This window comes from Kribbella sp. ALI-6-A, from assembly GCF_001984195.1.
Lineage (GTDB): Bacteria > Actinomycetota > Actinomycetes > Propionibacteriales > Kribbellaceae > Kribbella.
Genome location: NZ_MTQN01000012.1, coordinates 619,356 through 734,333, shown reverse-complemented (window position 1 = coordinate 734,333; position 114,978 = coordinate 619,356). Strand labels below are relative to the sequence as shown.

Sequence of the window (114,978 nt, the reverse complement as noted above, 5' to 3'; positions counted from 1 at the left end):
GCCGCTGGGGGGCCCGTTCGCTCGGGGAGCTGCGGCCGGGGGAGATCGCCGACGCCGACATCCTGGTGATGGCGTTGCGGTCGACGTTCCAGCCGGCGGCGAGCAGGGCGAAAGCGACGTACGAGGTGCGGTTCGGCGAGGTGGTGGTGCACGCGATCGTCGACCGGGACGACCTGGCCGTGCACCCGGGCGCGGCGGACCAGCCGACGCTGGTGATCGAGGCGTTCGGCCCGTTGACCCCGCTGCTCGACGGCACGGTCACGCCCGCCGAAGCGCTGGCGGACGGCCTGGTGGGGATCAACGGGCCGAAAACCGAGCTGACCCGCTTCAGTCAGCTCTTCCGGATCTGACGGTCAGTGCTTGCCGGCGCCCTCCGCGCCCGCGCCGGTGAGGGCGCGCACGGACAGCTCGTTGTAGCGCAGTTCGCTCGAGCGGTCCTTGCCGACCAGGGTGCCGATCACGCCGAGCAGGAAGCCGAGCGGGATCGAGACGATGCCCGGGTTGGACAGCGGGAACCAGGAGAAGTCCGCGCCGGTGATCATCGAGGTCGGTGAGCCCGACACGACCGGCGAGAAGATCACCAGCACGACGGCCGAGACCAGGCCGCCGTAGATGCTCCAGGTCGCGCCGGAGGTGTTGAACCGCTTCCAGAACAGGTTGAACAGCAGTGCCGGCAGGTTCGCCGAGGCGGCGACGGCGAAGGCCAGCGCGACCAGGAACGCGATGTTCAGCTTCTGTGCCGGGATCGCCAGCCCGATCGCGACCGCGCCGATGCCGATCGCGGCGAACCGGGCCACCCGGATCTCGTTCTTCTCGGTCACCTTGCCCTTGGCGATCACGTTCACGTACAGGTCGTGCGCGAACGACGAGGCCGAGGTCAGCGTGAGTCCGGCGACCACCGCCAGGATGGTGGCGAACGCGACGGCCGCGATCAGCGCGAGCAGGATCGCGCCGCCGACCGAGCCGGGCCCACCACCGACCATCTCGGCCAGCAGGACCGAGGCGGTGTTGCCCTTCGAGGCGGCGACTGCGCTGTCCTTGCCGGTGTCGAGCAGGGCCGCGGCCCCGAAGCCCAGTGCCAGCGTCATCAGGTAGAACGAGCCGATCAGGCCGATCGCCCACTGCACCGAACGCCGCGCGGACCGGGAGTCCGGCACGGTGTAGAAGCGGATCAGGATGTGCGGCAGACCCGCCGTACCGAGCACGAGGGCCAGGCCGAGGGACAGGAAGTCGATCTGGCCGATCAGGTCCTTGCCGTAGAGCAGGCCGGGCTGCAGGAACGCCTCGCCCTTGCCCGAGTTGTCCGCGGCGGCGCCGAGCAGCTTGGACAGGTTGAAGTCGAACTTCAGCAGCACCAGGAACGTGATCAGCAGCGTGCCGGTCATCAGCAGCACGGCCTTGACGATCTGCACCCAGGTGGTGCCCTTCATGCCGCCGATCGTCACGTAGACGATCATCAGCGCGCCGACCAGCACGATCACGCCGGCCTTCAGGCCCTCGCTCGTCACGCCGAGCAGCAGCCCGACCAGCGACCCCGCGCCGACCATCTGGGCCAGCAGGTAGAAGATCGAGACGACGATCGTCGAGGACGCCGCGGCGGTCCGGACCGGCCGCTGCTTCATCCGGAACGCGAGCTGGTCGGCCATCGTGAACCGGCCGGAGTTGCGCAGCAGTTCGGCGACCAGCAGCAGCGCGACCAGCCAGGCGACCAGGAAGCCGATCGAGTACAGGAAGCCGTCGTACCCGTAGAGCGCGATCTGGCCGGAGATGCCCAGGAAGGACGCCGCCGACATGTAGTCGCCGGCCACGGCCAGCCCGTTCTGGGCGCCGCTGAAGGAGCGGCCGCCGGCGTAGTAGTCGGCGGTGGTCTTGTTCTGCCGCGAGGCCCACCAGGTGATGTAGAGCGTCACCGCGACCACGGCGGTGAACAGCGAGATGGTCAGTGCCTGGTTGCCGGGCTCGGCGTCGGCCAGGGGGATGAGCAGAGTGTTCACCGACGACGCTCCCTCTTGTACTTCGCGTTCAGCCCGGCGGCCAGCGGATCGAGCTTGCGGTTCGCGAACCGCCCGTACACGAACGCGATCACGAACGTGGAGACGAACTGCAGCAGCCCGAAGATCAGCGCCACGTTGATGTGGCCGAACACCTGCGTACTCATGAAGTCGCGGGCCCAGTTGTTGCAGGCCACGTAGGCCAGGTACCAGACCATGAAGGTGACCGTCCAGGGCACCACGAAGTTCTTGTAGCGGCGTTTCAGCTCGGTGAAGTCGGCCGCCTCGTGCACCACTTCGTAGGCGCGGGCGTCCCGCTCACGCACTGCGTCGTCTTCCATCTGCACCCCTCAGTCGGGAACGAACAGATGCACGGTAGCCCTCACAGCGGCGTTTGTGACCCACCGCGACCAAAAAGTTGCCGAGGGCTCAGAGCGGTGGCGCGACCGGCGCGTCGAGGGTGCGCTGGTAGTTGGCCAGGTCGCTGGGCCAGGTGCGGTAGCAGTTGGTGAAGTACGGCATCCGCAGCGGCTCCGGTGGCCGGGCGGTGCCGTCGTAGATCGCGTCGATCTGCTCGAGCACCGACTCGCGGCGGGACTCGGTCAGCACCGAGACGCGGGAGTGCGAGAGCGCGAGCTGCCGCAGGCCGCCGCGGTCCAGGTCGTGCCAGTGCCGGAACCGGCCGGTCTCCACCGGGCCGAACAGGTCGGACTGCAGCAGGATCGGCATCGGGTCGAACTGGTCGGCGCCGGCCAGGAAGTCCTCGCCCAGGATGGCCCGGTGCAGCCGCCGGACCCACGGCACCACGGTGTCGTAGTGGTTCCACAGCAGCCCCACTACGCCGTGCGGCCGCAGGACGCGGGCGATCTCCGGCAGGGCCCGGGCGTGGTCGAACCAGTGGAAGGCCTGCCCGACGATCACGGCGTCGACCGAGCCGTGCGCGAGCGGAATCGACTCGGCCGCGCCGACCATCGTGTCCACGCCGGGGATCTTGCGGCAGACCGTGAGCATCTCTTCCGACGGGTCGACCGCGACCACGTCGTGACCGAGCGCGGCCACCACGGCGGACAGTTTGCCGGTCCCGGCGCCCAGGTCCAGCACCTGCCGACGGCCCTGCACCGATGCCTGGCCGAGCACCCACGCCAGCGCCTCGACGGGGAACGTCGGACGGCCCGCGTCGTACGCGGCCGCGACGGCGCCGAAGGAGCGGGCGCGCTCAGGTCCTGGATCGTCGGTGGTCATCACCGTAAATCATGCCGTAGGCGCGCCCGGCGATGTCAGGGCGCGCGGTAGTGCGTGTCCGCCAATCCCCGCCCGCCGCCCGGCGCGCAGGGCCTACTCGCCGAGCTTCTTCTGCTCGATGTGCTCGTTCAGCGCGTGCAGTTCGGGGTGCTTGCCCATGATCGCGACCAGATCCGCGCAGTTCAGCTCCGCCGCGCCGAAGTCCTCGATCAGCGTGGTGAGCAGCCGCCGGTCGTCCGGAGTGTCCAGCGTGAGCCGGTACTGCGAGGCGTCGCCGCCCTCCCAGGGCAGGTTCACCAGCCGCATGTCGCCGGTCCGGTTCTGGTGCAGGTACGACGTGACGTGCTCCCGGTCGGCCGGGACGGTCGCCTCGGCGTCGGCGCGCAGCAGCCGCTCGGCGGAGAACACCTCGTAGTCCATGCCGCGCGGGTAGGTCCGCTCCAGGCAGTTCGAGACGTAGAGGTTCTCGGCGGCCTCGGTGCGGAAGCGGTTGACACCCTCGGTGACCACCGCCGGGTCGATCAGCGGGCAGTCCGAGGTGACCCGGACGACGCCGTCCAGCTCGTGCTCGCGAATCGCGCCGGCGAACCGGGACAGCACGTCGAGCTCGCTGCCCCGGAAGACCGGGAACCCGGCCGCGGTGGTCTGCTCGACGATCGGCTCGTCGTCGGTGTTCGTGGTGGTGGCCACGATCACCGGCAGGCCGGTCGCCGCCAGCCGGTCCAGGTGGTGCTGCAGGAACGTGCGGCCACCGGCGGTCAGCAGCACCTTGGCCGGCAGCCGGGTGCTGGTGGCGCGGGCCTGGGTGATGATCCCGATCTTCATGACAACACCTTCGCAGTTCTCGGGTCGACCAGGGTCGCCGGGTCGTGGTTCCAGCGGAACAGGTCACGGATCTCGGCCGGTCCGGCCAGGTGCTCGACGCCGAGTTCGGCGTCGGTGAACGCGCGGGCCACGTCGAGCGGCACGTACGGCTGGTTCAGCTCCGGCCACAGCCGCCGGATCCGGGCCTGGCCACCGAAGGACGGATGCTCGTTCTCCAGCAGCATCGGGTCGCCGTACACGCCCGGTTGCAGGCCGATCGACGCACCGTAGAGCACCGCGGAGCTGAGCCGGTTGGAGGCGACGCGGCGGTGCTTGCGCAGCTCCTTGAGCTGCTTGAGCAGGAAGTCGGCGTCGGTCTTCTGCCAGTGCAGGCCGCGGTATCCGTGGGTGATCACCCGGAAGCCGGCGTCGGTGTAGACCTGCCGGATCGCCTCGTTGCCGAACTCGTTCCAGTACAGGCAGACCGTCACCGGCCCGGTTTCGTGTTCGTTGATCGAGGCAACGATCTCGGCGTGGTCGCCGAGCACGTTCTGGCCTTCCCAGCCGTGGAACGGGTAGAAGATCGTGCCGGCCGCGTCCGGTGCGGGGGCGGCCAGCTCGGGGTGCAGCTCGAGCAGGTAGAGCCAGGCCGCGCCGATCACGGCGTAGTCGCGCAGGCCCATCGACCAGCCGCGCCGGCGGACCGTGTCGGACCAGACGAACTTCGGCATCCCGGGCACGAACGCGGTGTTGTACGCGAAGCCGTCCAGGATGTTCCAGCCGTGCTGCAGGTAGCCCCAGATGGTCGGCGGATCACCGGCCGGCAGCCCGGCGTACCGGGCCATGATGTGCGCGTGGCCGTAGAAGTGGTTGGCGTGATGCATCAGCGCACCACGCGGCGGACGCGCTTGACCACGACCCGGGCCGGGTTGAGCACCGCCTGACCGACCCGGTACGGCTTGGACCGCCGGATCCCCTTCAGCTGCCCCTCGAACCAGGTCGCCTGCGCGCTCGCGTCGGCCAGCTCCTGCGCCAGCCGGGCGATCGTCTGCAGCTGCTCGGCGCTGCCCTGGGGCCGGACCATCTCGTTGTTCTCGGCAACCGCTGCCCAGAGCCCGTCGGTGACGGTGATCCCGGCCGTCGAGGCCAGTCGCGCGGTCAGCTCACGCGGACCGCTGCCCACCGCCCATGGTTGCCGTGAGCCCGCTTCCAGCGACCGCCGGACGAAGCGCCCGAGGTGGGCGACCACCAGTGCGTCACCGCGGACCTCGACGGCTTCCGCGTCGCCGAACACCCGGTACGCCGTACCGTCGCTGATCACGTTGTCGGCCGAAGCGACGGCCGCGACCGACGGCTCCTGGGCCCGCAGCCACTCGACGTACAGCGGGACCGTACGCCGGATCGCCGCCTGGTCGTCGACCCGCAGCGCGGCGAAGAGTTCTTCCTCCAGCAACACACCCGGCCCGGCCGGAACCGCGCCGTCAGGCAGTACGGCGGGAGCGTCCGCGCCGATCACGAAGAACCAGCCCGGAGCCAGCTCGCTCCCCAGCCCGGCGGCGAGCGCCTCCTGGGTCGTCCGGTACGGGTCGGTCAGCGTCGGTCCGCTGAACCGGGCCGCGACCACGCGAGCGACCACCGCGGCCGCCAGCGGCCCGTCGACCGGGCTCAGGCCGATCGAAGCCTCGACCAGCGTCGGGTAGAGCGCGTAGGTCCGAGTCACGCTCAGCTCGGCAGCCTCCAGCGCGGCCAGCACCGCCTTCAGCCCGGCGGGCGCCAAGGTGTCGCCGCGCACGTCCGCCGGCCAGTCGGCGTCCCGCGGCACGGTGATCGTCGGGTCGGGCTGGACCAGCCGTTCGATGCCGAAGCTGTTCTCGGCGCCGAGCAGCAGCCGTCCTCCCGGGGCGAGCCGGGATTTCAGCGTCGCGAGCCCGTCCGCCCACGGCATCACCAGAGTATCGGGCCCGACCAGTCTCGGCACCCCGTCGAGCGCCACGACCACGTCGTACGACGCCTCGCCGTGCTCGGGGCCGAAGTGGTCCAGCGACCCGCAGAAGACGCGGACGCCGAGCGCCTCGGCGATCTCCTCGGCGTCGGGCGCCGAACGGGTCAGAACGTCGACCGAAGCCACCGTCTTGGCGATCTGCTCGAGCAGGTCCAGCGCGTGCGGACCGGCGACGAGCACGGAGTCGGTCGGCCGGAGGACGGCCGCGAGCAGTTCGGCCGGCACCGGGCCGGAGACCGCGGGGCGGCCGTCGGTCGGGTGCAGGTCGGACCAGTTCAGCATCTCGCCGGCGATCATCACCGAACGGGCCGGTGCCTCGCCGTCGGTCTGAGCCCGGCCCGGGCTGTCCGAGTCGGCCAGCGACGTCATGCCGGGGTCGTGCGTGGGGGCGCTCGGCGTACTGCCGACGCCCTCCGAAGCAGGCTGTTCCGGGGACTGGTCAGATGTCACAGTGGTCAATTCTCTGATTCTCCACCAAGAACGTGATCACAGGTGGGGCTAGGAGACCAGCTTCGTCAGCGTCTCGATCACCCGATCGACGTCCGCGTCGGTCAGGTCGGGGAACATCGGCAGCGAGATCTCCTCGCGGTAGAACTGTTCCGCGTTCGGGCACATGCCGCGCTGGTAACCGGCGTTCGCGAAGACCGGCTGCCAGTGGACCGGGATGTAGTTGACCTGGACGAGAATGCCGGCCGTGCGCAGGCCGTCGAAGATCTCGCGGCGGCGGCCGCCGAGGATGCGGACCGGGTACAGGTGCCAAGCCGGGTCGACGTGGTCGCGCTGGGTCGGGGTCCGGAGTCCGTCGACGCCCGCGAGCGCCTCGTTGTAGCGCGCGGTGATCTCGGTCCGGCGCTTCTTGAACGCGTCCAGCCGCTTCAGCTGGGACAGGCCGAGTGCGGAGGCGATGTCGGTCAGCCGGTAGTTCAGGCCGTGCTCGTGCACCTCGTAGTACCAGGAGCCTTCATCGGTGTGCTCGAACCGCTCGGGGTCGCGGACCACGCCGATGTGGTGGAACTCGTGCACCCGCTGGGCCACCGCCGGGTCCTTGGCGACGACCGCGCCGCCCTCACCGGTGGTCAGGTTCTTGGTCGGGAAGAACGACAGCGTGGTGACGTCGGCCAGGTCGCCGACCGGGCGGCCCTTGTAGGTGCCGCCGATCGAGTGCGCGGCGTCGCCGAGCGTCTTCGCGCCGACGCGGTCCGCGATCGGCTGCAGGGCGTCGTAGTCGGCGGCGTGACCGGCGTAGTCGACCGCGGCGATCACCTTGGTGCGGTCGGTGACGACCGCCTCGACGGCGGCCGGGTCGAGCAGGGCGGTGTCCTCCTCGACGTCGGCGAACACCACCTTCGCGCCCAGGATCGCCGCGCAGGAGGCGGTCGCCACGAACGTCATCGGGGTGGTGACCACCTCGTCGCCCGGGCCGACGCCCAGACCGGCGTACGCCATGTGCAGGGCGGCGGTGCCGGAGGTGCAGCTGACCGCGCGGTGGCCGCCGGCCAGTTCGCCGATGGCGTTCTCGAACGCGGTGACGGCCGGGCCGGTGGTCAGCCAGTCACCGCGCAGGATCGCGCTGACCGCCTCGATGTCGGAGTCGCTGATCGACTGGCGTCCGTAGGGCAGCATCGGCTCAGACGTCGCTCTCGAGAATCTTGGTGATCTCCTCGATCGTGTACCACTCCTCGTTGTTGTCCGAGGTGTAGTGGAAGCCGTCCGCGACCGGGACGCCGTTGGCCGGCGGGGTGTAACCCCAGGTCGCCAGGTCCGGCTGCAGCACGTAGCGGTCGCCGATCGCCAGCGCGCGGCGGCCTTCCTCCGGGCTGATCATCTCCTCGTGCAGCTTCTCGCCCGGGCGCAGGCCCATGTCGTGCATCTTGGCGCCCGGCGCGATCGCCTGGGCCAGGTCGGTGATCTTCATCGACGGGATCCGCGGCACGTACAGCTCGCCGCCCTGCATCTGCTCGAACGAGTCGACCACGAACTGGACCGCCTCGGGCAGCGTGATCAGGAACCGGGTGCAGCGCAGGTCGGTGATCGGCAGCGACTGGCCGGCCTCGTGCAGGGCGCGGAACTTCGGGATGATCGAGCCGCGCGAGCCCATCACGTTGCCGTAGCGGACCACGCAGAACCGGGTCTCGTACGCCGCGGCGTAGTGGTTGCCGGTGATGAACAGCTTGTCGGCGGTCAGCTTGGTCGCGCCGTACAGGTTGATCGGGCTGGAGGCCTTGTCGGTGGACAGCGCGACGACCTTCTTCACGCCGGAGTCGATCGAGGCCTCGATCACGTTCTGCGAGCCGACCACGTTGGTCTGAACGAACTCCCACGGGTTGTACTCCGCGGTGTCGACCTGCTTCAGCGCCGCCGCGTGCACGACGTAGTCGACCTTGTGCATGGCGCGGTTCAGCCGGGCGCGGTCACGGATGTCGCCGATGAAGAACCGCAGCCGCGGGTCGTCGCCGAACAGCTGGCGGACCTCCCACTGCTTGAGCTCGTCGCGGCTGAAGATGATGATCCGGCGCGGGTCCAGGTTGTCCAACGCGTAGCGGATGAACGCCTTGCCGAAGGAGCCGGTGCCTCCGGTGACGAGGATGTCGGAGCCGGTGAGGATGGACACGTCGAGTAGGACCCTTCTGAGGGGACAGTTCCGGACAGCCGCGGAGCGTATACCCGCTGAGCAGCAACTCCGTACGATAGCGGGCCGCGGTTCGGAAGCCTCAATCACCGGTTGGCCCGCCCCTGGACAGACGCCCCTGCAGCCCCAGAAGTTCGCCGCCGTCCCAGAACGTTTCCGCCGTTCGGTACGGTCTGGGCGTGACTGTGCGGATCGGTGTCAGGTGTGACGTGGGCCCCACGCGGGGGATCGGCCATGTGATGCGCAGTCTGGCGCTGGCCGAGGAGCTGGTCCGGCGGGGTGCCGAGGTGGTGTTCGTGTGCGACAGCCACACGGTGCCGTGGGCCGACGAGCAGATCCGCGGGCGGGGGATCGCGGTCGAGCCGGCGGTCTGGACCGCTGAGCAGCACCTCGAGCTGTTCGGGCGGCTGGGGCTGACCGCGGTGGTGTGGGACTCCTACGACCTCGACCCGGCCGTTTTCGCCGCGGTCCGGGCGTCGGGGCTGCCGTCGCTCGCGATCGTCGACGGCGGGTACGGCGGCGCGGTGGCCGACATCCTGGTCGACCAGAACCTCGGCTCCGAGCTGGACAGCCCGGAGTTGCCCGAAGGCGCGATCCGGCTGGCCGGGCTCGACTACGTGCTCCTGCGCAACGAGATCCTCGAGCTGCGTCCCGCCGAGCCGCCGGCACCGCGCAGCGGCGGCGTACCGAAGGTTTTCGCGTTCTTCGGCGGCACCGATGCCTTCGGCGCCGGCCCGTACGTCGTCCAGGCGCTCGCCGCGACCGGTGTGCCGTTCGAGGCGCTGGTGATCGCACCGGGTGACGAGCTGGCCGAGGCGATCGGAGCAGTGCACCTGCAGCCGGGCCAACACGTGGAGGTGATCGGTCCGACGTCCCAGCTGGCCAAGGCGGTCGTCGCGTCCGACCTGGTGATCAGCGCGTCCGGCACGTCCACCTGGGAGCTGCTGTGCCTCGGCGCGACGGCCGGCCTGGTCTGCGTCGTCGACAACCAGGTGATGGGCTACGAGCGCACGGTGGCCACCGGCGCGGCCGTTGGCGTAGGAGTCCTCTCGGACCTCAAGGCCGACCCCTCAGCCGCTGCCGCCGTACTCGGTCCGCTGCTGCAGGACCCGGCCGAGCGCGCCCGCCTGGCCGCTGCCGGATGGCAGCTGGTCGACGGCCAGGGCCGGGTCCGCGTGGCGGACCACCTCTTCGAGCTGCTGGCCCGGACTACCTGATCTCGTAGATCGTCGCGTCCAGCGTCGCGTGGCGGAGCCGGACGTACTGCTTGAGGTCGGGGGACACGCCGCCGGCGCGGTGGTCGGCGTACAGCCAGCGGACGCCGTAGCGGCGGAGGCGGTCGATGACCGGTGCGGAGGGGGAGCTGAAGGCGGCGTCGTTGGTGGCCAGGACCTCGCGGCTCCAGAACTGCAGCAGGCTGGGGTTGCCGCCTTGGCTGACCGAGATGCGGTTGGCGCGGTTCGTGTACGCCCACCCCTCGACCAGGAGCTGCCGCTCGGACAAGGCGGCGATCCAGAAGTGGCGGCTGTCGCAGACGTCGCCGCGCTGGACGATGCAGTGCGCGTTGGTCGCGACCAGGTCGTCGGGGCTGGTGTTCGCCTGCAGCCAGCGGGCCGCGTCGGCCTCGGCTGTAGTCGGTCCGCCGCCGGAGACCTTGCCGTAGATGACCAGCGTCGCCTGGTCGGACACCAGCGTCAGCAGGGGCAGTGAGGTCGAGCCGGCCATACAGGCGGCGACCAGCGACGCCAGGGCTGCTGTGACGAGACCACCGCTGCGGCGTCCGAGTCTCCACGCGATGGCCACGACCAGTCCGGCCACCAGCAAAGCCAGCAAGGTCAGGAGGAACGGCACCTTCACGCCGTTTACGCCCTCCGAGGCCACCCTGGCCAGTCCGGCGCCGAGCAGACCCAGACCGGCCGCCGCAGCCACCAGTACGCCGCTGCGCCGGTCGCCCAGCTTGTCGGCCAGCCGGGCCAGCCCGAGGCAGGAAAGCACCGCCAGAAAGGGAAAACCGGTCCGGTAGAAGTAGACCTGGCTGACCCCGGGCTGCGAGGTGAGCACGCTCGCCGCGAAGCCGCCGATCGCCGCACCGGCCAGGAACACCACTCCGGGATCACGCCAGAACCTGCGCAGGAACAGCACTCCGACCACCGCCAGACCCCAGGCGGCGGTAGTCGTCGCCGCACTGAGCAGCTGCGCGGCCCGGTCCACCCCGGTGCCGTGCCGCAGCGCGGCGTACGGCTGGAGCTGGATGAAGAGCTGTCCGGGCTTGATCTGCAGGCCGGACGACTCACCACCGAACACAGCGATCGCCGCGGCGATGAAGATCACCAGCACGATCAGTCCGCCGACCAGGGCCCGCCCGGTCGAGCGCCGGGTCGCCAGCCGGGCCAGGAAGACCAGGCCGAACCCGCAGACCGCCAGCGGGAGGATCGTCGCCTTGGCCCCCGACGACGCCAATGCGACCAGGACGAACAGGATCCACCGGCTCCGCACCGGCCGGGCCCGCAGCAGATCGACAGCCAGTACGGCGAGCAGCAGAGCCAGCATCATGCCCAGGTTCTGCGTCGGGCTCAGGTACTGGCTGGAGGCCATCGAGATGTTGCCCAGCGAGATGTCGTGCAGCGGCTGCAGCGTGCCTCCCACTCCGGCGAGCAGGACGGCGAACGGCCCGGCCCAGACCGCACCCGGGTGCGGCTCCTCACCGGGCTTCACCAGGAAGCGCTGGGTGAGGGTGAAGACCAGCGCACAGCCGGCCAGAGCCAGCGGGACCCACAGCAGCGAGTAGAGCAGGTTGGTCAGGTCGATGCCGGTCGACCAGGAGGTCGCCGCGGCCACCTGGTGGAAGAAGGTGTGGTACTTCATCGGCTCGCCGAAGACCCACAGCGGCACGATCGGTACGTCGCTCTTCGCGCTCGCCGCGAGCGCCTGGTGGAACGCCATGTCCGGGAAGCTGACGTTCGGATCCGTGTACGCCGGTGCGTAGCGCCCCGGTCCCTTCGCGTACATCAGCAGCAGGACCAGCGCCGCGGACGCCGCCAGTAGCCAGGCGGTGAGCGGCGCGAGCGGGGCCTCCACCCGGCGCCAGACCCGAGCCCGGACGTCGCTGTCGATCACTCCGACGACCAGGACGATCGGTGCCCACAGCCAGGACCAGCGCTGGAGCCCCACGGACGAACTGGCCAGATAGACCAGCAGTTGCGCCGACGTACCGACGGCGAAGGCGGCTGCGCAGTCCTCGACCAGGTTGCGGCGGTAGGCACCGATCAGCCGCCACAGCACCAGGCCGGGCAGGCCGACGCCGAGCAGAACGAAGGCGGTGAACTTCAGCACGTCGAGCACCGGAGCGTGCCGGTCCATCATCACCAGCGTCAGGACGGCGATCGGTACGGCGGCGAGCAGGCCCGCGAGAGAGCCGGCGCCGCGTTCTCTCGGCCCGCGCCGCCTCGCCTTCGACATGCGCGTCACCTTAATCGGGCCGGACCACGAAGAGGTACCTCGCCGTCACGATGAGTGGTCACGGCAACTCGTAGATCAGCGCGTCCGGTGCCGCGTAGCGCAGCGTCGCCAGGGAGTTCAGGTTCTGCGAGACGGCGGTCTGGGTCGGGTCGGCGTACAGCCAGCGCACGCCGTACTTCGTGCGCAGCAGCCGCAGGTTTTCGCGGGTCGGCGAGACGAACGCCCGGTCGTTGTCCTCGAGCTTCTGCTCGTCCCAGAACGGCAGGCCGTTCGCGCTCTTGCCGGTGGCGGCGACCAGGTCGTTGATGGTGTTGGTGTAGCCCCAGCCCTCGACCAGCACGTGCCGCTCGGACAGCGCGGAGATCCAGAAGTGCCGGACGTCGCAGCCGGAGGCGTTTTTCATCGCGCAGTGCGCGTTGGTCGCGATCAGGTCGGTCGGCGAGGTGTGGTCGCGCAGCCAGTGCGCGGCGTCGGTCTGGGTCTGCGTCGGGCCCAGCGTGTACTTGTCGCTCAGCGGCTGCAGCTCGACCGGGCGGTAGTTGAGCATGGTCTGGACCGGCAGCAGCAGTCCGGCACCCATCCCGGCGAGCACGAACGACGCCATCGCGATCCGGCTCGGCCGGCCGCGGCGCTTCGCCAGCTTCCACAGCCCGGTGACCAGGCCGGCGACCACGGCGAGCAGCAGAATCGTCCACACCCAGGGCGCGACCAGACCGGTCAGCGTGCCGTCCGGACGGCGGAACGGCTTGCCCTCACCCGGGTTCGCCTTCGTGATCGCCCGGGCCAGGAACGTCGCGCCCGCGCCGCCGAGCACGGAGGCGAGCACAGCGATCCCGGACCGCCGGTCGGCGAACCAGAAGACCAGCATCCAGGCACCGGCCGCGGCCAGCGCGGCGATCACCGGTACGGCGGTGCGGTGGAAGTACATCTGGCTGGTGCCGGGCTGGTCGGTCAGCACCATCCCGCCGAACCCGGCGATCGCGATGCCGACCAGGAAGATCATCCCGGGGTCGCGGAACCAGCGGGCCGTCGTACCGACCAGCACCAGCAGGCCGGCCGAGCCGAGCAGCAGCGACAGGCAGACCACGATGCCGCTGATCCACATCGCGCCGTGGTCGTACTCGCCCCAGCCGACCTCCTTGGCCACCAGCGGGTAGACGCCGATCTTGGCGAAGGTGACCCACGGCCGGACCGCGAGCCCGGAGGAGTGGTTGCCGAACACGACCACGATCGCGCCCAGGAAGACCGCGCTCAGCACGCCGATCAGCACCAGCGCCCCGGTGGCGAAGCGGCGGTAGAAGAGCCGGATGAACAGGACCAGCCCGAGGCCGCAGATGATCAGCGGCAGCACGGTCGCCTTGGAGCCCGATGCCGCGACGCCGATCAGCACGAACAGCACCCACGTGCCGGGCGCGCTGCGGCCGCGCAGCAGGTCGATGCCGAGCAGGGCCATCAGCGCGAGCAGACCGCCGCCCAGGTTCTGCGTCGGGCTGCCCCAGACGTAGTTGGTCAGGCCCTCGGCGGGCAGCGTCACGGTCGGGTAGGCGTTGATCGTGCCGCCGATGCCGGCCACGGCGACCGCGAGCGGGCCGGCCCAGCGTGAGCCCGGGGCGATCCGGTCGGTCAGCGCGAAGATCAGCGCGCACCCGGCCAGCAGCAGCGGGATCCAGCCGATCGTGTAGACGAGGTCGGTCAGGTCCACGTCGGTCGCCCACGAGGTGGCGGCGGTGAACTGGTGCCAGAAGTAGTGGTAGTCCATCTGCTCGCCCTGCAGGTACGGAGCCTGCAGGGGGAAGTCGTACTTCGCGCTCGCGGCCAGCGCCTGGTGGAAGGCCATGTCCGGCGAGTTCGAGCGGGCGTCGGTGTACGGCGCGGGGAGCAGATTGCGGTAGCGGCCGGTCGCGTAGATCGGCAGCAGACAGGCCCCTGCGATCAGCCAGGCGGTCAGCGGGTTGACCGGACGCTCCACCCGGCTCAGACAGCGCCGGCGCCAGGCCGGTACGGCGACCGCGACCATCAGCACCGGTGCGACCCACAGCCAGGCCCACTGCTGCAGCCCGAGCGGCGCCACGGCCATGTAGACCAGCAGGAGCACGGAGACGCCGACCAGTGAGCCGGCGGCGAAGTCCTCGATCAGGTTGTGCCGGAACGGGCTGGCCAGCCGCCACAGGATCGTGCCCGGCAGCGTGATGCCGAAGATCCAGAACCGCAGCAGCCGGACGATGCTGTCCTGCGAGGCGTGCCCGGCCATCAGCCAGATCAGCACCCCGGCCAGGACGGCACCGGCCGCGAACTTGAGCACGACGCCCAGCACCGCGCGCCAGGGGACGGTTTTCGGCTCGTGACGCGGCGGGGCACCTGGGAAGCTGGGCGCTCCGAGCGTCATGGTTGGCACGGAGGAAGATTAGCCGGGGTCACCGGGCACACTGGGCCTCACGGGAGGAGGTGCCGATGCGAGCCGACGGAACGGCAGTGGCCAAGTCCGCTTCACCCGTGCTGTCCGTCGTCGTCCCGATGTACGACGAACAGGACGTGCTGCCGATCTTCTTCGCGCGGATGCGCCCGCTGCTGGACGGTCTGGGCATCAGCTACGAGGTGGTGGTCGTCGACGACGGCAGCCGCGACGCGACGGGCGCTCTGGTGACCGACGCGAGCAAGACGTGGCCACAGCTCCGCCTGGTCCGGCTGCTGCGCAACTCCGGGCACCAGGCCGCGTTGTCGGCGGGTTTTCGCCGGGCCCGCGGCGAGTACCTGGTGACGATCGACGCCGACCTGCAGGACCCGCCCGAGGTGATCGCCGAACTGCTGGCCGCCGCGCGGGACTCCGACGTCGACGTCGTGTACGGCGTACGTTCCGACCGGTCCAGCGACACCTGGCTGAAGCGGACCACCGCGCGGATGTACTACCGGCTGATGTGCCGGCTGGTCGGCCGGGAGATCCCGTTCGACGCCGGTGACTTCCGGCTGGTGTCCCGGCGCGTGGTGGACGCGGTGAACGCGCTGCCCGAGGACGGGCGGGTGTTCCGGCTGGTGATCCCGTGGCTGGGTTTCCCGAGCGCCGAGGTGAAGTACGTGCGCGCCGAGCGGGCGGCCGGAGTGACCAAGTACAACCTGCGCAAGATGGTCGGGCTCGCCTTCGACAGCGTCACGGCGTTCTCGGCGGCGCCGCTGCGACTGGCCACCTGGCTCGGTCTGCTCGGTGGGCTGGTCTCCTGTGCGGTGGTGGTCGCCGCACTGGTGATCAAGCTGGCCGGGCGCAGCATCCCGGGCTGGACGTCGACCGTGCTGGCCGTCGGAGTGATCGGCGCGATCCAGCTGCTCTGCCTCGGCCTGCTCGGCGAGTACGTCGCCCGGTTGTTCCAGTCCAGCCAGAAGCGCCCACAGTTCCTGGTCGGCTACGACAGCCTGGAGGATCCAGGCCACCACACGTACGCCGAGGCGCTCGAATCCAGCGAGCCCGAGCAGCGGTAGGCTCCGTCCTCATGCCGGACCCCATCCCCTTCTCCAAGGCCTACCTGGCGGGCGACGAGCTCGCCTACGTGAACCAGGCCTTCTCCTCGGCCGCGGTCGTCGGTGACGGGCCGTTCACCGCGCGCGCGACCGAGTTGGTCACCAAGCTGACCGGTGGGCTCGGGTCCCTGCTGACCACGTCGTGCACGCACGCGCTGGAGATGACCGCGCTGCTGCTCGACCTGTCGCCCGGCGACGAGGTGATCATGCCCTCGTTCACCTTCGTCTCGACCGCCAACGCCTACGCGCTGCGCGGCGCCGTTCCGGTGTTCGTCGACGTCCGGCCGGACACGCTGAACCTGGACGAGACCCAGGTCGAGGCGGCGATCACCGACCGGACCAAGGCGATCGTGGTGGTGCACTACGCCGGGGTCGCGGTGGCGATGGACGAGATCCTCGCGATCGCCGGCAAACACGGCGTGGTGGTGATCGAGGACAACGCGCACGGTCTCGGCGGGACCTACAAGGGCCGGCCGCTCGGTTCGCTCGGGCTGATGGCGACCCAGTCCTTCCACGGCACCAAGAACGTGCACTGCGGCGAGGGTGGTGCCCTGGTCGTGAACGACACCGACCTGCTGCACCGGGCCGAGATCATCCGCGAGAAGGGCACCAACCGCAGCGCGTTCTTCCGCGGCCAGGTGGACAAGTACCGCTGGGTCGACATCGGCTCGAGCTACCTGCCGGCCGACCCGTTGGCCGCGTTCCTGACCGCCCAGCTGGAGCGGTTCGACCAGATCCAGGCGCCCCGGCTGGCCATCTGGGACCGGTACGAGCGCGAGCTGGCCGACTGGGCCGCCGCGCACGGCATCGGCGTACCGACCGTGCCGGCCGAGTGCGTGCATCCGGCGCACATGTACTACCTGCTGATGCCGACCCACGAGCACCAGCTCGGCCTGATCGCGCACCTGCGCGAGCGCAACATCACCGCGCCGTTCCACTACGTGCCGCTGCACTCGGCTCCGGCCGGCGAGCGGTACGGCCGGGTCGGCCCAGGTGGCTGCGAGGTCACCGAGCGGATCAGCGGCCAGCTGGTCCGGCTCCCGCTGTTCAGCCAGCTGACCGAGGAGGAGCAGACCCGCGTGATCGACGGTCTGCTCTCCTACCCGATCTGAGATGGGCTGGTACGACGCGCTGGAGGCCGGTGAGCTGACCAGCAGCCCCTCGGAGTACGAGACGAAGCGCTTCGGCGTTTCCGTCGACCGGGTGACGGTCTCCGCCTCGGCCGGTACGCCGCTGGAGGAGGTGCTCGCCGCGGTCGACAAGTCGACGGCCGACGTCGTCGTGCTGCGCTACCCGGCCCGGGAGGTCTCCTGGTTCGCCGCACTGGCCGCAGGACGTCGTACGGCGGTGCTGGCGGACTCGCTGGTCTACTGGTCGCTCCCGGTCGGCAAGGGCCGTCGTCCGGCGCCGCTGGCCGGGTTCACCGCCGGGCTCGAGACGGCGATCGAGGACGACCTGGTCGACGACCTGGTCGGGGACATCTTCGGCGACTACGGGAACCACTACTGCGCCAACCCGCTGTTCGACCGGGCGCTGGCGCTGGCCGGTTACCAGGAGTGGGCCCGGCGCAGCATCGCGGCCCAGGGCGCCGTCGTACTGCGGGGGCCGGACCGCCGGGTGCTCGCACTGGCGACCGTCGACCAGCAGGCGTCGTGGACCGAGATCGAGCTGGCCGGCGTCGTACCGGCCGAGCAGGGGCGTGGGCGGTACGCGCACCTGCTGGCAGCGGTGGAGGACGCCAGCACGGCCCGCCGGCTGGTGATCTCGACGCAGGGGCACAACACCGGGGTCCAGAGGGCCTGGGCGCGGTACGGATTCGAACCGGTGCACACCCTGCTGACCGTGCATCTGGTGAATGAAAAACAAAATCTCTGAGAAGATTCCCAGGGCTTCCGCGGACCGCTCGGACGACTACTCAGCGGTGCTAACATGACCGGCGATGGATCACTGGTCGCCGCCCGGACCTTGGTTGCTCCGGCGCTGTGTGCCCAGGCAGCATCGGGTCAGGCGGTAGTGCCGACCAGGATGTCGACCGACCGCCGACTGAGCCGAGGAGATTTGCCGTTGTGACGCCGCGGCTGAGTGTCGTTGTGCCCTTCTACAACGTCCGCGACTACATCGGGGACTGTCTGGACTCGATCGCGCGGCAAACCTGGACGGACTTCGAGGCGATCCTCGTCGACGACGGATCCCCCGACGACAGCGCCGCGATCGCCAAGGAGTTCTGCGACCGCGACCAGCGGTTCCGGATCGTCACCCAGGAGAACCAGGGTCTCGGCCCGGCGCGCAACACCGGCGTCCGGCACGCCCAGGGTGAGTACCTCACCTTCGTCGACAGCGACGACCTGGTCACCCGGCACGGCTTCGAGAAGCTGATCCGCACGCTGGACAGCAGCGGCTCGTCGTTCGCCGGCGGCAACGCGCGCCGGTTCAACAACAGCTCCGGCGTCCGGCCGTCGTGGATCCACCGGCTGCCGTTCGCCCGGGACCGGATCGCCACCCACGTGATCGAGACCCCGGACCTGATCCTGGACCGGATGGCCTGGAACAAGGTCTACCGGCGGTCGTTCTGGGACGAGTACGGCTACCAGTTCCCGGCGATCCGCTACGAGGACTACCCGGTGACGCTGAAGGCGCACCTGGACGCGGTCACCGTCGACGCCCTCGCCGTACCGGTCTACTACTGGCGCGAGCGGGAGTCCGGCGAGTCGATCACCCAGCAGAAGTTCCAGCTGGGCAACATGGAGGACCGGGTCCGGTCCGCCGAGATGGTGATGGACCTGGTCGAGACCGGCGACGCCCTGCGCGAGGTCCGCCGCCGGGTGCACGGGCACTTCACCCAGATCGACCTGCTCACGCTGATGATGGCCTTCGGCGCGGCCCCGGCCGAGGAGGAGCAGAACCTGCTCAAGCTCGCCCGCCGGCTGATGGACCGGCTGGACGACTCGGTCCTGGCCCGGGCGCACAGCTACGACCGAATCCAGCACTCGGCGCTGGCCGCCGGTGACGTCGACCTGCTCCGCCGGCTGGCCCACTTCCGCAACGAGGGCGGCCTGCGCGGCGGCGCCCGGGCGCTGTCCCGGCCCGGCCGGCCGTGGCAGTTCGAGCACAACTACCCCGGCGTACAGGACCAGAACCCGTCGGTCTCGCGGGAGCTGTACCGGCTGCCGATGAAGGACCTGACGCTGGCCACCAGCGTGCGCGAGGTCAGCTGGCTCGACGACGGGTCGCTGTCGGTCAAGGGCACCGCGGAGATCCGGCACCTGGAGACCAAGACGTCGTCCAACCTGCGGATCGCGCTGGTCGTCGGCGGGGCTGAGACCCCGTTGGCCGTCCGCCGCTACGACGCGATCGACACCCACGGCGACCCGGCCCTGGTCGGCTTCGAGGTCCGCCTCGACAAGACGCTGCTCGGCAAGATCAAGGGCACCGGCGCCCCGGCGCACTTCATGGTGCGGCTGCGCTCCGGACGCCTGCGCCGGCACGGCAAGCTGCGTGGCCAGCGCCCGGGCAGCCCGGGCTGGCCGCCGGGCGCCTGGATCGACAGCGCCAGCTGGATCCAGCCGGGCCCGGGCGCCGACGGCGCCTTCGTGCTGCGGCGCATGGTCGACCCGACCCGGCTCACCGCGGTCAGCCAGACCGCGGACGCTTTGGTGCTGCAGGGCCGCGTCCCCGCGACGCTGGAGGAGCCGAAGCTGCGGGTGACCCGGCCGCTGGCCGGCAAGGACCAGGAGCTGCCGCTGACCTTCGGCGGCGACGGCCGCGACTTCACCGTGCGGATCCCGGTCCGGCCGATCATCGAGGACACCAACCCCGACGACCCGTTCACCCAGCGCACCACCTGGGCGTTCAAGATGGTCGGTACGAACGACTCGAAGCTGCTGCTGTGGACCGCTCCGCCGCAGGCCGTGCACCACCTGGCCGACGGCCGGATGGTCACGCTGACCCGTTCCACCGGCGGTTACGTCAACCTGCACGAGGCCCCGCTGCGGCTGCCCGCCGAGCACGCCAATCTGGTTGCCGGAAGCAACGGCGTGGAGCTGCGGATCGACGGGCCGGTGCTGGCCGGCGAGGGCTACACGTTCAACTGGCGGCGTTACCTGGACGACTCCGACGAGCACGCGGACGTGGTCTGCCGGCTGACCGTCGAGGACGGCCGATGGACCGCCGTCGCCGACGTGGCCGACCTGATCCCGACCGACTTCGTGGTGAACTCCTCGGACCCGCTGGCCAGCCTGGCCGACTGGATCCTGTTCGCGACCGGTCCGGACGGCGCCGAGCACGCGGTGCAGTGCGAGCCGTTCCTGTCCGGCCGGCTGCCGATCGAGGTCGAGCAGTCCGGTCACACCGCCGCGCTGCGCCCGCACGCCGGCACACTCCACCTCGAGGTCCGCTGATGCATCACCACAACCACTACTACGGCCAGGCCCACATCCTGGCCCGGTACGCCGGCCTGGACGACCAGTACCCGCCCCGCCTGCGCGGTTACCTGCAGCACGGCTGGAACATCGCCGACGGCTGGAACCCGGTGCACGAGTTCTACGACGGCGCGTGGCGGTTCACCTGGAGCGACGGACCGCGGCGCCGCGGCCACGCGCTCGGCCGGCGCAACTACCACAGCATCGGAGCGCCGTTCCTGTACCTGCAGGAACTGGAGCCCGAGCTGGGCGCCGTCGCGGAGGAGGAGCGCGAAGGCACGCTCTGGTTCCTCTTCCACGGCTGGGAGGGCGGCAAGATTCAGGGTGACCACAAGCGCCTGATCGACGAGATCCGCGAGACCGAGCCCGGCCCGGTCACCTTCAGCCTGTACTACACCGAGTACGACCGGCCCGAGGTGCGCAAGTCCTACGAGGACGCCGGGTTCCGGGTGGTCTCGTTCGGCCGCCGCGGGTTCTCCTACGAGGGCACCGACCCGAAGTTCCTCTACAAGCAGCTGGCCGAGCTGCGCAAGCACAAGCGGGTGGCGGCCAACCGGCTGTCGACCGCGATCTTCTACGGGATCGCCGCCGGCTGTGAGGCCGCGGTGTACGGCGACCCGATGGAGATGGAAGGCGAGAACCCGCTCTTCGGCGGGCAGAGCCGGATCGCGCGGCTGTGGCCGGAGATGCTGGGCAAGGAGCTGGACATGGACGCCGCCCGGGCGACCACCGACCTGGAACTGGGCGTGCCGTGGATGATGCCGCCCGCGGAACTGCGCATGTTGTTCGATTGGAGAGAGCGTGTCTGACAACCAGCTGGCCGTCGAGGTCGTCCGCGGCGAGATGCAGCCGTGGAGCGACTACTCCGGCAAGCGGGGGGCTGTCCAGGGACCGGCGCTGCGCGCGCTGCTCGCGGACGTCCTGCCCGACGGGGCACGCACCCTGATCGTCGGTCCGCACGGCGCCGACCTGATCGAGGCGGTCGTCGCCAAGGCGTCCGAGGCGACGCTGCTGGTCCGCTCGGTCTCCGACGCGGGCGAGCTGGCCGAGACCTTCGGCGACCGCCTGCAGGTCGTTGCCGGCGCGCTGGACGGGCTCGCCGAGGCCGGGCGTCCGGCGTACGACGTGGTCGTGGCCGCGGACGGCCTGGACCGGGTGATCGGCTACGACAGCCCGGACCTGACCTGGCCCCAGCGCCTCGACGCCCTGGCCGCCGTCACGTCGTCCGACGCGGTCGTGGTGCTGGGCCTGGAGAACGAGTTCTCCCTCACCACTGTGCTCGACCGCCGCCCAGCCGACCAGCGTCACGGCGACGACGAGTGGCGCCCGCTGCACGACGACCCGGCCCGGCCGGTCTCCACGGACCAGCTGGTCGCCGAGCTCGACCGCGTCGGCCTCACCGGCGCCACGGCGTACGCCGCCTTCTCGGTCGCCGAGACTCCGCACGCGCTGGTGTCGACCGACGCTGCCGCCGCGGCGCGTCCCGGTCAGCTCCCCGCCCGCCTGGCGGTGGAAGCCCTCGAGGCGGCCTCCGCCGTGGTCCCGCTGCTGGCCCCGATCGCCGAAGCCGCCGACGCCGCCGCCCGCGCCGGACTGCTGGCTTCGACGCCGACCGGCTGGATCGCCGTACGGGGTGCGGCGCCGAAGCACGCCGTGTACGCCCAGACCACGGGCCACCCGGCGGTGCTGACCGCTGACCCCGACGGGGACAAGTGGTCGGTCGCACTCACCGCGGTCTCGTCCGAAGAATCTCCGGCGCCAGCCGGCGCCGACCAGGCAGCGGCCTCTTCCGCCGCATCGCAGGCGGCCGTCGCGGGGCTGCTGTCCTTCGACGCCTCGGTCGTTCCCTCGACCGTGCCCGGCGGTGTGACGGCAGAGACCTTGCTGTTCCGTCTGGCCGCCGCTGAAGACGTACCGGGCTTCCGGGACCTCGCCGGCCGGCTGGGGGACTGGGCTCGCTCGCAGACCGGTAGCCGGGTGCTGCCGCGCTGGGACGACGTGGTCGTCGACGGCGACAGCTTCGCCTTCGGCCCCTCGGCCTGGGTGACCGTCGCCGAGGAGACCGAGCAGGACCGCCTCGCCGCCGCCTGGGCGCGCTTCCACGAGCGCCTGATCGGCGCCCACCGCCGCCACCCGTGGCCGCCGTGGATGGTCGGCGACGACCTGGTCTCGGCCTGGCTGGCGATGTCCGGCATCGACGCCCCGGCGCAGACCCCGGCGACCAGCCCGGACACCCCGTCGGTTTCCGTCGCACAGGTTGCCCGGGGCAAGGAGCTGGCGACCGCCCTGGCCACCGCGCTCGGCGTACCGGCTGACGCGTCGCAGACGCCCGACCTGCGGACCGCGCTGGCCGACGCCGAGCGCGCCGCGCAGGAGGTGCACGAGCTCAAGGGGCAGATCTTCGGCCTGGAGCGCACGCTGGGCTTCCGCGACAAGGCGCTGAAGACGCGCGAGACGCGCCTGCGGGAGATGCGGACGCAGGTGCAGAAGGCGAACGCGGAGCGCACCAAGCTGAAGAACTCGCGGGCGTACTCGGCGGTCACGCTGATCCGCAGGGCCGCGCAGATCCGGAACCCCCGCAAGTTCGCCGGCAAGGTCAAGCGCCGCGTGAAGCGCCAGCTGCGCGAGAAGCTGGGATAACCCGCGACACCTCAACTGCGTCCGAAGGACCGAGCGCTACAGCCTCGGCTTCTTCGGACGCTGTTGTTTGTCAGCGGCGGGCGATCAGGAGTTGGTGGGTGTCCGGCCAGTCGACCGGTGTGCCGTCGGGGGTGGTGAGGGTGGCTACCGGGGCGATGCGGTTCTCGATCACCCAGTCGTTGCGCCAGGGCTTCGAGGACGGGTCGACGGTGAAGCCGGCCGACTCGGTGATGGTGGTCCAGTCGGGGTAGCTCAGGCCGCAGAACTGTTCGTGGGTTTCGCTCAGCCAGTTGTCGACGTAGTCCTTGCGGGTGAGGAAGTCCATCGCGTCCGCCAGCCGCAAAACCGGGTGGCCGGCGCGGATCGTGTACTCGAAGGGGACGCGGGCGTTGCGCCGGAAGTCCTGGGCGAACTGGAAGAAGCGGGCCCGGGTGGACAGTGCGCTGACGTGCGCGGCGGGGTCGGCGAGGGACTCGAGGTCGACCGGCTCGTCGGGGTTGAGGCCGTCGGAGTCGTCCAGCGCCAGTACGACGGGACGATCCGGCTCAGCCGGTCCGCAGACGTCGGAGTTGATCCAGACGCCGTCGGGCGCGGTGTGGGCGAAGAGGCGGTCGACGAAACGCTGGACGGTCTCCCGTCGTGAGCCGTCGGCGTACGACCAGATCTCGTGGGTCAGCGCCAGGGTGAGCGTGGTGTCGATCGAGCGGGGCGGGAAGACGGCCGCGCCGAGCATGTTGCGCTGGTAGAAGTAGACGTTGGGATTGCTGAAGAACCCCTGCTCCTTCTTGTGCACGCACTCGGCGTACAGGTGCCGCGCGACCTCCACGCCGATCAGGTCGGACTCGTGGAAACGCGGGTCGGCGTCGACCAGCTGCAACGTCGCGCCGGTCGCGCAGCCGATGTCGAGGATGCGTCCGGGGCGGACGAAGTCCTTCAGCTGCGACCATTTCCGGTCCGCCGCGGTCTCGAAGGCGTCGGCGTAGGTCTTGTAGTCCCGGGTCGTCGTCAGCCCGCCGTCGTCGCCGACCACCGGGTCGTTGACGCACCGCCGGACCTGCGCGTCCAGGTGGTACCGGTCGAACACGTCGACGGTCGCCGGGTGGGCCAGCGTCCGCCACCCATCGTTGCCCGCAGCAATCATCAGCAGGACGTCCCACGGCCGCGCCTGGCCTTCGGGCTCGACCCCGATCACCTGGAAACCAAGGCGTTCGTACAGCTTCGCGACCTCCGGCGTCGAGCAGGCGACCACCGTGTTGCCCGGTTCCAGCCGGACCTGGTCGTCGGTGCCCGCCTCGATCGCCTTCACCGTCACCTCCGCGAAGTCGTCGGTCGGCGGCGTGTCCACCACGCCGACCACCAGTGACCGCAGGCCGGTCGCCACGCTGAACCGCTCGATCGCGGCCTCGCGCCGGTGGTACGGGATCGGGTTGCGCTTGGTGGTGTGGTGGTTCGCCGACGTCACCGCCCAGACGACCGTCGTACCGGCCGGCGCGGCCTGGGTCAGGAATTCGGCCTGGAAGCGGGTCAGCACATGGTGCCGACCGGGAAAGAGCAGGTACACGTCAGTCCGTCTCGGTGGTGATGTCCGGGTGGGCGTCGCCGTCGGTCCGCTCCCGGATCACGTACGTCGGCCGGCCCATCGAGCCGGAGTGCAGTCGGCCGACGTACTCACCGAGTACGCCGAGGGCGAGCATCTGGGCGCCGGAGAACAGCGCCACCATCGACGCGATCGTGGTGAAGCCCGCGACCGTGGTCGCGCCGACGGCGTACTTGTAGATGATCACGCCGAACAGTCCGACGCCGAAGACCGCGCAGATGAAGCCCAGGTAGCCAACCAGGCGCAGCGGCTCGGTGGAGTAGCCGGTGATCAGCGTCAGGGCATGCTTCATCAGCATCCAGGTGGTGTAGTTCGACCGGCCCTCGGCCCGGTCTTCCATCCGCACCGTGGTCTGGGCGATCCGCGTGGTGGACCATGACAGCGCCACGTCGACCGAGGCGTGCGGCCCGTCCAGTCCGTCGAAGCCGTCCCGCAGGAAGGTCCGGAACGCCCGGAACGCGCTGATCGACTTCGCGTTCTGCACCGACAGCGTGGAGGCCATCGCGGCCTTGACCAGCCGGGAGGCGAACGACCGGACGACGCCGTGCTCCTCCTCCGTCGGTACGCCGTACACCAGGTCGACGTCGTCGGTCAGGGCCTGGAGCAGCAGCGGCACCTGGTCGGCCGGGTGCTGCAGGTCGTCGTCCATCGTGACGACCACCTCGTACCGCGCGCTGCGCACGCCGGCGATCAGCGCGTTGTGCTGGCCGTAGTTGCGCGCCAGGCGCAGGGCGCGGGTCTCCGGATACTTGTTCGCCAGCTCGCTGGCCACCTGCCAGGTGTCGTCCGGGCTGCCGTCGACCACCAGCACGATCTCGAACCCGGTGGTGGCCTCGGGCAGGACGTGCGACAGGTCCTCGACAAGGCGCGGCAGGGTCTTGGCGGACCGATAACATGGCACGACGACGGAGACGAGCACTGCTTGCCCTTCGGAAGGTGACGCTGCGGAGGCGGCGGCCTGGGTGCTTCCGCCGTCGTGATTATCCCACTGCTGAGAGGCACCGCCATTTCTGTCGACTTTGCCGTCGTCGCGCAACTGCCGGCCAAACTGCTCGGCGACCACCGCGTCCGCTACCTGCTCGTCGGCGCCGGCACGAACGTCTTGTACTTCGGCCTGTTCTGGCTCGGCTGGCACGTCTTCGAGGGCACCCTGCCGTACCTGCTGGTCACGGCCCTGGCGAATTTCACCACCGCGCTGGCCGTTTACCCGGCGTACCGGACCTTCGTCTTCCAGTCGCGGACCAGCTGGCCGCGGGGCTTCGCCAAGTTCTACACCGTCTACCTGTTCGGCCTCGGCTGCTCCCTGGTCGGCATGCCGCTGCTGATCGAGCTCCTCGGCACACCGGTCCTGCTCGCTCAGGCCCTGGTCATCCTGCTGGTCCCGGTGGCGTCGTACCTGCTCCACCGCTTCTGGACCTTCCGCGACGCGTCCCACGCCTGAGTCGATGCGTCGGTCGGCCGAGAAGTTGTCCCGCACCCGGAACTGACGAAGGCCCCGGACCGACCTGCGGTCCGGGGCCTTCGACGGGGCTGAGTCCTACAGCACGTCCCAGGTCAGCGGGGTGCCCTTCGGGGTGTCCTGGCGGAACTCGCGGCCTTCGACCGAGCTGAAGGCGTCCGGGGGGAGGCCGCCGGCCGGGCGGACCGAGCGGACGTTGTCGGGGGCAACCTTTTCGCCGGCCTTGACGTCGCGGGTGACGTAGAGGGAACGGCGGAAGCGCAGCACGTTCTGCTCGGCCTGCTTCGGGCCGACGACGGGCTCGCCGAGGGCCTGCTGGGCGACCTTCGTGCCCTCGACCAGGGCCTTGACCTCGTGCGGCTCCAGGGAGAACGCGGAGTCGACGCCGCCGTCGGCGCGCGACAGCGTGACGTGCTTCTCGATCACCGTGGCGCCGAGCGCGACGGCGGCGATCGCGGCGCCGATGCCCATCGTGTGGTCGGACAGGCCGATCTGGACGCCGAGCGCGTCGCGCAGGACCGGGATGGAGCGCAGGTTCGACTGCTCCGGCGGGGCCGGGTAGCTGGCGGTGCAGGACAGCACGACGATCTGCTCGTTGCCGGTGGAGCGCGCCGCGCGGACCGCCGCGTCGATGTCCATCAGCGTGGCCGAACCGGTGGAGATGATGATCGGCTTGCCGGTCTCGGCCATCGCGCGGACCAGCGGCAGGTCACCGATCTCGTTCGAGGCGACCTTGTACGCCGGCACGTTCAGCTTCTCCAGGAAGTCGATCGCGGTCGGGTCGAACGGCGACGAGAAGGCCAGCATGCCGAGCGAGTTGGCCAGCTCGAAGATCGGCTCGTGCCACTCCCACGGGGTGTGCGCCTCCTGGTACAGGTCGTACAGCCGCGCGCCGCCCCACAGCTCGTGCTCCGACGGCAGCCGGAAGGCCGGCAGGTCCACGTCGAGGGTGATCGTGTCGGCGGTGTAGGTCTGCAGCTTCAGCGCCTGGACGCCGGTCTCGGCCATCGCCCGGACGATGTCCTTGGCCCGCTCGATGTCGCCGTTGTGGTTGCCGGACATCTCGGCGATGACGAACGGCTGGTGCTCCGGCCCGACCGGGACGTCACCGAAGTTGATGGTCTTGGCACTCATGAGTTTCCCTTCGGCTTGCGCCGGTTGAACTTGTTCAGGCTGATCGGCAGCACGGTGATCTCCCGGCCGTCGGAGTAGCGCGTCTCAGGCTCACCCTCGACGAACCGGAACCGCCGGTTCATCTGCCGGACCACGGTGTTGTGCTCGAGCACCTCGCCGTACAGGTCGTCCAGGCCGAGCTCGTCGAAGGCGTACGCCGTGGCGTCCTTCATCACCTCGATCCAGGCCGGCAGGGTCTCGCCCCGCTCGGCCAGGCCCTCGGCGTCCAGGAAGAAGCCCCAGGCCCCGGTCTTCGGGCTGGCGTCCAGCTCGAGGTCGAAGAAGTTGACCACGCCCGCGACCACGCCGTCGCGTTCGTAGATCAGCACCCGGCGGGTCGGGTCGACGCTCGCCTTGGCCCACCAGGCCAGGTGCTCGTCGGCGCCGATCTCGTGGGAGTTGATGCTGACGTCGCGGTTGGGCTGCTGGTTGCGCAGGTCCCGGATGATGTCGACGTCGCCGTCCGTGGCCGTGCGCAGCACCTGTCCCGCCCTTTCGGTTCACCGGTTGGATCCGGCCACCACGGTACCGGCTGCGCACCACCGGGAGCGATCCGGTCGCCAGACGTGGATCGTGTGGACCGATCACGGCCGGTTATGGCCTCAGTCGGCGGCGATCTGCAGCGCGATCACGAGTTCGGCGACGACGGCGGCCAGACCGGCGTACAGCCAGCCCGGGCGGGGCTTGCCGTGCGAGCGGAGGAAGGTCGCGAGCAGGGCGACCGGCAGGGTGAGCAGCGGCCCGAACAGAGCCAGCTTGAACGGCAGTTGACCGTACGCGCAGGAGCCGCTGGTCGCGCCGCCGGTGCACGGGGACGTCGGAGTCAGGGCCAGGATGCCGAAGAAGACGGTGACGCAGGTGCCGACCAGGAGTGCGATCAGACCGAGCGCCGTGGCGAGAGTACGCATTCGGCGCAGCGTAGCGGCCGACGGGCCGACGTCTTCAAAGCTGAGCCGCGATGTGTAAGTATCTTTCGATCTCGTCCCACAGAGTAGTCGGAGAGTGACATGAGAGTCTGGCGTGTGGTCGGAGTCCTCGGAGTCGCGGTGGGTCTGCTGGTCGGCGGTCTGACCAGCGCCGGTACGGCGACCGCAGCACCTGCCAGTGGATGCACCCCGGATCCGAAGACTCCACTCCGGCAGTTCCGGGCCACCTGGGTCTCGTCGGTGGTCAACATCGACTGGCCGTCCCGGACCGGGCTGTCGCCGGCGCAGCAGCAGGCCGAGCTGATCGGCTGGCTCGACGACGCGGTCCGGCAGCGCCACAACGCCGTCGTACTGCAGGTCCGTCCGACCGCCGACGCGTTCTGGCCGTCCGCGATCGAGCCCTGGTCGCGCTACCTGACCGGCACGCAGGGCGGCGATCCCGGCTACGACCCGCTGGCCTTCGCCGTCGCCGAGGCGCACAAGCGCAACCTCGAGCTGCACGCCTGGTTCAACCCGTACCGGCTCTCGATGGGCACGGACCTCAACGCGCTGGTTCCGACGCACCCGGCCCGGCAGCACCCCGACTGGGTCGTCACGTACGGCGGCAAGCTCTACTACAACCCCGGCATCCCCGCGGCCCGCAAGCTGGTCGAGGACGCGATCATGGACGCGGTGTCGAAGTACGACATCGACGGAGTGCACTTCGACGACTACTTCTACCCGTACCCGGTGGCCGGTCAGGTCTTCGACGACGCCGCGACCTACGCCCAGTACGGCGCCGGCTTCGCGACCGTGCAGGACTGGCGGCGCAACAACATCGACCTGCTGATCCAGGAGCTGCAGCAGCGGATCAAGGCCGCCAAGCCCTGGGTGAAGTTCGGCATCTCGCCGTTCGCGGTCTGGCGCAACAAGGGCACCGACCCGCTCGGCTCCGACACCACCGCCGGCGTGCAGACGTACGACGACCTCGCGGCCGACACCCGCAAGTGGGTCCGCGAGCAGTGGATCGACTACATCGTGCCGCAGGTCTACTGGGCCGGCGGGTTCGCGCCCGCGGACTACAACAAGATCGTGCCCTGGTGGGCCGAGCAGGTCCGCGGCACCGACGTGCACCTCTACATCGGCCAGGCCACCTACAAGGTCGGTACGTCGACGCAGTCGCCCGACTGGTCCGACCCGGCCGAGCTGAGCGACCACCTGGCCTTCAACAGCACGATCCCCGAGGTGAAGGGCGACATCTACTTCTCCGCCAAGGACGTGCGCGCGGACCGGCTCGGTGCCACCTCCCTGCTCAACAGCACCTGGTACACCCGGCCCGCGCTGGTCCCGGCGATGCCGTCGCTCGACGCCCGGCCGCCGCTGCCGGTCCACGGCCTCAAGGCCGCCCGGACCGCCGGCGGCGTCGAGCTCCAGTGGCGTGCGACCTCGAAGGACACCACGTCGTACGCCGTCTACCGCCGTGACCTGACCGCCGGTGACTGGTGCGCCGACAACGACGCGCGCAACCTGCTGGCGACGATGCGGTCCACCGGCGGTCAGCAGACGTACGTCGACACCACAGCCGTTGCCGGACGCCACTATCTGTACCTGGTCACCGCACTGGACCGCGGCTGGAACCAGAGCGTCCCGCTGCCCGCGGCCGTCGTTCGCTGAGCCGAGCAATACTGGAGGACGTGGACGCAGACCTGACCCGCAGTGCCCAGGCTGGGGACGTCACAGCTCTCGGGACACTGCTGGTCAGGCACCAAGCAGGCATGCGGGCGGTAGCGCTCAGCCTGCTCGGGCACAGCCCGGACGTGGACGACGTGCTGCAGGACGCCGCCCTGACAGCCCTCCGGCGGATCGGTGACGTCCGTGACCCGTCCGCTGTCGGTGCCTGGCTCCGGATGGTGGTCCGCAACGCCTGCCGGACCCGGCTGCGCAGCATGACCTACCCGCTGTCCGTGGACGAGCTCGCCCTGGTCGCACCGGACCTCACCCCGGAGCAGCAGCTCGATCACCACGCGTTGCGGGACTGGATCTGGCACGCGATGGAGCAGCTGCCGCCGCAGACCCGGCTCGCGATCATGCTGCGCCACTTCAGCACCAGCGTCACGTCGTACCAGCAGATCGCCGCGGCCTGCGGTGTCCCGATCGGCACGGTCCGGAGCCGGCTCAGCTTGGGCCGGGCCCGGCTCTCCGAGGCGTTGCTGGCGACGGCCGACTCGGCACACGGCGATGCCAGGGCGCTGGTGGCGGCCAGCGAGCAGGAGGCGAGGGAGACGCTGGCGGCCGCAGAGCGTGGTGAGTTCAGCGCGGTGCTGGACGAGCGGTGGTCGCCGGAGGTGGCCCTGCTCGGCGGTCCGGAGCCGATCGTCGGGCACGACTTCCTCGACCGGGGCATGGACAGCGATCTGTCGGCCGGTGTCCACCAGCGCGTCGCCCACGTGGTGGCCAGCCGGGACATCGCGATCTGGGAGATGGACATGCTCAACCCGGCCGACGACCCGGAGCACTGCCCGCCGGCGGTCACCTGGCTGATGTCCCTGCGCGACGGCCGGGTCCAGCAGCTCCGGCTGTTCCACCCGGCGAGTGTGTCCGGCCTCACAGCGGAGTCCGTGAACTAGTCGATTCGCTCCCCGTCTTGTCGGCATGACCACTCACACCATCGAGGTCGGCGGCATCGCCCAGCGCTTCCACGTGCACGGCACCGGACCGATCTGCATCGCACACTCGGGCGGCCCGGGCGTGGACTGGGCGTACCTGCGGATGCCGGCCGTCGAGCAGCACCTCACTGTCGTCTATCTCGAGCCGCTCGGCACCGGCGGCTCCGGCCGGCTCCCGTCCCACCCGGACGGCTACACCCGCGACCGGTACGCCGACGCCGTCGCCGCCGTGATCGACCACCTCGGCGCCGGGAAAGTCCACCTGCTCGGCCACTCGTACGGCGGCTTCGTGGCCCAACACTTCGCGCTCAAGTACCCGGGCCGCCTGGCCGGCGTGATCCTCTACGAGAGCGCTCCTGTGACCGGCCCCGAACACATCGCCGAGGCGATGCGCAACGTCGGGGAGTTCGCCGCCAGGAACGCGGACAACCCCGAGCTGCCCGCCGTACTGGCCGCTCTGGAGTCCACCGGCAGCATCTCGAACGACGAGCAGTTCGTGACCGCGATCCGCGGCCTGATGCCGTCCTACTTCGCCGACTACTGGGGGCGGGAGCAGGAGTTCGCCCCGCTGCGTGCCCGGGTCAGCGGCTCGCACATCTCCAGCCTCGACGAGCACGGCGTACCGGATCTGATCGACGACCGCGAGGTGCTCAACGGGATCATCGAGCCCACGCTGGTGATCGGCGGCCGGTACGACGTGATCTGCGGCCCCCGGTGGGCCGAAGAGCTCGCCAAGCTGATCCCCGGCGCCGAGCTGGTGATGCTGGAGCACAGCGGCCACTTCGGGCACGTCGAGGAGCCGGCGGCCTTCGCCGACGCGGTCGTGGACTTCGTGCAGCGCGCTAGCTGATCGGGGCCGAGCCCTTGCTCACCCGGGGCGGGTAGAGCTGGTAGACGCGGACCGTGCCGGACTGGAAGCGCAGCTCGGCCAGCTTCTCCAGCTCTTCCGGCACCGGGTTCACCCGGTCGTCGGCGAGCAGCCAGCGGACGCCGTACTGGCTGCGCAGCCGGTCCAGCACCTCCCGGGTCGGGTTGGTGAACGCCTCGTCGTTCACCTTCAGCTTCTCCTGGTCCCAGAACGGCCCGTACGACGCCTCGGTGGAGGTGCGCACGTCGTTCGCCTTCGCGGTGTAGGACCAGCCTTCGACCAGTACCCGGCGTTCGGCGTACCCGGGGATCCAGAACGAACCGGTGTGGCAGCGCGGCCCGGTCGGCGCGTGGCAGTGGATGTTGGTCGCGATCAGGTCGTCCGGCGCGGACTGCCGCCGGATGAACCGGGCCGCTTCGATCCCACCCGGCGCGATCGAGTCGTACGCCGTCTGCGGCGGGAACGCGAACTGCCGCAGACCGACCACCGTCGGCGACACGGTCAGCCCGAGCAGCGCGCACACGGTGATCACCACCCAGGTCCGCGGCGACCGGGTGCGAATGCTCAGCGCGAAGACGACGATGCCCGCTGCGGTCAGGATCAGCGCGGCGACAAGTGGTTCGGTGAAGATTTTCTCCAGGCAGCCGGTGGTCCGGCAGTCGCGGATCAGAGTGTTGGTCTGGGCGCGGCCCATGTAGATCGCGGCCGCCCCGAGGGCCAGGGCCGGACCGACCACGACGTACTGGCGGCGCTCCAACGAGGCCAGACCCCATGCGGCCAGCAGAACCCCGTAGATGAAGGCGGTTCGGGCGAAGAAGACCTGGGCCTGGCTGTGGTGGTAGAGCAGGCTGGCGGCGACGACCGCGCCGACCAGCCCGGCCAGCAGCATCACCACCATCGGGTCGCGCGGCAGCCGGCGCCGGATCAGCAGGGCGCCGGCCGCGGGCATCAGCCAGCCGGTCACCACCGCGGCGACCACGATCAGCAGCACCGAGCGCCCCGGCTGCACGGACGGGTCGACGCCGCGCAGCATGCCGTCGAGCATGGTGCGGTAGGTGCCGGCCGGCTTGTACTGCATGCCGTGGCTCGCGCCGCGCAGCACGACGAAGAAGTTGAAGGCGTACGTCGCGGCGACGGTCAGGCCGAGCACCAGCGCGCGCAGGTTGAGGCGGCGGGCCTTGATCGTCAGGTAGATCCACGCGGCGGCCAGGCCGGCGCCGTACACGGGGAGGGCGGTGGCCTTGCTGATCGCCAGGACGCCGATCAGGATGCCGGCGACCAGGAAGAGGCCGGCGAGCTGCTTCCTGGTCTGGCCCGGCGGGCGCCGCAGGAGCTGAGCCGTCACGGCGATCAGCGGCAGCATCAGCACGGTGGAGAAGGCCTGGGTCGGGCTGATCATCTGGCCCAGCGACAGGGGGCTGTCGTGGTACAGGGTGTGGGTGACCGTCCAGCCCCACGGGCCGAGGTCTCCGGCGAGCACGGTGAGCCCGGCGGCGATCGGTGCGGCGACGGCCCGGCCGGTCAGCACCATGCCGACCGCGGCGGCGCCGAGCGCGGTCAGCAGCAGGAACGCGAACGGGACCACCCGCTGGGTCAGCACGTCGAGCTCGATGCCGGTGATCCAGTGCGCCGAGGCGATGTGGTTGTACGCCATCCAGGGGTAGCTCAGCGGTTCGCCGGCGACGTACGGGACCTGGGGCGGGAAGTGGTGGGTCAGCTCGGCCGCCAGTGACAGCTGGAACGGGGAGTCCGAGTTGGGCCTCAGGGCGGCCGGTCCGTCCAGCGGGATGAGCCGCGAGCCGACCCGGACGAACCAGGCCGCGACGACCCCGGCCACGACCATCACCCCGGCCACCGCCCACCAGGGCGTCGGCTTGGTGGCCGTGCCCGCTCGGCCTGGAACGGCCAGGAAGAGCCCGAGCGCCAGGGCAGGCATCACCAGCGCGATCAGCGGGATGTCGAGCCAGCGGCCCAGCGGGTAGATCAGAGCCTCGCAGGCCAGGCCGAACGCCGTACCGAGCACGGCGTCGACCGCGAACCAGCCGGTCCCACCGGTGAGGCGGCGCCAGAACATCGTGCCGGGCACGGCGATCACCACGAGCAGATAACCCAGGTAGGCCGCCGCGACCCAGGGCGGGTGCGCCTGCAGGCCGACGAACCACCCCAGCGGCAGCACCGGCAGACTCGCCAGCGCCGCGACCGTCGTCGCCCGGCCCGGTCGGCTCACCCCGTGCTCCCCTCCGTGGTCCCTGCACACGGAGAGAGGACCGTGAGCGGTGAAAAGTTCCGATCCAACCGTAGTCGCCTTCGAATCGTCACCCACACACCCGAACCACCCAGCCCCGTCACCTCCCCGGACCACAAGCCCCCACCCCGAACCACACATCCGTGACCCTCCACGGGCCACAAGTCCCCGCCGCCGACCCCACTCCAGGCGAACCCACCCTCAGGCCCCGAAACCCCGCGCAAACCAGCTGCCGAACACCACCCCGCGAGCTTGCTCGCCCCCAGCCCCCGCCACCCTCAGCCATCCAGCCAACGCCCGCCGACGTGACCTGAGCCACCCACAACCTCCCGCGAATCGTCCCCGCCCACCCCGAACGGCTAGAGTCTTGGCCCATGAGTGAGTTGACGCGCGCCCAGATCCGGGACCTGATGGGCGAGGTGATGAAGGCGCAGGGCAAGGAACTGCCGAGCGACGACAGCGCCGACCTGCGGGAGATCGGCTTCCGCTCCCTGGACTTCTCCGAGCTGGCCCTGCGGGTCGAGGACGAGATCGGCGACGAGCTGAACTTCGACGCCCCCGGTCTGCGGCAGATCGCCAAGGTCGGCGACGTCCTCGACTTCATCGAGCAGCTCCAGTCGGCGTGAGCGGCCGCCGTCGCAGCACCGCCCTGATCGGCGACGACAACACCGTCGTCGTCGGGGGCAAGACGCTGACCTGGCGGACGCTGCACAAGCTTCCCCAGCTGCCGTCGCCGGCCGCCGTCTTGGTGGACAACGGCGCCGACGCGCTGGCCGCCGTACGGCACCACGCCGTGCACGGCACCGAACTGCTGGTGGCGACCTCGTCCCGGGTGGACCTCGCGATGCGCGAGGAGCTCGGCGAGTCCGGCTTCGCCGTCGTGCTCGCGAACGGTGACGAGCACTCGGTCACCCCGGCGAAGCTGAAGCGGGTCGAGGAGTCCGGCCGGGTCTGGCTGCTGACCTCCGGCTCGACCGGCCGCCCGAAGCGGATCGGCCACACGCTGGAGTCGCTGACCACCGTCCGCGGCAAGCAGCAGCCGCGCACCTGGCTGGTCCCGTACTCCCCGGGCACCTACGCCTGGTGGCAGGTGATCACGATCTCGCTGACCCAGGCCGACCAGGGCCTGGTCGTGATCGAGCCGTCCGAGCTGGAGACCTGGCCGGCGATCGCCGCCGAGCACGGCGTCACCGCCGCCTCCGGTACGCCGACCTTCTGGCGGCAGACGATCTTCCGCGACTCCGAGGCGCTGGCCAAGGTCCCGCTCGAGCAGATCACGCTCGGCGGCGAGCCGGTGGACCAGGCGATCCTGGACCAGCTGGCCGAGCTGTTCCCGCAGGCCCGGATCTCCTGGATCTACGCCTCCTCGGAGGTCGGCGCCTCGATCGTCGTGCACGACGGCAAGGCCGGCTTCCCGAAGGCCTGGCTGGACCGCGACCCCGACCCCGCCTCCGAGCGGCCGGTGCTGTCGGTCGACGGCGACGAGCTGGTGATCGCCTCCCCGCACCACGGTGCCGGGCTCGAGGGCGCGCACCGGACCGGCGACCGGGTCGAGTTCGTCGGCGACCGGGTGCTGATCACCGGACGGCTGGACACCGACGAGATCAACGTCGGCGGGTCCAAGGTGTCCGCGGGCCTGGTTCGCAACGTGCTGATGGCCCACCCGGCCGTCGCCTGGGCCCGGGTGTTCGCCCGCAAGGCCCCGCTGGTCGGCCGGATGGTGGCCGCCGAGGTGGTGCTCAATCCCGACCTCGGTCCGGTCACCGACGCCGACCTGGTGCAGTGGTGCACGAACAGGCTGCCGGACTACGGCGTACCGCGCCGGATCCGGTTCCTGGCCGAGATTCCCCAGAAGGAGACCCTGAAAAGCGATGTCTGAACCCACTCTGGTCCCGCCGTCGACCGTCGTGCTGGTGTCCGGCGGATCGCGTGGCCTCGGCCTGGCCTTCGTCAACGACCTGATCGACCACGGCGTCAAGGTGGCCGCGTTCGCCCGGTCGCTGACCCCTGAGCTGACCGCTCTGGCGGAGAAGTATCCGGACCAGGTGCACGTCGGGGCGCTCGATATCAACGACGAGAAGGCCGGTCAGGCGTTCGTCAAGGAGGTCGAGGCCAAGCTCGGTCCGGTCGACGGCATCATCAACAACGCCGCGGTCGGCCAGGACTCGCTGCACGTGCACACCTCGGCCGACCAGATCGCGCACATCATCCAGACCAACCTGACCGCGCCGCTGGTGCTGACCCGGTTCGTGCTGCGCCGGATGATGGCCAAGGGCCTCAAGGGCCGGATCGTCAACATCACCTCGATCTGCGCCCAGCGCGGCTTCCCCGGCCTGGTCGCGTACTCGGCCACCAAGGGCGGTATGGACGCGGCCACCCGGTCGATGGCCCGCGAACTCGGCGGACGGATCCTGGTGAACTCGGTCGCCCCCGGCTTCTTCGCCTCGGAGATGTCCGCGGTGCTCGGCCAGACCCAGCTCGACCAGATCGTCCGGCGCACCCCGACCGGGCACCTGACCGAGCCCGAAGAGGTCGTCCCGGTGGTCCGGATGCTGCTGCTGGACAACACCAACATCAACGGCCAGGCGATCGTCATCGATGGTGCCGCCGGCATCTGACCACCCCGGCGCGCGGGAGCCGGTCTCCGACCCGCTCCCGCGCGTCCGTCAGTTGCTCGACCAGGCCGAGTCGCACCTGCGCGTCGGCTCGGTCGACGACGTCCGCGACGCCCTCACCCGCTCCCACCTGCCCGACTTCCGCTGCGTCGGCTGGTACGGCGTACCGCCGGCCGGCTGGTCGGTCGTCATCGACGCCGAGTACGCCGACCAGGTGGTCCCGGACCCCCTGGCCCGCCGCTTCGGCACCGACGCCTTCTGGCAGCGCTGGACCCGCGCCGAGTGCCTGTGCAAACTCGCCGACGTCCCGATGCTCGCCTGGTGGCCCCAGCACGGCCTCGACGTCCCGGCGGACTTCGCCGGGCAGTGGCGCACGCTGGAACTCGGGCCCCTGATTGTCTCGGTGGCCCTCGGGCCCGGCGCCGGGTCGGGTCCGAGCCTCGCTCCTTCGGTCAGGCCGGCTTGATGTTGGCGTTGCGGTGGAAGACGTTGGCCGGGTCGTACTCGGTCTTGATCCTGGCCAGCCGGTCGTACTTGTCGCCGTAGACCTGGCGGACCTTGTCGTCCGGCAGGTCCTCGCCGAGTGCGTTGACGTAGCCCGCGCCGACCGTGTGCGGCAGCAGAGCGGTCCAGAACGACCTGACCCACTCCCGTTCGGCCGGCAGTTGCTCCGCGGTCAGGCCGAGCCCGACGACGAACGTCGCGTACCGCGGCGACCGCCCACCCGCGAACGCCGTGGCGTCGTCGGGGACCTCGGAATACGCCTCGTCCAGCCGGTAGAAAAGGTTCACCGACAGCGGCGACTGCTTGCGCGCGAAATGTTCGGCGAACACCGCGATCGCCTCGTCGGTCAGCTCCTCCAGGTAGCAGTTCTTCTCGTAGACGTAGTGGCCCCAGGCGTTCGGTTCGTCCAGCATCTGCTGCAGCGCGACGTACGGCATCGGGGTGGCGAACTCGAACAGCGGCGGCAACGCGGTCCGCAGCCGCTCCAGCAGTTCCGCGTGGCCCTCCTGCGAGCCGAAGCCGATGACGACCAGCCCGTACCCGGGCTGAAAGTGGAACTGCTCCGGCACGAACGGCGCCGGCGGTGCGCTCAGCCCCGCGATCACCACGTTGAACTCGCGGGACAGCGTCGGGATCACCTCACGCGCCAGCTTCAGTACATCGGTCGCCTGGTCCACGCCCCAGAAGAGCAGGCCGTAGTGCACCAGCGGGCCGACGGCGTACAGCTTGAACTCGAACTCGGTGACGACCCCGAAGTTGCCTCCACCGCCACGGAGTGCCCAGAACAGGTCCGCGTTCTCGTCCTCGGCCGCGCGCAGCACCCGGGCGTCGGCCGTGACGACCTGGACCGAGACGAGGTTGTCGATGCTCATCCCGCCGATCCGCGTCAGCCATCCCATGCCGCCCCCGAGCGTGAGCCCGCCGACGCCGGTGTGGCTGATCATCCCGGCCGGTACGGCGAGGCCGTGCTCCTGCGTCGCCGCGTCCAGGTCGCCCAGCAACGCGCCGCCGCCGGCCCGGGCCCGCCGGGCCTCCGGATCCACCGACACCTGGTTGAGCAGGCTCAGGTCGATCACCAGGCCGTCGTCGACCACCGCGGACCCCGCCGCGTTGTGGGCGCCGCCGCGCACGGAGACCTCGAGCCCGGCAGCCACGGCGTACCGGAGCGCTGCCTGCACGTCCTCGACGCTCGCGCAGCGCACCACGACGGCCGGTCGGCGGTCCACCTCGGCGTTCCACACCCGCCGGGCGTCGTCGTACCCGTCGTCACCCTGAGCGATCACTGCCCCACCGACAGCCGCCCGTAACTCCCCGATTCCACGCTCCGCGGTTTGCGTCATGCGAACAACCCCCTGAGTGCCCGTCACTGCGGGTGTCCCCCCGCGCCCTTCGCGGGTCCCTCCCGGGCATCTTTCAGGCAACCACCGATTCGCGATAAGAACAACGGATGAGATACGGGATGATCCTGCCCGGCGGCACCGCTGCCGAGCAGCTGGAGCAGGCGGTTGTCGCGGAGCAGTCCGGCTGGGACGGCGTTTTCGTCTGGGAAGCCGCGTACGGCGTCGACGCGTGGAGCCTGCTGAGTGCGATCGCGGCCCGGACCTCGCGGATCCGGCTGGGCACGATGCTGACTCCGCTGCCGTTCCGACGGCCGTGGAAGGTGGCCAGTCAGGTGGCGACCCTGGACCAGCTGTCGAACGGGCGGGCGATCCTGACCGTCGGCCTCGGCGCCCTGGAAACGGACCTGCCGTCGACCGGTGAGCAGGTCGACCTGCGCACCCGGGCCGCGATGATGGACGAGGGCATCGACCTGATCCGCACCCTCTGGGACGGCGGGCTGCGCTACCAGGGCAGCCACTACACCTACGAGTCGGTCCGCGACGACCTGACCGTGGTCGCCCGGCCGGTGCAGGACCGGATCCCGCTCTGGGTCGTCGGCGCGTGGCCGCGGCCGAAGTCGATGCGCCGCGCCCTGCGCTGCGACGGCGTCCTCCCCCAGTACGCCGGGGAGGGGTCGCCCGCCGAGCTGGCCGCGATGCGTGGCTGGCTGTCCGAGCGCGGCGCCCGCCCGGACCTGGACGTCCTGGCGGAGGGGGAGACGCCGGCGGACGACCCCACCGCGGCTGCGGCCGCGGTGAAGCCGTGGGCGGACGCCGGCGCCACCTGGTGGCTGGAGACCCGCTGGGAGATGCCGCACCACTGTCCGGAGCGCATGCAGCAGGTCCGGGACCGCCTGGCCGCCGGCCCGCCCCGTGACGCGGGTAGTCAGACGGGGTAGCGGCCGAGCTGAGCTGCCGGCTCGCGGTCGGGCGTGCCTTCCAGACGGTCGCTGAGGTCGCGCTGGAACTCCTGGAAGGCGGTCAGGTCCAGCAGACCTTCGCCGTTGACCACGTGGACGAAGGTGACACCGTCGTCCAGGCGGTAGCTGGCGTAGGACAGGCCGTCGGGCCGGGCCTCGGCCAGTTCGGCGAAGACCTTCTCGATCAGTCGCTGGTTCTCGTCCGCGGCGTCCGGCTTGGTTCGGTAGCGGATCACTGTGCTGCTCATGGGTTCCTCCTGAGGTGAGTGTTCTCGCCGGTACAGACCGGCGCGGAGGCCGGAACTCATCGCCGCGATGAATCCGGGGGCCGGGAGCTGTCAGTACGAGTGACAGCGACAGTTCCTGGAGGACGCAGTGAGACAGCAGATGACGACGGGCGAGCAACGCTGGGTGCTGGGCCTGACCGCGGTCGGGTCGGTGATGGTCGCCCTGGACGTACTGGTGGTCGCGGCCGCGCTGACCACGATCCGGCAGGACCTCGGTGCGTCGATCGAGCAGCTCGAGTGGACCGTCAACGCCTACAGCCTGAGCTTCGCGGTGTTGATGCTGACCGCCGCGGCGCTCGGTGACCGCTGGGGACGCCGACGGACCTTCGCGGCCGGTCTGGTCCTGTTCACGGTCGCCTCGATCGGTTGCGCGCTGGCTACGTCGGTGCCCTGGCTGATCACCGCCCGCACGCTGCAGGGGGTCGGCGCCGCGGTGGTGATGCCGTTGGCGATGAGTCTGCTCAGCGCCGCCTTCCCACCCGAACGCCGCGGTTGGGCGATCGGCATCTTCAGTGGTCTCACCGGTCTGGCCGTTCTCGGCGGGCCGATGATCGGCGGCGCGGTCACGGAAGGACTCGCCTGGCAGTGGATCTTCTGGATCAACGTGCCGGTCGGGCTGCTCGCCGTACCGCTGGTGCTGCGCCGGATCCCGGAGAGCCGGGGAGCGGTACGCCGGCTCGACCCGCTCGGCGCGGTCCTGGCCACGCTGGCGATCCTCGGCCTCGTGTGGGGCGTCGTACGGGGTGAAGCGTCCGGCTGGACCAGCGTCGAGGTGATCGGCGCGTTGCTGGCCGGATCCCTTCTCCTGTTGGCTTTCCTGGCCTGGGAGTCGCGCACCGACCAGCCGATGGTTCCGCTGGCGCTCTTCCGGAACCACGCCTTCTCGGCGGGCAACGCGGCAGGCTTCTTCCTCAGCGCCGCGCTGCTCGGAGCAGTCTTCTTCCTGAACCAGTACCTGCAGGTCCAGCTCGGCTCGAGCCCGCTGGAGGCCGGTCTGCAGCTGCTGCCCTGGACAGTGACGCTCTTCCTCGTCGCACCGGTGGCCGGCCGTCTGGTCGACCGGTACGGCGAAAGGCCCTTCGTGGTCGCCGGGCTCGTCCTGCAGGGCCTCGGCATGCTCTGGATCGCCCTGATCGCCCGCCCCGACATCCAGTACGCCGAACTGGTGCTCCCGCTGATCGTCGCCGGCTGCGGCGTCTCGATGGCGATGCCCGCCGCCCAGAGCGCCGGAGTCGCCTCCCTGCCCCGCGCATCAGTCGGTACGGCGTCCGGTGTCTACGCCATGCTCCGCCAGCTCGGCGGCGTCGCCGGTGTGGCCGTGGCGGCGGCCGCGTTCGCCGGAGCGGGCGGCTACACGGCGTTCAGCGCCGGTATCACCCGCGCGATGGTGGTCTGCGGCGTACTGTCGTTGGCCGGAGCACTGGCCGGGCTCGGCATCAGCGCCCGGCGGACCGTGGAGGTGCGGGCATGAACCTGGAGGACGAGTTCGCGCAGTACCGGAGCGAGTTGATCGCGCACTGCTACCGCATGCTCGGCTCGTTGCACGATGCGGAGGACGCCGTCCAGGAGACCTACCTGCGCGCCTGGAAGGGGTTCAGCGCCTTCGAGCAGCGGTCATCGGTCAAGACGTGGCTCTACCGGATCGCCACCAACGTCTGCCTCAACGCGCTGCAGCACAGCAGCCGCCGGGTCGTCCCGTCCGCGATCGGCGCACCGGGCAACGACCCCAACGACCTGGAGGCGCAGGCCCTGGAGATCAGCTGGCTCGAGCCGTTCCCGGACCTGCTGGACCCGGCTCTGGTGGTGGGGAACCGTCAGACCCTCCGGCTGGCGATGGTCGCCGCGCTGCAGCACCTGCCGCCCCGGCAGCGCGCCGTACTGATCCTGCGGGAGGTCCTGGCCTGGCCCGCGGCGGAGGTGGCGGACCTGCTCGAAACGACGACAGCCGCCGTCAACAGCTCACTCCAGCGGGCCAGAGCCGAGCTGGCCAGGCTCTCCCCGGCCGAGGACGAGTACAGCGAGCCCGACGAGCCCGTACGCCGTGCCCTGCTCGACCAGTACGCCGTGGCCTTCGAGAAGGGCGACCTGGTCGCGCTGGAAGGGCTCCTGACGGCCGACACCCGCTGGGAGATGCCGCCGGTACCCACCTGGTTCTCCGGACGGCCGGACGTCCTACGGCTGCTGGCGGCGAAGTTGCCGACCGGTGCGGGCCGTCGCCGGATGGTCGAGACCTCGGCCAACGGTCAGCCTGCGTTCGGGGTCTACATCCGGGGACGCGACGGTCTCTTGCACGGATACGCGATCCAGGTACTCACGCTCACCAAGGCCGGGGTGGCGGCGGTGATGGCCTTCCATCGGCCGGATCTGTTCGCCGCTTTCGGGCTGCCGGTCAGCCGGTTACCGGAAGCCTGAGACACTGGAGGACGTGAGTGAAGCGGAGGTGCTGCGGGTCCTGCAGCTGGTGACGATCGCTGCGGACCCCGAGCACCAGCTCGCGGAGCTCGGACGGTACGACGAGCAGGACCAGCAGCTGGTCGACCGGGTGATCCGCCAGTTCCTGATTGAGTTGATGCGCAAGACCTGGGAACGCGGCTGGGCACCCGCGGACGTCGTCCAGAACGCGCGGCGGCAACTGGAGCCCGGGGCGGAGCCGTTGCTGCTCGCGGTGATCGCGGCCGAGCACCGCGCGTACAAGCCGAAGACGCTCGACGCGCGCTGGTCCGACCAGCTGGCCGAGCTGGGCCTCGAGCCGCCGTACGCCGATCTGGATCTCACCGCCTGGTCCGCCGAACACCGGCTCGGGCGCTACCTGGCGCTGCACCGAGTGGCGTCGCTGGCCTGGTTCCTCTTCCACCTGCCGGCGTTGGCCCGTCTGTTCCCCCTGCCGGGCACCGCCCGGCCGACGCCGAAGAGCGCGACGCAGCGGACCGATCAGGCGACGGACCGCAAGATGCTGGCCCGCGTCCGGGCGTTGCTGGCCAAGGCGGAGGCGACGGAGTTCCCCGACGAGGCCGAGGCCCTGTCCGGCAAGGCGCAGGAGCTGATGGCGAAGTTCTCGCTGGATCACGCGCTGCTCGACGCCGGCCCGGAGCTCGACCTGCCGGACGACTCGGGCGCCCGCCGGATCTGGGTCGAAACCCCTTATGTCACAGCGAAAGCGCAGCTCGTCGGAGTTGTTGCCCACGCCAACGGTTGCCGGACCGTGACGATGGACGAGCTCGCCGTCGTCACGATCGTCGGCAGCGAGCTCGACCTGCAGCTGACCGAACTGCTGGCCACGTCGCTGCTGGTCCAGGCCAACCGGGCGATGCTTGCCGCAGGCAAACACTTCGGCCGGCGCGGCGAGTCCCGGACCAGGTCGTTCCGGCAGTCCTTCCTGATAGCCTACGCGCAACGGATCGGCGAACGCCTGCAGGCGACCGCCGACGCTGCCCGGTCCGCCGTCCCCGAGGCCGACCAGGACCGGCTGCTGCCGGTGCTCAGCCGCCGCGAGCAGCAGGTCGACGCCCTGTTCACCAAGCTCTTCCCCGAGACCGTCACCCGCCGGACCCGGATCACCAACGGCGCCGGCTGGCACGCCGGCCTCACCGCCGCCGACCTGGCCCAGCTCGACACCCACCGCCCGGTCACGCGCTAACCTGGATTCGCGGACGGACCGCGTCCGGGAACTCAGGGGACGGGATGGAAGACGCGAGCCCGACAGCCAAGGCGCTGCTGGCCCTCGAGCTGATCCAGAACAGCCCGGGCATCACCGGTGAGCGGCTCGGCCGCCGCCTCGGGGTGACCGACCGCGCCGCTCGCCGGTACGTCGGGATCCTGCGCGAGGCCGGCATCCCGATCGAGTCCACCTCGGGCCGGTACGGCGGCTACCGGATCGGCCGCGGGTACCGTCTGCCGCCGTTGATGTTCTCCACCGCCGAGGCGCTCGGGCTGATGATGGCGGCGCTCGGCGGCCACCACAACGTCTCCGACGTGACCGACCCGGCCGGCAGCGCGCTGGCCAAGCTCGTCCGGGTGCTGCCGACCGCGGTCGCGGGCCCGGCCGACGCGATTCGCGCGATGATCACCCCGTCGTCGCGACTGGCCATGCCCGACCCGGAAATCACCGCGGCCGTCGTCCGCGGCTGCACCGAGCGCCACCGGCTCCGGCTGGGCTACCGGCGAGGCGAGTGCGACGTCGAGCCGCTGAGCATGGACGTCGACCCGTGGGCCGTCTCGGTTCGGCACGGCCGCTGGTACCTGCTCGGCTGGTCGCACACCCGGGAAGCCCAGCGGGTGCTGCGGATCGACCGGATCGTCTCGGCCGAGCCGCTGCCGGAGACCTTCGCCCCGCCATCAGGCATCGACCCGGCCGAGGCCGTCCAGGACCATCTCTCCTCGGGCTGGCGCCACCAGGTGGAGATCGTCTTCGAGGCGAGCGCCGAGCAGATCGCCCGCTGCATCCCGGGCAGCCTGGGCCGGCTCGAGGAGCTCGGCCCGGACCGGTGCCGGCTGGTCGGCAGCACCGATGACCCCGAGTGGTACGCCGAGCGCCTGGCGTTCGTCCGCGAGCCGTGGCACGTCGTCGAGCCCCCGGAACTCAGAACGGCCCTCGAAACCCTCGCCCACCGCCTGCTGGCGTCGGCGAAGACCCCGTAACGTCCGAAGAAGCCGAGGCAATAGCCTCGGCTTCTTCGGACGTTACGAGATGGGGCGTGCGCAGATCAGACGGAGGCGTTCGCCGCCGCACCGGCGCGGCGCGGACGCCGGCCGATCGTCTTCAGCCGGGTCTTCAGGATCAGCCGGATCATCTCCAGGCCGAGGGTGACGGTCTTGCCGAAGTCGCCGGTCACCGACGAGACGCCGACCCGCGGGTGGTAGTTCACCGGGATCTGCACCATCCGGGCCCGGGTGACGACCGAGATCAGCAGCATCTCCAGGCCGAAGGCCGAGCCGTCCAGCGTGGCCCGGTCGACGATCGTCTTGACGTGCTCGCGGGTGATCACCCGGAACGTGCAGCCGACGTCGCTCATCGAGGCGGTGTTGAACAGCACCTCGAGCATCTTGGCCACCGCCCAGTTGCCGAACTGCAGGAACCAGCCCATGTTGGCGCCGTCCCAGATGAAGTTGGAGACCGTCCGGGAGCCGACCACCACGTCGCACTCGGCCGAGAACGACAGCAGCTTCAGCAGGTCCTCGGGGTTGAACGTGCCGTCCGGCTCGCAGACGCAGACCAGGTCGGTGTCGACCTCGCGCAGCCCGCGCTGGATCGCGGCGCCGTAGCCCTGCTTGGTCTCGATGATCTCCCGCGCGTTGGTGGAGGCGACCTCCTCCGAGGTGCCCTCCGCCGCGTTGTTGTTGATCACCAGGATGTCGTCGACCACGCCGAGCTTGTCGAACCGGCGGATGACGTCGGCGATGCTGTCCTTCTCGTTGTAGGTCGGAAGGACCACGGACAGTGTTTTACCGTTGAACACGCTTGTGCACCTATCGGATCTGTGTCATCGGGGTGTGGGGAGCCGGTCAGCGGGACGCGACGACGAGCATCTGCCCGGCCAGCGGCTTGATCGGCGAACGCAGGTACCAGGGCACCACGAAGGTCAGGTTGCCGCCTTTGGACTTCAGCGTCAAAGGCATGAACTTGGCCTTCACCGCGTCGATCTTCCAGCCCTCGGCGACCAGGTAGTCCTGCAGGGACTGGTCGGTGAAGATCGCGACGTGGGTGAAGTCGTCGAAGTACCGGCCCGGGTTGAGCCGGAAGTTCGGCTGCATCAGGATCAGCCGGCCACCGGGCCGCAGCACCCGCTTGGCCTCGGCGAGCAGCCGGTTGGAGGAGTCGCGGTCCAGGTGCTCCAGCAGGTTGGAGGCGAACACGACGTCGAAGGTGCCGTCCTCGAACTTGCCCAGGTCGGTGCAGTCACCGATCACCGGCTCGACGTGCGCGGCGGCGGCGCGGTCCACCGTGCTGTCGAGGTCCATCGCCACCACGCGCTTGGCCTTGACGTTGTTCGAGAAGTCGCACCAGCCCGCTCCGAGCTCGAGCACCTCGGCGTCGGTGGAGATCCAGCGCTGCAGGTAGTTGCACAGGTGCTGCCAGATCTTGGTGCGGTTCGCGTTGTGCGCCAGACGGGTCTCGAAGTAGTTCGACACGTACGTGCCGTCCGGCTCGCCGCTCTGCGGGGTTTGGGCGAGGGGATCGTCGGACAAGATAGCTCTCCTCGGAAGCGTGCGCCGTGCGCGCATCAGCGGGTCACCCTACCAGCGCATCGGGTGATCTGCCCCCCGACGGGCGTCCGGCTGCCCTGGTGACGCCGCTATGCTGCTGCCCGACCCGGCCGCCGCGCCCCGGCCCGTGCACTGTGCGTAATCCCGTTCGTCAGGAGATCCGATGTCACAGACCGCCGAGTTGTCGTCACCTGTCGCGACGACACCTCCGGAACCGACGACCGGGACGCGCTTCGGCCGCTGGCCCTCGACGGCGGTGAGTGCGGTGGTGCTCCTGCTGTCCGTGGCCTTCTTCCTGACCACCGCGGTCCGGGCCGATCTGCCGGCCGGCGCGGCTGTCCTGGCCCTGCTGGGACTGGTGGTCACCCAGCTGCTGCCGGGTGTGCTGGTGTGGCGGTGCGTCCGGCCGAACCGGGGCTGGTGGATCGAGGACGTGATGATGGGCCTGGCCGTCGGCTTCATGCTGGCGATCGGCGCCCAGATCGTGGCCGGTCTGCTGCAGTGGCCGTGGCTGTCGGCCGCGCTGCCGGTGGCCCTCGCGGTCGCCCTGCTGGCGATCCCGCGGACCCGCGCCCGGATCCGCCGGGTACGGACCAGCGCTCTTCCGCTGTGGTGGATGCCCGCGGTGGCGGCGACGTCGCTGTTCGGCCTGCAGGACCTGCGGCAGTACTACAACCGTGAGCCGCTCGAGTGGACCAGCGGTTTCCGCGCTCCCTACATCGACGCGTACCTGCACCTGGCGATGTCCGGCCAGCTGCAGCACCGGGGCCCGATCAGCTTCCCCTGGGTCGAGAACGCGCCGATGGCCTACCACTGGTTCAGCCACGCGTGGATCGCCCAGGTGGCCACCGTCTCCGGCGCCGGTCTGGACGAGGTGCTGTTCCGCTTCATGCCGGCGCTGATGCCGCTGGCCATCGTGCTGGTGGTCGCGATCGCCGCCGTCCGGATCACCGGGGTGGCGTGGACCGGTCCGGTCGCCGCCCTGCTCTGCATCGCCGGTGGCGAGCTCAACCTGTTCGGCCTGACCACCCTCGGCTACCCGATGGCTCCGCTGTCGCCGAGCCTCGCGCCGTCCGTGCCGCTGCTGATCGCGATCGTCATCCTGCTGGTCTTCCGCTGGCGCAACCAGATGGGCCGGGTCGGCCTGCTGCTGATTCCCCTGCTGGCGTTGACCGCGTCCGGCACCAAGGGCTCGACGATGCCGCTGGTCGTGGCCGGCGTCGGCCTGGCCTTCGTGGCGATGATCCTGTTCGACCGCTCCCGCCTCAAGGGCCTGGTGCTGGACGGCGTACTGACCGCCGGCGCGCTGATCGTGGCGCTGGTGGTGGTCTTCCAGGGCTCTGACTCCGGGCTGCACGTGCAGTTCCACGACGCCGCGATGTCGACGCCGGCGATCAACCGGGTCGGCGAGCTCACCACCACGTCGATGGCGTTCGCCTCGATCGTCGCCGTGCTCGGCATCTTCGCCCGCGGTACCGGCCTGCTCTGGCGGTTCAAGACCGCCGAGGGCCGTCGCGACCCGGTGGCGTGGCTGCTGCTCGGCGGCGGTTTCGCCGGTGCGGCGGCGGTCGCGGTGTTCGCGCACCCGGGCTCCAGCCAGTACTACTTCGCCCGGACGGCGGGCCCGCTGCTCGCGATCGGTTCCGCGGTCGGTCTGCTCACCATGGTTCGCGAGCTGAAGAGCCGCTGGTGGCGCGCGGTCGCCGTCGGCCTGGTGCTCGGGCCGTTTTTCGTGCTGCTGCCGATCTGGACGATCGGGGTGATTCAGCCCAACCACGGCGGCCTGATCCACGCGACCAAGATGATCGCGGTCGGCTTGGCCGTACTGGTGGTGGCCGGTGCGATCGCCTGGTTCCTCACCCCGCGGATGCGGCTCACCGCGTTCTTCGCCGCGATCACGGTCGCGATCCTGGCCGGTGGCGTCACGATGGTGACCCGCGTCCAGATCGAGGCCGCGCCGGTCCTGCCGCTGAAGCCGGTCAAGTCCACGGCGTACCTGGCGGTCGGCACCGAGCAGATCGCCGCGGCCCGGTGGATCCGGGACCACTCCGACGTCAACGACCTGGTGATGACCAACCGGCACTGCACGACGCCGATCGAGCCGAAGAAGTGCGACAGCCGGCGATTCGTGGTCGGCGCGTTCTCCGAGCGGCAGATGCTGGTCGAGGCCTGGACGCCGACCGTCGAGGCGAACCGGCGTGGTCCTGAGGGCCGCGACTCGATCACCGTCGACTACTGGAAGCCGGAGATCCTCCAGCTGAACGACAGCTTCGTCGCCCAGCCGGACGCCGCCAAGGCCCAGCAGCTCAAGGACCTCGGCGTGCGCTGGATCTACGTGGAGTTCACCCGCCCGCACGCGGCTACGCTCGAACCGTTCGCGAAGGAGCGGTACCGCAACGGCAGTGCCGCCGTCTACGAGTTCACCAAGGCAGGATGATGACCGGACCGACCCTGACCGAGACCAGCATCCCGGGGCTGCTGCACGTCGAGCTGCAGGTCTTCGACGACGGCCGCGGCTGGTTCAAGGAGAGCTTTCAGGCCGAGAAGCTGGAGAAGCTCGGCCTGCCGCACCTGGAGGTCGTGCAGAACAACGTCTCCTTCAACGCCGAGATCGGCGTCACCCGGGGGATTCACGCCGAGCCGTGGGACAAGTACATCTCCCCGGCGTACGGCAAGGTGTTCACCGCGATCGTCGACCTGCGGGAGGGGCCGGGCTTCGGGCGGCTCGAGACCTTCGAGCTGACGCCGCGGCAGGGTCTCTACGTCCCGCGCGGCTGCGGCAACTCGTTCTGCACGCTCGAGCCGAACACGGTCTACAACTACCTGGTCAACGCGCACTGGTCGCCGGACGCCAAGTACACGCTGGTCAACCTGTTCGACCCGCAGCTGAACGTCCCGTGGCCGCTGCCGAAGGACCAGCTGATCTACAGCGAGAAGGACGCGGGCCACCCGATGCTCGAGGACGTGGCACCGATCCGCGTGGACTGGGATTTCACATGACCATCCTGATCACCGGCGCAGGTGGGCAGCTAGGGCGGGCGCTGGTGAATCAGTTGCCGGCGGCCCGGGCCGTTACGTCGGCCGAGCTGGACATCACCTCGCGGGAGGCGCTCGACGCCTTCGACTGGGCCGGGATCACCGCGATCGTGAACGCGGCGGCGTGGACCGCGGTCGACAAGGCCGAGGACCTGGACAGTACGCCGAGCGCCTGGGACGTGAACGCGACCGGCGTCGCGAACCTCGCCTGGCACGCGCGCCGGCTGGAGATCCCGCTGGTCCACGTCAGCACCGACTACGTGTTCGGCGACGGCGAGGGGTTCCTGACCGCCGAGCACCGGATCGACCCGCAGGGCGTCTACGGGATCACGAAGGCGGCCGGGGAACTGGCCGCGCGGCTGGCTCCGACGTACTACGTGGTGCGGACCAGTTGGGTGTTCGGCGACGGGCCGAACTTCGTGCGGACGATGCTGCGGCTCGGCGCGGACCGCGACGAGCTGACCGTGGTCGACGACCAGTACGGGCGGCCGACGTACACGGTGGACCTGGCGGCGGCGCTGGTCGCGTTGCTGGACAGCGGTGCGCCGTCGGGCACGTACCACGCGACCGGTGCGGGCGACGTGGTGTCGTGGGCCGACTTCGCGACCGCGATCCTCGAGGGCAGCTCCTGCAAGGTCCGGCCGATCAGCTCCGAGGAGTACGCGCGGGGCAAGACGATCGCGCCGCGGCCGAGCAACAGCGCACTCGACCTGTCGGCGCTCGAGGCGGCCGGCATCACCATGCGCGACTGGCGCGAAGCGCTCGCGGACTATCGGCGAACGCTGTAGCTCTCAGGCCTGGGGCTTGATGCCGGCCAGCACGATGTCGAGCATCCGCTCGGCCTGCTCCGGCTCGATGCCGGGCAGGGACGAGATGCTGCCGATCAGGCGCATCACGTCCATCAGCTCCAGGTCCGGCCGGATCGCGCCGGCCTGCTTGGCGGTGTCCAGCAGCAGCTCGCCGGCGTCCTTGACGTTCATCTTGCAGGCCTTGAAGAACTCCGAGTCCTTGCCCAGGGCGGCGGTCAGCTCGTGGGCCAGGCTCTTCTTCGACACGTTGTAGCCGACGAAGCTGCGCATCCAGGCGGCCAGCGCGTCGAACGGGCCGAGCTGCTCGTGGAAGCCGTACGCCCGGTCGCAGACCGACTGGATCTCGTCGACGTAGACCGCCTCGAGCAGGGCGCACCGGTTCGGGAAGCGGCGGTACAGCGTGCCGATGCCGACGCCGGCCCGGCGGGCGATCTCCTCCAGCGAGGTGTCCGTGCCGGTCTCGGCGAACGCCTCACGCGCGGCCGCGACCAGCAGGTCGTAGTTGCGCCGGGCGTCGGCCCTGGTGGGGCGCAGGTCGGGCAGCGACGGCCGGGCGGAGGCCTGGGCGGACGTGCTCATCGAACCTCCTTCGACGCGAGCGGGACAAAGCACTTGAAAAAGCGGAGGTACCCTCCGTATCGTATCCGGAGGAAGACTCCACTTTCGCCTGAATCCAACTCTAGCCCCTCGCGGGGAAGGAGCAAGTTCCTCCTATGTCGGCCACCTCCGCGGCGCTCACCGGCGCCGAGCCCTCCAGTCCCGCCCGGCGCCCCGGTGTCGTCCTGGCGGTGATCGTGATCACCCAGTTGATGGTGATTCTCGACGGCACCGTCGTGAACATCGCGATGCCCAAGATCCAGACCGCTCTCGACTTCAGCCCGGCCAACCTGTCCTGGGTGCAGAACGCGTACGCGCTCGCCTTCGGTGGTCTGCTGCTGCTCGGCGCCCGGGCCGGCGACCTGCTCGGCCGCCGCCGGGTCTTCATCACCGGCGTCAGCGTGTTCACGCTCGCCTCGGCGCTCGGCGGTCTGGCCCCCACGGCGGAGCTGCTGCTCGCCGCCCGGGTCCTGCAGGGCATCGGCGGCGCGATCGCCGCACCGGCCGCGCTGACCCTGCTGATGCTGACCTTCAAGGAGGGGCCGGAGCGGATGAAGGCGCTCGGTCTCTACAGCCTGGTCTCCTCCGGCGGCGCCAGCATCGGCCTGGTGCTCGGCGGCATGCTGACCGACTGGGTCTCGTGGCGCTGGGGTCTGTTCATCAACATCCCGATCGGCATCGCGCTGGTGATCGCGGCCCGCCGGGTGCTGACCGAGACGCCGCGCGAGCAGGGCCGCTTCGACGTGGCCGGCGCGCTCACCTCGACGGTCGGCATCACCGCGCTGGTCTACGGGTTCATCCGGGTCGCCGAGGCGGGCTGGAGCTCGCCCGAGGTGCTCGCGTCGTTCGCGGCCGGTGTCGCGCTGCTGGTCGTCTTCGTGCTGGTCGAGCGCCGGGTCAGCCACCCGATCGTGCCGCTGCGGATGTTCGCGAACGCCGACCGCGTGGCGTCGTACCTGACCATGCTGCTGGTGGTCGGCACGATGTTCGGGATGTTCTTCTTCCTCACCCAGTTCCTGCAGGGGGTGCTGAGGTTCAGCCCGCTGGCGGCCGGCCTGGCCTTCCTGCCGATGACCGGTCTGCTGTTCGCCTCGTCCCGGATCGTGCCGCGGCTGACCGGCCGGGTCGACAACGGGCTGATGATGATCGCCGGTGCGGTCTCGGTCCTGGCCGGCATGCTCTGGCTGACCCGGATCACGCTGGACAGCAGCTACCTCGGCGGCGTGGTCGGCCCGCTGATCCTGTTCGGCGCCGGCGCCGGGCTGATCTTCATCCCGCTGACCGGGCGCGCGCTGGCCGGCGTACCGGCGGAGGACGCGGGAGCGGCGTCGGGTCTGCTCAACGTTCTGCAGCAGGTCGGCGGCGCCCTCGGCCTCGGCATCCTGGTCACCGTCTTCGGCACGGCGACCCGCAACGCGACCTCGTCCGCGGCGAACCCGGTCGACGCGGCGCGCGAGATCCTCACCGACGGTGTGCACGCCGCCTTCATCGGCTCGGCGGTCTACGCCGGCCTGACGCTGCTGGTGATCGTGCTCGGTGTCCGCCCGTGGCTTCGCCGCAGGGCGGTCAAGCCCGGAACAGCGACCGAACCGGCCGCCGTCGAGCCGGTGGCCGTCGACTCGCACTTCTGAGCCGGACGTCCAGCACTCACCAAGCCGAGTCATTCACTCGTCCGGCCGCCTGCCACCGCCTGGAATCAGGCGCTGGCAGGCGGTTGGTGAGTGGTGGGCGTTCAGTCCAGCGGCAGTCGGTAGGTGATCCAGGTGTTCTTTGTCGTGTAGCCGAGCCGCTCGTACAGACCGAGCGCACCGGTCGGGTTGTCCGCGTCGACGCCCAGCGACGCCCGCTGGAACCCGGCGGCCGCGGCCTCGGCCATCACCTTGGCCAGCGCGAGCGCGGCCAGCCCCTGGCCGCGGTGGGACCGCTTGGTCCCGACCTGGCCGATGTACACCTCGCGGATCCCGGTCGCCGCGGTGTCGGCGACGTACTCGTAGCCGAGCGTGTAGGCGACCACCTCGTCACCGTCCAGGACCAGATACGCGAGTGCGGGCCGGAACGCCCGCGACCCGGTGTACCAGGTCTTCCAGCTGTCCGGACTCTTCGGTGTCGAGCCCCAATGGTCCAGGAACACCTCGTTGTGCGCGAGCCGCAGCGGTTCGTCGTACGCCGGGGTGAACGGGACCAGGCGGACTCCGGCCGGGAGCGCCGGCACCTCGACCGGCTTGCCGAGGTCGCGCTCCATCGAGAAGAAGTAGCGGCACTTCTCGAAACCGAGATCGGCGAGCAACTCCTTGGCGCTGGTGTTCGTGTCGATCGTGCCCGTGTTGATCTCACCCTGGGCGCCCGGCTGCCGCTCGTGGTGCAGCTCGGCCGCGCGACGGTTGAGCCACGGCACCAGCGCGCTGCCGATGCCACGACCACGCCACTGCGGATGCACCGTGCCCTCGGTGCGGACCCGGTGCACGTCCACGACCTCGTCGGGCGCGCGGACGACGCCGTACCCGATCATCTGCTCGCCGGACCACAGACCGATGGTGTCCCGGGCCGCGTCCAGGCTCGGGTCGGCCAGCTCCTCGATCAGGTCGTCGGCGTCGTAGTTCTCCCCCTCGGCGTCCACCTTCTCCTTGGCCGCCAGCAGTTCGGCCCAGGCGACCGCGTCGTCCTTGCCGATCGGCCGGGCCGTCAGCCCGGCCGGCCACCCCTCGTCGATACCCATGCTCACGAAGGTAGAGGTGGCAATGATGTCGCAGCACCTTAATTACTGGTCAACCTCGTCGTGCCTGTCTTGATCTGCCCCACCTGCTGAGCAATGCTCGACGAATGGATCACGCACTGTCGGCGGAGGACCGCAAGAAGCAGCTGGTCCGGATCGGCCTGATGATGCTGCGTACGCAGCCGATCCACGAACTGTCGATCGACGCGATCGTGAGCGAGGCCGGCGTCTCCCGCAGCGTGCTGTTCGAGTACTTCCCGAGCAAGCACGACTACTACCTCGCGGTCATCTCGGCGGCCGGCCGCCGGATGCTGCGACTGACCAAGCCGGACGCGTCACGGCCGCGGGACGAGCAGTTGCGCGAGATGCTGCTCGCGCTCGTCGCGTTCATCTCCCGCCGGCGCCGGGCCTACATCTCCTTCGTCCGCGGCGCGGCCGGCGGTGACGAGTACGCCGTCGAGGTCTACGCCCAGACCCGCGACACGCTCGCCGACCGGGTGCTGGACCTGCTCGACGTCTCCGGCGCGGACCGCGAGCCGGCGGCGCCGGAGCGGATGCGGGTGCACGCCTGGTTCGCCTACGTCGAGGATCTCGCGATCGAGTGGTCCGGTCTGCCCGAGCAGGAGCGACGCTTCACCGACCAGGAGCTCGTCGCCCACGCGATCGACGCGCTGCAGACGCTGCGCAAGCTCTGACCGTCACATCGCGTCCGGCGCGGTCATGCCCAGCAGCGACAGCCCGTCACGCAGTACGTCGCGAGTCGCGCCGCACAGCGCGAGCCGACTGGTCCGGGTTTCGCCTTCGCTGGTGAGCACCGGGCACGACTCGTAGAAGGCGGACAGCGCGGTCGCCACGTCGTACAGGTAGGTGCAGAGCCGGTGCGGTTGCAGCGTCTCGGCGACCTGCTGGACGGCGTCGCCGAAGCCGGCGAGCAGTAGGGCCAGCCGCTGTTCGGCCGGGTCCTCGAGCACCGTCACCTTGTCGCCGGTCGGGCCGGCCTTGGTGAGCAGCCGGGTCAGCCGGGCGTGCGCGTACTGCAGGTACGGGCCGGTGTTGCCCGTCATCGCGACCATCCGGTCCAGGTCGAAGACGTAGTCGTTGGTCCGGTCGCTGGACAGGTCGGCGTACTTGACCGCGCCGATGCCGACGGCCCGCGCGACCGCCGCGGTGTCGATGCCGGTGCGATCGGCGAGCAGCGCGGCGGCCTGGTCGACCGCGGCGTCGAGCAGCGAGACCAAGTACACCGTGCCGCCGTCGCGGGTCTTGAACGGCTTGCCGTCCGGGCCGAGCACCGTGCCGAACGCGACGTGCTCGGCTGTTGTTGTCTCAGGCAACCAGTTGGCGGCCCGGGCGAGCGCGAAGATCTGCTGGAAGTGCAGCGACTGCCGGTGGTCCACGACGTACACGATCCGGTCGGCGTGCAGGTCCCGGACCCGGTGCCGGACGGCGGCCAGGTCGGTCGCGCTGTAGCCGAACCCGCCGTCGGACTTGCGCACGATCACCGGCAACGGCGACCCGTCGCGACCGGTGAACCCGGGCAGGAACGCGCACTGCGCCCCGTCCGACTCGGTCAGCAGCCCGGCCGCGTCGAGCTCGGCCACGATCCCGGGCAGGTCGGCGTTGTACGCGCTCTCGCCGACCACGTCGTCCCGCGTCAGCGGCGAGCCGAGCAACGCGTAGACCCGGTCGAACTCGGTCAGCGAGATGTCCACCAGTTGTTGCCAGATGCCCCTGGTTTCGGCATCACCCGACTGCAGCAGGACCACCCGCCGCCGGGACCGGTCGGCGAACGCCGGGTCGGTGTCGAAGTGCCGCCGGGACCGCTGGTAGAGCTGCTGCATCTCTTCGAGGTCGAGCGACTCGGCCCGGGTCGCCTCGTCCACGAGCTGCTCGACCATCATGCCGAACTGCGTGCCCCAGTCGCCGACGTGGTTCTGCCGGACGACGTCGTACCCGGCGTACCGCAAAACGTTGCACAGGGCGTCGCCGATCACCGTCGACCGCAGATGGCCGACGTGCATCTGCTTGGCGACGTTGGGCTGCGAGTAGTCGACGACGGCCCGCCGGCCGTTGCTCGGCAAGCTCCGCGCCAGGTTGTTGACGCCGTCGGCCAGGGTGCTCGGCAGGAGCGTGAGGTTGACGAAGCCGGGCCCGGCGATCTCGAGGGGCGCGCACAGGTCGGCGAGGTCGGCGTGGGCGACCAGCTGCTCGGCGATCTTCCGGGGCGGCTGGTTCAGCTGTTTGGCCAGCCGGAGCGCGAGGCTGGTCTGGAAGTGGCCGAACTCGGGTTTGGTCGCGGCCCGCAGCTCGGGGTCAGCGGCGGCTCCGGACAGGCCGAAGGCGGTGGAGGCGGCAGCGGTCAGCCGCGCGGACAGGACAGCGACAACGGACATGAGAGGTCCTTGGGAAGACGAGGCACTGGAACGGGGTCGAGGTGTTCAGACAGTGCGTCGTCGTCGCAGGCCGAAGCGACCGCGCGCGGTCACCGGGCTCGTCGACATGGGGACCATTATGCACGCCGGGGGAGCTGTGCCGCCCCGCCTTTACCGGCGATGTGCCGACGGAGCCGGATGGCGATCGGCCAGCGGCGTGATCGGCGGCAGCTTCGTCTCCCCCAGGAACACCCGGCGGACCACCCGCTCGGCCGCGCGCCCGTCGTCGAACTCGCAGAACCGTTCCCGGAACAGCTGGCGGTGCTTGGCCGCCTCCGCCGCCGCGAACCGGCCGGTCTGCAGTGCCGAGAACAGTTCCTCGGCCGACCGCGCCACCAGCCCCGGCGGGAACTCGGTGATGTCGAAGTAGGTCCCGCGCGTGGTGTCGTAGAAACCGAGGTCGTCGACCAGCAGCACGATCGGGCGATCCAGGTTCGCGTAGTCGAAGCTGATCGACGAGTAGTCCGAGATCAGTACGTCGGCCGCCAGCATCAGGTCCTCGACCCGCGGGTGCTGCGACACGTCGATCACCCGGTCGGACCTGGTCTTCGGCGCGCCCTTGGACAGCGAGTAGTGGGTCCGGACGAGCACCCGTCCGTGCTCGCCGGCCGCCGAGGCCAGCCGGTCCAGGTCGACGTGGATCCCGTCGCCACCCAGATCGATCAGCCCGGACGGCGTCCGCACCGCGTCCTGGGAGTCCCGGAACGTCGGCGCGTAGAGCACGACCAGGTGCGAGTCGTCGAACCCGAAGCCGGCCCGGATCGCCCGCACCTCGTCCAGCGTCGCGGTCAGCAGCCGGTCGTTGCGGGGAAAGCCGGTCTCCAGCTCCTCGAAGTACGCCGGGTAGGTGCGCTCCCAGATCTCCGAGGAGTACCGGTTCGAGGAGATGTTGAAGTCCCACCGGTCGACCTGGCGCATCAGCTCCTCCAGGTCGAGGTCCTTGGCCGCCCGCGGGTAGTGCCGCAGATCGGTGCCCATCGTCTTCAGCGGCGTCCCGTGCTGGGTCTGCACGTGGATCTGCCCGTCCCGCTTCTCCAGCTCCTTCGGCAGGTTCATGTTGCTGACGAAGTACTTGGCCCGGTGCACCAGCTTCTCGTACGCCGGGGAGCCGGCCACGACGTACTCGACGCCCTCCGGGATCGCCTCCACGTGGTCGGCGTCGATCACCCAGACCCCGCGCAGCTGCGGGACCAGCTCGGCGGCCTTCTCGTAGATCGCGCGCGGGTTGCAGGCGTACTGCTTGAACCAGTAGGCACCGTACACGGCCAGGTTCGGGTCCGGCTCGCCACGGTGCAGCAGCTTGCCGACCGTCTTGCGCGGGCTCGGTACGTGCAGCACCTTCGAGCTCAGCTTCAGCGTCGAGTACGTCGCGTAGTCGTCGTGGATCAGCATCCAGCGCTTGAAGCCGCGGCTGGTCCGGTCGGCGGCGTACCCCTCGGGCTTCCAGCGTTTGGCGAAGGCGTGCGCGGTGTGGAAGAACTCGGCCCGGTCCTCCGGCGCCAGCCGCTCGGGCTTGGCCAGCACCGCGAGGATGTGGTCCAGCGACCGGTCGAACGCGAACTTGCGCCAGCCGGCCAGCTCGGGGTCGGAGGTGATGAACGCGTGCACCCGGTCGTACTGGTCGAAGATGTCGAACTGCCGCCGGGTCCGGGTGGCGTGGATGTTGCCGCCGGTGCGGTGCTGCCGGTAGTGCACGACGACCCGGTCGAGGGTGGCGATCCGTTCGGCGGTGAGCATCGTCGAGTACGTCCAGGGCGCGTCCTCGTAGTAGCCGGCGGTGAAGGCGAAGCCGTGCCGGGTGAGGAAGTCGCGCCGGCAGGCCTTGTTCCAGACCAGTTCCAGAAAGGTCAGGAAGACCGGGCGCTCGGCGGCGGTGAAGACACCGTCGCCGTCGCGGGCGAACGCGTCGTGCTGCTGGTTGTGGACCACCCGGCCGTCCCAGAAGATCCGCTCGTAGTCGAAGATCACCAGGTCCGGCCGGCCGGTCGCGTCGATCCGCTCGGCCAGCGCCTGCAACGAGCCGGGGGTGTACAGGTCGTCGGCGTCCAGGAAGAGCACGTAGTCGCCGCGGCACTGCTTCAGCCCCGCGTTCCGGGTCGGGCCGAGCCCGATGTCCTCGGTCAGCGAGATCGTTCGCACTCGGGCGTCGGCCGCGGCGTACTCGGCCAGGATCCGGCCGGTCCCGTCGGTGCTGGCACCGTCTACCCCGATCACCTCGAAGTCGGTGAACGACTGCCCGAGCACCGAGTCCAGGCACAGCCGCAGCCACGGCCGCACGTTGTGGCACGGAACCACGATGCTGAACCGGGGAGCGGAGTCGGTGCTGGCGGCCATGGGACGCCATCCTAGGGTCTAGGTCATGACGGCTGATGTGTTCGCTCCGCTGGCGGCGTTGGAGGGTGTCGGGTCTGCTGCTCGCGCGGCTCGGGACGCGGTGGACGTGCTGCTGCGGGACCGGGGCCTGCGGCGGGTCGGGTCCGACACGACCGCCGAGGCGCTGTTGCGCGGCGCCCATGCCTCCGCGGCGCTGGCGGGCAGTCCATCGACCCTGGAGCAGGTACGGCGTGGAGAAGGCGACGCGCTCGCGTCCGGCGCCGTCCGGATGACGGGGGAGCTGATGGGGCTCGCGCCGCAGGCCGGCACCGCGCCCATCCAGGTCTGGACCAGACTGCACCAGTTGGCGGCCGCCGAGCTCGGCCCGGCAGACCAGTTGGGACACCTCCGGACCAGTCGGGAGCCGCTGCCCGACGACATCCCCGGCCTGCCGCCGGCGCCGCCCGCGGACGAGATGTGGGAGCGGCTGAGCGGACTGGCCAAGGCGCTGACCGCTCCGACCACCGCGCCGGGACTGGTCGTTGCCGCGATCGTGCACGCCGAGCTGGCGGTGCTGCGCCCGTTCCCGACCGCGAACGGGCTGGTGGCCCGGGCCGCCGAGCGCGTCCTGTTGGTTGCCCGAGGCATCGACCAGGTCGCGGTCACGGTGCCGGAGGTCGGTCACCTCGAACTGGGAGCGTCGTACCCGGGCGCGTTGACCGACTACGCCGTACGCGGAGTGACCGGGGTCCAGAGCTGGCTGTTGCGGGAGTGCGAGGTGATCGCTTTGGCGGCAGAACGTTCACCGCTCAACTTCTCTGCCCAGTAAGGCGATTCGGGCCGGACGTGCGAACGGCGCCCTCTGACGAGAGCGCCGTTCCTGGCACGTCATTCCGGTTACCAGGCGTGCACCTTGTCTGCCGCCACAGGATCGAGCCTGGGTCGAGCTGCCCGGTTGGGATGGGCTGGTCGCCGCGTGGGTACCTGACTGCCGTGCGCTTTTACTCGGTGGGACCGAAGTCCCTGTGCTGATTCCTTTGTACTCCCCGAACCCCTTCAGCGGAAGAGTTTGGGGCGCCTTGATCAAGTTGAGAAACTTACTGTGAGGTTCAGTTTTCGTCGGTCCGGGACCGCCGGCGGGCGGCGTACAGCAGCGCCCCGGCGGCCAGTCCGGCGCCGATCGCGGTGGCCGCGACGGCCGGCCCGCGGACGCCGCGGAAGCGCCCGGTCCGCTCGGTCAGGGCGACCGGCTTGCTGAAGTCGAGCACCGGCCAGCCGCGGGAGATCGCCAGCCGGCGCAGCGCCTTGTCCGGGTTCACCGCGAACGGATGGCCGACCGCGGCCAGCATCGGCTCGTCGGTGATCGAGTCGGAGTAACCGTAGGAAGCCTGCAGGTCATAGCCTTCCGCGGCCGCCACGGCCTCGATCGCGGTCGCCTTGTGCGGGCCGTAGACGTACTCCTCGATCTCGCCGGTGTACTTGCCATCGGCAACTACCATCCGGGTGGCGATGACCCGGTCGGCGCCGAGCAGCTCACCGATCGGCTCGACCACCTCGGCGCCGGACGAGGAGACGATCACCACGTCCCGGCCGGCCGCGTGGTGCTGCTCGATCAGCGTCACCGCCTCGTCGTACACGATCGGGTCGACGATGTGGTGCAGGGTGTCGGCGACGATCGACTGCACGGTCCGGACGTCCCAGCCTGTGCACATAGCGGACAGGTACTCCCGCATCCGCTCCATCTGGTCGTGGTCGGCGCCACCGAGCAGGTAGACGAACTGGGCATAGGCGCTGCGCAGCACGGTCCGCCGGTTGATCAGCCCGCCGGCGTAGAACGGCCGGGAGAAGGCCAGGGTGCTGGAGCGGGCGATGATGGTCTTGTCGAGATCGAAGAAGGCGGCCGGGCGCGGGGTCCGCAGGTGCTCCATGCGTCGAGTTTAGGGGCGGTTTTTCACAGCTCCGGCGAAACGCCGAGGGCCCGGCCTTTCGTGTGGCCTGGTCTCCCGTTAGACTGTTGAGCAGTGTGACAGTGACACTGGCCTGGAGCCCTCACCAAGGGCCCTGGCGCCCGGGGAAGACGCGCTCGGTTGCAACACAACTGAGATGTGTGGACGCCGGTTTCGGGGGGTACATACTCCTCGACAGTGGCAGACTGTCGCCTCCTGATCGGCCCCCGGCTCCTCCCCCCGAGCCCGTGGCCGAAGACGGCCCCCGGTCACCCCCCCGCCGGGGGCCGTCGCCTTTCCTGACGCAGGTCTCCCCCGATTCCTAGATGCGGCTGGCGTCGAAAATGTTGCCCGGATCGGGCTCTTTCGTGAGAAATCGGTAAGTTCCTCACTTTTGCTGAGCGTGAGAGCGTTCCCACTTTATGCAGGGTCTTGACAATGTAGTTGCGCCGTCACACTTTGTGTCACATGACCCGCTCGCGAAGCCGCCGCCCCCAGGCCGCGATCATCCCCGCCGTCCTCTCCGCCCTGCTCGGCCTGCTGCTGATTCCCGGCACCAGCTCGGCCGCGACCAACCTCGTCACCAACGGGACCTTCGAAACCGGCTCACTGGCCGGCTGGTCCTGCTCGGCCGGGACCGGAGCCGCCGTCAGCGGTTCGGCCCGGACCGGTACCTACGCCCTCCAGGGCACCCCGACCGCCGGTGACAACGCCCGGTGCAGTCAGACCGTCTCGGTCCGGCCCAGCTCGACCTACACCCTGTCCGCCTGGGTGAAGGGCTCGAACGTCTACCTCGGCTCCGACGGCGGGTCCAGCACCTGGACCACCAGCTCGTCGTGGGCCCAGCTGACCACGACCTTCACGACCGGCGCCAACGCGAGCACCGCCACGATCTACCTGCACGGCTGGTACGGCGTACCGGCGTACCAGGCGGACGACGTGGTGCTCGACGGACCGGGTGGCACCGGGCCGCCGCCGGACACCACCGCGCCGACCACACCGGGCGGACTGACCGTGGGCAGCCCGACCTCCAGCTCGCTGCGGCTGAACTGGTCCGCCGCGACCGACGCCTCCGGGATCGACCACTACGAGGTGGTCCGGGGGAGCGAGGCCGCGCAGAACGTCGGCAACGTGACCAGCTGGACGGCCACCGGCCTGGCGCCGAGCACCAGCTACAGCTTCAAGGTCCGGGCCTGCGACCCGTCCGGCAACTGCTCGCCGTACGGCGCTGCTGCTTCCGGTACGACGTCCAGCGGGCCGACCGTGCCGCCGTCGTCGCTGCCGAAGCACATCCTCACCGGCTACTGGCAGAACTTCAACAACGGTGCGGCGGTCCAGCGGATCTCCGACGTGCCTGCGGCCTACGACCTGATCGCGGTGGCCTTCGCCGACGCGGACCCGTCCCGTCCCGGCGGCATCACGTTCAACCTGGACAGTGCCGGACTGAACGGCTACACGGTGGCGCAGTTCAAGGCCGACATCGCCGCGAAGAAGGCAGCCGGCAAGAAGGTCATCCTGTCCGTCGGCGGTGAGCGCGGCACGATCTCGGTCGGCAGCGCGACGGCCGCGACGAACTTCGCGAACACCGCGCTGTCGGTGCTGCGCGAGTACGGCTTCGACGGGATCGACATCGATCTGGAGAACGGCGTCAACGCGCAGTACATGGGCCAGGCGCTGCGCAGCCTGCACAGCCAGTTCGGCACCGGGCTGATCATCGCGATGGCTCCGCAGACGATCGACATGCAGTCCCCGGCGTTCGAGTACTTCAAGCTGGCGCTGGCGATCAAGGACATCCTGACCGTGGTCAACGTGCAGTACTACAACTCCGGCGCGATGAACGGCTGCAACGGCCAGGTCTACTCCCAGGGCTCGGTCGACTTCATCACCGCGCAGGCCTGCATCATGCTGCAGAACGGGCTGCGGCCCGACCAGGTCGGTCTGGGGCTGCCGGCGTCCACGCGCGGCGCGGGTAGCGGGTACGTCTCGCCGACGATCGTCAACAACGCGCTGGACTGCCTGACCAAGGGCACCAACTGCGGCAGCTTCAAGCCGAGCACCACCTGGCCGACGCTGCGCGGTGCGATGACCTGGTCGACCAACTGGGACGCGAGCAACGGCAACCAGTTCTCCAACCAGGTCGGCGCGCACGTCCACTCGCTGCCCTGATGCACAGTTACCGCCCCGCTCCGGTGCTGGAGGCGCTCGGTGTCTGCTCGGAGGACGAGCAGCTCTACCGGGCGCTTCTGGCCCGGCCGGAAGCCACCACGACCGAGCTGACCGGCTTGACCGGTTGGCCCGCTGCCCGGGTCACCCGCCACCTCAGGTCCTTGCTGAGCCTCGGCCTGGCCTCTCGTACGCCGGGGCGCCCGGCCCGCTACACCCCGGCCGTGCCAGAGGCGGCGGTCGAGCTGCTGGCGCTGCGCAGGCAGGCCGCGATCGTCGAGGCCCGGCTGGGCGCGTCCGTACTCACCGCGGAGTTCCGCGCCGCGACCGAGTCCGGGCCGTTCACGGTGATCCGTGGCGCCGAGGCGATCGCGCAGCGCTACCAGCAGGCGCAGCAGGTCGCGCGGACCGAGGTGGTGGTGCTGGGCATGCCCGCCGGGTTGCCGGTCGAGTCGCGACGGAGCACCGGCGTCGAGTACCGCGTCGTCTACGACCTGGGCGCGCTGGCCGACCCGGCTCAGCTGGCTGCGGCTCGGTCGGGCGGGACGTCGTGCCGGATGCTGCGCGACGTACCGCTGAAGCTGGTCGTGGCGGACCGGCGTACGGGGTTGCTGCAGTCCGGGCCCGACGTGATGGTCGAGCTCGGACCGTCGAGCTTGCTGGACGGGCTGCTGCGACTGTTCGAGCTGTTGTGGCAGCAGGCGACGCCGTTGAGTTTCGAGCCGTCCGACGGACCCCTGTCGGCCGACGATCAGCAGCTGCTGGCACTGGCCGCGGCCGGGCTCACCGATCAGGCGATCGCGCGGCGGCTCGGCGTCGCGCAGCGGACGGTCGAGCGACGGATGCAGCGGATCCTCAAGGCGCTGGACGCGACCACTCGCTTCCAGGCGGGCCTGCGGGCGGGTCAGCGAGGCTTGCTGAACCAGGGCGTGTCTCCTAGTCCGTGACGTCGGCCACCGTGGCGTTGACGGCCTTGAGCAGGGCGTCGGCGTCGACGGTCAGGCCGACGCCGTGGTCGCCGCCGCCGATCGAGATCGTCCCGGTGATCCGCTCGTCGGCGATGACCGGCCAGTCGTGCGTGCTGCCGAGTGGGGTGATCGTGCCGCGGACGTACCCGGTCACGTCAAACGCCGTGTCCGCGCTGGGCATCGAGATCCGGTTCACCCCGAGCAGGGTGCGCAGCTTGGGCCAGGCGATCTCCCGGTCGCCGGGCACCAGGACGAACCGGTAGTCGTCGTCGGCCAGCCGCACCACGATCGTCTTGATCAGCTTGGCCGGCTCGATCCCGCGCGCGGCGGCGGCCTCCTCGAGCGAGTTCACCCGGCCGTGCCGGGTCTCCTCGTAGGCCAGTCCCAGGGTGTCGGCCGCTTCGGTAGCTCTGGTCACCCAGCTAGTTTCGCACCCGGCGCCTAAGCATCAGGGCGAGTAGCAGTGTGAGCAGGAACAACGCTCCCGCCTCCGCGGTCACGCCGGGCCAGGCAGCATGTGTCCAGGCGGCTCCGGCCAGGCCGCCGAAGACCGACGAACCCAGGTAGTAGGCGAACAGGTAGAGACTGGCGGCCTGCGCGGTCCCGCCGCCGGTCGCGTGTGCCCGGGCGGCGACCCACCCGCTGGCTACGCCGTGGACCGCGAAGAACCCGGCAGTCATCACCGCGAGTCCCAGGACGATCAGGGCGAGCTGATGCGTCAGGGTGATCGCCACACCGGCCAGTGTGACCAGACAGCCGATCGGAACGACCAGGTGCCGGCCGTAGCTGTCCGCCAGTCGTCCGGCCGTGGCGGACGCGGCTGAACCGACCAGATAGACCACGAAGACCAGGCTCGCGAGCCCCGGCCCGAGATCGTACGGCGCCGCCGCGAGCCGGAAGCCGCTCGCGTTGTACACGGCGACGAAGGCGCCCATCGCGGTCGCCGCGATCGCGTAGAGCATCAGCAAGGCCGGATCCTTGAGCACCTTGCTGGTTTGGTGGAGCAGCGTGCGAGGGTTGGCGGGCGTCGCGGTGAAGTTCCGGGACTCGGGGAGCAGCGCGATCAGCAGCACCGCGCAGGCCACCCCGAGGACGGCGATCCCACCGAGCGCCGTACGCCATCCGCCCAGGTCGGCGAGGCCTCCGGCGATCAGGCGACCGGTCATGCCGCCGACCGCCGTACCGGCGATGTAGAGGCCGCTGGCTCGGGCGTGGCTGTCCTCGTGCACCTCTTCGCGCAGGTAGGCCATCGCGACGGCGGGGAGTCCGGCCAGCGCGACGCCCTGGATGCCGCGGAGTGCGAGCAGGGTCGGCCAGTTCGGAGCGAGCGCGCACAGGACCGCGATGGCCGCGGCGGCCACGACCGACCAGCGCATCAGCCTGGTCCGGCCGAGCACTTCCGAGGCCGGGCCGGCGACCAGGAGGGCGACGCCCAGGCCGAGTGTGGCCAACGACACGCTGAATGCGCTCTGGCCCGCGGAGACGCCGAAGGCTGTTGCCAGCTCGGGCAGTAGAGCTTGGGTGCTGTAGAGCATCGCGAAAGTGGCCAGACCCGCGGCGAACAGAGCGACAGAGAGCCTGCGGTACCCGGCACTGCCGGGGCGATGGCCCGTCACCGTCGAGGTCTGCACGCTTTCGACGGTGCCAGATGTTCTGACATACGTAAAATGTCTGCCTCGGTGGTGATCGATACGATTTGTGCATGCATGTGGATGATCTGCGGTGGTTCGTGGTGCTCGGCGAGGCCGAGCACCTGACAGCGGCCGCAGCGGCTCTAGGCACGAGTCAGCCGAACCTTTCGCGCTCCTTACGCCGGGTCGAGGCGGCGTTCGGTGTCCCACTGTTCGAGCGCGAGCACAGGGGACTGCGGCTCAACCCGTACGGCCGGATCGTGCTGGAGGCGGCCCGGGCCGGTACGGCGGCGGTCGACGCGGCGCGGCAGCGGATCGACGCGCTGGTCGACCCCGAGTCGGGAACCGTGCGGCTGGCGTTCCTGCACTCGGTCGCGACGGGCGTCGTACCGGATCTGCTGACGGCGTTCCGCGCGGTCGCCCCGGCGATCCGGTTCGCGCTGCGGGAGCAGGCGTCGCACGACATCGTGCACGACTTGGAGTCCGGCGACTCCGAGTTGGCCATCACCGGGCCACGGCCGGATGCTGCGCGCTTCGGGTGGCATCTGCTCCAGCGTCAGCGGTTGTGTCTGTATGTGCCGCCGGGCCACGCGCTGGCCGGGCGGCAGCGGATCAATCTGGCCGAGGCGGCGACCGAGCCGTTCATCGGACTACGGCCGGACTTCGGGTTCCGGCGGCTCACCGACGAGCTGTGTCAGGCCGCCGGGTTCACCCCGTCAGTGGCGTTCGAGTCGACCGACCTCACCACCATCGACCGCCTGGTCGGTGCGGGACTCGGCGTCGCTGTCCTGCCCGGGGGAGCGGTGCGCGGGACGGAGAGCGGAGCGACGCCGGTGCCGCTGGCCGGCGTACGGGCTCGTCGGGACATCGGGCTCAGCTGGCGGCTGCACGGGACGCTGTCACCGGCAGCTGAGCGGTTCCGGTCGTTCGTCGAGGCTCAGCCGGCCAGCAACTTCGCCAGCTCGCCCGGGTGAGCCAGATGCGGGAAGTGCCCGCTCCCAGATAGCACCGTGATCCTGGTGTTCGGCCGATGCGTCTCCAGCCACTGCCGATACCCGGGACTCGGCTCGTCGCTCGTGACGTAGTCGTACGGCACGTCGATCGCCTGCAGGTCCGCCTCGCGCGCGGCCCGGAGCACGTCGGCCGGAGTCTCCATCACCTCACGCCAGTAGCCGAGCAAGATCTCCTGACTCGGCCGGGTGGATGCGTGGACCAGCGTCTGGGCCTCCTGCGGCAACTGGTCGATGTGCATCCCCGCGAGCATGGTCTCCCACACCTCGCCGTACGCCGGGCTGCGCAGCGTCGGCTCCAGCTTGGCCAGCACGTCCTTGAAGGGGCCGACCAGGAGTGGCTGGTCGATGTTGACCACACCACTCGTCCGGTACTTGGCGGCGTAGATCGTCGCGAGCACTCCACCGATCGAGTGGCCGACCAGCAGCGGGCTGGCGAGCCCGGCCTCGACAACCGCCTGGTGCAGGACGTCGGCGACGTCGCTGAGGTCGTACGACGAGCGTCCGGGGGAGTCCAGGTGGCCCGGCAGGTCGAAGGCGACGGTCCGGCGGCCAGGGTCGAGCACTGCCAGCTCTTGGAGCAGCGGACCCCATTGGCGCCGGTCGAAGCCGAGCCCGTGCAGTAGTACCAGCGGCGACCGTTCGTCTGTCGTACCGGCGCTGTCAGCGGCCAGCTCGCCGTAGTACCGCAGGTGGATCTGTGTCATGTCAGCCAGCGTAGCCACGGCGGGCCAGCCGCCGGGGTTCCGAAAAGGCAGATTCTCGCCTCGCAGGAAGCTGCAAGACCGTTGCCGCCGGTACCGGGTCCTGTGAGGCTGGCGGGACGGTTCACCTGAGCACGGCCGGGCACGCGGTCTCCCCAGATCAGGCCCGGCCGGGACCGCCGTACCGGGGCAGAAGAATGCCTGTTCTCCTGCCCCGGTGCGGAACGGTCTGCTCGGCCCGGTCAGAACCCGGCGGTGATCCGGGTGAACTCCCAGTCCGGCTGGGCGATACCGCTGCAGTGCGCGACGACCCCGCCGCCGGCACAACCGCGGTCCCGGTTGACCGACCAGAACGCGAGCCGGGCCAGACCGTTGCTCTTGGCCCAGTTCGTGATGGTCTGCCAGGTCTGGGTGGTGGTCATCTCCTGCTGATCGGACAGGCCGTTCATGCCGGAGATGCCCTGGTGGGCGTAGGCCTGCGCGGTGGTCCAGCCGAAGACGGCCTTGAGCTTGTTGTTCAGTCCGACGGAGGCGTTGAAAGTGTCGTTGGCGATGTTGCTGCTGCCGAAGTCGAACGGCATCAGCGTGAAGACGTCGATGTTCGCGCCGAGTGCCGCGGCCCGCTCGATCAGCCGGTTGCCGTAGTAGTTCGGGCCGCTGGTCGAGGTGCCGAAGGTCAGGATCGTCTGGATGCCGGGGTTGTTCTGCTTGACGATTTTCAGCGCGGTCAGGATCCGGTCCTGCACGACCTCGTTCTCGAACTCGTCGCTGTTCTCGATGTCGACGTCGATCGCCTTCAGGTTGTAGGCGTTGATCACCTGCTGGTAGGCGCCGGCCAGGGCTTCCGGCGTACTGCAGTTGGGGCCGAGCTTGTTGCCGCTCCAACCGCCGATCGACGGCACGATGTCGCCGCCGGCCGCGCGGATCTGGGCGATCGCCGTGGCGTCGACACTGCCCTGCAGCGGACGGACGCCGTCCCAGGCGGGGTTGCAGCCGCCGGACGACAGGATGAAGGCCATCGTGAACCACTTGATGCCGGTGGCGTTCATGACCGTGGTCGGGCTCGGCGGATTGCCCCAGCCCATGTAGAGGTACGGCGCCGCGCGGCGGGCCGGGTTCTCGCTGCCGCCGCCGGTGGTGGTCTTGACCGAGAGCGTGCCGCTCTTGGCGCCCTCACCGATGCTGTTGGACGCGCTGACCTGGTAGCTGTAGGTCGTGTTCGCGGTCAGGCCGGAGTCCGTGTACGACGTACCGGTCGGGCTGCCGACCTTCGTGCCGTTGCGGTAGACGTTGTAGCTGGTTGCGCCGCCCACCGGGGACCAGGACAGGCTGACGGACGAGGCGGACGGCGTACCGGTGAGGCCGCTGGGTGCGCCGGGGACCGTGCCGCCGCCACCGCCGCTGCATGAGCCGCCGTTGAGCCGACACGCTGCCAGGCCTGGGAAGTTGCCCGGACTGCCGTTGAAGCCGAAGGTGACGCTGGCGCCCGGTGCCAGCGGCCCGGCCCAGCTGGGCGGAGTGAACGTGTGGGTCTGCCCGCTACTGGTCCGCTGGGCGTCCCAGGAACTGCTGACCGAGTAGCCGGACGGGAAGTCCAGGGCGATCGACCAGGTGTTGAGCGGACTGCTGGTGCCGTTGGTGACGGTCACCTTGCCCTCGAAGCCGCTGCCCCAGTCGGACACCTTGGTGAACGACGCGGTGACAGGGGCGGCTTGGGCTGTCGGGGCGACGAGGAAGGACAGGACGACTGCCGCCGCGGCGGCCAGTGCGATCGAAAGACGCTTGGGTTTCATGATGCTCCTCAGACCTTTCCCCACAGGGCGGGGACGTTGGGCGGTTCCCAGCCGGACAGGGCGGTGTGGCCCTGGATGCAGCGGTAGGTGACGCCGTTGTACGAGACCAGCGCGCCGGTGGCGTACGCCGTACCGGGAGCCCACGGGGTCGCCGTCGGAGGCGTCGGGGTCGGCGTCGGTGTCGGCGTGGGCGTGGGCGTGGGAGTCGGGGTCGGCGTGGGGGTAGGCGTCGGTGTCGGGGTCGGCGTGGGCGTCGGGTTCGGGCCGCTGCAGCCGGGGGTGCTCGCGTTGACCGCGTCGACCACCGCGTTGAACAAGGTCACGCCCGGATCGAGCGCCTCCATCGAGTACATCATCGCGCCGGCCAGCCCGTTGCAGTGCTGGTAGTCGGCCTTCGCTTTGATCGACCGGGCGTTGTCACCGGTCCAGAAGGTGCCGTTGCGATAGAACCAGGACGCTTTCGTGGTCTCGTCGAAGAAGCTGTACGCCGGGTTGTCGACGAAGCCGACAAGTTCCTTGTAGAACGAGACGCCGGGCACGTTGCCGCTCGCCGCGCTGCCGTCGGCCGGACCGGTGGCGGGCTGGTACTTGCCGTTCGCCGTGGCCGGAACTCCCTTCCATCCCCTGTAGTAGAAGGGATATCCGATCGTCAGCTTGTTCGCCGGGAAGCCGCCCGGGATGCCGTACGCCGGATCGCCGGTGGTCCAGGCCTTCACCGCGCCGTCGATCGAGTACTTGGCGGTGCCCGGCGGGATCGGCGTACTGGGGTCGTCCGGTGCCGGGTAGAGCGGGTCCTGGAAGTTCGTCGGCCCGGTGGCGTCCCAGCCGCCGTGCATGTCGTACGTCATCACGTTGTTGTAGTCCAGGTACTGCCCGATCTTGTTCGTCTCGATCGTGGCGATCTTGTCCTGGCCGGCCGGGGTGGCGGCGGTCAGCCACATCTTCCGCCCGACGCTGTTGCCGTAGGCATCGATCTGCGACCGCAGCTCCGCGAGCAGCAGGGTGAAGTTCTGCTTGTCGGCCGGGCTGTAGTGGTTGCCGACGTGGCCGTTCGGCGAACCGGGGTACTCCCAGTCGATGTCGATGCCGTCGAAGATCCCGGCCGCGCTGCCCGGGCCGCCGAAGCCGTCGACCACCGGCAGGTTGCCCTTCAGGAACATGTCCACGCAGGAGCTGACGAACGCCTTGCGCTTGGCGTCGGTGGAGGCCGCGTCGGAGAAGTACTTGGAGTACGTCCAGCCGCCGATCGAGATCAGGATCTTCAGGTTCGGGTAGCGCGCCTTCAACTTCTTCAGCTGGTTGAAGTTGCCCTGGATCGGCTGGTTCCAGACGTCGCCGACGCCGTCCACGCTGATGTCGGCGCCGTAGGACTTGCCGTAGTCGGCGAACGCGTCGCCCGCGCCGTCGCCGGCGTTCGGGTCGTTCTCGTTCTGCGAGGCGGCCTTGTTCGCCATGAAGCAGGTGTGGCTGGTCGGGTGGATGTTGGCGAACGCGTAGTTGACGAAGTCCAGCTTCGCGGCGGCGCCGGTGGTGGCCAGGTTCTTGGGGTAGAACGCGTTCGCGTAGATCCCCCACTGGGCGAAGTACGCCGTCTTGACGCCACCACTGGTGGCCTGCGGTGCGGCGGTGGTGGAGGCGGGCGGTTGCGCGGTGGCGACCGAGATCCCGGCGGCGGCGATCAGGGCGGTGGCGGCGACTGTCGCCGTGGTGGCGAGTATTCGCAGTCGACTCATGGGCGGTCCTCCGGAGCTGAGGCAGTGCACGGGTGTCCAGCGGGAAGCGGTCTGGGGGCGATTAGTTAAAGACGCTTCGAAAGGAACGGTAACTCCTGCCGGGCCGCCGGTCTCCGGCTCGTGCTGGCGGATAGCCGCTGCTGACGGAAACCCGCCAGACCCCTTTGTCCACAGCGATCCCGGTTACCTCCGGCGCACCCACGGTTTCCCGGCACCTTGTAGGCATGGAGACCTCACTGCCACCGGCGCCGGTACTGCTGGCCACCGCCGACGAGATGCTGCTCGACGATCTGCTCCGCCTGGCCGCTGCGGCCGAGGTGACCCCGCAGGTCGAAAAAGACCTGCTCGGTTTACGCCGGCACTGGCAGACCGCCACCCTGGTGGTGGTAGGCCAAGACCTCGTCGAACCCTTCGCCCGCACCCAACCAGTACGCCGCCCGGGGGTGATCGTGGCGGGTTCCGAAGCGGCCTTTTCGGTGCCGCGTGACCGCTCGCCGCTAGCGCCCTCAACGGAGCAGCGCGACCGCTCGGCTGTCCAGACCGTCGATGACGGCACCATCTTCCGCCGAGCCCTGACGATCGGTGCCGAAGGCGTGTACCTGCTTCCGGGCGACGAAGCCGCACTGGGTGACCGTCTCGCCGACACCCTGGATGGGGGAGTGCGAGCCGCGGCGACCTTCGCCTTCGTCGGCGGCTGCGGCGGCGCCGGCGCGACCACCCTGGCCGCGGCCGTCGCGGTCACCGCAAGCCGTCGCGGAGTCCGCACGATGCTGATCGACGGCGATCCGCTCGGCGGTGGCATCGACCTCGCACTGGGCAGCGAGACGGGCAGCGGTGCGCGCTGGCCGGACCTGCTCAACGCCGCCGGCCGAGTCAGCGCCGCCGCCCTCCGCGCCGCCCTGCCCACCGTCGACGGTCTCGCCGTCCTGTCTTGGGACCGCTCCGACGTCACCACCCTGCCGCCGGAGGCGATGCGATCCGTCCTCGGCGCAGCCCAACGCAGCAGCGACCTCGTCGTGGTCGACCTCCCCCGCCGAGCCGACCCCGCCGCGGAGGAGGCGTTCGTCCGCTCGACCGCCACGTTCCTGGTCGTCCCCCGCGACGTCCGTTCCTGCGCCGCGGCCGCCCGCCTGGTCAGACCGCTGCGTGAAGTCGCCACCGACCTGCGCGTGGTGGCCCGGGAACCCGGCCTGGGCGGACTCTCCGCAGTGGACGTCGCCCACCACCTGTCGTTGCCCTTGGCCGCCAAACTTCGCTTCGACCGCGAACTCCCCGCCTTGATGGACCAAGGCCGCTTCGACCCCCGCCCGCGCGGCGCCCTCGGCCGCACAGCAGGCGAACTACTCGACCTCTTCGGCCTCTACGGACTCCTCGCGGCATGACCCCATCGCCCCACTCCGGTCACGACCGATGACCCGCCCCATGACCATCTCGACCGACCCCCGCGACGCTCCCGAAGGGCTGCCTCCAGCATGACCGTCTCGACAGAGTTGCTCGACCGCGTCCGCGGCACGCTCGCCGCGCAGGGCGCCGAGCCGACCCCCGCCCGCGTAGCGGCAGCCCTCCGCGCCGACGGCAGCGTCTTCGGCGATTCCACTGTGCTTGAAGTCGTCGAAGCCCTCCGCCGCGAAGCGATCGGCGCCGGTCCTCTCGACCGCCTGCTCACCGAACCAGGGATCACCGACGTCCTGGTCAACGGCCCCAACGAGGTCTACGTCGACCGAGGAACCGGCCTCGAACGCATCCATCTCCGCACCGGCGACGAAGCCTCCGTCCGCCGCCTCGCCACCCGCCTGGCCGCCGCGGCCGGCCGTCGCCTCGACGACTCCACGCCGTACGTCGACGTCCGGCTCCCCGACGGCACGCGCTTCCACGCCGTACTGGCTCCGATCGCTTCCCCCGGCACCTGCCTGTCCCTCCGCGTCCCGTCCCGCAAGGTCCTCCGCCTCGAGGACCTCGTCGCCGCCGGCTCTCTTCCGCCCACCGGGATCGCCGTCTTTCGCGACCTCCTCGACGCCCGCCTGGCGTTCCTCATCAGTGGAGGAACCGGCACCGGAAAGACCACCCTGCTCAACTCACTGCTGTCGTCGACCGCCAGCACGGAACGCCTCGTCATCGTCGAAGACGCCAGCGAGCTACGTCCCGACCACCCGCACGTGATCCGCCTGGAGTCCCGTCCTCCCAACGTCGAAGGCTCCGGCGAAATCACCCTGCGAGACCTGGTCCGCCAAGCCCTCCGCATGCGCCCCGACCGCCTGGTCGTCGGCGAGGTGCGAGGCGCCGAAGTCATCGACCTGCTCAACGCGCTCAACACCGGCCACGAAGGTGGCTGCGGCACCGTCCACGCCAACTCCGCCGCCGACGTCCCCGCCCGCTTGGAAGCCCTTGGCGCCCTGGCCGGCCTGACCCCGCAAGCCGTCCACAGCCAGGTCTCCTCAGCCCTGCACGCCGTCATCCACCTCACCAGAGACCGCACCGGCCTCCGCCGCATCGCGGAGATCCGAGTCATCGCCCGCAGCCCCAACGGCTCCGTCACCACCCACCCCGCCGTCCACTTCACCCGCCAAGGCACCGTCGAACTCGACACCGGCGCCCCTCAGCTCACCCACCTCCTGTCAGGCGCCGCAGCATGAACCACGCCCTCGCCTCCGCCGCGCTGACCCTCCTGGCCGTCCTCACCGTCTTCCCCCGCAAAGGCCGCGCCCTGCATCGCCTCACCACGCCGTCCCGCGGTTCCACCAGCGCCGCGCACCTGGCCCGATCAGCCCGTCGCAGACTCCTCCCACTCGCCTTCGGCACAATCGTTGCCCTAGGCATCGGACTTTCCTTCGGTCCGCCCGCAGTCGTCACCACCGTCGGCGCGGCCACGATCCTCACCGTCGTCCTGACCCAACGCGCCAAGTCCCGCCATCAGGCGCAAACCAACCGCAAGCGATTCCAGATCATCGAGGCCTGCGACATCCTCGCCGCCGACCTCACCGCCGGTCGCCCACCCCAGGAAGCCCTCGAAGGCGCCGCCGAAGCGTGCCCCGACCTCCGCCCCGCAGCCGCAGCCGCCCGCCTGGGCGGCGACGTCCCCGCCGTCCTCCACCTGGCCGCCGAAACCCCCGGCGCAGAACCCCTCAAACCCCTGGCCGCCGCCTGGCAGGTCGCCGACCACTCCGGCGCCGCCCTGGCCACCATCATCGACCGCCTCACCACATCCCTGCGCGCCGAAGAAGCCCTCCACCGCCAGATCACCACCAACCTCGCCGGCGCCCGAACCACCGCCCGCCTCCTCACGGCCCTCCCCCTCTTCGGCACCCTCCTCGGCTACGCCTTGGGCGCCGACCCGCTGACCTTCCTCACCAGCACCGTCCCAGGCGCCGCCTGCCTAGCCGCAGGCCTGGCCCTCTCCCTCACCGGCCTCCACTGGACCAACCACCTCGCCGAGTCCCCATAACCACAAGGCCCGCCACCTCCACGGAGTCACATGCTCACCCCACTCACGCCCTCACCGACGACGGCCGCCATCTGCGCAGCCCTCGCCGCAGCCCTCCTCACCCGCGGACGCCCCGGCCCTCGCCGTCTCCGGCAGCACCCAACACACACCCACTCGCCCTACCGCCGCCTGACCAGCCGCCTGAAACCCCGCCAAGTCCCGACCCGAACCCGCCGCCTCCATCGCCTAGCGGCAACCCTCGCCGCAGCCGCCTGTCTGCTCCTCCTCCCCATCCCCTGGAGTGCCGTCCCCGCCGTCGCGATCTACGTAGCCATCCCGATCCTGCTCAGCCGCCTCGAACCCGCCGCCACCCGCAAGCGCAACGCCCGGCTAGCCGCAGACCTCCCGCTAGCCGTCGACCTCCTGGCCGCCTGTCTGAGAGCCGGCCGTCCACCCCAAGCCGCCATCGCCACCGTCGGCCAAGCCATCGACGGCCCCCTGGCCGCCCTCTTCGCCGAGCTCGAACACCGCCTCGACCTCGGCACCGACCCCATCGACGCCTGGTCCGTCCTCCGCGCCGAACCCACCTGCGCCCCTTTCGCCCGCGCCGTGCAACGAGCCCTCCGCTCCGGCGCCCCGCTGGCGAAGACCCTCGAGTCCCAGTCCACCGACCTCCGCCAGTCCCGCCGCTGGACCGCCGAAGAACAATCCCGCGCCGTCGAAACCCGCTCGGTCCTCCCGCTCGGCCTCTGCTTCCTCCCCGCCTTCGTCCTGCTCGGCGTCGTCCCCACCATCGCCACCACGTTCACCAACGTCTTCACCGACCTGAGCCCGTAGCCCACCCCGCTACCCGCCATCGCCTGCGACCAGCAACGCCTCCGCCACACTCGTTCGCGCGTACAACACCAGCCGCCCCACCCGATGCCCCGTCACCAACCCGGCCGCCCGCAAGGCACCGAGATGCTGCGACACCCCACCCGCCGTCAGCCCGACCCTCCCCGCCAGCTCCGTCGTCGACCGAGGAACGTCCAGCTGCACCAGCACCTCCGCCCGAGACCGCCCCAGCACCCCCACGACCCCAGCCGGCGCACGCCGTACCGACTCGTCCCAGATCGCCGCGACTCCACGGGCCGGATAGGTCAACGACGGCTGCCACGGCGGGATGGTGCTCGAGTACACCGACGGCCACACGAACGCCGACGGTGTCAGCAGTAGCCCTTCACCAGCCAGCTCCCGTACGCCGTGGAACCGCCGGTGCCTGATCCGCAACGCGCCCTGCTTCCACCGCACCGCCTGGTCCAGATCCTCGAACAATCCGGCAGGTCCGCCCTGTCCCAACCGCCGCGCGCGATACAGCAGATCTCCTTCCAGCAAAGCCCGGATCCGCCCCCAGTACGGCGCGATCGCCACGTCCCAGTACGCCTGCACCTGCTCGGCCAATCGCTCGATCCCGGCCTCGGGTTCGGCGTACAGCGAGCGCACGTCGTCCGACGGCAACTCCGCCGCCCGTGCCCGCTGCAACCTCCGTGGCACGGCAGCGTCGGCCAGCGACCCGACGGGATGCCTCCGCGCATACGCGAGCACATCGAGATCCGCCCGAACCTGCTCCGCGGCGACCCGTGACAACGTCCCGAGGTCAGCCGCCAGATCCGGTATCGGAGCCGCAGGCGAGGGAGTGAGGAAGTCCGGGGTGTACCAGCTCGCCGGATCGACCAGGTCGAAGAGCAGCCCCAGCTCGAGCCGCTCGCGTGCGATCCGTGCCGCGGTTTCCCTTGCCCACCGCCGATGGAAGTGCTGCGCGCGCGGAGTCTTCAGCAGCCGCACGCTCGCGACCACTTCCCACAGCGGCGACACCGCCAGCCGCGTCCGCGCCAAGTCCTCGACGGTAAAGGTGATCGTCAGCAAGCGATTCCCTCGATTCAGCCCTGCCTAAATCATTTCAGCACCACCCATGCACCGCCGCACCCTGAACCGACCACAGCATGGGAGGACACTTCAGATGACCACTCCGACCACTCGCGTCGGCGAGCTCACTGTCCGGCGCCTCGGCTTCGGCGCGATGCGACTCACCGGCTACCGTCCCGCCGCCGACCGCAGCGCGGCGATCCGCGTCGCTCGCCGAGCCGTCGAGCTCGGCATCGACTTCATCGACACCGCCGACGCGTACGGCCTCGGTGCCAACGAGGAACTGCTCGCCGCAGCCCTTCACCCGTACGCCGACGGCCTGGTGATCGCCACCAAGATCGGCCACACCCGCCCGTCAGCAGGGGAGTGGAAGCCCGTCGGCCGTCCCGAGTACCTCCGCCAAGCGGCCGAACTGTCACTGCGCCGCCTCCGCGTGGACCGTCTCGATCTGCTGCAACTTCATCGCATCGATCCGGCGGTTCCACTCGACGATCAACTGGGTGCCCTCGCGCAGCTCCAGGCCGAGGGAAAGGTTCGCCACATCGGCCTGTCCGAGGTCACCGTCGAGCAACTGACAACAGCCCGTCGTCACATCCACGTCGTCAGCGTCCAGAACCGCTACAACCTGACCGATCGCACGCATGACGACGTCCTCAAGTACTGCGAAGCGCAGGGAATCACCTTCATTCCTTGGCTTCCCATCGCGGGCGGCGCCCATCCCTCGCCACTGCTGGCGGAACTCGCTGCCGAAGCCGGCGCCACCCCGTCGCAACTCTCGCTGGCGTGGCTCCTCCACCGCTCGCCCGTGATCCTTCCGATCCCTGGGACGAGTTCCGAGGCCCACCTGGTCGAGAACACCGCGGCCGCTGCGCTGCGCCTGACCGACGTCCAACTCGCTCGTCTCGATGCCGTTGGCTGAGTTGTCCCCAGCCTCAAAACTCCTTCTGTACAAGGCTTCCCGCCACGGCATCTTGTCAGTAAGCCGTCCGGACAGTCCGGTCGCAGATCAGGAGAACCCCTCATGTCCCATCAGCTTGCCGCCCTCCGTCGCCGACGCTCCGAGCGCGGCGCGACCACCGCCGAGTACGCCGTCGGCATGGTCGCCGCCTGCGGATTCGGCGGCATCCTGATCACCTTGCTGAAGTCCGACGCGATGATGTCGGTGCTCAAGGCAATCATCAACTGGGCCTTGCAGTCCGCCGGCGTCGAAGGCGTCCAGGTCTGACGCGCACCGGCCCGGACCACGAGGTCCGGGCCGGCTCGCCCACCCCGATCCCATGAACCCGTCCCGCCGAGGTGCCGATCCCACAGCCCGTACCCGCCGACGTACTGAACACGGCACCGTCACTGCCGAGCTCGCCCTGCTCTTCCCCGTCCTGATGGCCACGATCGTCGCCGGTGTCTGGGCCGTCGGTCTCGTCATCACCAACATCCGCTGCATCGACGCCGCCCGCGACGTGGCGCGGGCCGTCGCCCGAGGAGAAACCGAGGACACAGCCCAGACCATCGGCCGCCGAGCTGCCCCGAAGGACGCCATCATCGACATCCTCACCACCGACGGCGAGGTCCAGGTAACCGTCAAAGCCGACCGCAGCCTCGACTGGCCGCTCTTCGCCGCGCTGCCCACCATCCCGCTGAAAGCCCAGGCCACCCTCCAGACCGAACCAGGACAGCAATGACCAGACCCTCCGACGAGCAAGGCGGTGCCACCCTTCTGGTCCTGTGGACCGCTCTGCTCCTTCTCGCCGCAGGAACCCTCGCCACCTTCTGGTCCGCGATCTCACTCGCCACGCACCGAGCCAACGCAGCCGCAGACCTCACCGCGCTGAGCACCGCGCAGGCCATTCAGTCCGGTTCGCCAGATCCCTGCGCAGTCGGCCGACGGGTAGCCACCGCCAACCAGGCCTCCCTGACGACCTGCACCCTCACCCTCGACACAGCCACCATCAAGGTCGCCGTCCACCTGGACCTGGGAGTCCTGGGCGCCCCCACCCTGACCACCACAGCCCGCGCAGGGCCCACCGACGAGCCCGCCGAAGGAGCAAACTGATCACGTGACGACCCCGGACCCCACCACTCCCGTCTTCCAGCCCCCGGTCTTCGATTCTCCCGAGCAGTCGGGCTCCCGCCCCCTGATGGTCGTCGACGCGGCCAATGTCATCGGCTCCCGCCCCGACGGCTGGTGGAGGGACCGAGCCGGCGCAGCCCGACGCCTCCTCACCACCCTCGCCGAGTACCACCAGGGCCCCGGCGCCGCCACCGCCATCACCGTCATCCTCGAAGGAGCAGCCCGCCCCGCCGCCGACGCCGTCACCCCCACGACCAATTTCCAGATCGTCCAAGCCCCACACTCCGGCGACGACGCCATCGTCGAAGCCGTAGCCGCCGCGTTCGCCGAAATCCCCACCCGCGAGATCACCGTAGTCACCGCCGACCGAGGCCTCCGAGCCCGAGTAGAACCCCTAGGCGCCGCCACCACCGGCCCGAACTGGCTCCATTCCCGCCTCGAGGGCGAATAGGCGGGCGCGAAGGCCTCGGGGCCGCCAGACCAGCTGGATCGCGGTGACCGCCGTACACAGGACACCCGTTCCGGCAATAACCAGGAGGACGGGAGTTCGCCTATCGCTGTTCGTACCTGTTCGCGTTGAGTACGGGCGTGGTGATCAGCCGGGCCGGCTGACACTGCACCGGCGGTCAACGCACCCGATGGTCGGCGGTGAACGCACCCGAAGCCCCGTGGCCAACGCCCCCGAGCCCAGCAGCGAATCAGTCGTACAGCCAGCCGTTGTGTTCGGCGATTTTGATGGCGTCGGCGCGGGTGCGGGCGCCGGTTTTGCCGATGGCGGACCACAGGCGGGTGCGGACGACGCGTTCGGAGACGGCGAGTTTTTCGGCCATCGTGGCGACGGTGCCGCCTTCGCGGGCGGCGCGCAGGGTGGTGGTTTCGCCTTCGGTGAGCGGGGTTTCGGTGTAGTGCAGGGTTTCGGCGGCGAGGTTGGCGTCGACGACGCGCAGGCCGAGGTGGACGCGGCGGACGGCGTCGGCGAGTTGGGGAGCGGGGCTGTTCTTGAGGGCGAAGCCCTTGGCGCCGGCTTCGAGGCCGCGGCGCAGGTGGCCGGGGCGGCCGTAGGTGGTGAGCATGACGACGCGGCACTCGGGCATCGACGTGCGCAGCTGGGTGGTGACGGTGATGCTGTCGTGGACCGAACCGGCGGCGTCGAGCAGGGCGATGTTCGCGCGGTGGTGCTTGGCGGCCGCGACGACGTCGTCGGAGCGTTTCAGCTCGGCGACGATCTCGAGGTCCCGTTCGCGTTCCAGGCCGCTTCTGAGGACGCCTCGGCTGAGGATCTGGTCGTCGACCAGCAGCAGCCGGATGCGGTCGGGCAAACGAGCCTCCGGTGTTCCGTTCGGGCGCCGGGGAAGTGCGTCCGGGAGGATGAGCAGGACTTCGGTGCAAGATCATGGATCCGTCCGGCGGACGGCGTCCAGATCAACGCGGTATCTCTACCAGATTGCGACCGGATCGCGACCCACCCACCCCGTCGCCCTCCCGGACGTCAGTGCGATACAGCGACGAACTCGCCGGTGTGGGTCGCCAGCACGTGGCCACCTGACTGTTCGGCCGGCAGCGTCTCCGCGTCCGAGCGGACTGCGCGGCGGCTGCCGTCGGGCGCGATGAGCACGGTGTTCGGCGCACCCAGTACGACGAACTCGTCGCCGTTGCGCAGCAGCACCGGCGCGTTGTACCCGGCCGACACCGACGTACGACCAGCCGCCAACCCCTCCAGTACGGCGGGCACCAGCTCGTCCGGGCCTTCGGCGGAGGCGTCGACGGCGATCCACGTGGTAGGTGCTCCGGGCAAGGACAGCGAGGACGGGTTGTGCCAGTCACTGCCGCCGATGGGGGTCGTCGTCGACAGGCCCCACGCCTCCCACCACGCGATCGGACCGCCCCAGCGGCGGTCGAGCCAGGAGGAGTGCCAGATCTCGGCGAGCGGCGGATGCGCCGTACCGAGTGGTTGGCGCCAGGAGCAGTCGCCGCCCAAGGGATGGTTGATCGACAGCAGACCACCTCGGCCCGCGACCTCCTTCACCCACTCCGCGGCCGGGCGGCGGAAGTCGATCACGCCGATGGCGCCGAACGCGTTCGCGTGGCCCGACTCGGTGGTCACCTCCTGGCCCGGGATCAGTCCGATGCCGAAGCGCCGGCCGACCGAGGGCAGTTCGAGGTGATGGGCCTCGGTGTTGTGGTCCGTGCAGGCGAGCACATCCAATCCTGCTGACACGCCCAGCGCCGCCAGGTTCGCGATCGGGGTCGAGCCGTCGGAGTGGAGGGAGTGGGCATGGAAATCGCCGGTGACCCAGCGAAGGCCGTCAGTTGACGGCAGGTTTCGGCGCGGCGGCCGAGCCGGTACGACGACCGCTTCTGTGGCGGCGGCGTACTCGGCCAGTCCCGGTACGACGGAGACCGGACCCGTCATTGCCTCGACCACCAGTTCGGCGCCCTCGACCGGAAGCCGGTGGAGGCCGAGCACGACCCACCACGTCCCCGGCTCGAGCTCACCGGCGAGGTAGCCGGGCGTCGCGGCGTTCGGGGTGATCGCAAACGTTCGCCGCGCGCCGCCCGACCAACCGCGCCAGCCGTCAGCGCCCTCGCAGCCGATGTCGATCACCACACCGTCGATATCGGGCACGGTCAGCGTGACCAGCAGACCCTCACACCCGGGCGGTACGTCGACCGGCAGCGAATGCCAGACCGACTCCGCCCGGTCGTCCAGAGTCCACCGGCGCGTGAAGGAGGTGACAGCCATCAAGCACGCACCGCGTTGGGCTGACGAGCGAGGAGTTCACCTGAATCCGTGTCGTACAGGAGGACACGCTGGATCGGCGCGGTGAGCATCACCGGGGTGCCGGGGGCCGGTTCCTCTTCCTCGGGAACGGTGACGCCGATCAGTGTGCCGGCGCAGTCCACGGAGATCAGGGACGACGTACCAAGGTTCTCCGCGACAACCACAGTGCCGGGGATGGACGGGCCGGACGGAGTGCCGGTCGACAGCACCAGGTACTCCGGGCGGACGCCCACCGTGACCTTCGCCCCGGCCGGGACCGAACCAGTAGCCGCAGGCAACCGACCGCCCGCGACCTCCACCACCCCGGACGACGTGCCGTCGGCCGCCGCGCCGTCGGTGGCTCCCACCACTCCGTCCAGCAGGTTCATCGGCGTCGAGCCGATGAAGTTCGCGACGAACGTGTTCGACGGCCGCGCGAACACCTCCCGCGGCGAGCCGAGCTGGACCAGCTTGCCGGTCTGCATGACCGCGATCTTGTCGGCCAGGGCGAGTGCCTCGGCCTGGTCGTGCGTGACGAACACCGTGGTGATCCCGAGGTCGCGCTGGAGCTTCTTCAGGAACGTGCGCGCTTCCAGCCGCAGCCGGGCGTCGAGGTTCGACAGCGGCTCGTCCAGCAGCAGCACCTTGCCTTCCGACGCGATCGCCCGCGCCAGCGCGACCCGCTGTTGCTGACCACCGGACAGCTGCCCGGGCCGACGCTCGAGCAGGCCCTGCAGCGAGAGCTCGCCGGAGGTCCGCTCCGCGACCGACGTCCGGGTGGCCGCGGCGACCCGGCGGACCTTCAAGGGGTAGGTGATGTTCTCCGACACCGTCATGTGCGGGAACAACGCGTAGTCCTGGAAGACCATCGCGACGCCGCGCTTGCCGGGCTCCAGCCGGGTCACGTCGGTGCCGTCGATCCGGACCGTTCCCTGCGAGGCGTTCTCCAGACCGGCGATCGTGCGCAGCAGCGTCGTCTTGCCGCACCCGGACGGGCCGAGCAGCGCGAAGAACTCGCCGTCGGCCACGCTCAGGTCGAGCCCGTCGACCGCGCGCACGCCGTTCGGGTAGACAGTTGCCAGACCTTCGATGTCGATGCCGGCCATCAGCTCTTGATTCCTCCATGGAAGCGGAACCCGTACCTCGAGTTCACCAACAGGTACAGCACGACGACCGGGATCGAGAACAGCAGCGAGAAGACCGGGATCACCGAGAGGTTGGCGCTGCCGCCCTCGTCGGTGAAGGTCTGCAGCAGCACCGCGCCGGGCTGCTTGTCGATCGACCGGATCAGCAGGAAGGGCACCAGGAAGTTGCCCCACGAGTTCACGAACGCCCAGACCAGGATGGTGGCCAGACCGGGCCGCGCGACCGGCAGCACCACGTCGCGCAGGATCTGCCCGGTCGAGGCGCCGAACACCCGGGCCGACTCCTCGTACGACTTCGGTACGGCGTCGACGAAGTCCTTCAGGATGAAGATGGCCGCGGGCAACAACCCGCCGGTCATCACCAGCGCGACGCCGAAGCGGGAGTCGATCAGCCCGAGCTGGAACATCATCACGAAGATCGGCACCATCGCCGCCGTCCCGGTGACCACCGACGACAGCAGCAGCAGTCCGTACAGCAAGGCGTCGCGGCCCGGGATCCGCACCCGGGACAGCGCGTACGACGCCAGCGCCGCGAACGCGGTCACCGCGACGGCCGTCGTCACGCAGATCAGCAGCGAGTTCACCATCGAGTGCAGCGCGTACGGGTGGTCGAGCGTCTTGCGGACGTTGTCCAGCGTCCAGTCCGGCCAGCGCACGCCCAGGCCGGGCGAGGCGTCGAACGGCGCGGAGGCGATCCACAGCATCGGGACCGCGAAGAACAGCGTGATCGCGCAGATCAGCACGTAGAAGCCGATCCGCCGTACGACGTACGCCGGGTTCACGAGCGCCTCCTCAGCAGTCGCAGGTAGAGCAGCGCGACCAGCAGGTTCGCGATCAGCAGCAGGAACGAGATCGCCGAGGAGTAGCCGAGCTCACCACCTTGCAGCGCGACGTTGTAGATGTAGACCGGCACGGTCTCGGACTCGTGGTTCGGGCCGCCCTTGGTGAGCAGGAACGGCGAGAAGTCGTTCGCGGTCCACAGCGAGATCAGCAGCGTGTTGGTCAGCACGTGGCCCCGGATGTGCGGGAACACGACGTCGCGCAGGGTCTGCCAGCCCGATGCCCCGACCATCCGGGCCGACTCCAGCTGCGACGGCGGCACCGCCTGCAGCGCCGACGAGTAGAGCATCATCGAGAACGCCGTACCCCGCCAGGTGTTGAACAGCACCAGGCAGACCATCGGGTACTCGATCAGCCAGGCCGTGCCCTGCTGGCCGAGGATGCTGTTCAGCGTCCCGGTGTCGCGGTCGAAGAACGCGATCCACAGGTACGCGACCACGGTCGACGGCAGGATCCAGGCCAGCAGCACCAGCCCCTCGACCGTACGCCGGACCGCCGGGCGGGCCTTGCGCATCGTCCAGGCCAGCGCGAAGCCGAGGATGTTCTGGCCGATGATCGCCGAGCCGAGCACGAACAGCAGCGTCAGCCACAGCGCGTTGTGGAACAGCGCGTCGTTGAGCGCCTTGGTGTAGTTCTCCAGGCCGATGATCGACGGCGACACGGCCTCGACGCCGGTGAGGCGGTAGTTCGTGATGCCGATGTAGATCGTCCAGACCGCCGGAAAGACCAGGAACGCCCCGATCAGCAGCAGGGCCGGCGCGACGAAGCCGAGGGCCCGGCCGACGCCGAGTCCCGCGACGTCCTGGGCCGGCCCGCGGACCCGTGCCGGGCGGCCCGGCACGGGTTCACTGGTGCCCGCCATCAGTTGCTGGTGACCTTGTCCTTGCCGCCCGCGGCGGACTCGACCGCGGTCTGGTACGCCTTGGCCGCGTCGGCGGTGGACTTGCCGCCGATCACGTCCGCGGTGGCCTGCTGCAGCGCCGCCGAGATCTTCGGGTACTCGGCCAGGCCCGGCCGGTACTGGGTCAGCGGCAGCACCTTGGTGGCGACGAAGTTCAGCATCGGGTCACCTGCCAGCACCTTGGCGTTGACGTCGGTGCGCTGGGTGATCTTCGCGGCGCCGTTCAGGCCCGCCTCGACCATCTCGGCGGAGTTCATGAACTGCAGCAGCTCCCAGGCCTGCTGCGGGAACTTGGTGTTCGGGTTGATCGCGACCACACCGCCGCCCGACATCGAGACGAAGTCCTGGCCCTTGACGCCGGCGCCGGGCTTGATCGCCGGGATCAGCGCGTAGCCGACGGCGGCGTCGCGGTCGGCCATCTTGGCGACGCCCTCCTTGGGCTCCACCACGCTGCGCCAGAAGTAGTCGCCCTCGGCCAGGATGCCGATCTTGTTCGCGGCGAACTCGGCGAACGACTTGTCCCGGCCCTTGGCCTCGCGCTGCAGCACCGGGTCACCCAGTCCGCCGCTGTAGATCTGCCGGTAGAAGTCGAGGACCTGGCGCAGTTGGGCGGTGTTGCCGAGCCACTTGCCATCGGTGTTGACGGTGGCGCCGGTGCCGACCAGCAGCGGCAGTACGCCTTGCATCGAGGTGGCCTCGCCCATCGCGGTGCCGCCGTTGATCTGGATCGGGGTCACGCCGGGCAGCTGCTTGAGCTTCTGGCCGGCGGCGATGATGTCGTCCCACGACTTCGGCTGCCAGTCGGCCGGCAGTCCGGCCTGGGCGAACAGCTTCTTGTTGAAGTACAGCACCCGCCCGTCGGTCCCGGCCGGTACGCCGTACCGCTTGCCCTCGAAGCTGCCGAGCTGCTGGACCGACTCGGGGATCTGCTTCCAGCCGTCCCAGTCGTCCACCTTGGCCGCGTCGCCGACGGTGTCGGTGAGCGGCTTGACGTAGCCGGCCTGGGCGAACTCGCCGACCCAGATGCCGTCGATGTTCATCAGGTCGGGGCCGGCCTTGTTCGACAGGCTGAGCGCGAGCTTCTGCTTGTAGACCTCGTCGTCGGAACCGTCACCCTCGAACCGGACGGTGACGTCGACGCCCTTGGCCTTCTGCGCCTCGACGAACTTCGGGATCAGCACGTCGGAGGTGAAGGTCGCGCCGGCACTGTTCTTGCCACCCTTGACCGAGTTGGCGCCGATCACCAGCTCGACCTTCTTGGCGTCGGCGTTGCGGTTCGCGTCCTGGTCGGTACCGCCGGAGTCCGACGACCCCAGACAGCCGGACAGCAGCAGCGCAGCGGCCACGCCCAGGGCGGCCGGCGGGATCACACGCTTGATGGATCGCATCAGGAGGACTCCTTGCAGGGCTTGCGGGGGAGAAACTGCCGGATCACCTTGGCACTCGGAGAAGACTTTGTGAAGACTTTTGCCCATCGCAGGGTAAAACGTTGCCAATTTCCAACCTGTGCCCGGGTGGCGTACCGATCGTTGCCTGCGGCTACCTGGTGTCGCCATCCCAGTCAGGCGGCAGTTCCGTCAAATCCGGTACCACCGGGACGCATTGCGGAAGAGTTAAAGCTCGCTCGCGGTCTTGTCTCAAAGAGTAGCTGGCTAGATACAGAACGTGAGAATTGGAGGTAGCGTCATCGGCGTTCGGATCACTGGAAACGGAGGTGAAGGACATGCTCGGCGAGCTACTGCACGACCTTCTCGGTGGGGGCCACCACCACCACTGGCACCACTGGCATCACTGGCACAACTGCTGGTGGTGATGCCCAGGCGGTGACCGGAATCTCCGCTGACGCGCAAGCAGCGGAAACTTCCCCGGCCCGCCGGAGTGGATCTCCAGGCCAACACTCGAGCTGAAAGGACAACGGGCGGCCCCGACATCGTCGGGGCCGCCCTTCTTCGTGCCTCGGGCTGCTACTTCTGAGCCAGCTGCATCATCTGCTTCGGCATCACCGACATCTCGGCCGGCACCAGGGTCTGGCCCTGGAGCAGCCCGAGCAGAAGGCCGGCGGCGTTCGCGATCGGCGCCGGCAGGGCCAGGCCCATCGACGCCAGGAGCGCGTTCACGAGTGCCAGTTGCGCACCCAGGTAGTCGAGACCGGGCAGGGGGAGTGCCTTCCAGCCCTGGTTGGCCGCGCCCACGGCGGCCGACGTACCGGTCGGCTGGGCCTGCTTCGCCTTGCCCTTGCCGAGCAGTGAGTTGAGTGCCAGTCCGCTCGCCGCGTTGACGAACGATCCGGTCGCCTCGTCGTAGTTCCACTTCTGCCCGTCGCCGTCACGGCACGGCAGCACCAGCACCGGTGCGTTCTTCGGAACCGTGACCAGGTCGGCGCCGGTGTCCAGGCAGGCGCCCTTCTTGGCAACGGCGCCACCGACGCTCTTGCTCATCGCGACCTGCAGCTGGCCCTTCTCGGTGTAGACCCACTCCTGGGTCTTGCCCTCCTTGCCCGGAGCGCAGGCCATCATCACCGCCATCGGGATCTTCTCGGCGGCCACGAACGTCAGGCAGTACCGGGTGTCGGCGCTGCTCGCGATCTGCTTCACCGCGCCGACCTCGACCACGCCGGGTGCGGGTTCGGTCGGGACCGGGGCCGCGGCGCGGGCCGGCAGTGCGGTGGCCAGCGCGACGCTGACGGCCAGGACTGCCACACCGGTGCGACTGAACAATCTACGGACGATCAAGACAACCTCCAGAGGTCGTGCCGGCTCGCGTCAGGTCGTCGAGACCCCGTGGCGCGAAGAGCCGATCATCACTCAACGCGACGTTGACGCCACGACCAGTAAGGCACAGACGTCTGGAAGGTGGTGACGGCGGCAAGCCGTCACTTGATGCCAATGGCAACTAACTGCCAGTTGGAGGTTGTTGCATAGAGCATCGAAATGTCGCCGCGCCGGATCCGTGTCCGGGTCGTGCGACCGCCGTGCCCCGATCGAGACAGTACGTCGTTCGGAGGGAGGCCTCACCTTTCCCGGGAAGCCGGTTCGCTTCCCGGGAAGGTGCCGGCTCAGCGCGGCTGTCGGGTGTCCGGGCCGTCGGCAACGGTGTGCCGGTCCTCGGCGAGCCGGTCGGAGCCCACCGGGTGGCCACCGGTTCCCTCCCGCTCGCCGGCCGGCGGTACGTCGGCGGGGACGTCGGCCGCGTGCTTGCCGGAGTGTGTGGTGTCCTCGCCGACGGTGGTGGTGGTCGTGGTGGTCGTTGTCGACGCGTCGGGGGTGACGGCAGCCTGCTGGCGCAGCTCCTTCACCTCCTTGTGCCGGCGGTAGCCCCGGCCGAGTCCCTTCTTCGTCAGCCACAGGCCGAGCATCAGGACGGCCCCGGCGGCGGCGCCGAGGAAGAAGATGGTGGGAACGAGGACGCCGAAGTCGACCCCGAACACCTCCATCGTGGTCGATGCGGTGGACGAGACCGCCACGCCGAGTCCGAGCAGGACGGCGAGAACGATCAGGACGATGCCGAGAACGGCCATGGTTTGCTGCCTCTCCTCCAGCAGCAGGTGCTGGAACCTTCAGGCCTCACTGCCGAGTAGTGCGGTGAGCAGCGCCACGGCGCCGCTCTTGTCGAGTGGGCTGTTCTGGTTCCCACATTTCGGTGACTGTACGCACGATGGGCACCCTTCAGTGCACTCACAGTGGGCGATGGCTTCCCGTGTCGCGGTCAGCCACTCGCGGGCGGCGGCGTACCCGTGCTCGGCGAAACCCGCGCCGCCCGGATGGCCGTCGTACACGAAGACGGTGAGCTGCCCGGTGTCGGCGTGCTTGGCGGTCGAGACCCCGCCGATGTCCCAGCGGTCGCAGGTCGCGAACAGGGGCAGCAGGCCGATCGACGCGTGCTCGGCCGCGTGCGCGGCTCCCGGTACGTCGTCCAGCCCGAGCGCGGCGACGACGGAGTCCGGCATCGTCCACCAGACCGCCTTCGTCCGCAGCGTCCGCTCCGGCAGGTCCAGCGGCTGCTCGTCCAGGACGTCGCCGGTGACGAGCTGCTTGCGCTGGAACGACACCACCTGGTTGGTCACCTGGACCCAGCCGCGGGACAGCTCGGCGGCCCCCCAGGCCTCGGACGCCTCGGTGGCCAGGATGCCGATCTCGGTGACGTCCCGGGCGAACGTTGTGTAGTCGGGCGAGGCCGGTTCGACGATCGCCGCGTGGTTCTCGAGGTCGAGCGTGCGGACCAGGTAGGACTCGCCGGCGTGCACATACACCGCGCCCTCGTGCACCGACGCGTGCGCCGAGCCGCCGTCGACCGTGCCGAGCAGACGGCCGGTCTGGTCCTCGACGATCTGCACGGTCTTGCCGCCGGCCGACCGGATGTCGATCGCGTCGACCGCCCGGTCCCGCCGCGTCCAGAACCAGCCGTGCGGCCGCTCGCGCAGCAGCCCCTGCCGGACGAGCTGACTGATCACCGACGACGTGGTCGAACCGAAGACCTCGTAGTCCGCTTCGGTCAGCGGCAGCTCCTGCGCCGCCGCGCACAGCTGCGGGCCGAGCACGTACGGGTTCTCCGGGTTGAACACCGTCGCTTCGACCGGCCGCCCGAAGATCGCCTGCGGATGCCGGACCAGATAGGTGTCCAGCGGGTCGTCCCGCGCGACCAGCAGCGCCAGGGCGTCGCCACCCGACCGCCCGGCCCGGCCGGCCTGCTGCCAGAGCGAGGCGCGGGTCCCCGGCCAGCCGGCCAGCAGGACGGCGTCCAGCCCGGCGATGTCGATGCCCAGCTCGAGTGCGTTGGTCGCGGCGACGCCGGTGAGCTCGCCGCTCTGCAGCATGCTCTCCAGCCGGCGCCGCTCCTCCGGCAGGTAACCCGCCCGGTACGCCGAGACCTGCTCGGCCAGGGCCGGGTCGACCTCGGCCAGGTTCTCCCGGGCGGTCATCGCGACCGTTTCCGCTCCGCGCCGCGAGCGGACGAAGGCGACGGTGCGAACTCCCGACACCACCAGGTCGGTCAGCAGATCCGCGACCTCGGCCGGGGCCGATCGTCGTACCGGCGCTCCGTTCTCGCCCCGGAGCGAAGTCAGCGGGGGCTCCCACAGGCCGAACTCGATGCCGCCGCGGGGGGAGCCGTCGTCGATCACCTCGACCATCGGCAGCCCGGTCAGCCGCTCGCCGGACACCGCCGGTTCGGCGACCGTGGCCGACGCGCAGACGAAGATCGGGTGCGCGCCGTACTGGGCGCAGATTCGCCGGAGCCGACGCAGTACGCCGGCCACATGGGCGCCGAAGACGCCGCGGTAGTGGTGACACTCGTCGACCACGACGTACTGCAGGCAGCCGAGGAACCTGGCCCAGCGCTGGTGATTCGGCAGCAGGGACCGGTGCAGCATGTCCGGATTGCTCAGCACGTAGGTGGCGTGGTCGCGCGCCCAGTCGCGCTCGGTCCGCTCGGAGTCGCCGTCCAGGGTGGTCGCGCGCAGTCCGTCCACCTTGTACTGCGTGAGGGCGCGCAGCTGGTCGTGCGCCAGTGCCTTGGTCGGTGAGAGGTAGAGCACCGATGCCGCCCGACGATGGGGTGAGGCCGCATGCGCGATGCTCAGCGTCGTCAGCGCGGGCAGCAGGTATCCCAGCGATTTGCCGGACGCCGTACCGGTGGCGACCACAACGTGCTTGCCGCCGTACGCCGCTTCGGCGGTGGCGACCTGGTGGCTCCACGGACTGGTGATGCCGAGATCGGCCAACTGGCCCAGCACCTCGGACGGAACCCAGCGCGGCCACTCCGCCGTCCGGCCGGCGCGCGGCGGCACCGACTCGACGTGTGTCAGCCGCTCCGACCGGCCGGGACCGGCGGCGAGCCGCTTCAGCACGATCGCCGCCTCACCACTCATGGCAACGACCCTAACGCCCCGCGTGGACAAGCCGGCCCGGCCACGATCGGCAACCGGTCCAGACCATCAAGCGGTGCACGCCCGAATGCGCGCAGCCGCTGCAAATGCGGATGCACACGGCTTTTTGACCAGGCAGGTCGACGCGGCACGCGCCGGGATGAAAGAGTTTTGCACGCGGCCCTACTCACGGTCCGTACATGGTTGAATGCAACGGTTCACGGGATCGGAGGCCGAAGTGGATCTGTCGCTGACGACGCGTCCGGAGGGCGGGCGCACCGTCGTCGAGGTGGGTGGGGAGATCGACGTCTACACCGCGCCGAAACTGCGCGAGACGATCGTCTCGCTGGTGGACGCGGGGCACTACGACCTCGTCGTCGACCTGGAAAGAGTGGAGTTCCTGGACTCCACCGGGCTCGGCGTACTGGTCGGAGGGCTGAAGCGGGTCCGTACCCACGACGGGTCGCTGTCGCTGGTCTGCACGCAGGAACGACTGCTGAAGATCTTCCGGATCACCGGCCTGACGAAGGTCTTCGAGATTCACCCGGACGTCGCCTCGGCGATCTGAAACCGTCCGGCCAGGTGTTGCTGTCACTACCGTCGGTGACATCACGCCTGTGGACACGCGAGATTCCCAGACCACCCTGACGTCAGGTCTGGTCGAGGACCGGTTAGAGTGACCCACCGCGCCAGGTGATTGGCGTTGTTTCGTATTCCCCAACCCTCTCGGTTGCGGCAGGACGGGGGCCGTCACGCCCTGAGGGTTGCCTACAAGGAGGACGGATGTCCGCGCAGCTTGCTGTACAAGCGGTGGATCTGTCGTCGAGCAACACCATGTTGGTGGTCGTCGTCGGAGTGATCGCGTTACTTGCGGTCATCATCGCGATGGTGTTCCGCAGCCAGGTGCTTGCCGCGAACGACGGCACCGAGAGCATGAAGACGATCGCCCTGGCGGTGCAGGAAGGCGCTTCCGCCTATCTGTCCCGGCAGTTCAAGACACTGGCCTGGTTCGCCCTGGCGGCGTTCCTGCTGCTGTTCCTGCTGCCCGCGCACAGTGACGGCGACAACGACACCACACTGAAGATCTGGCGTTCGATCTTCTTCCTGGTCGGAGCGGGCTTCTCGGCCAGCATCGGCTACCTGGGCATGTGGCTGGCCACCCGCGCCAACGTCCGTGTCGCCGCGGCCGCCCGTAGCGAGGGACGCGAGCCCGCCATGCGCGTCGCCTTCCGCACCGGTGGCACCGTCGGCATGGCCACCGTGGGTCTCGGCCTGCTCGGCGCCGCCGCGGTGGTGCTGTTCTTCGAGGGGGACGCCCCGACGGTGCTGGAAGGCTTCGGCTTCGGCGCCGCCATGCTGGCCATGTTCATGCGGGTCGGCGGCGGTATCTTCACCAAGGCCGCCGACGTCGGCGCCGACCTGGTCGGCAAGGTCGAGCAGAACATCCCCGAGGACGACCCCCGCAACGCGGCGACCATCGCCGACAACGTGGGCGACAACGTCGGTGACTGCGCCGGTATGGCCGCGGACCTGTTCGAGTCCTACGCCGTCATGCTGGTCGCCTCGCTGATCCTGGGCAAGGCCGCCTTCGGCGAGCAGGGCCTGGTCTTCCCGCTGATCGTGCCGGCCATCGGTGCGGTCACCGCGGTGCTGGGTGTCTACCTGACCCGTCCGCGGGTCGGTGAGAACGGACTGCGCACGATCAACCGGGCCTTCTACATCTCGGCCCTGGTCTCGGCGGTGCTGTGTGCGATCGCCGCGTTCGTCTACCTTCCGGGCAGCTTCGCGGACCTGACCAACGCCACCGAGGCGATCGCCGCCAACGACGGCGACCCGCGCGTCATCGCCACCGTCTCGGTGCTGATCGGCATCGTGCTGGCCGCGGTCATCCTGGCCATCACCGGGTACTACACCGGCACCGAGGACAAGCCGGTCAAGGACGTCGGCAAGACGTCGCTGACCGGTGCCGCCACGGTGATCCTGTCCGGCATCTCGGTCGGCTTCGAGTCGGCCGTCTACACCGCGCTGGTGATCGCCGCCGCCGTGTACGGCGCCTTCCTGGTGGGTGGCGGCGGCGTGGTCGCGCTGTTCGCGATCGCGCTGGCCGGTTGTGGTCTGCTCACCACCGTCGGCGTCATCGTCGCGATGGACACCTTCGGCCCGGTCTCGGACAACGCGCAGGGCATCGCCGAGATGTCCGGCGACGTGGACGGCGAGGCCGCCCAGATCCTGACCGAGCTGGACGCCGTCGGCAACACCACCAAGGCGATCACCAAGGGCATCGCGATCGCCACCGCCGTGCTGGCCGCGACCGCGCTGTTCGGGTCCTACACCGACTCGATCTACTCGGTGCTGAACGACGCCGGCGACGCCGCGTTCAACGCCGACGCGCTGGTCTTCGACCCGTCCACCCTGGTCGGCCTGATCATCGGTGCCGCGGTCGTGTTCATGTTCTCCGGTCTCGCGATCAACGCCGTCGGCCGGGCCGCCGGCGCGGTCGTCTACGAGGTCCGTCGCCAGTTCCGCGACATCCCTGGGATCATGGACGGCACCGGCAAGCCGGAGTACGGCAAGGTCGTCGACATCTGCACCAAGGACTCGCTGCGTGAGCTGGCCACTCCCGGTCTGCTCGCGATCGCGGCCCCGATCGCGGTCGGCTTCGGTCTGGGGGCGTCGGCGCTGGCCGGCTACCTGGCCGGTGCGATCGCGGCCGGCACGCTGATGGCGGTGTTCCTGGCCAACTCCGGTGGCGCCTGGGACAACGCGAAGAAGCTGGTCGAGGACGGCAATCACGGCGGCAAGGGCTCGCCGGCGCACGAGGCCACCATCATCGGTGACACCGTGGGCGACCCGTTCAAGGACACCGCCGGTCCGGCCATCAACCCGCTGATCAAGGTGATGAACCTGGTTGCGGTGCTGATCGCCCCGGCCGTCGTCGGAATGTCCAGCATCGGCGAGGACACCAACACCCCGCTGCGCATCATCATCGCGCTGGTCGCGGTGGCCGTCATCGCGGCGGCCGTGATCGTGTCCAAGCGGCGCGAGTCGGTCATCTCCGACACCCCGGCGGCAGCCAACATCGCCGCCTGATCCATCGCACCACCCCAACGGCCCGCCGGAGTTCTCCGGCGGGCCGTTGTGCGTTCACCCGCCGAAGCTGCCGGCCTGAAAGGGCTCTGGAAGTTCGGGGCTCGCCGTCAACTGGCAGTGGCTCCCGCCTCTTTCGTCGTCGGCGCGCCGACTTTCGGCTGATGCCGCACGACCCTGTGGTGCGGGATGCTCAAGGGGACGGTCAGGGACTTGCCCGATGGCTGCCGGGCCGGTGGAGGCGGAAGACTCCATCCCCAGGTGGACACACCGGATCCGTCCCGGGTCCGATGCGACCGGGTGGCCTCGCCTCGATACTGAGGTGGACTGCCCGCCCTGACATCCGGCGCGCTACCGAACGAGGAGTACGGCGATGATCGAGGCACAAGGCCTCACCAAGCGATACGGCGCAACCGTTGCCGTTGACAACCTGTCTTTCGAGGTGAAACCCGGCAAGGTGACCGGCTTTCTCGGCCCGAACGGGGCCGGCAAGTCCACCACCATGCGGATGATCCTCGGCCTGGACACCCCGACCTCCGGCGACGTCCGGATCGACGGCAAGCGCTACCGCGATCTGCGGCAGCCGCTGACCGAGATCGGCGCCCTGCTGGACGCGAAGTGGGTGCACCCGAACCGGTCCGCCCGGGCCCACCTGTCCTGGATGGCGGCCTCGAACAAGCTGCCGAAGGCCAACGTCGACCGGGTGCTCGAGATGGTCGGCCTGACCGAGGTCGCGAACAAGCGCGCCGGCGCGTACTCGCTCGGCATGTCGCAGCGGCTCGGCATCGCCGGCGCCCTGCTCGGCGACCCGCGGATCCTGCTGTTCGACGAGCCGGTGAACGGCCTGGACCCCGAGGGCATCGTCTGGATCCGGACCTTCATGCAGCGGCTGGCCGCCGAGGGCCGGACCGTGCTGGTTTCCAGCCACCTGCTGTCGGAGATGGCGCTGACCGCTGAGGAGTTGATCGTGATCGGCCGCGGCCGGCTGATCGCGCAGAGCTCGACCGCCGAGTTCGTCGACCGCGCCAGCGGCAGCACGATCCGGGTGCGCAGCCCTCAGCTCGACCAGTTCGACACGCTGCTCCAGCAGCAGCAACTGATCACCCGGGTCGAGCAGGCCGACGACCACACCAAGGTGCTGTACGTCGACGGCAACGTCACCACCGACCAGGTCGGTGAGCTCGCCGCGTCGCAGCAGATCGTGCTGCACGAACTGACCCTGCAGCGCGGTTCGCTCGAGCAGGCGTTCATGCAGATGACCGGTGACTCGGTCCAGTACCACGCGCAGGACGGCGCGCAGGCCGTACCGGGTGTGCCGCCGGTCTCCGCCGCCGAGATGGCCGCCGGGCCGCAGGAGGACAACTGACATGTCGCTGATCAACGTCGAGCGGATCAAGCTCTTCTCCACCCGGTCGCCGTGGTGGTGCATGATCATCGCCGCGGCTCTTTCGATCGGCCTGGCCGCGCTGGCCACCGGTCTGGCCAGCGGCGCGGACGAGGCCCGGGTCACCCCCGCGATGTCGCAGTTCGGTGTCAACCTCGGGCAGATGGTCATCATGGTGATGGCCGCACTGGCCGTCACCACCGAGTACCGGTTCGGCACCATCCGGACCAGCTTCCAGGCCGTTCCGCAGCGGGTCGCGCTGCTGCTCAACAAGACCGTCGTCGTCGCCGGACTCGCGGCGCTCGTCGGCCTGGTCGCGTCGTTCGGCTCGTGGGCGGTCGGTTACCTGCTGGCCGGGACCGCCGACATGGCGATCGACACGTCGGCGGAGTGGCGGTTGATCGGCGGCCAGGCGCTGGTCTACGGCATCGCCGCGATCTTCGCGGTCGCCGTCGGCATCCTGATCCGGCAGAGCGCCGGGGCGATCGCGATCCTGATCCTGTGGCCGCTGCTGGTCGAGAGTCTGCTGCCGCTGATCCCGCGGATCGGCGACGACCTGCAGAAGTGGTCGCCGTTCACGAACGCGAACCAGTTCATCAACGGTGGCCAGGACATGGGCCTGGCCGGCGCCGAGGCGGCCGGTGCCAACACCGGGCTGTCCCCGTGGTGGGCGCTCGCGTACTTCGCGGCCTGGGGTGTCGCGCTGCTGGTGATCGCGCTGTTCACCGCGAGCAAGCGCGACGCCTGACCCACAGACGGCCGCCGGATCAGGGGACCCGGCGGCCCACCACCCGGCCGGGCTGAGGGGTCCTGGCCGCCACGGCCCGTGGAGTGTCCGTTCCGGCGGACGCTCCACGGGCCGCTTCGTTCGTTCGGGGCTTCGCGGCCGGAGTGGCGGCCTGGGTAGCTGAGTGGTTAGGTTTCCGGCATGACCGACTGGGCGCGGGTACGTGCTGAGGGTTTTGTGGTTCCCGCCGATCGGCCGGTGCCCGAGTTGGTGGCGGAGTTGTCCGGGATGTTGCGGTCGCCGGATCCGGTCGTGCGCGACGGGCAGGCCTACGCGACGCTGGCGACCTGGATCGGCCAGGGTGTGCTCGGGGAGGAGTTGCTGCGGGAGCTCGGGGACGAGATGACGGGGCGGTTCGTGGACCCGGAGATCCAGACGCGGGCGTTCGCGCCGCTGATCCTGGACGCGATCGTTTCGGCCGGGGTGTTCGAGCCGAGCTGGGTACCGCCGTTCGAGCGCTGGTACGTCGCGGAGGAGGATCTGCGCGGGTACGACGCGGAGCTCGGCTGGCTGCACGCCGTCGCGCACGGGGCCGACCTCCTCGGGACTCTCGGGCGCCTGCCCGCGGTCGAGCCGGTCGAGATGCTCCGGCTCGGCATCGGACGCATGCTGACGCCGACGGACCACGTCCTGCGCGACCTGGAGGACGACCGGCTCGGCTACGCCCTGGCGGCCACGCTGACGCGCACCGACCTGCTGGAGGCGGACGCGACCGACTGGCTCGACCCGGCCGCCCGGGTGCTGGTCAACCGCCCGCACGACGGCATCCGCCCGGAGGTCAGCAACACGCTGCGCACTCTCCGAGTCCTCTACGTCCTGGTCGACCGGGGCGTTCGGTTCAACGACAGTGTCGTCCAGGTGCCGCACCGTGAGCTGGTGCGGGACAAGCTCGCGGATGTGCTCCGCACGGCGACGCCGTACTTCCTGTGATCACCAAGGACATCCGGGGCAACTACGCTCGCGTCGCGGCCACGTACGACGGCGCGTGGGCCGACGTGCTCGCCGTGCATGCCAGAGCCGTCTCCGACCGGCTGCCGCTCGCCAGCGCCCGGCGAGTGGCCGAGCTGGGGTGCGGCCCGGGTCGCCTGCTCGACCACCTGGCCACGCTGGCGCCGCAGGCCCAGGTCATCGGCGCCGACCTGACCGAGGAGATGATCCGGCGCGCTCCAGCCGGGTACGGGCGCGTGGTGGCCGACGTACAGACTCTGCCGTTCGCCGCGGAGTCGCTCGATGCCGTGGTGATGCCGTTCGTGCTGTTCCACCTGCCCGACCTGCCACTGGCCCTCTCCGCCGTACGACGCTCGCTGGCGCCCGGTGGCTCGTTCGCCGCGGTCACCTGGTCCGGGCACGACCCGCACCCGGCGTACGACGTGTGGGTGCGAGTGATCGACGAGCACGACGCTCCGGCCGATCCGTCGCCGCAGATGCCGTCGAACGCCGTGACGTCGGACCCGGTGAAGCTGGCGGCTGCGCTCGAGACAGCCGGCTTCGGGCAGGTCGACATCACCGTCGAGCGGTTCCGCCACCAGCCGACAGCCGCGGAGTTCCTGGCCCACTCGCGGGTGATCGGGTCGATGGCCCGGCGGCTCGACCTGTTGCCGCCCGAGCGTCGTACGGCGTGCTTGGCGGCGGCCGAGCGGGCCTTGGCCGAGCTGTCCCCGGAGGACTTCGTCGAGTCGGGCACCATCCTCTACAGCACCGCTCGTGCCGCCTAGGCGAGGATGGGGCCATGAGTGACCTGTCGAGTGGTCTGGTGGACCGGCTGCGTGGACTGTTCGAGACGGCGGACTACACCGTCGAAGGCGTCGCCGAGCGCCTGGGAAGCCGGGCCAACGCCGCACTGGCGCGCAACGAGACCACCTTGGCGTACCGGCAGACCAGTGGCGGTGACGCGCTCGACACTCTGATCCGCCTCTTCCTCCTGCAGCGCCCGGTGCCCGGATCCCTGCTGGACAAGGAGATCCTGACCGAATTGCTTGCCCAGGGCATCGTCACCGCGCGGGGCGACGAGGTGCTCGCCGTGCTCGACATCCGCCCGTACGCCGAGGACGAGCGCGCGTGGTGGGTCGTCGCCGACCCGACGCCGGGGCTGGACGGCCGGCGGGCGCCGATGCGGCCCGACTACGTGCTGGGTATCGCACCGGCCAGCCTGAGCCTGGTCAAGCTGACCGTGCCGCTGAAGGTGGAGAGCGCCCTCGACCTGGGCACCGGCTGCGGCATCCAGGCCCTGCACCTGTCCGACCGGGCGAACCACATCGTCGCCACCGACGTGAACCCACGTGCGCTGCAGCTGACGCGGTGGACGGCTGCGCTGAACCGGATCGACCTGGACGTGCGTGACGGCTCGCTGTACGAGCCGGTGGCGGGCCAGCGGTTCGACCTGATCGTCAGCAACCCGCCGTACGTGATCGCGCCGCCGAGCGACGGCAAACTGACCTACCGCGAGACAGGGTTCGCCGGAGACGCCGTGGTGGAGCAGCTGGTCCGGCAGGCGCCGCAGCACCTGACCGAAGGCGGCTGGTGCCAACTGCTGGCGAACTGGACCTGCGTACGTGGCCAGGACTGGCAGGACCGCATCGCCGGCTGGACCGGAGACCGGGCTGCCTGGGCAGTCCAGCGCGAGCAGCTCGACCCGGCGGAGTACGTCGAGCTGTGGCTGCGTGATGCGGGGCTGCACGGCCGGCCGGGGTACACCCAGCGGTACGACGAGTGGCTGGCCTGGCTGGACGACCAGCAGGTCGAGGCGATCGGCATGGGCTGGATCAACCTGCACAACGTCCCCGGTACGACGGACGCCGAGGCCTGGCCGTACGAGATCGAGCAGCCGATCGGCCCGCACGTCCTGCAACGGTTCCAGCGCCAGGAGGCCGTCCCCGACGACCTGACCGGCCTGTACCTCCGGCTGGCCGACGACGTGGTCCAGGAGACGGCCGGGCCGCCCGGAGCCGACGACCCGGCCACCATCGTGCTCCGCCGCCAGCGAGGCATGCGCCGGGCCGAGCAGGCCGACACCGTGCTCGCCGGATTCGTCGGGGCCTGCGACGGCGACCTCACCGTCGGCCAGATCCTCGGTGCCCTGGCCACGCTGCTCGACCGCGACGACCTGCAGGCCGAGTACCTGCCGGAGATCCGCCGGCTCGTCGTCGAGGGCTTTCTCGACTACTGACGACGCCGGTCGCGCTTCTCGGCGTACATCCGGCGGTCGGCCTCGGCGAGTAGCTCGGTGATCGGGATGCCGTCGGTGCTGGAGGCCTGGCCGATGCTCAGGCGCAGCATGGCGAACCAAGGCTCGGCGGCTCCGGCCGAGATGCGTTCGGCGGCGTTGCGGATCCGCTCGACCAGCTCACGCGCGCCACGTTCGTCCGGGTTGTCCAGGACGACGACGAACTCGTCACCACCGGCCCGGACGACGACGTCCTCGGCGCGGGACTGCTCGGTGAGCAGCTGGGCGACCCGGCGCAGCACCTCGTCGCCGGAGGCGTGGCCGTGGTTGTCGTTGACCACCTTGAGGTTGTCGACGTCGATCGCGATCACGGCGATCGAGCGGCCGGAGTCGAGCGCCGCGCTCATCCGTTCGTCGAGCGCGCGCCGGTTGCCCACGCCGGTCAGCGGGTCCTCCCGGGCCGCGCGCCACTCGGCGTCGTGCCGGATGGACAGCTCGTGCGTCGCCAGCGCGCTGCGGACGGCGTACAGGCCGCGGAGCCGTTCGGCCCACCAGCCCCTGGTGATGGCGCGTGCGTACTGCAGGCCGGCCGCGGCGCCGGCGTCACCGGAGTCAGCAGAGATCTGTACGGCGGTGTGCCGGACCAGCGCCTCGACCGGCGGGTCCGAGGTCGGCGGCAGGTCGGTCGTCGCCTGTCCCGCCGCTTCGAGCGCGTCGTCCAGCCGGCCCAGAGCGGCGTACGTCTTGGCCAGGTAGGCCCCGGCGATCGCGGTCAGCTCCAGGTCACCGAGCTTGGCGAGCTGGTCGCGGCAGTCCTTGAGCACCACCGCCGCTTCGGCCGGCTCGGCGTCCCAGTTGCTCGCCGCCAGCCACATCCGGCCGGCCATCGGCCAGTAGCCGATCAGGTCCGCCCGCACGATGGCGTCGTTCGCCTCCGCCGCCCAGCGGCGCGCCTCCACCCGCCGGTGGCGGATCTGCTTGTCGTACGACGAGTCGCCGAGCCGCTCCATCTCGTGCGCCCAGCGCAGATTCGACTCGGCCAGGTTGAGGCGGTCGATGACCGGTGCCTCGGGCAGTCCGAGCGGGTCGCTGGCGGTGGCGGCGGCCGCCTCGAAGTGCGGGATGCACAGCTCGAACAGCCTGAGCAGGTCGTAGGCGTAGCCGAGGCCGGTGTGCGCCCAGCTGGCCAGTCCGGCGTCGTACGTGCGGGACAGGGCGTTCTCGGCCGCGACCAGGTCGGTGACCGAGTCGCCGCCCTCACCGGTCCGGATCAGCGTGACGATGCGCAGCGCCAGCGCGTTCGCCTCCCAGCCGGGCTCGTCGATCGTGCGGGCGATCCGGATGCAGCCGTCGACGGCGTCCAGCGCCTCCTCGGCGTCGGTGCCGTGGTGCGCCGCGACCGCTCGGACGTACTCGGCCGCTGCCCGCTCGGGCGTCGGCTCCGGGCCCAGGTCGTCCAGCAACCGGCGGATGTCGAGCATCGCCTCGGCCGGACTGCCCGACTGGGCCCGCGCCATCGCCGCAGCGATCCGCGCGGTCACCCCCGACGTCTCCCGCACCCACTCCTCCACTCTCACTGCCACTTCCGCCGCATGTCAGCGGTTGCGGCGTTTGTCCTCGTACAAGCGGCTGTCGGCCACCGGGACGAGCCGGTCGACCGGGATGCCCTCGGCGGTGGCCGCGTACCCGAGGCTCAGGCCGAGCTTCGCCAGCCAGGGTTTGCTGGTTCCGGCGGCGATCCCGGACACCGCCGCGCGGATCCGCTCGGCCAGCTGGTAGCCACCCTTCGCGTCCGGCTGGTCCAGCACCACGAAGAACTCGTCGCCGCCCGATCGAATCACGGCGTCGGTCGAACGGGCCTGTTCTACCAGCAGGTTTGCAACAACCTGCAGCAATTCGTCTCCGCAGGCGTGCCCGAAGGTGTCGTTGACGATCTTCAGGTTGTCCACGTCGATGGCCAGCAGGGTGACCGCGCGCTGCGAGTCGCGGGCCGCGGTCAGCCGCTCGTCCATCGCCCGGCGGTTGCCGATGCCGGTCAGCGGGTCCTGCCGGGCCGCGTGCCACTCGGCGTCGTGCCGCGCGGACAGGTCGTGCGTGTCCAATGCGTGCCGTACGGCGTTCAGCGCGCGTCGCCGTTCCTTCCACCAGGCACGGGCCACCGAGTGCGCGTAGTCCAGCCCGGTCGAGGCTCCCGGGTCGCCGGCCAGCGCCGCCAGCTGCGCCTTGGTCTGCAGGACGAGCATCTGCGTCGACGGATCGGCCAGTGGGATCAGGTCGTCGGCCGCACGGGCAGCGGCCGCCTGAGCCTTGTCCAGCTCACCTGAGCGCTGCAAAGCCCTTGCCAGATAGGCGCCTGCGATCGCCAGCCGCTCGGTCTCGCCCACCTTGCTGATCTGGTCACGGCACTCCGTCAGCTCCGCGACAGCGGCCGTCGGGTCGCTGTCGGTCTCCGCCGCCGCCAGCCAGAGCCGGGCGCTCAACCGCCAGTACTCCTGGTTCTCGTCGTCGACGATGACCCGCTCCGCGTCCCTGGCCCAGTACGCCGCCGACGAGAGCCGCTCCCGGATCTCCTGCTGGTACGACGGATCGCCGAGCCGCTCGAGCTCGTGGGCCCAGCGCAGATGCGTCTCGGCCAGGTTGAGCCGGTCGATCGCCAGCGACTCGGCCAGCTCGAACACGTCGGCGTCGGTCTGCGTGGCGGCCTCGTAGTGCGGGATGCAGAGCTCGAACAACCGCAGCACGTCGTACGCGTAGCCGAGGCCGGTGTGGGCCCAGGCGGCCAGGCCGGCGTCCGTCGTACGGCTCAGGGCGGCCTCGGCCGCGACCAGGTCGGCCACGGTGTCGCCGCCGCGGCCGCTGCGGGCCAGGTTGATGATCCGGATCGGGAAGGCGTTGGCCTCCCAGCCGGGCTCGTCGATCGCCCGGGCGACCTCGAGGCAGGCCTCCACCGCGGCCAGCGCCTCGTCGGCGTCGCTGGCGTGGTGGGCGGTGACACCGCGGACGTACTCCGCGGCGGCCAGCGCGTAGCTGGGCTCCGGACCGAGCTCGGCCCGGATCGCCTCGATCTCCGCGGCGGCGGCGTGGTGGCCACCGGTCTGCGCCAGCGTCATCGCCGCCGCGATCCGGGCTGTGAGCGGGCCCCCGTCCATCCCCATGGTGCTGCTCGGCCTTCCTGGTCTGAACCAGCTCGCAGGGTTGAGCCGGACCGCCCATTGTGGACCTGAGTCACCGCGCTGTCACGAGGTCGGCGAGATCTCCGGGGCTGACTTGACGCAGTCCTGTGGTTCCACCGCGTCACCAGAGGGAGAGCGAACGCTCAGCCGGCCGCCTGGCGGGAGCCCGCCGTCGCGTGCAGCTGCACCGGCAGCGACTCCACGCCGTACACGATCGAGAAGTCGCGGAAGCGCAGCTGCTCCTCGGCGACCGCCAGCGACAGGTCGGGGAACCGGTGGGCGAGCGCGGTGAACGCGGCCCGCAGCTCCATCCGGGCCAGCTCGGCGCCGACGCAGCGGTGCATGCCGTGGCCGAAGGCGAGATGCGCGGCAGGCGCCCGCTCGGGCCAGAAGTGCTCGGCGTTCGGGCCGAAGACGGCCTTGTCCCGGTCGGCGCCGGACAGCGAGACCGCGACCAGGTCGCCCTTCTTCACCTGGTGGCCGAACAGCTCCTGGTCGTGCTTGGCGAACCGCGGGAAGGCGACCTGGACCACGGTCAGGTAGCGCAGCAGTTCCTCGACGATCGCGTCGACGGCGCCGGGCTCCTCGCGGATCCGGGCGAAGTTGTCCGGGTCGCGCAGCAGCACCAGCGTGCCGAGCGCGAGCATGCTCGCCGAGGTCTCGTAGCCGCCGAGGAAGACGCCGTCGGCCAGGCCACCGAGCTCGATGTCGTCGATCGTGTCGCCCTGCTCGCGGATGATCGAGCCGATCAGGCCGTCGCCGGGGTCCTTGCGCTGCTTGCGGACGATCTCGAACAGGAAGTCGCGCGACTCACTGGCCGAACCGAACACCCCGATGCCACCGCCGGACAGGTCGAACCGGGCCGGGCCGAGGGCGCGGAAGCGGTCGCGGTCGTCCTCCTCGACGCCGAGCAGGTCGGCGATCAGCAGGAACGGCACGTTGAAGGCGAAGTCGGCGACGATGTCGGCGACCGGGCCCTTGGCCTCCATCAGGTCGAGCTGGTCGTTCACGATCTTCTCGATCGCCGGTTCCAGCCGGGCCAGCCGGCGTTTGGTGAACTCCGGCGTGAGCAGCTTGCGCAGGCGGGTGTGGTCCGGCGGGTCGGTGAAGCCCAGGCCGCCGATGCCCTCCGACGGCTTGTTCGGGTCGGAGCCGACCAGGGGGCGGATGTCGTTGCTGAAGTTGGTGCTGTCGGCCAGCACGGCCTTGGCCTCGGCGTACCCGCTGACCATCCAGACGTTCAGCCCGAACAGATGGGCCAGCTTGTGCACCGGCTCGATCTCGCGGATCTTCTCCATCTCCGGCACCGGGTCGAGACCTTCGCGGCGCAACGGCATCGACACCTGGCGAGGGAACATCTTCATCTTCGACAGGTCCAGACCACCCTTGCGGGTGGTTCTGTTCAACAGCCGGCTGCCGACCCATTTCTTCAGGTATGTCGCAACCATGACTCCCACGCGCCCTCTCTGAAACAGCTGCCCCCGACGGCTTTCGTCTGCTTCGAAACTAGCCGTCGCGAGGACCAGAACTGATGGTGTTGGCACCACTTGGATGGTGGCGTTGGCACCACCATGGGAGGGGGCCACGGCCGTGCCAGCACGAAGCGTGTCACGTCGGAGGGCCCCGCTGCCACCGGAAACCACCTGTGCCGCACCCTGGAGTCCCGGCCGGTGGGTTCGGGGGCCGGATCAGGGAAAGTCCAGCCGAAAGACGGATGTGCTCGCTGGTGAGGTGGGCAGCCACGCCGCTGTCAGATTTTCGCCACGGTCAGGCCGGCCCGAAAGGGCATTCCCGGCGAGGGTGCGGTGCGCGGATCGGTGTGCACCTTGCCACACACCGCTGGTTGTTGCGCTCGGCACAGACCGGCCGTCGTCACGAAGTTGAGACCGGTTCTCCACGGGACGGAGGATCCCCGGCGACGGCCGGGCGGCGACGATGATGCGCATGGCGAACTGTCGAAGGATCAACCGTCGTGGTCTGACCGGCGTCCTCGCCGGACTGGTGGCCGCCGCACTGCTGACGGCGCCACTCACCGCGCAGGCGCGGCCGGCCCAGGACCCCGACTACACCCCGGTCACCTTCGACCTGCCCGAGCCGACCGGGCGCTCCGACCTCGGCACCACCGAGCTGCACCTGGTCGACCGGAGCCGGCAGGATTCCACGGCGCCCAGCGGAAAACGCGAACTGATGGTCAGCATCTGGTACCCGGCCGCCGGGATGGGCGGCGACGCCCCACTGGCCAAGTACATGCCGCAGAAGACGGCGGAGTACGTCGGGCGCCAGTGGTCCGACGCCTTCTGGCTGCCGGGCACCGTGCTGGACTTCGCCAACACCGACACGCACGCGCGGGTCGGCGTACCGGTCCGGCCGGGCAAGCACCCGGTCGTGCTGTTCTCTCCGGGCTATCCGTTCAGCCGGTTCCTGAACACCCAGCACGCCGAGGACCTGGCCAGCCGGGGATACGTCGTGGTCACCATGGACCACACCGGTGAGACGCCGGTGCAGTTTCCCGACGGGCGGTTCGTCCCTGGACACGATCCGGACGAAGCGCCGACCGCGGAGCTCATCCACGACGTGGTGGACACCCGGACCGCCGACGCCCGGTTCGTGCTGAACCAGCTCGAGCAGCTGGAAGCCGGCACCAACCCGGACGCCGAACGGCGCCGGCTGCCGCGCGGGCTGCACGACAGCCTCGATCTACGGCGTACCGGCATGTTCGGCTACTCGCTCGGCGGCTACACCGCGGCGAACACGATGCTGCAGGACCGGCGCGTGCGGACCGGGGCGGACCTGGACGGGACGCTGTCGGACAGCAAGACCGAACGACTGGTCGGCGAGGTCGCGCGGAAGGGCTTGAATCGGCCCTTCCTGCTCTTCGGCTCCGACACCACCCAGCGGCTCGATCCGAAGGCGCCGAACTACGACGCGTCCTGGGCGGCGTTCTGGGCAGCCCACCAGGGGTGGAAGCTCAACCTGCAGCTGAAGGACTCGGAGCACTTCGCGTTCTGTGACTTCCGCTTCGTGTTCGCCCAGCTGTTCCACCACGTTTACGGGGACGACGACCTGATCCCGATCGCGGTGGGCAAACTGGTCGGCCGGGGTGACGAGGCGCAGGCGATCGCGGCGCAGCGCGAGTACCTGGCCGCGTTCTTCGACCAGACACTGCGGTCCCGGCCGCAATCCCTGCTGCGCAAGGAGTCCGGGAAGTTCCCGGCCGTCGGTTTCGTCCGCTGAAGTTCACTCTCGCGGGGGAGGCCGTTCCCTCGCTGGGTTGATCCGCGACGGCGAGCCGGCGGGCAGAGTCGGAGCATGACCGTACGACGCAGATCTCTGCTCGCCCTGGCCGCGACCACGCTCTTGCTCACTCCGGCCGGCGCGGCAGTTGCCTCAGGCAACATTATGACCGGGCCGCCGGAGCCGGTGGCCACCACCACCGCCTACCGGCCGGAGCTGCCGCGCCCGACCGGTCGGCACGCGATCGGAACGACGGAGCTGCATCTGGTCGACAGCAGCCGCACGGATCCCTGGAGTGGGAGCGCGCGGCCGCGCGAGCTGATGGCCGGCGTCTGGTATCCGGCTGTTCCCACCGCTGGGCCCCGCGCGCCGTACGTACCCGCCGAGATCGCGAGGACGCTGGCGCGGGACCTCACCGATCTGTTCGAGCTGACACCGGAGCAGCTGGACTACGCCGGGGTGCGGTCGCACGCGCGGACCGGCGTACCGGCGTACGGGAGGCATCCGGTGGTGCTGTACTCACCGGGCTTCGGCACCTCGCGCCTGATGGGGACCAATCACGTCGAGGACTTGGTCAGCCGCGGCTACGTCGTGGTGACGATCGATCACACCGGCGAAGCGCCGGTGCGGTTCCCGGGCGGGCGGGTCACGCCGGCGGTCGTGTCGCACGACGCGATCAAGAAGGCGCTCGGCGTCCGCGTCGCCGACACCCGGTTCGTGCTCGACCAGCTCGGACGGCTGGCGGCGGGCGCCAACCCGGACGCGGAGCACCGGCCGCTGCCGGCCGGGCTGCGCCACGCGCTGGACCTTCGCCGGACCGGCATGTTCGGGTACAGCCTCGGCGGCTTCGCCGCGGCCGAGACGATGCTCGTCGATCGCCGGATCGACGCCGGCGCCAATCTCGACGGCACGATGGGATTCGGGCCCGACGGTGAGCTGAGTGAGTCGGCCAAGCGCGGGCTGGACCGGCCGTTCCTGCTGTTCGGCGCTCAGGGGCACTCGCACCTGCCCCAACCGGGCGCGCCGTGGAACGATCCGTCCTGGACCAGCTTCTGGCAGCACCAGCGCGGCTGGAAGCTCGACCTGAGCCTGCCGCGGGGAACGCACGGCTCGTTCGCCGACTACCAGTTCTCCGTGCCAGGGCTGGCCCAGCACGCCGGAGTGCCGGACGAGGTTGTCGACTCGCTGCTCGGCACGGTCGACCCGGCCCGCAGTGTCCGCGCCCAGCGGGCCTACCTCGCGGCGTACTTCGACCAGTTCCTGAAGGGCCGGCCGCAGGCGTTGCTGCGGAAAGAATCGCCGCGACACCCCGATGTGCAGTTCGTGCGCTGAGCGGATCCGTCTCGGCATGCGGGACCGCACGTGCGCGCGTCACGTGCGGGCGGAACAGGAGGTGCGGGAACTGCTCCGGGCCGGGGCTTTCCCGTGCTTTCCGTCACCCGAATGCGGCTCGTGGCGGCGCGACCGGTTACCGTGCGTTGAGAAATGCGTTGCTGTCGGCCGTACTCTGTCTTCGGGCAGGTCCGGTGCTCGGGGTGTGCTCACGGGGAATGAGCAGTCCGGCCGCAGACGTTGGTCGGTCGTACGGGTCGTAGACAGCAAGGAGCGCAGTGGCAGGGGCAGCAGGGACCAAGACATCGTCCGGAACCGCGGCAGCGGGCACCGGTCGCCGGCTGGTGATCGTCGAGTCGCCGAAGAAGGCGCGGATGATCGCCGGTTTCCTGGGCGCCGGGTACGTGGTGGAGTCCAGCTTCGGCCACATCCGGGACCTGCCGAAGGGGGCCGACGAGATCCCCGCCAAGTACAAGGGACTGCCGTGGGCCCGGCTCGGCGTCAACATCGACGACCACTTCGACCCGCTGTACGTCGTACCGGCCGACAAGAAGGCGCAGATCCGCAAGCTCAAGGACCTGCTGAAGGACGCCGACGAGCTCTACCTGGCCACCGATGAGGACCGCGAGGGCGAGGCGATCGCCTGGCACCTGCTGGACGAACTGAAGCCGAAGATCCCGGTCAAGCGGATGGTCTTCCACGAGATCACCCCGAAGGCGATCCAGGACGCGGTCGGCAACGCGCGGCAGATCAACGACGCGCTGGTCGACGCCCAGGAGGCCCGGCGCATCCTCGACCGGCTCTACGGCTACGAGGTCTCCCCGGTGCTGTGGAAGAAGGTCATGCCGAAGCTGTCGGCGGGCCGGGTTCAGTCGGTCGCGATCCGGATGGTGGTCGACCGCGAGCGGGAGCGGATCGCGTTCCGCAGCGCGTCGTACTGGGACCTGGACGCCACGCTGGACGCCGGCGAGGGCAAGACGCCCCGGCTGTTCCCGTCCCGGCTGGTCTCGGTGGACAGCCGGCGGGTCGCCCAGGGCCGCGACTTCGCGCCGACCGGCGAGCTGAAGAGCCAGAACACGGTCCACCTCGACGAGCCGACCGCCACCGCGCTGGCCGCGGCGCTGCGCGACTCGCGATTCACCGTGCGCTCGATCGAGTCCAAGCCGTACACCCGCAAGCCGTACGCGCCGTTCCGGACCACCACGCTGCAGCAGGAGGCCGGCCGCAAGCTCGGCATGTCCGCCTCGCAGACCATGCAGATCGCCCAGCGGCTGTACGAGAACGGCAACATCACCTACATGCGTACCGACTCGGTCACGCTGTCGGACACCGCGATCACCGCCGCCCGGGCCCAGGTCCGCGAGCTGTACGGCGCGTCGTACCTGCCGGACAAGCCGCGGGTCTACACCTCCAAGGTGAAAAACGCGCAGGAGGCGCACGAGGCGATCCGTCCGGCCGGTGAGCAGTTCCAGACCCCGGCGCAGACCGGGCTGTCCGGCGCGGAGTACCGCCTGTACGAGCTGATCTGGATGCGCACGATCGCGTCGCAGATGAAGGACGCGGCCGGCAACAGCGTGTCGATCAAGATCGACGCCAAGGCCTCGAGCGGAGAGAACTGCGAGTTCACCTCGTCCGGCCGGGTGATCACCTTCCACGGCTTCCTGAAGGCCTACGTCGAGGGCGCGGACGACCCGTCGCACGAGACCGACGACCGGGAGACCCAGATCCCCGACGTGGCCGAAGGCGACGTACTGCCGGCCACCGAGGTGATCGCCTCCGGGCACGAGACCAAGCCGCCGTCGCGCTTCACCGAGGCGACGCTGATCGCCCAGCTGGAAGAGCGCGAGATCGGCCGGCCGTCGACGTACGCGTCGATCCTGGGCACGATCCAGGCCCGCGGCTACGTCTACAAGAAGGGCAACGCGCTGGTCCCGGCGTGGCTGGCCTTCGCCGTGGTCCGGCTGCTGGAGCAGCACTTCACCCGCCTGGTCGACTACGCGTTCACCGCCTCGATGGAGGACGTGCTGGACGACGTCGCGGCCGGCAACCTGCAGCGCGAGGGCGTGCTCGGCCGGTTCTACTTCGGCGACGACGACCTCGAGGGCCTGCAGTCGATGGTCAGCGACCTCGGCGACATCGACGCCCGGGAGATGTCCACCTTCCCGGTCGGCCCGCCGGACAGCGGCATCGTGGTCCGGGTCGGCCGCTACGGCCCGTACGTCGAGGGCCCGGACGAGACCCGCGCGAACGTGCCGGAGGACCTGCCGCCGGACGAGCTCACCGTCGACAAGGCGAAGGAACTGCTCAGCCAGCCCTCGGGCGTCGAGATCGAGCTCGGCGCGACGCCGGACACCGGGCTGCAGGTGGTCGCGAAGGCGGGCCGGTTCGGTCCGTACGTGACCGAGGTGCTGCCCGAGGACGCGCCGAAGAGCGCGAAGCCGCGGACCGGTTCGCTGCTCAAGTCGATGACGCTGGAGACCGTCACCCTGGACGACGCGCTGAAGCTGCTGTCGCTGCCGCGGGTGGTCGGCAAGGACCCGGAGTCCGGTGACGAGATCACCGCGCAGAACGGCCGCTACGGGCCGTACCTGAAGAAGGGCACCGACTCACGGTCGCTGCAGACCGAGGACCAGATCTTCGACATCACCCTCGAGGAGGCGCTGAAGATCTACGCCGAGCCCAAGCAACGGGGCCGGCGGGCGGCCGCGCCGCCGCTGAAGGAGCTCGGCGAGGACCCGGAGTCCGGCAAGCCGGTGGTGGTGAAGGAGGGCCGGTTCGGTCCGTACGTCACCGACGGGGAGACCAACGCGACGCTGCGCAAGGACGACTCGGTCGACACCATCTCGCTGCTTCGGGCGGCCGAGCTGCTGGCCGACAAGCGGGCGCGCGGTCCGGTGAAGAAGACCGCCAAGAAGGCCCCGGCCAAGAAGACCGCCGCCAAGAAGACGACGGCCAAGAAGACGACGGCCAAGAAGGCGACCGCGAAGAAGGCGGCCGCCACGAAGAGCACGACGAAGAAGACGACGGCGAAAAAGACCACCACGAAGGCCGCTGCGAAGAAGTCGTAGAAAGGTCAGACTGGAACATGGCGCCATCTCCGAAGGGTTCGGTCGCGAAAGGCCCGGCCGAGGTCACCGCGCTGCGGCTCCGGGAGCGGGGCGAGCGGGTCACGCCGGCCCGGCTCGCCGTGGTCGAGGTCCTGGCGAGTACCGACGAGCACCTGAGCGCGGAGCAGATCGGCGAACGCGCCGAGCAGCTCCGCCCGGGCATCCACCGGGCGACGGTTTACCGCGCGCTCGACGCTCTCGGCGAGTTCGGGCTGGTTACCCACGTCCACCTCGGCCGCGCCGGTACGACGTACCACCTGTCCGGCGAGCTGGCGCCCCGCCACCTGCACCTGCGCTGCTCCGAATGCGGCACGGTGCTGGACGCCCCCGGCGACACCCTCGACCCGACCCGCCGCAAACTGCAACGCGACCTCGGCTTCCGGCTGGCCCCCGAGCAGGTCGCCCTGGTCGGAATCTGCGCGGACTGCGCCGACTGACACACTCGCCGCGGGCCGGCGCCGGGTGTCCGGTTTCGGCCCGTGCGTCGCTGTCCATATCTGTTCATCAGTGTGGATATGTGAAGACAAGCCCCGTAGGCTCGTCGTCCGTGACCTACGACCACAGTTATGTCGAAGACTTCGCCCCGGCGGCCGGAACGCTGCCCGCGCGGGCCTGGCTGGACGACGACTCCGGCCGGGTCTCGCTGACCGGTGACTGGAGCTTCCGGCTCTCGCCGAGTGTGGCGGACGCGCCCGACGATCTGAAAAACCCTGACACCAGCGGGTGGGACACGATCAGCGTGCCCGGTCACTGGCAGCTGCAGGGGCACGGCGCCCCGGCGTACACGAACATCGTGTATCCGTTCCCGCTCGAGCCGCCGTTCGTGCCGACCGACAACCCGACCGGCGACTACGTGCGGACCGTGGCCGTGCCGGAGGACTTCGCCGGTGCGCGGATCGTGCTGCGGTTCGAGGGGGTCGACTCGCGGTTCGCCGTGTACGTGAACGGCGAGCGGGTCGGCTGGTCGTCCGGGTCGCGGCTGCCGAGCGAGTTCGACGTCACCGAGCTGGTGACGCCGGGCCAGGAGGCCCGGATCGCCGTCCGCGTGCACCAGTGGTCGACCGGCAGCTACGTCGAGGACCAGGACATGTGGTGGCTGTCCGGCATCTTCCGCGAGGTCAACCTGCTCGCGCTGAAGCCGTCGGCGCCGACCGACGTGTCGGTCCGCGCGGCGTACGACCACACCGACGGCGCCGGCACGCTGGTGGTCGAGTCCGACGTTCCCGGCACGGTCGTCGTACCGGAGCTGGGCCTGGAGGTGCCGACCGGCGAGCACACGCGGATCGACAGCGTCGAGCCGTGGAGTGCCGAGGTGCCACGCCTGTACGACGCGGTGGTGCGCACCGACGGCGGCGAGGTCCGGCTGCGGATCGGCTTCCGCACGGTCGCCATCGTCGACGGCGTGCTCACCGTGAACGGCAACCGGGTCCTGTTCAACGGCGTCAACCGGCACGAGGTCCACCCCGACCGCGGCCGCGCGCTGACCGAGCAGGACATGCTCGACGACGTGCTGATCATGAAGCGGGCCGGCATCAACGCGGTCCGCACCAGCCACTACCCGCCGCACCCGCACTTCCTCGACCTGTGCGACCTGCACGGCCTGTACGTCGTGGACGAGTGCGACCTGGAGACCCACGGCTTCGGCTACGAGCCGACGCCGCCGGACCTGCCGAACCCGGTGATGGACGAGCGGTTCCGTCCCGACCTGGTCGAGCGGATGCGCCGGATGGTCCAGCGGGACAAGAACCACCCGAGCATCGTGATCTGGTCGCTCGGCAACGAGTGCGGCATGGGCGACAACCTCAAGGCCATGTACGACGTGGCCAAGGAGCTCGACCCGTCCCGGCCGGTGCACTACGAGCGGGACACCGAGGCGGAGTTCGTCGACGTCTACTCGCAGATGTACACCTCGCCCGAGGACGTCGCGAAGATCGGCGAGGACGCCACGTCGTACCGGGGGCTGCCGTTCATCCTGTGCGAGTACGGGCACGCGATGGGCAACGGGCCGGGCGGGCTGCTGGACTACCGCGAGCTGTTCGAGAAGTACCCGCGCTGCCAGGGCGGGTTCATCTGGGAGTTCATCGACCACGGCCTGCGCAAGAGCGAGAACGGCGAGGAGTTCTACGCCTACGGCGGGGACTTCGGCGAGACCATTCACGACGGCAACTTCGTCTGCGACGGGTTGTTGTTCCCCGACCGGACGCCGTCGCCGGGCATGCTCGAGTACGTCAAGGTGATCGAGCCGCTCCGCATCGTTGCCGACGGCAAGGACAAGGTGGCGGTCGGCAACCGGTACGAGGTGCTGGACACCAGCCATCTGACCTTCCGGTACGTCGTCGAGGTCGAGGGCGAGCGGGTCGCCGGCGGTGACCTGACGGTGCCGGCGATCGCGCCGGGCCAGACGGTGTCGGTGGAGCTGCCGTCGTCGGTGCAGGAGTTCGCCGAGCAGGCCGAGGCGTGGGTCACGGTCAGCGCCGAGCTGACCGACGGTACGGCGTGGGCGGAGGCCGGGCATCGGGTCGCCTGGGGTCAGGTCCGGCTGGACGACACCGTTGCGGCCGCGGCACTCGTCGCACATGGGCCTGCCGAAGGTGTCGCGGGCGTGCACGGGATCACCGTGGGTCCGGTGACCAACGCCCGCCTCGACGTCTGGCGCGCACCCACCGACAACGACGCCATCCCCGGTGTCGCCGAGGCCTGGCGCGAGGCCGGACTGCACCGGGTGCAGCACCGCGTCGTCTCGACCACCACGCACGAGACCGGCTGGAAGGTCGTCACCCGGACGGCACCGCCCGCCTTGCAGTGGGGCCTGCTCTCGACCTGGGTCTGGAGTCAGCTGGACGACGGGCTGCAGCTCGACCTCACCATCACGCCCGAGGGCCAGTTCCCGGCGACTCTGCCGCGACTGGGCATCACCTTCGAGCTGCCGAAGGTGGACACCGTCGAGTGGTTCGGCACCGGCCCGAACGAGGCGTACGTCGACACCCGCTCGGCCGCTGCCGTCGGAAAATACTCGGCGACCGTCGCGCAGCTGCAGACGCCGTACGTGCGTCCGCAGGAGAACGGCCACCGGATCGACACCCGCTGGGCCGTGCTGACCGGCGCGCAGGGCACGCTGCGGATCGACGCGGCGCCTGACCTGTTCGGGCTGACCGTGCGCGACTGGACCAGCAAGGACCTGGAGGACGCCAAGCACACGGTCGACGTGCGGGCCGGCGACACGACGTACGTGACGCTGGATCTGGCCCAGGCGGGCATCGGCTCGAACTCCTGCGGCCCGGCGCTGGCGGACAAGTACAAGCTGCACACCGCTCCGGCGTCCATCTCCCTGCAGTTCCGCGGCTGAGCTGCCGCCTCACTCCGGCGCGCCTGGAGTGAGGCGCTCTCAGTGAGCCTCCTGGGCCGCCAGCACGGCGTCGCCGTTCTCAGCCGCCCAGGAGGTCAGCAGCCGGATCGGCTCCATCAGTGACCTGCCGAGCTCGGTCAGGTCGTACTCGACCCGCGGCGGTACGCCGCCGTGGTCGTGCCGCGTGACCAGTCCGTTGGACTGCAGCCGCCGCAGTGTCTGCGTCAACACCTTCTTCGAGATGCCGCCGATGAGCTCGACCAGCTCACCGTGCCGGCGAGGGCCTTCGCTGAGCCCCCACAGGGTGACCACCGCCCACTTGTCCGCGATCACCTCGATCGCCAGCCGGGCCGGGCAGTCCGCCAGGAACACGTCGCCGCCACCGATGCCGTTCACGGCGTCCAAGGGTACCCAGGGGTTCCCGTGGCGCTGGCTACCGTCGGACCGACCCCGAGGGAGAGGAACTGCCTTGCCAGCGATCCCGTTGCCGGAAACCACCCACCGGCTGTTCGAGACCGACAACCACGCCGTCCTGGTGACGCTGGACGCGGACGGCTCGCCGCAGGCGTCGCTCGTCTGGGCCGAGCGCGACGGCGACCACATCCTGATCGGGATGGAGGGCTACCAGCGCAAAGCCGGCAACCTGCGCCGCGATCCACGGGTCACCGTGGTGATCCAGGACGACCAGCCCAGCCGGCGCGGGCTCACGCAGTACCTGGTCGTCCGCGGGACGGCCGAGGTCGAGGGGCCGGACATCGCGCAACGGTGGGCGGACCTGATGGACAAGCAGGCGCAGCGCTATCTCGGGACGGACTACCCGTTCGAGAACCGGCTGTCGCCGACCACGGTGATCGCGCGGGTCACGCCCCACAAGATCACCGGGGAGGGCCCCTGGGCCGCCCGGGGATGAGCTGCGTCCGATCGCGGTCAGCCTCTTCGTCGGTAGGTTGACACCCACCTGACGGAGGAACACATGCTGATCATCGCGGGACACGCCCAAGTCGACCCCGAACGCCGCGACGAGTACGTGGACGCGCACGTCGAGCTGGTCAGGCGGGCCCGCTCGGCGCCCGGCTGCCTCGACCTCGCGATGACGGCCGACTCCGCAGACCCCGCGCGGGTGAACCTCTTCGAGCGCTGGGAGTCGCAGGAGACCCTGGACGCCTGGCGGAAGGTCGCGAGCGCGCCGGACACCGGGATCGCCTTCGTCGCCGGCGACATCCAGCTGTACGACGTGACCGGCGCGCGGCCGCCGTTCGGCTGAGTCAGTCGATCTCCAGCACCGCCTTGCCCAGGACCTTCCGGTCGAGCAAGGCGGTGCGGGCTTCGTCCACCTGCCGCCACGAGCCCAGCCAGCCGATCTGCGGGTCGAACCGGCCGGCGACCAGCAAGCCGAGCAGGTGCTCCAGGTCCGGACCGAACGGCGAACTGACAGCGAACGCCTCCACCGCGCGGCGCCCACCGCGCAGCCGAGCGGCCTCGAAGTCGAAGCTCGTGGTCGCGCCACCCGCGCTGCCGATGGATAGTGCGAGCCCGCCACGCTTCAGCAGCCCGTACGCCGTGGTCAGCGTCTGGCCGCCGACGATGTCCAGCACGCCGTCCACCGGGCCGACGCGGGCCAGGTCGGTGACGACCTCTGCGGCTCCCAGGGTGGACAGACCGGCCCCCCGCTCCGGCGTACCGACCGCTGCGATCACCTCCGCTCCCGCCAGGGCGGCTAGTTGAGTCGCTGCGCGCCCGACGCCACCCGACGCCCCGGTAACCAGCACCCGCAGCCCTGTCAGCGACTCTGCCAGGTGCGCGCTGAGCCGGCGTACGGCTTGCAGGGCGCTCACTGCGGCACCGGGTAGTGCCGCGGCGGCAGCAAGCTCCACGGAATCCGGTACGACGGCCAGATCCTCGGTGCCGATGGCCTGGTACTCCGCCCACGCACCAGGCGCCCGGAACCCCACCACCCGGTCTCCCACCGCCGGACCCGATCCGTCCGCCGCCGCGCGAACCACCGTGCCGGCCGAGTCCCGCCCGATCACGTCACCTGGTTGGTGCACGAGCTCGGTGCGGGCCACCTCGACCCAGTTGAGACTCGAGTACCGGATGGCGACCAGCGCCTCGGAAGGGTCGGGTTCGGGCACGGCGACCTTCGTCATCCGGAGGCCGGGAGGATCGAAGACGAGCGCGCGCATCGCGCTGGGAACGGTCATGCGTCCAGCCTCCGGGCGGACCGGCGGCCGGGTCCAAGACCTGCTGGTACATCCGATGGTTATGGACGCCCACGTGCGAGACCTGCGCTACTTCCTGGCGGTGGTCGAGGCCGCGAGCTTCACCGCGGCCGCCGAGCGGCTGTACGTCAGCCAGCCCGCACTGTCCAAGCAGGTCCGCGCACTCGAGAAGAGTCTCGGGCAGACGCTGCTCTGCCGGGACAACCGGGGCATCTGCCTGACTCCTGCCGGTGCGGTCTTCCTGCCCCACGCACGCGAGGTCGTGGCTCGGTGGGACGAGGCCCAGAACGCACTCGCTCGGCAGGCGAACAGTGTGGTGGTCGGACTGCAGACCAGCCCTGGCCGGAACTTGCTGCCGAGGATCCGCGCGCAACTGCCCGAGCAGATCGAGCTGGAGCTGCGGCAGGTGTCGTGGGCCGACGCCAGTTGCGGGCTGGCGGACCGGAGTACGGAGGCTGCGTTCTGCTGGTTGCCGCTGCCGGAGCCGTCGGCGTACCGGTGGGTGACGCTGGCGCGGGAGCGACGGATGGTCGCGCTGGCGGAGAAGCACCCGCTGGCGGGGCAGGAGTCGGTGACGTTCGCGGAGATCGCCGGCGAGCCGATGCTCGCACTGCCCGCGTCGGCCGGGCCGCTGCGCGACCACTTCCTGGCCGTCGAGCAGCGAGGCGGGGTGCCACCGGTCATCAGTGGGGTGGTGGCGGACGTCGAGACGACGTACGAGGCGGTGGCGGACGGCCAGGGCGTCGTACTGCTTGCTGAGGGCAACGCTCCGGTGCTGGCCCGGGCCTGCGTCCGGATCGTCCCGGTCGTCGACCTGCCGCCGAGCGAACTGGTCCTGGTCTGGCGGGCCGACACCGAGTCGACCGCGGTCCGCCGATTGGTCCAAGCCTGTGTCAATGCGGGCCTGGGCCTCCCGGAGTGATCGGCTGAACATCACCCAGCGCGTTCGACCGCCTACGCGAGGGGCGGCCGGCCGGGTTCGTCGGTGCGGCCGACTAGGCTCTGGGGTGTGCCGGAGGTGTATGACCCGTTGACCGATCCTGCACCGGCGCATGACCTGCGGGCGGTGTTGCGGATCCGGGCGTTCCGGCGCCTGTGGGTGGCCTTCGGGCTGTCCAGCCTCGGCGACTGGATCGGGCTGCTCGCGCTCACCGCGATGGCCAAGAACTTCGCCGGTGACGACTACCAGGCGGCCAACTTCGCGATCGGCGGCGTGCTGTTCCTGCGGGTGCTGCCCGCGCTGGTGATGGGACCGGTGGCGGGCTGGATCGCCGACCGACTGGACCGGCGCTGGACGATGATCGTCGGCGACCTGATCCGGGCGGCGTTCTTCGTCAGCATTCCGATCGTCGGCACGCTCACCTGGGTGCTGGTCGCCACCGTGCTGATCGAGATCGTCAGCCTGATCTGGGGCCCGTCGAAGGACGCCAGCGTGCCGAACCTGGTGCCCCGGCACCGGCTCGAGGCCGCCAACCAGTTGAGCCTGATCACGACGTACGGCAGTGCGCTGCCGGCCGCCGTCATCTTCACCGCGATCACGCTGGTCGCCCGCGGCCTGGGCGACTTCGCGATCGACCTCGCGGTTTACGTGAACGCGGCCACCTTCGCGGTTTCCGGCTTCGCGATCATCTCGGTCGCCGAGATCGGCCGGGCCGGCGCCCACGAGCACGAGAGCCACCCGACGTTGTGGCGCACGATGGTCGAGGGCTGGTCCTACGTCACCGGCACGCCGGTGGTGCGCGGCCTGGTGGTCGGCATCTCCGGCGCCTTCGCGGCCGGTGCGGTCGTGATCGGCCTCGGCCGCACGTACGTGGAGGACCTGGACGCCGGCGACCCCGGCTACGGCGTGCTGTTCGGCGCGGTTTTCGGTGGTCTCG

100 protein-coding genes (2 of these 100 running past the window's edge) are annotated in these 114,978 nt (G+C 70.1%); 55 read left to right on the top strand and 45 right to left on the bottom strand.

Going from position 1 to position 114,978, the window contains the following annotated elements; all coding sequences use genetic code 11:
* A protein-coding gene (locus tag BWI15_RS29995) for a winged helix-turn-helix transcriptional regulator (protein WP_077017895.1) crosses the window boundary here: on the top strand, positions 1–350 show its 3' portion. The gene continues 289 nt to the left of window position 1, outside the view; only the last 350 of its 639 coding nucleotides appear in the window; its start codon lies beyond the left edge, outside the window; it ends in the stop codon at positions 348–350.
* Positions 351–353: 3 nt separating this feature from the next.
* On the opposite strand, the gene BWI15_RS29990 is transcribed toward BWI15_RS29995, so the two are convergent.
* From BWI15_RS29990 to pseB, 8 genes are all read right to left on the bottom strand, one after another.
* Positions 354–1,994: a solute symporter family protein gene (locus BWI15_RS29990; protein WP_077017894.1), complete on the bottom strand. Its 1,641-nt coding sequence runs from the start codon at positions 1,992–1,994 to the stop codon at positions 354–356.
* Positions 1,991–2,332: a DUF485 domain-containing protein gene (locus tag BWI15_RS29985; protein ID WP_077017893.1), complete on the bottom strand. Its 342-nt coding sequence runs from the start codon at positions 2,330–2,332 to the stop codon at positions 1,991–1,993. Before BWI15_RS29985 ends, BWI15_RS29990 begins: the two co-directional genes overlap by 4 nt.
* Positions 2,333–2,420: 88 nt before the next feature.
* Positions 2,421–3,233, bottom strand: coding sequence for a class I SAM-dependent methyltransferase (locus BWI15_RS29980; RefSeq protein WP_077017892.1), 813 nt, complete (start codon positions 3,231–3,233; stop codon positions 2,421–2,423).
* A gap of 93 nt (positions 3,234–3,326) precedes the next feature.
* A complete protein-coding gene (locus BWI15_RS29975; protein ID WP_077017891.1) occupies positions 3,327–4,058 on the bottom strand; it encodes a cytidylyltransferase domain-containing protein in 732 nt (243 codons plus the stop codon).
* A complete protein-coding gene (locus BWI15_RS29970; protein ID WP_077017890.1) occupies positions 4,055–4,921 on the bottom strand; it encodes a hypothetical protein in 867 nt (288 codons plus the stop codon). The genes BWI15_RS29975 and BWI15_RS29970 overlap by 4 nt, the downstream gene beginning before the upstream one ends.
* Positions 4,921–6,489: a hypothetical protein gene (locus BWI15_RS29965; RefSeq protein ID WP_237771523.1), complete on the bottom strand. Its 1,569-nt coding sequence runs from the start codon at positions 6,487–6,489 to the stop codon at positions 4,921–4,923. The genes BWI15_RS29970 and BWI15_RS29965 overlap by 1 nt, the downstream gene beginning before the upstream one ends.
* Before the next feature lie 48 nt (positions 6,490–6,537).
* On the bottom strand, positions 6,538–7,662 hold the full coding sequence (pseC, locus tag BWI15_RS29960; protein WP_077017889.1) for a UDP-4-amino-4,6-dideoxy-N-acetyl-beta-L-altrosamine transaminase: 1,125 nt from the start codon (positions 7,660–7,662) through the stop codon (positions 6,538–6,540).
* Between the two features lie 4 nt (positions 7,663–7,666).
* Positions 7,667–8,650, bottom strand: a complete 984-nt coding sequence (pseB, locus tag BWI15_RS29955) for a UDP-N-acetylglucosamine 4,6-dehydratase (inverting) (protein ID WP_077017888.1) — start codon at positions 8,648–8,650, stop codon at positions 7,667–7,669.
* A 197-nt stretch (positions 8,651–8,847) separates the two neighbouring features.
* Here pseB and BWI15_RS29950 point away from each other — a divergent pair, with 197 nt between their 5' ends.
* A complete protein-coding gene (locus BWI15_RS29950; protein WP_077017887.1) occupies positions 8,848–9,885 on the top strand; it encodes a PseG/SpsG family protein in 1,038 nt (345 codons plus the stop codon).
* On the opposite strand, the gene BWI15_RS29945 is transcribed toward BWI15_RS29950, so the two are convergent.
* Complete coding sequence (locus BWI15_RS29945; RefSeq protein ID WP_077017886.1) at positions 9,878–12,127, bottom strand: hypothetical protein; 2,250 nt, start codon at positions 12,125–12,127, stop codon at positions 9,878–9,880. The genes BWI15_RS29950 and BWI15_RS29945 overlap by 8 nt on opposite strands.
* 58 nt (positions 12,128–12,185) lie before the next feature.
* Positions 12,186–14,513: a hypothetical protein gene (locus BWI15_RS29940; RefSeq protein ID WP_077017885.1), complete on the bottom strand. Its 2,328-nt coding sequence runs from the start codon at positions 14,511–14,513 to the stop codon at positions 12,186–12,188.
* A 65-nt stretch (positions 14,514–14,578) separates the two neighbouring features.
* Between BWI15_RS29940 and BWI15_RS29935 the strand changes: the two genes are divergently transcribed.
* The 6 genes from BWI15_RS29935 to BWI15_RS39585 all read left to right on the top strand — a co-directional run bounded on the left by BWI15_RS29935 (position 14,579) and on the right by BWI15_RS39585 (position 22,695).
* Entirely contained in the window at positions 14,579–15,598 is a 1,020-nt protein-coding gene (locus tag BWI15_RS29935; RefSeq protein WP_077017884.1) for a glycosyltransferase family 2 protein, read from the top strand.
* Positions 15,599–15,609: 11 nt separating this feature from the next.
* Positions 15,610–16,749, top strand: a complete 1,140-nt coding sequence (rffA, locus tag BWI15_RS29930) for a dTDP-4-amino-4,6-dideoxygalactose transaminase (RefSeq protein ID WP_077017883.1) — start codon at positions 15,610–15,612, stop codon at positions 16,747–16,749.
* A 1-nt stretch (position 16,750) separates the two neighbouring features.
* Positions 16,751–17,512 (top strand): N-acetyltransferase, encoded by a 762-nt coding sequence (locus tag BWI15_RS29925; RefSeq protein ID WP_077017882.1) that lies wholly within the window; start codon positions 16,751–16,753, stop codon positions 17,510–17,512.
* 191 nt (positions 17,513–17,703) lie between these two features.
* Positions 17,704–20,034 (top strand): glycosyltransferase family 2 protein, encoded by a 2,331-nt coding sequence (locus BWI15_RS29920; protein ID WP_077017881.1) that lies wholly within the window; start codon positions 17,704–17,706, stop codon positions 20,032–20,034.
* Positions 20,034–20,864, top strand: coding sequence for a hypothetical protein (locus tag BWI15_RS29915; protein WP_077017880.1), 831 nt, complete (start codon positions 20,034–20,036; stop codon positions 20,862–20,864). Before BWI15_RS29920 ends, BWI15_RS29915 begins: the two co-directional genes overlap by 1 nt.
* Positions 20,857–22,695 carry a hypothetical protein gene (locus BWI15_RS39585; protein ID WP_077017879.1) on the top strand — a complete coding sequence of 613 codons (1,839 nt, stop codon included), beginning with the start codon at positions 20,857–20,859 and terminating at the stop codon, positions 22,693–22,695. The genes BWI15_RS29915 and BWI15_RS39585 overlap by 8 nt, the downstream gene beginning before the upstream one ends.
* 70 nt (positions 22,696–22,765) lie before the next feature.
* Here the strand turns inward: BWI15_RS39585 and BWI15_RS29905 are convergent, their stop codons facing one another.
* Both BWI15_RS29905 and BWI15_RS29900 read right to left on the bottom strand, forming a co-directional pair.
* Positions 22,766–24,256 carry a class I SAM-dependent methyltransferase gene (locus tag BWI15_RS29905; RefSeq protein ID WP_077017878.1) on the bottom strand — a complete coding sequence of 497 codons (1,491 nt, stop codon included), beginning with the start codon at positions 24,254–24,256 and terminating at the stop codon, positions 22,766–22,768.
* Between the two features lies 1 nt (position 24,257).
* Positions 24,258–25,211 (bottom strand): glycosyltransferase family 2 protein, encoded by a 954-nt coding sequence (locus BWI15_RS29900; protein ID WP_077017877.1) that lies wholly within the window; start codon positions 25,209–25,211, stop codon positions 24,258–24,260.
* Between the two features lie 57 nt (positions 25,212–25,268).
* Here BWI15_RS29900 and BWI15_RS29895 point away from each other — a divergent pair, with 57 nt between their 5' ends.
* The gene (locus BWI15_RS29895) at positions 25,269–25,733 is read left to right on the top strand and encodes a GtrA family protein (RefSeq protein ID WP_077017876.1); all 465 of its coding nucleotides are present in this window, start codon (positions 25,269–25,271) and stop codon (positions 25,731–25,733) included.
* Positions 25,734–25,829: 96 nt separating this feature from the next.
* Here the strand turns inward: BWI15_RS29895 and pseI are convergent, their stop codons facing one another.
* The 3 genes from pseI to BWI15_RS29880 form a co-directional block, all read right to left on the bottom strand.
* Positions 25,830–26,885, bottom strand: a complete 1,056-nt coding sequence (gene pseI / locus BWI15_RS29890; RefSeq protein WP_077017875.1) for a pseudaminic acid synthase — start codon at positions 26,883–26,885, stop codon at positions 25,830–25,832.
* Positions 26,882–27,406 (bottom strand): peptide chain release factor 2, encoded by a 525-nt coding sequence (locus BWI15_RS29885; RefSeq protein ID WP_077017874.1) that lies wholly within the window; start codon positions 27,404–27,406, stop codon positions 26,882–26,884. The genes pseI and BWI15_RS29885 overlap by 4 nt, the downstream gene beginning before the upstream one ends.
* A gap of 120 nt (positions 27,407–27,526) precedes the next feature.
* On the bottom strand, positions 27,527–27,832 hold the full coding sequence (locus tag BWI15_RS29880; RefSeq protein WP_077017873.1) for a hypothetical protein: 306 nt from the start codon (positions 27,830–27,832) through the stop codon (positions 27,527–27,529).
* Positions 27,833–27,931: 99 nt separating this feature from the next.
* On the opposite strand from BWI15_RS29880, the gene BWI15_RS29875 reads away from it, so the two are divergent.
* Genes BWI15_RS29875 through BWI15_RS29865 form a run of 3 tightly spaced genes read left to right on the top strand, consistent with a single transcriptional unit; the run spans position 27,932 to position 31,345 of the window.
* Positions 27,932–29,503 carry a glycoside hydrolase family 10 protein gene (locus BWI15_RS29875; protein ID WP_143465968.1) on the top strand — a complete coding sequence of 524 codons (1,572 nt, stop codon included), beginning with the start codon at positions 27,932–27,934 and terminating at the stop codon, positions 29,501–29,503.
* A 20-nt stretch (positions 29,504–29,523) separates the two neighbouring features.
* On the top strand, positions 29,524–30,456 hold the full coding sequence (locus BWI15_RS29870) for an RNA polymerase sigma factor (RefSeq protein WP_202817766.1): 933 nt from the start codon (positions 29,524–29,526) through the stop codon (positions 30,454–30,456).
* A 25-nt stretch (positions 30,457–30,481) separates the two neighbouring features.
* Positions 30,482–31,345, top strand: a complete 864-nt coding sequence (locus BWI15_RS29865) for an alpha/beta fold hydrolase (RefSeq protein WP_077017872.1) — start codon at positions 30,482–30,484, stop codon at positions 31,343–31,345.
* Here BWI15_RS29865 and BWI15_RS29860 read toward each other — a convergent pair.
* Positions 31,338–33,590, bottom strand: a complete 2,253-nt coding sequence (locus BWI15_RS29860; protein WP_077017871.1) for a hypothetical protein — start codon at positions 33,588–33,590, stop codon at positions 31,338–31,340. The genes BWI15_RS29865 and BWI15_RS29860 overlap by 8 nt on opposite strands.
* A 392-nt stretch (positions 33,591–33,982) precedes the next feature.
* Between BWI15_RS29860 and BWI15_RS29855 the strand changes: the two genes are divergently transcribed.
* From BWI15_RS29855 to BWI15_RS29840, 4 genes are read left to right on the top strand one after another with little or no spacing between them, the layout of a single operon-like run.
* Positions 33,983–34,234, top strand: coding sequence for an acyl carrier protein (locus tag BWI15_RS29855; protein ID WP_012918196.1), 252 nt, complete (start codon positions 33,983–33,985; stop codon positions 34,232–34,234).
* A complete protein-coding gene (locus BWI15_RS29850; protein ID WP_077017870.1) occupies positions 34,231–35,487 on the top strand; it encodes an AMP-binding protein in 1,257 nt (418 codons plus the stop codon). Before BWI15_RS29855 ends, BWI15_RS29850 begins: the two co-directional genes overlap by 4 nt.
* Positions 35,480–36,226 carry an SDR family NAD(P)-dependent oxidoreductase gene (locus tag BWI15_RS29845; RefSeq protein WP_077017869.1) on the top strand — a complete coding sequence of 249 codons (747 nt, stop codon included), beginning with the start codon at positions 35,480–35,482 and terminating at the stop codon, positions 36,224–36,226. The genes BWI15_RS29850 and BWI15_RS29845 overlap by 8 nt, the downstream gene beginning before the upstream one ends.
* Complete coding sequence (locus BWI15_RS29840) at positions 36,207–36,689, top strand: hypothetical protein (RefSeq protein ID WP_441327743.1); 483 nt, start codon at positions 36,207–36,209, stop codon at positions 36,687–36,689. The genes BWI15_RS29845 and BWI15_RS29840 overlap by 20 nt, the downstream gene beginning before the upstream one ends.
* Here BWI15_RS29840 and BWI15_RS29835 read toward each other — a convergent pair.
* Positions 36,676–38,067: an FAD-binding oxidoreductase gene (locus BWI15_RS29835; protein WP_077017868.1), complete on the bottom strand. Its 1,392-nt coding sequence runs from the start codon at positions 38,065–38,067 to the stop codon at positions 36,676–36,678. The two genes, BWI15_RS29840 and BWI15_RS29835, sit on opposite strands and share 14 nt — an antisense overlap.
* A 107-nt stretch (positions 38,068–38,174) precedes the next feature.
* Here BWI15_RS29835 and BWI15_RS29830 point away from each other — a divergent pair, with 107 nt between their 5' ends.
* Positions 38,175–39,005: an LLM class flavin-dependent oxidoreductase gene (locus tag BWI15_RS29830; RefSeq protein WP_077017867.1), complete on the top strand. Its 831-nt coding sequence runs from the start codon at positions 38,175–38,177 to the stop codon at positions 39,003–39,005.
* Here the strand turns inward: BWI15_RS29830 and BWI15_RS29825 are convergent.
* Positions 38,993–39,274, bottom strand: coding sequence for a hypothetical protein (locus BWI15_RS29825; RefSeq protein WP_143465965.1), 282 nt, complete (start codon positions 39,272–39,274; stop codon positions 38,993–38,995). The two genes, BWI15_RS29830 and BWI15_RS29825, sit on opposite strands and share 13 nt — an antisense overlap.
* A gap of 127 nt (positions 39,275–39,401) precedes the next feature.
* On the opposite strand from BWI15_RS29825, the gene BWI15_RS29820 reads away from it, so the two are divergent.
* The 4 genes from BWI15_RS29820 to BWI15_RS29805 are packed head-to-tail and all read left to right on the top strand — an operon-like array spanning position 39,402 to position 43,951.
* Positions 39,402–40,784: a DHA2 family efflux MFS transporter permease subunit gene (locus BWI15_RS29820; protein WP_237771521.1), complete on the top strand. Its 1,383-nt coding sequence runs from the start codon at positions 39,402–39,404 to the stop codon at positions 40,782–40,784.
* The gene (locus tag BWI15_RS29815; RefSeq protein WP_077017865.1) at positions 40,781–41,725 is read left to right on the top strand and encodes a sigma-70 family RNA polymerase sigma factor; all 945 of its coding nucleotides are present in this window, start codon (positions 40,781–40,783) and stop codon (positions 41,723–41,725) included. Before BWI15_RS29820 ends, BWI15_RS29815 begins: the two co-directional genes overlap by 4 nt.
* 13 nt (positions 41,726–41,738) lie before the next feature.
* Positions 41,739–42,950: a DUF2786 domain-containing protein gene (locus BWI15_RS29810; RefSeq protein WP_237771520.1), complete on the top strand. Its 1,212-nt coding sequence runs from the start codon at positions 41,739–41,741 to the stop codon at positions 42,948–42,950.
* A gap of 44 nt (positions 42,951–42,994) precedes the next feature.
* On the top strand, positions 42,995–43,951 hold the full coding sequence (locus BWI15_RS29805; RefSeq protein WP_077017864.1) for a helix-turn-helix transcriptional regulator: 957 nt from the start codon (positions 42,995–42,997) through the stop codon (positions 43,949–43,951).
* 65 nt (positions 43,952–44,016) lie between these two features.
* Here BWI15_RS29805 and BWI15_RS29800 read toward each other — a convergent pair whose 3' ends face one another.
* Complete coding sequence (locus BWI15_RS29800; RefSeq protein WP_237771519.1) at positions 44,017–44,745, bottom strand: glycosyltransferase family 2 protein; 729 nt, start codon at positions 44,743–44,745, stop codon at positions 44,017–44,019.
* A gap of 70 nt (positions 44,746–44,815) precedes the next feature.
* Positions 44,816–45,499, bottom strand: a complete 684-nt coding sequence (locus tag BWI15_RS29795) for a class I SAM-dependent methyltransferase (RefSeq protein WP_083751101.1) — start codon at positions 45,497–45,499, stop codon at positions 44,816–44,818.
* Positions 45,500–45,680: 181 nt separating this feature from the next.
* Between BWI15_RS29795 and BWI15_RS29790 the strand changes: the two genes are divergently transcribed.
* From BWI15_RS29790 to rfbD, 3 genes are read left to right on the top strand one after another with little or no spacing between them, the layout of a single operon-like run.
* Positions 45,681–47,954 (top strand): hypothetical protein, encoded by a 2,274-nt coding sequence (locus BWI15_RS29790; protein ID WP_077017862.1) that lies wholly within the window; start codon positions 45,681–45,683, stop codon positions 47,952–47,954.
* Positions 47,954–48,517, top strand: a complete 564-nt coding sequence (locus BWI15_RS40290; protein ID WP_077017861.1) for a dTDP-4-dehydrorhamnose 3,5-epimerase family protein — start codon at positions 47,954–47,956, stop codon at positions 48,515–48,517. The genes BWI15_RS29790 and BWI15_RS40290 overlap by 1 nt, the downstream gene beginning before the upstream one ends.
* Positions 48,514–49,341, top strand: a complete 828-nt coding sequence (gene rfbD, locus BWI15_RS40285; protein WP_077017860.1) for a dTDP-4-dehydrorhamnose reductase — start codon at positions 48,514–48,516, stop codon at positions 49,339–49,341. The genes BWI15_RS40290 and rfbD overlap by 4 nt, the downstream gene beginning before the upstream one ends.
* Positions 49,342–49,344: 3 nt before the next feature.
* Here rfbD and BWI15_RS29775 read toward each other — a convergent pair whose 3' ends face one another.
* On the bottom strand, positions 49,345–49,941 hold the full coding sequence (locus BWI15_RS29775; RefSeq protein ID WP_077017859.1) for a TetR/AcrR family transcriptional regulator: 597 nt from the start codon (positions 49,939–49,941) through the stop codon (positions 49,345–49,347).
* A gap of 134 nt (positions 49,942–50,075) precedes the next feature.
* On the opposite strand from BWI15_RS29775, the gene BWI15_RS29770 reads away from it, so the two are divergent.
* On the top strand, positions 50,076–51,590 hold the full coding sequence (locus BWI15_RS29770; RefSeq protein ID WP_077017858.1) for an MFS transporter: 1,515 nt from the start codon (positions 50,076–50,078) through the stop codon (positions 51,588–51,590).
* A gap of 101 nt (positions 51,591–51,691) precedes the next feature.
* On the opposite strand, the gene BWI15_RS29765 is transcribed toward BWI15_RS29770, so the two are convergent.
* A complete protein-coding gene (locus BWI15_RS29765) occupies positions 51,692–52,675 on the bottom strand; it encodes a GNAT family N-acetyltransferase (RefSeq protein WP_077017857.1) in 984 nt (327 codons plus the stop codon).
* A gap of 104 nt (positions 52,676–52,779) precedes the next feature.
* Here BWI15_RS29765 and BWI15_RS29760 point away from each other — a divergent pair, with 104 nt between their 5' ends.
* Positions 52,780–53,367 (top strand): TetR/AcrR family transcriptional regulator, encoded by a 588-nt coding sequence (locus tag BWI15_RS29760; protein ID WP_077017856.1) that lies wholly within the window; start codon positions 52,780–52,782, stop codon positions 53,365–53,367.
* Positions 53,368–53,370: 3 nt separating this feature from the next.
* Here the strand turns inward: BWI15_RS29760 and argS are convergent, their stop codons facing one another.
* Both argS and BWI15_RS29750 read right to left on the bottom strand, forming a co-directional pair.
* Positions 53,371–55,065 (bottom strand): arginine--tRNA ligase, encoded by a 1,695-nt coding sequence (gene argS, locus BWI15_RS29755; protein ID WP_077017855.1) that lies wholly within the window; start codon positions 55,063–55,065, stop codon positions 53,371–53,373.
* A gap of 150 nt (positions 55,066–55,215) precedes the next feature.
* Positions 55,216–57,438: a bifunctional glycosyltransferase/CDP-glycerol:glycerophosphate glycerophosphotransferase gene (locus tag BWI15_RS29750; RefSeq protein ID WP_077017854.1), complete on the bottom strand. Its 2,223-nt coding sequence runs from the start codon at positions 57,436–57,438 to the stop codon at positions 55,216–55,218.
* 25 nt (positions 57,439–57,463) lie between these two features.
* Between BWI15_RS29750 and BWI15_RS29745 the strand changes: the two genes are divergently transcribed.
* A complete protein-coding gene (locus BWI15_RS29745) occupies positions 57,464–58,246 on the top strand; it encodes a Fic family protein (protein ID WP_077017853.1) in 783 nt (260 codons plus the stop codon).
* Positions 58,247–58,526: 280 nt separating this feature from the next.
* On the opposite strand, the gene BWI15_RS29740 is transcribed toward BWI15_RS29745, so the two are convergent.
* Entirely contained in the window at positions 58,527–59,345 is an 819-nt protein-coding gene (locus BWI15_RS29740; protein ID WP_077017852.1) for an HAD family hydrolase, read from the bottom strand.
* Positions 59,346–59,831: 486 nt separating this feature from the next.
* Between BWI15_RS29740 and BWI15_RS29735 the strand changes: the two genes are divergently transcribed.
* Positions 59,832–61,529, top strand: coding sequence for a chitinase (locus tag BWI15_RS29735; protein WP_077017851.1), 1,698 nt, complete (start codon positions 59,832–59,834; stop codon positions 61,527–61,529).
* On the top strand, positions 61,529–62,473 hold the full coding sequence (locus BWI15_RS29730) for a helix-turn-helix domain-containing protein (protein WP_083751100.1): 945 nt from the start codon (positions 61,529–61,531) through the stop codon (positions 62,471–62,473). Before BWI15_RS29735 ends, BWI15_RS29730 begins: the two co-directional genes overlap by 1 nt.
* On the opposite strand, the gene BWI15_RS29725 is transcribed toward BWI15_RS29730, so the two are convergent.
* Both BWI15_RS29725 and BWI15_RS29720 read right to left on the bottom strand, forming a co-directional pair.
* Complete coding sequence (locus BWI15_RS29725) at positions 62,463–62,912, bottom strand: aminoacyl-tRNA deacylase (RefSeq protein ID WP_077017850.1); 450 nt, start codon at positions 62,910–62,912, stop codon at positions 62,463–62,465. The genes BWI15_RS29730 and BWI15_RS29725 overlap by 11 nt on opposite strands.
* A gap of 4 nt (positions 62,913–62,916) precedes the next feature.
* The gene (locus BWI15_RS29720; RefSeq protein WP_077017849.1) at positions 62,917–64,125 is read right to left on the bottom strand and encodes an MFS transporter; all 1,209 of its coding nucleotides are present in this window, start codon (positions 64,123–64,125) and stop codon (positions 62,917–62,919) included.
* A gap of 71 nt (positions 64,126–64,196) precedes the next feature.
* Here BWI15_RS29720 and BWI15_RS29715 point away from each other — a divergent pair, with 71 nt between their 5' ends.
* Positions 64,197–65,099, top strand: a complete 903-nt coding sequence (locus BWI15_RS29715; RefSeq protein ID WP_077017848.1) for a LysR family transcriptional regulator — start codon at positions 64,197–64,199, stop codon at positions 65,097–65,099.
* Here the strand turns inward: BWI15_RS29715 and BWI15_RS29710 are convergent.
* The 3 genes from BWI15_RS29710 to BWI15_RS29700 all read right to left on the bottom strand — a co-directional run bounded on the left by BWI15_RS29710 (position 65,063) and on the right by BWI15_RS29700 (position 69,365).
* Positions 65,063–65,842: an alpha/beta fold hydrolase gene (locus tag BWI15_RS29710; protein ID WP_077017847.1), complete on the bottom strand. Its 780-nt coding sequence runs from the start codon at positions 65,840–65,842 to the stop codon at positions 65,063–65,065. The genes BWI15_RS29715 and BWI15_RS29710 overlap by 37 nt on opposite strands.
* A 239-nt stretch (positions 65,843–66,081) precedes the next feature.
* Positions 66,082–67,632 carry a glycoside hydrolase family 18 protein gene (locus tag BWI15_RS40635; protein WP_077017846.1) on the bottom strand — a complete coding sequence of 517 codons (1,551 nt, stop codon included), beginning with the start codon at positions 67,630–67,632 and terminating at the stop codon, positions 66,082–66,084.
* Positions 67,633–67,640: 8 nt separating this feature from the next.
* Complete coding sequence (locus BWI15_RS29700) at positions 67,641–69,365, bottom strand: glycosyl hydrolase family 18 protein (protein ID WP_077017845.1); 1,725 nt, start codon at positions 69,363–69,365, stop codon at positions 67,641–67,643.
* Positions 69,366–69,589: 224 nt separating this feature from the next.
* Between BWI15_RS29700 and ssd the strand changes: the two genes are divergently transcribed.
* The 4 genes from ssd (at position 69,590) to BWI15_RS29680 (ending at position 73,623) form a co-directional block, all read left to right on the top strand.
* Positions 69,590–70,747: a septum site-determining protein Ssd gene (ssd, locus tag BWI15_RS29695; RefSeq protein ID WP_077017844.1), complete on the top strand. Its 1,158-nt coding sequence runs from the start codon at positions 69,590–69,592 to the stop codon at positions 70,745–70,747.
* A gap of 90 nt (positions 70,748–70,837) precedes the next feature.
* Complete coding sequence (locus tag BWI15_RS29690) at positions 70,838–71,998, top strand: TadA family conjugal transfer-associated ATPase (RefSeq protein WP_077017843.1); 1,161 nt, start codon at positions 70,838–70,840, stop codon at positions 71,996–71,998.
* Positions 71,995–72,807 carry a type II secretion system F family protein gene (locus BWI15_RS29685; protein WP_077017842.1) on the top strand — a complete coding sequence of 271 codons (813 nt, stop codon included), beginning with the start codon at positions 71,995–71,997 and terminating at the stop codon, positions 72,805–72,807. The genes BWI15_RS29690 and BWI15_RS29685 overlap by 4 nt, the downstream gene beginning before the upstream one ends.
* Positions 72,808–72,837: 30 nt before the next feature.
* Positions 72,838–73,623 (top strand): type II secretion system F family protein, encoded by a 786-nt coding sequence (locus tag BWI15_RS29680; RefSeq protein WP_237771518.1) that lies wholly within the window; start codon positions 72,838–72,840, stop codon positions 73,621–73,623.
* A gap of 9 nt (positions 73,624–73,632) precedes the next feature.
* On the opposite strand, the gene BWI15_RS29675 is transcribed toward BWI15_RS29680, so the two are convergent.
* On the bottom strand, positions 73,633–74,691 hold the full coding sequence (locus BWI15_RS29675) for an ArsR/SmtB family transcription factor (protein WP_077017841.1): 1,059 nt from the start codon (positions 74,689–74,691) through the stop codon (positions 73,633–73,635).
* A gap of 94 nt (positions 74,692–74,785) precedes the next feature.
* Here BWI15_RS29675 and BWI15_RS29670 point away from each other — a divergent pair, with 94 nt between their 5' ends.
* The 5 genes from BWI15_RS29670 (at position 74,786) to BWI15_RS29650 (ending at position 77,210) form a co-directional block, all read left to right on the top strand.
* Complete coding sequence (locus BWI15_RS29670; RefSeq protein ID WP_077017840.1) at positions 74,786–75,610, top strand: aldo/keto reductase; 825 nt, start codon at positions 74,786–74,788, stop codon at positions 75,608–75,610.
* A 102-nt stretch (positions 75,611–75,712) separates the two neighbouring features.
* Positions 75,713–75,916: a DUF4244 domain-containing protein gene (locus BWI15_RS29665; protein ID WP_077017839.1), complete on the top strand. Its 204-nt coding sequence runs from the start codon at positions 75,713–75,715 to the stop codon at positions 75,914–75,916.
* A gap of 52 nt (positions 75,917–75,968) precedes the next feature.
* Positions 75,969–76,370, top strand: coding sequence for a TadE family type IV pilus minor pilin (locus BWI15_RS29660; RefSeq protein ID WP_077017838.1), 402 nt, complete (start codon positions 75,969–75,971; stop codon positions 76,368–76,370).
* Positions 76,367–76,741: an Rv3654c family TadE-like protein gene (locus tag BWI15_RS29655; RefSeq protein WP_077017837.1), complete on the top strand. Its 375-nt coding sequence runs from the start codon at positions 76,367–76,369 to the stop codon at positions 76,739–76,741. The genes BWI15_RS29660 and BWI15_RS29655 overlap by 4 nt, the downstream gene beginning before the upstream one ends.
* Positions 76,742–76,745: 4 nt before the next feature.
* Entirely contained in the window at positions 76,746–77,210 is a 465-nt protein-coding gene (locus BWI15_RS29650; protein ID WP_237771516.1) for a hypothetical protein, read from the top strand.
* A gap of 247 nt (positions 77,211–77,457) precedes the next feature.
* Here BWI15_RS29650 and BWI15_RS29645 read toward each other — a convergent pair whose 3' ends face one another.
* From BWI15_RS29645 to BWI15_RS29605, 9 genes are all read right to left on the bottom strand, one after another.
* On the bottom strand, positions 77,458–78,078 hold the full coding sequence (locus BWI15_RS29645; protein ID WP_077017836.1) for a response regulator transcription factor: 621 nt from the start codon (positions 78,076–78,078) through the stop codon (positions 77,458–77,460).
* A gap of 170 nt (positions 78,079–78,248) precedes the next feature.
* Positions 78,249–79,502, bottom strand: coding sequence for a CehA/McbA family metallohydrolase (locus tag BWI15_RS29640; RefSeq protein ID WP_077017835.1), 1,254 nt, complete (start codon positions 79,500–79,502; stop codon positions 78,249–78,251).
* The gene (locus BWI15_RS29635) at positions 79,502–80,626 is read right to left on the bottom strand and encodes an ABC transporter ATP-binding protein (RefSeq protein ID WP_077017834.1); all 1,125 of its coding nucleotides are present in this window, start codon (positions 80,624–80,626) and stop codon (positions 79,502–79,504) included. Before BWI15_RS29635 ends, BWI15_RS29640 begins: the two co-directional genes overlap by 1 nt.
* Entirely contained in the window at positions 80,626–81,447 is an 822-nt protein-coding gene (locus tag BWI15_RS29630) for a carbohydrate ABC transporter permease (protein ID WP_077017833.1), read from the bottom strand. Before BWI15_RS29630 ends, BWI15_RS29635 begins: the two co-directional genes overlap by 1 nt.
* On the bottom strand, positions 81,444–82,367 hold the full coding sequence (locus BWI15_RS29625; RefSeq protein ID WP_237771515.1) for a carbohydrate ABC transporter permease: 924 nt from the start codon (positions 82,365–82,367) through the stop codon (positions 81,444–81,446). The genes BWI15_RS29630 and BWI15_RS29625 overlap by 4 nt, the downstream gene beginning before the upstream one ends.
* Entirely contained in the window at positions 82,367–83,794 is a 1,428-nt protein-coding gene (locus tag BWI15_RS29620; RefSeq protein ID WP_077017832.1) for an extracellular solute-binding protein, read from the bottom strand. Before BWI15_RS29620 ends, BWI15_RS29625 begins: the two co-directional genes overlap by 1 nt.
* Positions 83,795–84,370: 576 nt before the next feature.
* Positions 84,371–85,105, bottom strand: a complete 735-nt coding sequence (locus BWI15_RS29615) for a ricin-type beta-trefoil lectin domain protein (RefSeq protein WP_168197397.1) — start codon at positions 85,103–85,105, stop codon at positions 84,371–84,373.
* Positions 85,106–85,461: 356 nt separating this feature from the next.
* Complete coding sequence (locus BWI15_RS29610; RefSeq protein WP_077017830.1) at positions 85,462–85,923, bottom strand: hypothetical protein; 462 nt, start codon at positions 85,921–85,923, stop codon at positions 85,462–85,464.
* Positions 85,924–85,962: 39 nt separating this feature from the next.
* Positions 85,963–88,272, bottom strand: coding sequence for a DEAD/DEAH box helicase (locus BWI15_RS29605; protein ID WP_077017829.1), 2,310 nt, complete (start codon positions 88,270–88,272; stop codon positions 85,963–85,965).
* 205 nt (positions 88,273–88,477) lie between these two features.
* On the opposite strand from BWI15_RS29605, the gene BWI15_RS29600 reads away from it, so the two are divergent.
* The 7 genes from BWI15_RS29600 (at position 88,478) to BWI15_RS29570 (ending at position 96,693) form a co-directional block, all read left to right on the top strand.
* Positions 88,478–88,837 (top strand): STAS domain-containing protein, encoded by a 360-nt coding sequence (locus BWI15_RS29600; RefSeq protein WP_432944449.1) that lies wholly within the window; start codon positions 88,478–88,480, stop codon positions 88,835–88,837.
* Positions 88,838–89,052: 215 nt separating this feature from the next.
* Positions 89,053–91,359, top strand: a complete 2,307-nt coding sequence (locus tag BWI15_RS29595) for a sodium-translocating pyrophosphatase (protein WP_077017828.1) — start codon at positions 89,053–89,055, stop codon at positions 91,357–91,359.
* A 370-nt stretch (positions 91,360–91,729) separates the two neighbouring features.
* Entirely contained in the window at positions 91,730–92,722 is a 993-nt protein-coding gene (locus tag BWI15_RS29590) for an ABC transporter ATP-binding protein (RefSeq protein ID WP_077017827.1), read from the top strand.
* Between the two features lies 1 nt (position 92,723).
* Entirely contained in the window at positions 92,724–93,488 is a 765-nt protein-coding gene (locus BWI15_RS29585; RefSeq protein WP_077017826.1) for an ABC transporter permease, read from the top strand.
* Positions 93,489–93,668: 180 nt separating this feature from the next.
* On the top strand, positions 93,669–94,457 hold the full coding sequence (locus BWI15_RS29580; RefSeq protein ID WP_077017825.1) for a DUF2785 domain-containing protein: 789 nt from the start codon (positions 93,669–93,671) through the stop codon (positions 94,455–94,457).
* Positions 94,454–95,242 (top strand): class I SAM-dependent methyltransferase, encoded by a 789-nt coding sequence (locus BWI15_RS29575; RefSeq protein WP_077017824.1) that lies wholly within the window; start codon positions 94,454–94,456, stop codon positions 95,240–95,242. The genes BWI15_RS29580 and BWI15_RS29575 overlap by 4 nt, the downstream gene beginning before the upstream one ends.
* Positions 95,243–95,256: 14 nt before the next feature.
* On the top strand, positions 95,257–96,693 hold the full coding sequence (locus BWI15_RS29570; RefSeq protein ID WP_077017823.1) for a DUF7059 domain-containing protein: 1,437 nt from the start codon (positions 95,257–95,259) through the stop codon (positions 96,691–96,693).
* Here BWI15_RS29570 and BWI15_RS29565 read toward each other — a convergent pair.
* From BWI15_RS29565 to BWI15_RS29555, 3 genes are all read right to left on the bottom strand, one after another.
* The gene (locus BWI15_RS29565) at positions 96,687–98,249 is read right to left on the bottom strand and encodes a GGDEF domain-containing protein (protein ID WP_083751241.1); all 1,563 of its coding nucleotides are present in this window, start codon (positions 98,247–98,249) and stop codon (positions 96,687–96,689) included. The genes BWI15_RS29570 and BWI15_RS29565 overlap by 7 nt on opposite strands.
* A gap of 36 nt (positions 98,250–98,285) precedes the next feature.
* Positions 98,286–99,845: a GGDEF domain-containing protein gene (locus tag BWI15_RS29560; protein WP_077017822.1), complete on the bottom strand. Its 1,560-nt coding sequence runs from the start codon at positions 99,843–99,845 to the stop codon at positions 98,286–98,288.
* A gap of 161 nt (positions 99,846–100,006) precedes the next feature.
* On the bottom strand, positions 100,007–101,311 hold the full coding sequence (locus tag BWI15_RS29555) for a cytochrome P450 (protein WP_077019386.1): 1,305 nt from the start codon (positions 101,309–101,311) through the stop codon (positions 100,007–100,009).
* Positions 101,312–101,807: 496 nt separating this feature from the next.
* Between BWI15_RS29555 and BWI15_RS29550 the strand changes: the two genes are divergently transcribed.
* The 5 genes from BWI15_RS29550 to BWI15_RS29530 all read left to right on the top strand — a co-directional run bounded on the left by BWI15_RS29550 (position 101,808) and on the right by BWI15_RS29530 (position 110,882).
* Entirely contained in the window at positions 101,808–103,097 is a 1,290-nt protein-coding gene (locus tag BWI15_RS29550; RefSeq protein WP_077019385.1) for an alpha/beta hydrolase family protein, read from the top strand.
* Between the two features lie 75 nt (positions 103,098–103,172).
* The gene (locus BWI15_RS29545; protein ID WP_077017821.1) at positions 103,173–104,429 is read left to right on the top strand and encodes an alpha/beta hydrolase family protein; all 1,257 of its coding nucleotides are present in this window, start codon (positions 103,173–103,175) and stop codon (positions 104,427–104,429) included.
* Positions 104,430–104,707: 278 nt separating this feature from the next.
* Entirely contained in the window at positions 104,708–107,497 is a 2,790-nt protein-coding gene (topA, locus tag BWI15_RS29540; RefSeq protein ID WP_077017820.1) for a type I DNA topoisomerase, read from the top strand.
* A gap of 17 nt (positions 107,498–107,514) precedes the next feature.
* Entirely contained in the window at positions 107,515–107,973 is a 459-nt protein-coding gene (locus BWI15_RS29535; protein WP_077017819.1) for a Fur family transcriptional regulator, read from the top strand.
* Positions 107,974–108,083: 110 nt separating this feature from the next.
* On the top strand, positions 108,084–110,882 hold the full coding sequence (locus BWI15_RS29530; protein WP_077017818.1) for a glycoside hydrolase family 2 TIM barrel-domain containing protein: 2,799 nt from the start codon (positions 108,084–108,086) through the stop codon (positions 110,880–110,882).
* Positions 110,883–110,921: 39 nt separating this feature from the next.
* Here the strand turns inward: BWI15_RS29530 and BWI15_RS40270 are convergent, their stop codons facing one another.
* Positions 110,922–111,278, bottom strand: a complete 357-nt coding sequence (locus BWI15_RS40270) for a winged helix-turn-helix transcriptional regulator (RefSeq protein WP_077019384.1) — start codon at positions 111,276–111,278, stop codon at positions 110,922–110,924.
* Positions 111,279–111,351: 73 nt separating this feature from the next.
* Between BWI15_RS40270 and BWI15_RS29520 the strand changes: the two genes are divergently transcribed.
* Entirely contained in the window at positions 111,352–111,792 is a 441-nt protein-coding gene (locus BWI15_RS29520; protein WP_237771514.1) for a TIGR03618 family F420-dependent PPOX class oxidoreductase, read from the top strand.
* A 63-nt stretch (positions 111,793–111,855) separates the two neighbouring features.
* Entirely contained in the window at positions 111,856–112,146 is a 291-nt protein-coding gene (locus BWI15_RS29515) for a putative quinol monooxygenase (RefSeq protein WP_077017817.1), read from the top strand.
* 1 nt (position 112,147) lies between these two features.
* On the opposite strand, the gene BWI15_RS29510 is transcribed toward BWI15_RS29515, so the two are convergent.
* A complete protein-coding gene (locus tag BWI15_RS29510) occupies positions 112,148–113,083 on the bottom strand; it encodes a zinc-binding dehydrogenase (RefSeq protein WP_202817762.1) in 936 nt (311 codons plus the stop codon).
* 73 nt (positions 113,084–113,156) lie between these two features.
* Here BWI15_RS29510 and BWI15_RS29505 point away from each other — a divergent pair, with 73 nt between their 5' ends.
* A complete protein-coding gene (locus tag BWI15_RS29505; RefSeq protein WP_202817761.1) occupies positions 113,157–114,023 on the top strand; it encodes a LysR family transcriptional regulator in 867 nt (288 codons plus the stop codon).
* An 87-nt stretch (positions 114,024–114,110) separates the two neighbouring features.
* Positions 114,111–114,978 carry the beginning of a dTMP kinase gene (tmk, locus tag BWI15_RS29500; protein ID WP_083751097.1) on the top strand. The gene runs 1,121 nt beyond the window's last position, so 868 of the gene's 1,989 nt are visible here — the first part of the coding sequence; the start codon lies at positions 114,111–114,113; the stop codon falls past the right edge of the window.

Excerpts from the sequence above, each read along its gene's own strand:
- BWI15_RS29770 (WP_077017858.1), top strand. The coding sequence starts at position 50,076 with ATGTCGGCCACCTCCGCGGCGCTCACCGGCGCCGAGCCCTCCAGTCCC.
- BWI15_RS29605 (WP_077017829.1), bottom strand. The coding sequence starts at position 88,272 with ATGAGTGGTGAGGCGGCGATCGTGCTGAAGCGGCTCGCCGCCGGTCCC.
- BWI15_RS40290 (WP_077017861.1), top strand. The coding sequence starts at position 47,954 with ATGACCGGACCGACCCTGACCGAGACCAGCATCCCGGGGCTGCTGCAC.
- BWI15_RS29835 (WP_077017868.1), bottom strand. The coding sequence starts at position 38,067 with ATGACGCAAACCGCGGAGCGTGGAATCGGGGAGTTACGGGCGGCTGTC.
- BWI15_RS29535 (WP_077017819.1), top strand. The coding sequence starts at position 107,515 with ATGGCGCCATCTCCGAAGGGTTCGGTCGCGAAAGGCCCGGCCGAGGTC.
- BWI15_RS29620 (WP_077017832.1), bottom strand. The coding sequence starts at position 83,794 with ATGCGATCCATCAAGCGTGTGATCCCGCCGGCCGCCCTGGGCGTGGCC.
- BWI15_RS29555 (WP_077019386.1), bottom strand. The coding sequence starts at position 101,311 with ATGGTTGCGACATACCTGAAGAAATGGGTCGGCAGCCGGCTGTTGAAC.
- BWI15_RS29510 (WP_202817762.1), bottom strand. The coding sequence starts at position 113,083 with ATGACCGTTCCCAGCGCGATGCGCGCGCTCGTCTTCGATCCTCCCGGC.
- BWI15_RS29580 (WP_077017825.1), top strand. The coding sequence starts at position 93,669 with ATGACCGACTGGGCGCGGGTACGTGCTGAGGGTTTTGTGGTTCCCGCC.
- BWI15_RS29980 (WP_077017892.1), bottom strand. The coding sequence starts at position 3,233 with ATGACCACCGACGATCCAGGACCTGAGCGCGCCCGCTCCTTCGGCGCC.
- BWI15_RS29665 (WP_077017839.1), top strand. The coding sequence starts at position 75,713 with ATGTCCCATCAGCTTGCCGCCCTCCGTCGCCGACGCTCCGAGCGCGGC.
- BWI15_RS29945 (WP_077017886.1), bottom strand. The coding sequence starts at position 12,127 with ATGTCGAAGGCGAGGCGGCGCGGGCCGAGAGAACGCGGCGCCGGCTCT.
- BWI15_RS29590 (WP_077017827.1), top strand. The coding sequence starts at position 91,730 with ATGATCGAGGCACAAGGCCTCACCAAGCGATACGGCGCAACCGTTGCC.
- BWI15_RS29805 (WP_077017864.1), top strand. The coding sequence starts at position 42,995 with ATGGAAGACGCGAGCCCGACAGCCAAGGCGCTGCTGGCCCTCGAGCTG.
- BWI15_RS29715 (WP_077017848.1), top strand. The coding sequence starts at position 64,197 with ATGCATGTGGATGATCTGCGGTGGTTCGTGGTGCTCGGCGAGGCCGAG.
- BWI15_RS29560 (WP_077017822.1), bottom strand. The coding sequence starts at position 99,845 with ATGGGGATGGACGGGGGCCCGCTCACAGCCCGGATCGCGGCGGCGATG.
- BWI15_RS29840 (WP_441327743.1), top strand. The coding sequence starts at position 36,207 with ATGGTGCCGCCGGCATCTGACCACCCCGGCGCGCGGGAGCCGGTCTCC.
- BWI15_RS29940 (WP_077017885.1), bottom strand. The coding sequence starts at position 14,513 with ATGACGCTCGGAGCGCCCAGCTTCCCAGGTGCCCCGCCGCGTCACGAG.
- BWI15_RS29790 (WP_077017862.1), top strand. The coding sequence starts at position 45,681 with ATGTCACAGACCGCCGAGTTGTCGTCACCTGTCGCGACGACACCTCCG.
- BWI15_RS29635 (WP_077017834.1), bottom strand. The coding sequence starts at position 80,626 with ATGGCCGGCATCGACATCGAAGGTCTGGCAACTGTCTACCCGAACGGC.
- BWI15_RS29935 (WP_077017884.1), top strand. The coding sequence starts at position 14,579 with ATGCGAGCCGACGGAACGGCAGTGGCCAAGTCCGCTTCACCCGTGCTG.
- BWI15_RS29685 (WP_077017842.1), top strand. The coding sequence starts at position 71,995 with ATGAACCACGCCCTCGCCTCCGCCGCGCTGACCCTCCTGGCCGTCCTC.
- BWI15_RS29730 (WP_083751100.1), top strand. The coding sequence starts at position 61,529 with ATGCACAGTTACCGCCCCGCTCCGGTGCTGGAGGCGCTCGGTGTCTGC.
- BWI15_RS29825 (WP_143465965.1), bottom strand. The coding sequence starts at position 39,274 with ATGAGCAGCACAGTGATCCGCTACCGAACCAAGCCGGACGCCGCGGAC.
- rffA (WP_077017883.1), top strand. The coding sequence starts at position 15,610 with ATGCCGGACCCCATCCCCTTCTCCAAGGCCTACCTGGCGGGCGACGAG.
- BWI15_RS29970 (WP_077017890.1), bottom strand. The coding sequence starts at position 4,921 with ATGCATCACGCCAACCACTTCTACGGCCACGCGCACATCATGGCCCGG.
- BWI15_RS29845 (WP_077017869.1), top strand. The coding sequence starts at position 35,480 with ATGTCTGAACCCACTCTGGTCCCGCCGTCGACCGTCGTGCTGGTGTCC.
- BWI15_RS29700 (WP_077017845.1), bottom strand. The coding sequence starts at position 69,365 with ATGAGTCGACTGCGAATACTCGCCACCACGGCGACAGTCGCCGCCACC.
- BWI15_RS29815 (WP_077017865.1), top strand. The coding sequence starts at position 40,781 with ATGAACCTGGAGGACGAGTTCGCGCAGTACCGGAGCGAGTTGATCGCG.
- BWI15_RS29640 (WP_077017835.1), bottom strand. The coding sequence starts at position 79,502 with ATGGCTGTCACCTCCTTCACGCGCCGGTGGACTCTGGACGACCGGGCG.
- BWI15_RS29595 (WP_077017828.1), top strand. The coding sequence starts at position 89,053 with ATGTCCGCGCAGCTTGCTGTACAAGCGGTGGATCTGTCGTCGAGCAAC.
- BWI15_RS29775 (WP_077017859.1), bottom strand. The coding sequence starts at position 49,941 with ATGAGCACGTCCGCCCAGGCCTCCGCCCGGCCGTCGCTGCCCGACCTG.
- BWI15_RS29880 (WP_077017873.1), bottom strand. The coding sequence starts at position 27,832 with ATGCGTACTCTCGCCACGGCGCTCGGTCTGATCGCACTCCTGGTCGGC.
- BWI15_RS29975 (WP_077017891.1), bottom strand. The coding sequence starts at position 4,058 with ATGAAGATCGGGATCATCACCCAGGCCCGCGCCACCAGCACCCGGCTG.
- BWI15_RS29610 (WP_077017830.1), bottom strand. The coding sequence starts at position 85,923 with ATGGCCGTTCTCGGCATCGTCCTGATCGTTCTCGCCGTCCTGCTCGGA.
- ssd (WP_077017844.1), top strand. The coding sequence starts at position 69,590 with ATGGAGACCTCACTGCCACCGGCGCCGGTACTGCTGGCCACCGCCGAC.
- argS (WP_077017855.1), bottom strand. The coding sequence starts at position 55,065 with ATGTCCGTTGTCGCTGTCCTGTCCGCGCGGCTGACCGCTGCCGCCTCC.
- BWI15_RS29760 (WP_077017856.1), top strand. The coding sequence starts at position 52,780 with ATGGATCACGCACTGTCGGCGGAGGACCGCAAGAAGCAGCTGGTCCGG.
- BWI15_RS29625 (WP_237771515.1), bottom strand. The coding sequence starts at position 82,367 with ATGGCGGGCACCAGTGAACCCGTGCCGGGCCGCCCGGCACGGGTCCGC.
- BWI15_RS29745 (WP_077017853.1), top strand. The coding sequence starts at position 57,464 with ATGACGGCTGATGTGTTCGCTCCGCTGGCGGCGTTGGAGGGTGTCGGG.
- BWI15_RS29680 (WP_237771518.1), top strand. The coding sequence starts at position 72,838 with ATGCTCACCCCACTCACGCCCTCACCGACGACGGCCGCCATCTGCGCA.
- BWI15_RS29660 (WP_077017838.1), top strand. The coding sequence starts at position 75,969 with ATGAACCCGTCCCGCCGAGGTGCCGATCCCACAGCCCGTACCCGCCGA.
- BWI15_RS29865 (WP_077017872.1), top strand. The coding sequence starts at position 30,482 with ATGACCACTCACACCATCGAGGTCGGCGGCATCGCCCAGCGCTTCCAC.
- BWI15_RS40635 (WP_077017846.1), bottom strand. The coding sequence starts at position 67,632 with ATGAAACCCAAGCGTCTTTCGATCGCACTGGCCGCCGCGGCGGCAGTC.
- BWI15_RS29855 (WP_012918196.1), top strand. The coding sequence starts at position 33,983 with ATGAGTGAGTTGACGCGCGCCCAGATCCGGGACCTGATGGGCGAGGTG.
- BWI15_RS29600 (WP_432944449.1), top strand. The coding sequence starts at position 88,478 with ATGCAACGGTTCACGGGATCGGAGGCCGAAGTGGATCTGTCGCTGACG.
- BWI15_RS29915 (WP_077017880.1), top strand. The coding sequence starts at position 20,034 with ATGCATCACCACAACCACTACTACGGCCAGGCCCACATCCTGGCCCGG.
- BWI15_RS29670 (WP_077017840.1), top strand. The coding sequence starts at position 74,786 with ATGACCACTCCGACCACTCGCGTCGGCGAGCTCACTGTCCGGCGCCTC.
- BWI15_RS29710 (WP_077017847.1), bottom strand. The coding sequence starts at position 65,842 with ATGACACAGATCCACCTGCGGTACTACGGCGAGCTGGCCGCTGACAGC.
- BWI15_RS29740 (WP_077017852.1), bottom strand. The coding sequence starts at position 59,345 with ATGGAGCACCTGCGGACCCCGCGCCCGGCCGCCTTCTTCGATCTCGAC.
- BWI15_RS29655 (WP_077017837.1), top strand. The coding sequence starts at position 76,367 with ATGACCAGACCCTCCGACGAGCAAGGCGGTGCCACCCTTCTGGTCCTG.
- rfbD (WP_077017860.1), top strand. The coding sequence starts at position 48,514 with ATGACCATCCTGATCACCGGCGCAGGTGGGCAGCTAGGGCGGGCGCTG.
- BWI15_RS29765 (WP_077017857.1), bottom strand. The coding sequence starts at position 52,675 with ATGGGTATCGACGAGGGGTGGCCGGCCGGGCTGACGGCCCGGCCGATC.
- BWI15_RS29545 (WP_077017821.1), top strand. The coding sequence starts at position 103,173 with ATGACCGTACGACGCAGATCTCTGCTCGCCCTGGCCGCGACCACGCTC.
- BWI15_RS29735 (WP_077017851.1), top strand. The coding sequence starts at position 59,832 with ATGACCCGCTCGCGAAGCCGCCGCCCCCAGGCCGCGATCATCCCCGCC.
- BWI15_RS29585 (WP_077017826.1), top strand. The coding sequence starts at position 92,724 with ATGTCGCTGATCAACGTCGAGCGGATCAAGCTCTTCTCCACCCGGTCG.
- pseI (WP_077017875.1), bottom strand. The coding sequence starts at position 26,885 with ATGAGTGCCAAGACCATCAACTTCGGTGACGTCCCGGTCGGGCCGGAG.
- BWI15_RS29690 (WP_077017843.1), top strand. The coding sequence starts at position 70,838 with ATGACCGTCTCGACAGAGTTGCTCGACCGCGTCCGCGGCACGCTCGCC.
- BWI15_RS29550 (WP_077019385.1), top strand. The coding sequence starts at position 101,808 with ATGGCGAACTGTCGAAGGATCAACCGTCGTGGTCTGACCGGCGTCCTC.
- BWI15_RS29875 (WP_143465968.1), top strand. The coding sequence starts at position 27,932 with ATGAGAGTCTGGCGTGTGGTCGGAGTCCTCGGAGTCGCGGTGGGTCTG.
- BWI15_RS29985 (WP_077017893.1), bottom strand. The coding sequence starts at position 2,332 with ATGGAAGACGACGCAGTGCGTGAGCGGGACGCCCGCGCCTACGAAGTG.
- pseC (WP_077017889.1), bottom strand. The coding sequence starts at position 7,662 with ATGCTGCCCTACGGACGCCAGTCGATCAGCGACTCCGACATCGAGGCG.
- BWI15_RS29750 (WP_077017854.1), bottom strand. The coding sequence starts at position 57,438 with ATGGCCGCCAGCACCGACTCCGCTCCCCGGTTCAGCATCGTGGTTCCG.
- BWI15_RS29515 (WP_077017817.1), top strand. The coding sequence starts at position 111,856 with ATGCTGATCATCGCGGGACACGCCCAAGTCGACCCCGAACGCCGCGAC.
- BWI15_RS29570 (WP_077017823.1), top strand. The coding sequence starts at position 95,257 with ATGAGTGACCTGTCGAGTGGTCTGGTGGACCGGCTGCGTGGACTGTTC.
- BWI15_RS29830 (WP_077017867.1), top strand. The coding sequence starts at position 38,175 with ATGAGATACGGGATGATCCTGCCCGGCGGCACCGCTGCCGAGCAGCTG.
- BWI15_RS29925 (WP_077017882.1), top strand. The coding sequence starts at position 16,751 with ATGGGCTGGTACGACGCGCTGGAGGCCGGTGAGCTGACCAGCAGCCCC.